The following is a 111,696-nucleotide window of genomic DNA, read 5'->3' as shown; positions in this document are numbered from 1 at the left end:
ACCGACACCGTCATCAACGAACTACGCTCGATCGCCACCGGACTCGACAGAGCGCAGACACTCTTCGCCGCCGTCGACCACGAGTCCGAAAACGTCGCGAATCGGGCCATGGCTGTGGGCTTCAACGCGATCGCCGCCGGCATGAACCAGGTCCGCGAGGCCATCAAAGAGGTCCGCACCCAGCTGAGCCGAATCAACGACACGATCAACCAAGCCTCCACCTCCGTGGCTGCGGCTCCCCGCGAGATGTCACCACAACAGGTGATCTCCGTCCTGTCACCAGCCACTGACAGCGTCAACGACGCCCAAAACGGCATCGTCGCGGCCCTCGGCCGAGTCGACGAGATCCAGAACCTCGTCCGCAGATTCCTCGACGGCGGCAACCTCGGCCCCATGCTGACCATGCTCAACAACATCCAGCAAGTCCTCGCCGGCGAACGGAAACGCGCTCAAGACGCCAGACAGCACCTGAGCGCCGCCGTCAATGAGGCACGTCAACTTGGCGAATCGGGAAACTAGGTAGGGCTGGCGGCCCCACCCCGACTGGCCCTATCCTCACCAAAGCTGGTTCGACAAGCGCGAACTGGGCCAAGGACGCCTTGGCCGAACGAACTGTTGCCAACAAGGAGCCATCCGAGAATACGGGCAGTTCCCCAACTGCATCGACGGGCGGAACGCCATATCAGCCACATGTGACAGGCTGGTTGAGGAGACCGACCGGCAGCAACGGCGGATCACCGAGCGGCCGGAAAGCCAAGATCAGACCTCGAGAAGACGCCGATGTGAAGCGCTCACTCAGACGAGAAAATGATAGCGCCGCCATCTTGGCAAATTTCGGGTATCGCCTACACCAAAATCCCAGCAAGCAAGAAGTGGAAAACGCCCGGTCCGCATCGGGTGATGTCGGCGAGCCCGAAAAGGATCCCGACTACCTGATCGAAGGACACGTGTTCGACTGCTACTCTCCCAAGCCAGAAAGATCCGTCCGTGGGGTATGGACGGGAGTGCAGGAAAAGGTCATTGATGGACAAACCCAGCGGGTCGTCCTCAACCTTCAGGACTGGAGAGGCGACCTCGACGCACTGCACCAACAGTTCAACAACTGGCCCATCAACGGACTGAAGGAGATGGTGGCAATATCGCCAGCCGGCACGACCATTCAGATCGTGCCGCGCCCCTGATAGAGAAGGAAGAAGATGGCACTTGAGTATCGCCTAACATTGGCTGGCGACATCACCACCGAGCAGATCGTCGAGAGCGCGGCCGTCGATCCTGCCGAACGCGCGACCCCCACGGAGACTTCGGAACTGTTCACCGTGGACCTTTACGACCAACGTGGGTTCGTGCTCATCATCAGGTCCGGCCGCAACGGCTACTACGAAGCCGACAACGACGGCTCCACGTGGGAGTGGGAACCCGACGCCTACGTAAACCTGACTTTCCGAATGTCGAAGGAAGATCATATCGGAAAGGGAATCCCGAACATGCTGGCGACAGTCGCACGGGTACTGGCGAGCAGAGCCGAAGACGCCGCGCTGATCCTCAACAGCGACGTGCTGCTGTTGACACGCATGGACGGCGCAATCCGCAAACACCGCCAATCCTGGTGGCACAACTACGGCGTAAGCAACCTCATCCCGGAGTGAAGGGCGGTGCTGGTCGCCTGGCTGCCCGGAACGGCCAGCATCGCGGCTCAACGGCACGGCTACCCGATCTGTACGTGATACATCGCGAAACGAGCCGGATCCGGTGTTGGAGGCGGGGGCGGCCCTGGTAGATTTTCCGCTGCCTACGGCTCACCGTGTTCGCGCGGCGACCGCGCTGCGGCGCATTCCTTGGAGGATTTTGCCCGAGTGCTGGCGTATTGGGATCGGGCCTGAGCGTGCACGCGGACCAGTAACTCGTCGCGCATCTGCCGGTTGCGCGACCCGGGGCTCTGGCGTGCTTGCGACCGCCGGGTGTGGCGACCAGTGCCGGTGTCGGCGGACCGGCTCATACGGCGGTAACACCGCGGTGGTTGTCCGGTACCGCGCGTCTGGCCTCGGTCAGCCACTCACGCACTTGATGGAGGTGCTCGATCTTCTCGTGGTCGCCAGGGATGGCGTCGAGCGCTGACGCCGTGGTCCGGTCCAGTAGGTCGATCGTCGCGAGGACGGTCCGGTAGGTGTGTTCCCGGCTCCGCTCAGGTGCGGTGGGTTCCTGCGGGAACGAACGGCTAATCCGGGCATCGATAACTCTGTTGGCGACCCATCCGCCGATATCGGCGATTACGAGGACCAGGCAGACCGCAGCGGCGACCGCGATTGGGCGGTTCGTGAGCCGGATGAGCAGTACAGCGAGAAACGGGCCGGCCAGCAGCACCGCTGTCTGTATGGAAGCGTTGATCATGGCACGTCGGTTGTATGGCCACTTCACCGATTCGGTGTCTGCAGCCGCGCTCAGATGCTCCCTTGCCCGGTCCAGACGGGCGACGAATGCGGCGTCAGTGCGGTCGCCAAGGCCGTCCTGGCGGGCCAAGTACGCCCACTGCAGGCTGGTGACGGCGTCCTGGGCTTGGGTGGCCGCAGCATGCAGCGCTGTGGCGGAGACAGGCTGGACTGGCACGGTTCTGGTTCCCTTCAGAAGATGCTTGATGCCCACAAGTCGACCCCGTCGTCGACCCGGCACAGGAGAACGTCGGCCGCCATCAGGTGAAATAGGACCGGATCACGCTCGCGCAGCCAGGCGAGGCCGCCATCAGAGTTACGGGCTGCGCTGTACCGGTGGGCCTTGAGGTACCCGTCGGTGGTTCGCCTGAGCGCGGCGCGGGCGTCCTCGACGATGTCGAGCACGGCGTCCAGTTGGCGTTTGACGCCGGCCAAGGTGGCACCTGTGCCATCCGTGCCCCTGGTGCCGGTCGCGTCGTCGGGCGGCGCAACGCTCGAAGGCGCGCCGCTGGTCAGGATCCGGACCCTCCGGTTGGCCGCGAGTCGGTCCAGCATCGTGAACAGTCTGGTCAGTGGATACGTGATCATGGTGAAGCTCAGCACCGCGGCGAGCACGGCCCAGCCCTGCGCCCATCCCAGCAGATTCATGCAGATGGCGGCCACGGGCCACGTGACGATCCCGACCACGCCGACCGCGATCAGCGACTTCAGTGGTCGGCCCACGCCTCCAGCGGAGGCGGTGATGGCATGGGCGAGGTGCATGCCGGCGTGCTCAAGCCGGACGTTGGCCTCCGTCACCAAGGCGTGGGTACTGCCCCGGGTCACCGCAGCCAGCCGACCCACCGCCTCCTCGACAAGCGCCTGCTGGCCGCGCAGCTCCAGGATCATCCGTTCCGTGCGGCCGGAAGGCGGCCGCACCAGATCGGAATATCGGCCGTCATCGGCGGATGCTGCGTCCATTGTCATTTCCTCTCGAATCGCCAGGCGGCCGGTGCGACGGTCTGCTGTTTCCGCGTCCGATTCTCGGGCCCGTTCGAGAAGACCGGCCATGAATCTCCACTAGCGAGCCCCGTTTGAAAGACAAGTAGCCGTGCACCCCACCAAATTCGGGCTATCTGTCAAGCGCGTTCGGACCGAGCAGGGCCACGACGGCGTCTCGCAGCGTCGCGGCGGTCGCGGCCAGGCGCGTCGCGTCCCGAGCTTCGACGTGCACCTGGCACCCGCCCGGGAACAGCCGTGCCATGACGGCCGCGCCTTCGTGATACTCCGCCAGGCGCCGCATGAGGTACTCGTAGTCGTCACCACCAACCTCCACTGGATGCGGCTGTTGAGGCACGGCGATCGGTCGGGTGGGGTCTGCTGGAACCAGACCGTGGAGCTGCGTGCCGAGGCTGTCCGCGAACCCGGCCACCGCTAAAGCCATCGACGGGCTGGCCGCCGCGAACGCCACAGCCGCGCCGCGCACTGGCGAGGTAGCGGTGACACCCCACGTCTCTCCCTGCGCCAACACCGGGTCTCCGGCGTTGTGCCGGTAGCTGCGGGCAACCAGTTCCACAGCCAGGCCGAGGCCGAAGACAACCCGCATCAACGCGCCCAGCGCCGTAGACGTGCCCCGGTCTACCCAGACGAACACCCGAGCAGCTGGCCGGCCAGCACTCACCCGGATCAGATACTCACGCACCGCATCATCGGCGGAGGCCGCGGTCAGCACGCCCCAGCGCGCCTCCACACCCAGGGGCGCATCGAGGCCGAGATCGACCAACTGATCGCCGGACCCGCCGAAATGGGCCGCCCAACAATCAACCCGGTAGTGCTCCGCCAACCGCACCACCGGCGCGCCGTTCGGCTGCTCACCAACTACATCGGTGGATCGGTCATCATCCTGACGCCAGTTGACATGCAAGACCCGACCACTGACATCTAGTAGCGTCACCACCGCGCCGGCCCGGACGACCTCGCTACCTCGGCAGGTACTGCACACACTGTCCGCGTACACCCCCGCCCCGCCGCACGCTCCGCACTCGTCGTCCGGACCAACCGCATGGACGCACGGGCACCGACGCCACGCCGTTCCGCCCACGCAGTCGGGGCACGCATCCTCCGGAATCTCAAGCAGACGAAACGACGGTGCCAGCGGTTCCCGTTCCCGCAGGTAAACAGCCTTCCGCCTCGTCGAGACCTGACCAGTGGCCTGAGCAATCAGCGCCTCGTCCTCGCCCGCGTGTATCAGCGCGCTGTGGTGCCACCGACCGTCACGCCACGTCGCGATCGCACCCAACCCACCACCGGCGACTCGGCCGAGAGACTCGGAGACAGCCGAGACGGTCACGACCGGGCGATCCCCCACCGGCTGAGAAGCAACCCAATGGGACGGTACGTTCACCCACCGGCCCGCGACCTGCGCCGCAGCATCACGGACCGAAAACGCTTCGACCGCCGCGCCAAGGCCAACGTGGCAGCCGCCCTCGGCCGGAACAGCGGTTCCCGGGATCTCGAATCGCACGTCGAAGCGCGGCTTCGACGGCCACCTGCTGCGTACATCCTCGGGACACCGCATATCGACTACCAGATCCACACACAATCGATCAGCCAGCCCACACAGCCAGCCCAACTTCTCATCCACACCGGCCGACACCTCGACGGTCGCTCGGCCGAGGAACACCCGCCAACCGAAATGGCGGGCGGCATCAGCAATGCCCGAAGCCTCCAACACCAATCTCTCCGGCTGCGGCAGTCCCGGCCTCCACCGCTCCGGCATCACCACGTACATCGACGCGCGCGCGTCGAACGGGTCCTCCGCGCCGACCGAATCCTCAACGCTCACCACACCAAGACCCGCAGCAAGCTCACGCACCACCGGCATCAGATCTACGCCGTAACGACCGGAACGCAGCCGAACCGGATCGAGAACCCCAGGAACCACGCTGATCGAGGCGATCGTCCCCACATCCAGATTCACCACCGTCAGGACAAGCTGAGCGCGTATTTCGCCGGCCTGGTCGCAGTAACCACAGGCGTGGCCGACCGTTCCCGTGCCATCACAAAGCGCGCAATCCGCATAAGGGCTACGATCCGGCAACAGTGACTCCGGCCCAGTCGCTACCAAGAAGTCGCCGGAGTAGCGGCACTGGCACGCACGAAGCACGAACTTCACACCATCGCAGTCCGGACACACGACCAACGGCGCGGGCGAACCATCGACGAACCTCACGCCGCACACCGTACACATTCCATGCACATCAAGCCGCCTACCTTGCGCCAGTTTGACCTTAAGTAGTCCGAAGTCCCAGTGTCGACGTCATCGCCTGGAGTGCGGCCCCTCGGTGAACCCTCGCCCTGGCATGATCACGCCGGCAGAGATGGCCAGGGCCTGGCTGAGCCAAGCCCCCAGCTTGCCCGGCCAGGGCGAGATCGATCGTCGCCAGTATTTCGCGCAGGGTCCAGGCTGCGGCGGGGAGAACCGGCCGGTCAGTCCATCGACCACCAACAAAGGGACCCATCTGACTACGCCGACGTACTCGTCCGGGCCACCGACCGGCTCGCCCGACAGCGAGGTGCTTGCCCAGCCCGGCGACGGTGCTGCGTACTCTCGCCGGGGTGACGGCCCTGGCGGTGCGGCCGAGGCGATCGACGAACGCCGCCGGGTCACCCTGGCCGCGGCGTGTTGACCTTGGCGCCGAGTGCCGTCAGGCGGTCGACGGTGTGGCGGAGCCGCTGCCCCTCGATCCGCATCTGCTCACGCAGGTCGTCGTCGGGGACCCATTCGTGCAGGATGGCCTCGACGTCGCCCTCCAACGTCTCGGCGACGAACGTGAGCATCTCGTTGTGCGCGTCGAACAGGCCCGCGGCGTCGTCGTCATGCTTGGCTTCCACGGCCTGCCAGTAAGGGCAGAAAGCTTTGGTCCGCTCCGGCGCCACCTCCGCGTCCTCGGCCACCACGACCGCGCCGAGCTGAACACCGGCTGTCGTCCGCGGCCCGGGCGTGCATTCCTGGATCCGCGCAGCAGGGTCGCCGTTGCGGGGCATGAGCATGGGAATGGTCGTCGCCACGGCGGCCGTGCGGTCCTCGACCTCGTCGAGGGCCAGGTCACGGTCGACGCGAGCGTGGCCGGCCACGCTGATCGGAGTGTCCGCCGGCAACCTTCCCATCAGCGCCGCCAGTTCTCCGGCGGTGCGGATCTCGACCTGGAAGCCGCCCAGCATGGACTGGACCGCCGCGAGCGCATCGGCCTGATCTTCATCATCGCTGTGCCGGCCGGCCCCGCCGTCAGATGGGTTGATGGTCATCAGTGAATCCTCCAGGTCCGTGCCGGTTCAATCAATCGGGGCAATGGCTCAGGGCCGAACAGACTGAGCCATTCCACACCGCCCAGAGCAGGTACCGCCGGAGGTGGACAACTGCAGGTCGCCTACGGGGAGATTCCGTTGTCAATGTCGGTTGTCTGGGCGCGTGAGGTACGACCGCGGGACCGGCTTGAGCGGGGGCGGTGGGTAGTGGCCAGGGCTGTCTGGTCGTGGACGTCAGTGTGCCCGGACGGGGTGGGGCGGCACGGTCGACTCTTGCGGGAGATCGACATGGAGACGGTGCCGCGCCGCCCGGGTGAAGCATATCGGCAGGCTGCGAGAGGATGCCATGGTCGCGGTCCTGCCGGCACGGATCCGGGCGCGGGTTGTCGCTGTTGTCGTGGTGGCTCATGGCTGGTTCCCGGGTGCTGGCGTTGTAGGGCTGGTGGTGTTTACGGGGATGGGCGGGGCCGCCGAGGTCCTTAACCTTCTCGCGGTGCCACGGCGCCCTGCGCCCGGGGTCGCGGGCTGCCGTGCAGCGAGTGCGTCAGCTGGACGGTGCGATGCTGGCGAAGCCGTCCATGCCGGGTCCGCAGCGAGCATGTGAGCTAGCTACGCCGCCCACACCCTTCATCGCGGCACATCAACGGCTTCCCCTCGTGCGGTCGTGGTCTGGAGGACGTCCGTCTGTCGCCGGTGGTGGCCGGTGTCGATGCGGCCGACATGGGCATCGGCCCACACATCGCGGTTGTCATCGGCTGCATCGTCGCCTGGGCGTGGAGACTGTCCCGGTGGTGGCCCGGCAGGCGCGGGCAGGGTCAGGCCGCAGCTGTGCAGGAGTTGGGCGATCTGGGCGGGAGGGCGTCTGTGGTACGGGATGCCGGCCTGGGTGAGTCGTTGCTGAACGGTGCGGAGCCGCTGGTCGCCTCGGCGAGTGGTATGGGTGGTGACGACGATCCGGCTTCCGTCCGGTAGGTGTCGTGTCAGGCGGGTGAACAGGTCGCGGAGGTGTTGGTCGTCGAGGTGGTGGGCGAGGCTGGTGGCCAGGACCGCGACCGGTGCGGTGGGGTCGAGTTGGTCAGTAATGGCCGTTGTGAGGTGTGCGGGCTGGGTGGCGTCGGCGTCGACCACGGTGACGGCTCCGGCGAGGTCGCTGACATGCAGGGCGCGGCAGTGTGCAAGGACGAGCGGGTCATGGTCGACGTAGACCACCGCGCTCGTCGGGGCGATGTTTTGGGCGACGCAGTGGGTGTCGGTGTGGTCCGGGGTGGGCAAGCCTGGGCCGAGGTCGACGAACTGGCGTATCCCATCGGTGGCTAGGTGGGCGACTGTACGGATAGCGGCCTGTCGGGCTGCCCGGTAGCCGTGCGGGATGCCGGGATGGATGCGGGTGATCTGGTCGGCGAGGTGACGGTCGGCGGCGAAGTGGTCCTTGCCGCCGAGCCAGTAGTTGACGAGCCGGGCGAGAGCCGGCCGGCTGGCGTCGACGGTGGGGCGTGTGGCCGTGGCGGTGGCGAGCAGGGTGGCCATCACGGCTCCCGGCGAGGGCTGACGTGGGCGTGGGGTTGGCGCCACATGGGCCACAGGGGTGGGCCGCCGTCGGGTAGGTGCAGCGGGGCGGGGGTGGTGTCGTGGTAGCCGAGCCGCTGGTAGAGGCGGCGAGCGTCTGCGGTGGTGGCGACGAGGTGCACCGGCGTGCCGGCGGTGTCGCAGGTGGCGTGCCGGTGGGCGAGCAGCGCGGTACCGACACCCTGACGCTGCCGGGTAGGGGCGACACCGAGGTAGGCGAGGTAGGTGTGCGGGCGGCGTGGGGCGTCGTGGTGCAGCAGCGCGGCGAGGCGGGCGAACCGTGGGGCGTGTGGGCCGGTGGCGCGGTCGACCGTGGCGGCGTGGTGGGGGTCTGGGGCGTGGGCGATGGTGTGGGGCAGCCACAGTGCGGCGCCGGCGTGGTCGTCGGTGGTGTAGACGGTGCCCGCCACGATGGCCTGAGTGAGAATCGCGGGACAGAGCTGCTGGTAGACCTGTCGGCGTTCGGCCGGGTCGGGGATGAGCCAGACGGCGTCGGGGGTGTCGACGAAAGCGTCGACCAGCGCCGCTGCCAGTGGGGCGATGTCGTGGCGGTCGGCGACACGGATCAGGGTGGTGGAGGCGGTTGTCACCGGCGAGTCTCCTGGCGGATAGGGGCGGACGTGTGGGTGGTGGGGCGGGTGACGGCGTCGGCACCCGCGCCGACGCTGTCGTAGGCGGAGGGCCGCGTACGGTGCAGCACGGCTGCCCAGCCGAGGCCGGCGGTGATGGCGACGCCGTACAGGCCGGGTAGTAGCCACCGGGCTGGGGAGCCGGCTGGGACGTTGAGGAGATCGCCGAATCCGATGAGGGTGCCGGCGAGGACGACGGTCAGCACGGCTAGTGCTCCGGCGGGTGCCACGGTGACGGACCAGCGGCTCTCGCCCCGCCGGTCGTGGCGGAAGTAGGCGATGACGGCGAGGCTGGTCGCGGTCATCAGGATCAACACGCCCAGGCCGCCGGTGACAGTCAACCAGAAGAACAAATGCGTGATCGGATCAAGCCCGGCGGCCGCATAGATGGTAATGACGGTGCCGGCGGCGGCGGTCTGGGTGAGGGAGCCGAGTTTCGGCGCGCCGGTCCGCCCGTTGGTGCGTCCCAGGGCTGCGGGCAGGACCTGTTCGCGGCCCAACGCGAACAGGTAGCGTGCGACCATGTTGTGGAAGGCGAGCAGGGCGGCGAACAGGCTCGTCAGCAGCAGCAGCCGGCCCAGGTCCACCACGAGGCGTGGGAGGTGGCCGTCGATCAGGACGAACATCAACTCCGGCCCGTGGCGGGCGGCGGCACCAACGATGTGGTCGGGGCCGGCGGCGGTCTGCATCGCCCACGCCGACCCCGCATATAGGACGGCGGTGACGGCGATCGCGGTGTAGGTGGCGTAGGCCACCGTGCGCTGGGGGTCGCGGGTCTCCTCCGCGAGGACGGTGGTGGCCTCGACGCCGACGTAGCCGGCGATCCCACCGACGAGGATCGCCGCCATTCCCGGCGCGGCCAGGTGTGCCGGCTCCAACCCGTGCAGCGACAACACCCCGCCAGCAGGGTCAGCGGTGACCATGATGGTGTCGAAGACCACGACCACGGCGATCTCCGCCACCAGCAGCACACCCAGGACCCGGCCGTTGAGGTCGACCCGAGCCAGCCCGAGACCGGCGACCAGCGCCCAACCGGCGAAAGCCCACACCCACCACGGCACGCTGACACCGGCCACCGCCGATGCGGCGGCGGCCGCGACGACACCGAACGCCCCGTACAGGCCGATCTGCATCAGGTTGTAGGCGACGACCGCCACGAACGCCGCCGCCACCCCGGACGCTGGGCCGAGGGCGTGTGCGACGTAGGAGTACATCGACCCGGCATTGACCACATGCCGCGACATCGCGACGTAGCCGACCGCGAACAGCAGCATCACCGCGGCGGTCGCCGCGTAGGCGACCGGCACCCCGGACAGGCCGGTCACCGCGTACGCGGTCGGCACCGCGCTGGCGACCACCGTCATCGGCGCCGCAGCGGCCAGGACAAAGAACACGACCTGTGGCACCCCGAGCCGGGACCGGGCCAGGGCTGCGGCGACACCACCCCGACGCGGACGCGGCACACCATGCGAAACAGACACAACACACTCCTGAGGAAAGACGAGACCAGAAAAGGGGTTCAGGGACGAGTCAGCGACGCCAGGCAGACGCCCGAACAGCGGTGGCGGTGGTCAGGTCCGGCCGCCCAACACGGCCCGGCCCACCGCCGCCGACAACTGCCGCAGCAGGCCATCCAGCTGCAGCGACACCGGACTCAAGAGCTGTTCAAGACGCTGCCGCGCCTGCGCAGACTCGCCATCCAGGAAACGGCCCTCGATGCCCGTAGCCAGGCTCAGACGGGCCAGGCAGCTGTCGAACGCTTCAAGTCGCTCACTACGGCGGATGCGGGTTGACAACCTGGCCCACGGCCATGCCGCCACGTTCATGTCCGCCGGCTCCCACGCGATCCTCGGGGTCTTCAGCAGGCGCCGAACACGCACCCGACGAACTACTCCAGCAGCCGCCAGCCGCTCACCCACCGCCTCAACCGACTGATCGGCCAGAAAATCGATCCAGGTGGCGACCGGCTGGCCCGGCTCCGCCGCCACCCAGCCCAGCACCCGCCACTCCCATACATCCGCAGGCACGGACACCGACGTGCGAACCAACTGGCCCGTCGGAGTCACCACCAGCGCACCCGTCACGGCCAGGTCGATCACTAGGGCGGCGGCTACCCCGAGTCCCGCGATCCGCGGCGCCAGCCGTAGTCGGCCTGACACGTCGTGGTGCGCCATCAGGAAGAATTCATCCGCCAGCAGACGACGACCGCCCGGCAACGACAACGCCGACCGCCGACGCGCGCCAGTGCGATAGTCAGTCACGATGAGCCGACCACGGCGGAAGGTGTACCCATGGGATGGCGGTTACGGTCGGCGTGAGTACTTTCATCAACATTAATCAGTCCTTCGACGCGACAGGCGCATGAGGTCCCCCTGGCCAAGCTTTGGGCGCTGCGGATGTGTGATCGCGACGCACTCAGGCCAAGCCCTTATGCGGCTCAGGTTTACCTCTGCCTGACGAGTTGGTCTTGACAAGAGGTGCGTTCCATCGTCGATAGCTTGCCGGCACTCGGTGGTCCGCGACGCGGGTGTGTGTTTTCCCATGTTCACGATTTGCTTGCGAGCAAGTACAAAGGACGAGAATGGTATGGGCTCAGCCTGCGCGGAGCAGACGCAGTGCCGCAACGGCTTGGCGGTGTATAGCGTCGAGCCGCCTGGAAGCGTTGCCGTGGATGACGACTTTGACGCAACAGCGTTCCGGCCGCGTGTATGCGTGATGCCAGGTGAGCGGCCTCTCTCTGCAGACCTGCCTGCCCAGCCGGCGAGAGCTCGACGGAAGCCGCCCAACCCTGGACTGGTTGAGAAGGCAACGACCGGGGCCTACCGGGTGGACCAATGTGGAATACAGCTCCGAGTGGTGTCGGTGTACGGCTTGAAGTACACAACGTGACGACAAGATCCGCGCCGTACCAGGCGCTGGCCCGCGCGAGGTGCTGCGACTTCAGGATTCCTACCGCGCCGCTTCCCCTCCTCGCCGCTACGCGGCTGCGGTGCGGGTCGGCTTGCTACCGATGACAGCGCCTGGCTGCGGCTGCGCACCCAAGCTCCTCCATGCTCACGGCCCACTGCCAGAAGCACGCCGATCCGGCTGCCTTTGCAAGGTCTGGAGGCACCTCGACTGAGGGGTACCCAACTTTGTCGATCATTCGTCCTTGCGGCAAGTACGACAAGCTCTGCACACCTGGCCGTACGCGCCTATGTAAACCAGCTTGTACCCCGACAAGTGGCAGGGCCTGAAGGGTGGCATCTCGGCGTCGGCGGTCCGCCGCTCGGCGTCACCGTGATCCCGGGACACGCGGGAGGACATCGAAATGATCCACTGCCCGGCCGATTTGACCAGCCCGATCTGGCTCGAGTGGTTCGATCTGTACGCTCTCGCAGGCAAGGCATATGCCCGTCGGCTTCACCGTTCCCGCTCTCCTACTACCTGACGGCGAGGCGGTCCCTCCCACCGCAAGCATGAAGTGTGTCAACTTCCGCTATCAAGCCTGTTTGCGGCCCTGTCAGCAGACAGGCGGGGACAACCAGTGACGAACCGAGCGCCTGAACGAAATGTTGGATGGGCCGGACCACCCGCCCGATTCGTCGACTACTCAGAGTTGTTGGATGACAACGAAACTCCGAGTGAGTGCGTGGACCCCGTTTTCCCAACGAGGCCCGGCCTTCAGCATTTCAGAATCCGACCTGCTCCGGATCGGGCTCGGGTTCCGGTTGTTGATCGGCAGAGCTGCTGCGATGGCCACGCCGGACCTCTCGATCCGGATCGAGATCTGCCTGCACCCGCGCGTAGGCTGCGGCAGCGGCTTCCCGCTGCGGCTCGCCATCAATCCTTGCCTTCACCTGACCAGTATCTCCCACGGCCCGCGTTCACGCGAGGCGTAGGTGCGCAGCTCGTCGAGCGCGTCGGACCGGTGCCCGGCGGGCACCATGCCAATCAGGTCACGCACACCCATCCCGATAACCTGCACTCGGGCCGCCATCAGGCGGGCGGCATCGAGCGCCAGGCCGATTCCGGCAGCAACATCGCCGCGTCGCACCAGGCTCATGCCGTAGTACACGCAGGCATCTGCGTCCCATACCGGCACCCCCCGCAGTAGCGCCCGCTGGTCCCACGCTGTGTCCGCCGCCTCGGGAGATCCGCAACGGGATTCCAGGTAGATCCGGAACGACGCAGTGCGCGCCAGCGGCCCGTCGACGTCGCCGCTGGTCGGCAAAACCTCTGCGGACCGCTCCATCGCGGCCACCTGCTGCCGGCCGGCGGCGAGGTTACCTGTCAGCGCCGCCACGTGAACCAATGCGCTATGCGCTTCGACGCGCGCAGGGGACACCGCCGGCGCCAGGTCCAGGGCCCGCTCGGCCCGCTCCACGGTCTCCCGGTAGGTAAGCCCCTCGTAAGGGGCACGGGACGCGGTTCGGGCGCCGACCCACGCCTGAACTGCCCTGTCGTTGGCGAGCCCGGCGAAGAAGCTGGCCTGCCGGTATGAATCCCACGCCCCGACCACATTGCCCTTGTTTCCCTTCCACAGACCCACCAGCTGAGTTAGGCGGGCCAGCGCGCTCAACAGCTCAGGCTTCGGGTGCCCTCCAGCTTGGGCGAGCAGTAGGTTGGCTGCAGTCAGGTGTCCGACCAGGGCTGCACCGAACTGGCTGTCAGGTGAGGTGACCAACCGGCGGTTGTAGTCGCCGATCACCTGATCCCAGTCGGGGTCGGCGGCGATGGCGTCGAGCATGCCTTGCTCGACCAGCGTGGTCAGCGTGGCGATGCCGCCGAACGTCAGCGCCACTCCCGTGGCCGTCAGCAGTGTTCGTCGTCTCATCTGGTCATCCACTCCTTCGCCTAGGGCCAGCATGGTCGCCAGCACAGGAGTGGTGCCGAATATCTCGTCACAGGATCTCGCCAGCTGGGGTCTTCCTTGCCGCCGACCGGCCTCGATGTTGCACAGAGCGGCGGGGGACAGATGGACCCGGGCGGCGAGGCTGCGGACTGTGAGCCCGGCTTCCACCCTGAATGCTCTGATAGTGGCACCGAAGCTCTCTGGTGTATGCATTCTGCGACCAATCGTGAACACGTGAAAACCATGCGCGTGTCACAGACCGTAGAGAACCGGCACGCTATGAGCAAGGGAGCGAGCCGGCCCAAACATGGTCAGCACCAGCTCAGGCAGTCGCGCTCCCATCCGCAGACGTGGGTGCGGCGGCGCGATGTCCCCCGTGCGTCGACCGCCGCACCCACCTCCTCACCAGGGAGCGATTGTGCGCACTCTTCACGGGTGGCCGCTGCGCCGCCGAGCACCCATACCCTCCCCTGATCGTCGGGGTCGCCCCACGCCTGGTGTCGCGCCGGCCGAGCAGGTCGCCCCGTCCGACGTCAGCCGCTCGGGTGACTCGACATGAGCAGCGCGCTCAGGGCAACAGGTCCGCAGCGGGCGGTCGGCTACCCGATTCATCTGCCGCAGAACGCACTCTTCGCGGTGCTCGGTGGCTTCGGACTGGTCCGCCAGGTCACCGGGCTACCGGAAGGGCTACCCGAGGCGGTGTCCATCTACGTACTCCCGCCACTGGACCACCCCGAGGTTTCTGGTTCTGGTGCGGTGCGACGCGCTGATGGAAACCCTGTCCAGCGTCCTCACGCGCCGGATTCCGCCCGCGTCGCCACCGCGAGCGGAACCGAAGACCGCACTCAACGAACGCTGACGAACCGCGCGACAGACACAGATGCAACACCTGGAGCCACAGTCGCTGATCAACATTTCGGCGGGTACGCCGTCGTGCGAGAGTCGATGCGAACCCGTCGCCCGGCCTGCCCGCCGCGGTCATCGTCCGGGTGTACCCGCTGGCGCACGACTTACGAGATCGGTGTGCTCGCGGCGGCAGAGGAGTCTCTCCCGATACTCGGACGGGTTGAACAGTGATCGACGACGATGACCCGGCGACAGCAGCCCGCCCGCAGTCCTGCGGCCCAGATGGGAACTGCGGCAGCCTCCCCACGAGTGGGTTGATGCATGCGGCACCAGGTGCGCGACAACTGTCCACCATCCTCGTGCAGGCGCACGCAACCAACCCAGCGACCTTAACCCCTGATCCGACAGGCGGAAGACCGCGACCAGGGCCACTGCGTTCTTGGCCGACGGCGGTTGACCTGCCGTTTCGCCGCCACGGGCGGCTCACAGAGCGGACGTCCGGAGCCGGGACCGGAGCAGAAGGCCGTCACCTGGAAGGGATTCGACACTGCAGGTGCCGTGCCTACCGGCCCAAGGTGGCCACTCGTGCCGCCAACACCTGGTCAAGGCCACGCCAACCGAGAACGCAATGGCCCTGAGACCGCGACCGAGGCAGCGAGCCAGGGATGACGCCCATGACCATAGCTCTCGACGACGCTATCTGCTGGCTGTCCCGCTGCCTAGTACGGCAGCCGCCATTTGCTAGCCAACCAGGGAATGCGGGAGCCACCGCGCGGTGTTGGCGTACAGGTTGGTACGTGCAGCGGCGCGGACCACAAAGGACGATGTCTCCACCGTTCTCCACCAGAGCAATCAGCTTGACAGTCCATATCACCGTCACCGGCCGTGACTACACAGGGTGATTGGCCTTGACGCGAGTCCTTGCCTCGGCGAGAGTTATCGTCAATGTAGCCCGGTTTCACGTCGTACCTGGTAGCTGAACCGATTGACGAGCAGCAAATCAATCAGCAAATGTGTCAGACCGTAGGTCCACTCAAGGCCCCCCAGGATTTGCTCGACCCGGCGAGGGCTGAGGAGGCGATTTAACATAAGGGGGAGTCTTGGTGATTGAGGTCGACCCATGGGTGAACCGAATTGATCCCGGTGCCTTCGAATACCTACCGACATTGCCGCTCGACTCTGATCCGATTCAGAAGGTGTTCGTCGGCGGTCGCGATGATCTTGCGGTCGCAGGAGCGTGTTCAGTCTACTTCGCGGGAACTGACGTAACCGGTCCGCTGCACTTGGGCCACCTATACTGTTTCGCCGCTGCGGGAAGCGTTGCGGAAAGTCGTGGTGGGCGGTTCACTGTGTCTATCAACGAGATCGAAAGTGGACTGAGCCGAGAAGTGCCAGCGAAAGATGCTCACCGAAACGCGGTCGCGATCGAGAGAATGCTGCGACAGTCTGGCATAAAAGTTCATTCCAGGCTGCACGACGCCGAATTAATTTATGCTTCGTGTTGTCTGTTTGGCTGGCTTCTGCGCAAGCGCCATGAAATTGTAGAGGAAGTATATGGCGATATCAGACAATCCGACCTGCTGAGCATTTGTCCGATGGTGCTTACTCCTGCATTTCTGAGCCGCAAATCCGGCTCAAGTGTTTGTGCAATATACGGATACGATGAAGTTAAGCATGTAGAATTTATCTATCGGTTGTATCGTGATGAGATCTTCAAGCGATGGGCCGATCTGAATCTCGTCGTATGCCTCCCCACCTTTACGTATATCCTGGCGCCGTTGGTCGCGGCGCGCGATCCTCGCTTCAAGATGAGTAAGTCACGTCCCCATGACGCTGTCGCATGGCATTCAATCCCGGATCGGCATACGGCGAACAGCGGTATGTTTTCCAGACTCGACGACTTTGCCAAGCGCCATGCGCCACTTATTGCGGCTTCACCTCTCGGTGCGGCGGTCGCCCGACATGCGGGAGGGAACCATGCACTTCTTTGATGTCATCTTTGCGACCAGGCTTACCGATAGCGGTACCATGTACGAACTATGGCGCCAGCAGGAAGCCGGGTCGCTGGAATATGTCAGCAGAGCCGAAGAGTTGCAACAGCAATACGCTGAGAGACTTGTCGACGAAGCCGGCGGTGACATGGAGACGCTTTTCGGATTCACCATCACGAGTTCAATCGGTGCGATGTTGCCGACCCTTCCGAAGTCCTTCGTGTCGACGACGTGTGAGTTTCCCGCTGTGCTCAGCCTGTTGCATCGATCTGGCAACAGGCTGGCGGCATGGGTGTGTCCGTTTACGCGGACCGTTACCCCAAATGGGCCTATCGCACCGCAAATGTTCCTCCTGGTGAGTCATGTCGACTATATATCCGGTCGAGACATTGTGAGCGATGTGGTGGACACGCTGGCCGGCGATCCATCCCTGGCTCGGGCAAGGTTCACAATAGTTGTCGACGGAGCGCACGGTGTTGGGAACCACTGCACGGTCAGAGATATAGCGGATGTTCGGGCGGCTTTCGAGCAAAAGCTCGACGTTGAGGACTTCGTATACGTCTTCGATCACAACAAGTGGCTGCATGGATTCTCCGGCATGGCCGTCACATTGCACACGGGCGTAAGTGCGCCGATCATCGAATCCATCTTCCCGCGTCGCGCAGAAATCGGCTACGCGAACTTCGACGAACCGGTATCGGTTTCCTACAACCCGATGTTGCCTCATTGGATGGCGAACTTCACGGGACCGGCGGACAATGGATTCGATCATGGAAGTCTGGTCGTCAGCGGAAGGTTAACCGCGCTGTTCATCGCTTCAGCCCGACAGCAGCCTTTCGTCGATGTGGAGGTTTATGAGTCGAATACCAACATGGTCTTGCTCACTACGCCCGATCCGGGAAGGTTGTTTCATCATCTTGAAGACCATGGCTATCGGAGTCATCTTATGGGAGCGTCCAGGATTCGGAGGAACACCCCTGGCGGCGCCGGTGGCATCCGGCTGACATTCTCCTCGCGTTCGATTGACGCTGCCGCAGTCGAGGGCCTCGTAGCAACACTGCGGAAATTTTGATGACCATCAGAAAACGATTGCTGGAGAACCTCGAACGTGTTACGGAGGCGGCTGTCACGCAGACCTTCGATCGTCTACTCAAGAAGCACCCCGACGAGGGCGTGTTTTGGAACAACCTCTTCGCCGACAAGATGAGGGTCTTCGATGAGACGGGGAAGACTGACTGGGACTCGCCATCGTCACGTAGCTACTACGAGCTGCTACTTGAAGACTTCACGCGACTGTCCGGGACCCCGTCCAGTGCGCTCGAGATGGGGTGCGGAACGGCAGTCCTGTCGATCCTGCTCGCCGCTCAGGGTGCCGACGCGACGATTGTCGACCGGAGTGCCGCCGCTCTCGACTATGCCAAGGTCCTCGAGCAACGCCTTCGTCGGGAGTTCACCTTCGTCGGGACTGTGTCATACGTCCGTGCTGACTTCCTAGAGTTGGACCGTACTTTTTGCTGCGAACTCGTCCACAACTGCGGGGTCATCGAGGAGATCCCGATCGATTCCGCGAGCGAGGTCGTCGCCGCGATGGCTCAGCATGCGGAGCGCCGCGTCGTCGTGGGCGTGCCGAACTTTTTCAATCCCTACCTCCTCGGAATCTGGGGGCGAGGGGGGAAAGGAACCGAACGGTACTACTCCGCCCGCACCTTGCGCCGTGTGTTGCGGGCCGCCGGGTTGCGTGGAGCTCGCGTCTCCAACAGTTCCTGCATCCACCCCCTGCTCCCGCGGACCATGAACCGTGGGCTCGGACTCGGTTTCCTCCATTTAGGAGTAGCAGACGTATGAGCTCGATCGTCAACGAATCCTGCAGGTTCCGCCCGCCTCAGAAGGGCCGTCTCGTCCTGTGGGAGCTGACAAGGTTCTGCAACCTCGCTTGCAAGCACTGCTGCACCGGTTCCAGTCCTGCGGTCAGCCGCAAGGACGACCTCTCTACGGGAGCAGCCCTCGCCGCGCTGAGTGAACTCCACGCCGCCGATGTCCGAGAGCTCTACATCACTGGGGGAGAGCCTCTGGCTCGTAGGGACTTCATCGAGCTGCTACTTGCAGCCGGCGCGATGAAGGACCTCGCCGTTTACGTCGCCACCAACGGGACCTTCATCAGCGACAACCATGTCGCGGCGTTCAAGGCCGCGATGGTCCGGTCCATCACCATCAGCGTCGACGGCTACGACGCGGACACCCATGACTCCATTCGGGGCCTGGGCGCATTCGCTAAAGCCGAATTGGGGATTCGTCGTTGCGTGGAAGCGGGCCTCGCCGTCCGGCTGAGCCACATGATTACTCCCACAAACTACCAATCCATCCCGAGATTTTGCGAGTTCGCCGTACACGCTGGAGTAAAAACCGTAGCGCTGCATACGATCATCCCTGCGGGGTCGGCGCGTGGATCGGCGGACCTTGTTTCCATGTCGTCGATGACCGATACGATTCAGAATGCCATCAGGGCTGCAGGTCAGGAGTACTCGGGGACGCTGGAGATCCAGCATGGGCTGGACGGCACTGACAATCCCAGGCACTGCATCGCTGGGCAGCAACTGCTGCACATCTCGCCGAACGGCGACGTGAGCCCGTGCTCCTGGATGTACAAGCTCGATCCTGCGTTCTCGCTCGGGAATCTGCGCCAGGAGTCACTGCTCTCTTGCCTCGACAAGCTGCAGCCGGTAGTCGGCGCGTACACGGGGCAGCAGGGCTGTCCCATCCCGGTGCTCGCCGAATCCAGCCTCCGCAAGCGGCTTCGCAGACCCGGGACCGCTCCCGGAACGGTGTCACGATGATGCCGACGCTGCATGCGTCCGGTCTGAGCGCCGTCAGGCCCAGCCTTCCGCCTTCCGGCGCGGCTACCTTCAGGTCCAAGTTCCTGGGCCTCGACGAGAACGTGAATCGGCTGATACTGACCCCTCTCGGCAGCGTCTTATCAGCCCTATCAGGACCTGATCGTGGCTCCGGCCTCTGGCCGTCCGGGCTGGTTCGCGACGTTCCGATCGTGCAGGGACCACAGGGTCGCGCAATTACGGACGCGATCTTCAACTTGCCTACCGGAAGCCAGGTCATCTTTCTCGGACTTGCCGGTGGGCTACGCCCACCGGCTGCGGTCGGAAAGTGGATTAGCGTCGGTCGTGTATGGAGCGACGGCCAAGCCTATGACTGCTCGCTCGAGTCGCCGCCCAGTCTCGACATCGTAACAGGGGCTACCATCGGGTCGCTGACGGAGTCTTGGGCGTCCACCGCGTCTCTAGCCGAACAAGCTGACGTCGTCGACATGGAGACCAGCCACGTCTACGAGACCGCCAACATCTGCGGCATCCGGGTGCTCAGTCTGCTTCTGGTGTCAGATGAACCCCCTCACCGGCCGTTCTGGGAAACGGACCTCCAGTCCCTCAACGCCCGCGTGGCTTCCCTCATCGACGTCATCGATCCGTGGCTCGCAGGTAGTTCCCTTAACGCGTCCACGAACCGGGCAAGACTCGCAGATGGAGGGAACGGATGAAGGCTCCGATGCTCACTGACGAGCAGCTCAACGACTTTGAGACACAGGGCTACGTGCATGTGCCTCAAGTGTTCCCGGCGGACAAGGTGCAGGCGCTGCTCGCAGCGGTCGCTGAGCTCGGTGCCCGCGCATCGACGGCAGCGGACACGCGACGCTGGTGGTCCGCCTTCCACGACGGCGCCTGCACGCCGCAAGCGCAACAGAGCGCAGATTATCGGAACGTCGCGATGGCGTCTGACGTCTTCGCCAACCTGGTTGACGCCGCCGAGATCCTCGTTCCCGTGGTCCAGATTCTTGGACCCCGTGTCGCATTACTCGGCACGCATGCCGTCGTCCGCGCTCATACCGAAGGGCTCTCCGCTGAGGAGCTGGCCCGGACCCGGCTGGGCTGGCACCGCGATCTGGGCGTCTCCTCGATCGACATGGCCGAGCCGCATCCCAGGCTGGCCGTCAAGGCTGCCGTGTGGCTGACACCGCTCACCGGATCCGGGCAAGGGGCCATGCGGGTGGTACCGGGAAGCCACCGGCTGATCGGTGAACCAGCGTTCGACAGCGCCACGAATCAGCCATTCGGGGCGGTTGAAGTCCTGGCCGAGCCCGGAGATGTACTGCTGTTTGAACAGCGGCTGTGGCATGCCGGCGCACCCAACATCAGCCTACGGCCCCGGGTGTCGCTGTTCTACTGCTACGGCTTTCGCTGGCTCCGGCCGCAGGACTACACGGACATCGACGTCGAGAAGCTCGCGGCCATGAGCCCCGTACGGCAGCAGCTCTTCGGCTCCAAGACGACGACCATCGGGCACCATTTGCCCACGCCGGAGGACGTTCCCCTCGAGACCTGGTCCAGTAGCTGGAAGGGAAGTGCAGATGAGCCTGTCGCACGAAACGCTTGAAATGCACCTCGCGCAGTTCGCTCGCGATGGTTACGTCACGTTGCCCGGTGTCCTCGATGAGGCAGAGGCGACGTACCTCAAAGGGGTCATAGCGGAGCACACGGCACGGCTGCGGCAACGATCTGGCGCAGATCCTGACGAACGTGCCCTGGTCCTCGACTTCCTCTCGCTCGATCCGCGCCTGGTGGATCTGGTCGACGACCCCCGGATCATCCCCCTTGTCACAGGGATTCTCGGAGCCAACACCTTCCTCTTCCACACGCACTGGTGCGTGGCGCCGTCGCTCGCCAACGCTGTGTTTCCTATGCGGCAGCACTTCCTTCAGACGCACAATGAGGGGGCCAGCACTGCGGCCACGGTCAGTGAGCCGGCGGACTACTGGCGTTGGCATCGTGACGGCGGTCGCATCAACGATGAACTCGGCTCCCACCCACAGCCCCGGCTGTCCTTGAAGGTGGGGGTGTTCCTGACCGATCTCGATAAGCCTGGAATGGGCAACATGGCGCTTATCCCAGGAAGCCATTTGCGTTCTGAGCCGTTGCCATTAAACGGCACTGAGCCCGCCAACAGCCGACAGATCCTCGCCCGGGCTGGCGACATCATCGTCTTCGACCGCAGGGTCGTGCACTCGTCGTCCCCCAACTTTTCAAATCACGCCAGAATGGTTCTCTTCTACGGATACGGCTATCGCTGGTTGAGGCCTCGCGACGACATGACGGTCTCGATGTACCTCGAAGCTGCATCGTCCGTTCGCCGACAACTTCTGGGCGTGACCAGCAGCGGCTACGCCTTCTCCTCCCCGACCGCTCGCGACCTTCCGCTGGCGGATTGGATGGCTGATCACGGATATCCGGTCGGTCCACTGGATGACTGCCGATGAAGATCACGAGGGTCCGGGCCTATCCGCTGACAAGTCACGCGGTCTGGGTGGAGGTTGAGGCCGGCCAAGTCTCCGGATTCGGCGAGTGTTACCCTAACCGGGCAGACTGGGCGACGCGACTGATCGCCGATGTCGTGAACGAGGGCCTCGCCTCCGCGCTACTCGGACAAAACTGCGAAGACATCGATCGCCTATGGCATCTTTGTTATCGGAAGCTCACCCCGCGCCAAGGCGACAAGGGCCCCTACATGGCAGCCATATCGGGGGTGGACATCGCACTGTGGGATCTGGTCGGAAAGCTCCGTGGGATTCCCGTTCATCGAATGCTCGGTGGTGCGCATCACCGGCGGATTCCGCTTTATGCGAGCATCGGCGGGGCCGCCGATCGTGAACTCGACGAGTATCTCGCCGAGGTGCGTGCCTTCCAGGAACGAGGCTTCACCGCGTTCAAGGTTCGCACCCATTGGGGCGAGCATCGCATCGACGTCGATCCGGACCGTGATATTGAAGTCCTTCGTGCCGTCCGAGCACAGGTCGGCCCAGAAGCAGGCCTGGGGTTCGATGCGAACAACGGGTACAGTCCGAAGACGGCCATCGCTCAGGGTAACCGAACGGCGGATCTCCGGTTGTTCCACTTCGAGGAGCCTATTGCGCACCATGACTTCGCCGGCCTTGCGGAGGTGGCGCGAGCGGTTTCGGTTCCGATAGCTGCCGGTGAGCAAGAGTACAGCCGATGGCAGTTCCGTGATCTGGCCCTCCGCGGTGGAGTTGACATACTGCAGCCCGATGTCCTGAAGTGTGGTGGTATCACGGAGTTGCGGAAAATCCTGTACCTTGCCGACATCCTTGGCAAGACGATCGTGCCGCATCAGAACCAGGCTACGGTGGGCTTGGTGGCCAGCCTTACTGTCATGTCGATCTGGCCGTTCACTCTGCGCCCACAGGAATACCTCGGAGAGCAGCCGGAGCTGGAGATGCTTCTCGATGAACCGCCCAGGATTGTGGACGGCGCGTGGCAGTTGACCGACGAACCGGGTCTCGGCCTGCATGTGAGGGCGTCGGCATTGGAGGCTGCGAGCCTATGACCGCTATCATCGCGGACGCAATTACCGACACATTGGCGAAGGCCGGCATCGAAAGCGTTTTTTGCGTACCCGGCGCGCACATCGATGAGCTGTGTAGGAGTGTGGCTGCCCACTCCGCGCTGAGGCTGGTGACGTGTCGAACTGAACAAGGCAGCGGCATGATGGCTCTCGGGCATGCTCGCATCTCCAATCAGGTCGCTTGCTGCCTTACCATCCCAGGCCCGGGTCTGCTAAGCCTGGCGCCGGTCCTGGCGACCGCTACCGCGATGTCCGTGCCGTTCCTCTGCGTCGCGGGTGCCATCGCGAGCCCTTATGACGGTCTCGGACTTGGATTGCTTCACGAAGCGCCGCCTGTCCTCCGTCATGGCGACCTCCTGAGCGGATGGCACACTCTCCGCCCTGCCGACGTCGCCGCTGAGCGAGTCAATGCGCTCCTCGCTGCTACGATCGCCGCACCACACCGCCCTGCGTTACTCGAGGTACCCATCGACGTAAGCGTCATGGACGCGGGCGTCCAACAGTCACCCGCCCGGGCCGAGGCCCCGCCCCGGGTGCATGTCGACGTCGATGGTGCCGGCAAGTTGCTCGAGAACTCGTGCCGACCACTGGTCGTCGCCGGCGGTGGTGCACGAGGGGCGGCCAGGGAGATTGTGCGGCTTGCCGACCGCCTCAACGCACCGATCGTTCCCACTGTCAACGGGCGTTGCCCCACGCTCGATCACGAGGAGCGGGCTTTCCCGCCCACCGCACTCAGACCGCTGTGGGAGGCATGCGACCTGGTGATCGCCGTCGGCACGCGTCTCGCCTCGATCTACGGCTCCGGCCGCCACAAGGCGGATCCTCGTCCCGTAATCCGCATCGACGCCGACCCGCGACGGCAATTAGTACCGCACCGAGCGACAGTCGGATTGACGGGTGACGCCGCAGACATCACCCGGTCCCTACTTGGTCTCACAAGCAGCCCCCAGGCCGCAGGATGGGACGACGATGCGTTGGGGGCACTTCGTCATGCCTGCACAGACGCATTGGCAGCCGTGCCACTACAAGCCGAATACACCCGCGTATTACACGACACGCTCGCAGACGATGCTGTTGTGACGCTGGACTCCACCCAGATCGCGTATCACGCCATGTACGCCCTGCCGCTTCGTAGCGGACGCATCCTGCCCACGGCCGGAATGCAGGGTACGCTGGGCTCGGCCCTCCCGTTGGCGATCGGTGCGAAACTCGCTGCTCCGGCCCGCCAGGTTGCATGCGTCGTCGGAGACGGCGGCTTCGCGTTCGGCCTGCCCGAGCTCGCTACGATGGCGAAGGAACGGCTCGGCGTCACCGTCATCGTCTTCAACGATGGAGCGTATGGCGAAGTGGCGCTGGCCTCCCGGCATGCCGAAGCAGCCGGCTACAGCGAGCTGGTAAATCCCGACTTCGTTCTCCTCGCCGAGTCGTTCGGGATCGCCGCCCGACGCGTATCGTCACCAAACCAGTTGAGCGACGTCTTGCGACGGGAACTCCGGCAGGACAGGCCGTTGGTGGTCGACGTATCCATCGGTCCCGCTTCCGGACTCGCGAGCATCTTCAACGTCGGCTCCTACGGTAGGAAGTGATGATCGTGCAGGATACCCTTGGTTGTTTCTGTGCGCTCGGTTCTCCGCTCGTCACGGAACTGGTGGCCCGCAGTGGCGCGTTCGGCTGGCTTTGTGTCGACCTCCAACACGGCATGGGCGGATTCACCGATTGCCTCGCGGGCCTGCAGGCTGTCGCGGCTATCGGGATCCCCGCACTAGTCCGGATCCCCGTCGGAGACGACGCGCTGGTCACGCGCGTCCTTGATGCCGGCGCGCACGGCGTGCTGATCGCCAACGTGGAGACACCAGAGCAGGCGCGAAGGGCGAGCGCTGCGGCATTCTATCCGCCGCGAGGTGCACGATCGATCGGGCCGACGCGTGCTCGCTACCTTCGTGACGGATACGTGGCAGCCGCGGCAGCCCACACCGAATGCATCGTCATGCTGGAGTCGCCACCGGCGTTCGAGGCACTGGACGACATCGCGAGGGAGCCCGTCACCGGCCTGTTCGTCGGTCTCGCTGACCTCGTCCTTACTCTAGGCGGGCACTTGGACAACCCACTGCACGACCCGCTGGTACGCCGTTGGCTTGAGTCGACCCTGACCGCCTGCGCTGCCCGGGGACTGACCAGCGGAGTCTTCAGCGAGGACGTGGGGACAGCAGTTGAGTTGAAGCGGATGGGATTCGATCGGGTGGCAATAGGGCTCGATGCAACGATACTCATGAACGGAGCCCGGAAACAGCGCGCAGCGTTCGACACGGCTTGGTCCGCAGCATGACGCGCAGCGATCGCTTCGTCGGTAAGGTATGTGTAGTGACCGCCGCCGGAGGCGGCATCGGGGCGGCGGTCGCTGCAGGGCTTGAAGACGAGGGTGCCCAGGTATGGCGCCTCGACAGACGTCCGTGCACCGACCGCGGCTTCATCTCATGCGACGTGTCGTCCGACGCCGAGGTTGCCTCGGCACGCGAGATCATCATTGCCGAGACGCCAACCATCCATCACTTGTACAACGGGGTCGGGATGCTGCCGCCTCGGCTTGGACTGCGGCTGGAGGAGGAGGATGTCAAGGAGTGGCAGACGGTCTTCGACACGAACCTGCACAGCATGGTGCGGGTGCTGGGAGCATTCGCCACCTCTCTCAGTGAGGACGGCTCCTCGAGCGTGGTGAACATGTCCTCGGATCAATCGTTGGTCCCCCGTGGCGACGCGCTTGCCTACGCCGCATCGAAGGCCGCAGTCAACGCGTTCACCATCGGACTCGCACGGCAATGGATCCCCCGGCGGATCCGGGTCAATGCCATCGCGCCGGGCGCGGTCCGGTCAGGCTTCATCGACGCGGTCGCCAAGACCGCTGAACGACGCGAGTCCATGTTCGCGCACGCCGAAGCGACGTTGCCACTCGGGCTCGGACAACCCGAGGCCGCCGCCGAGCTCGTCCGCTTCCTGCTCTCTGCGGACGCCCGTAACATCACAGGTGAGCTCTTTCGAGCCGACAGCGGACAGGCGCTGATGGGAATCCGACTATGAACTCCGACCCGTCCGAGGCGACGCCGACGGATCGACGCGGGCACCGCCAGCTGCTCCTGCGGGGCGGCTTGGTCGCCGACGGCGTAGGGACGCGGACTCGCCGAGCGGACATTCTCATCGACGGTCCCCTCATTCGATGGATCGGTCTCGGCGACCCCGGTGTCGGCGATCATGACACTTTGACGCTGAACCCAGGCACCGTGCTGTGCCCCGGGTTCATCGATGCCCATATCCACGCCGAAACCTGCCTCTTGACGGACGGCCGAGTCGATGCGGCTTTGTCACAGGGTGTCACGACACTCGTTGTCGGTCAGGACGGGATGTCCTGGATCGGCGCCGAGCGCCGAACCATCGACTACCTTAACCGGTACTTCGCCGCAGTGAACGGCCCTATTCCTTCCGATCACGCGATGTCGGTAGCGGAGTTTGCCCGGCATGTCAGCGATCGGCTGAGCCAGAACGTCGCCGTTCTCGCTTCCCACGGCACCATCCGTTACAACGTCGGCGGCGTGGATCCCGGTCGACTCAGCCGACGCCAACAAGCTGCGGCACGTAGCCAGGTCGAGAACTGCCTAGCCGACGGCGCTGTAGGCATGTCGAGCGGCTTCGACTATCTACCGAGTGCCTACGGCGACGTGGACGAGATGACGGATTTGGCACATCCCCTTTCTGAAGCCGGTCGCCCCTACGTCTCGCACATGCGAGGCAACGGCCCTGGTGCGCGGGCCGGACTGACTGAACTGATCCGGGTAGGCCGGAACGCAGCCGTCCGGGTACACGCCAGCCACCTCTGGGGCAGCCCGGACGACATCGTAGCCGCGTACCAGGCAGCCGACGAGGGCGGCGTGTACCTCAGCCACGACATGTACCCCTACCGCCGGTCCAGCACCGCCCTTGCGGCGTTGTTGCTGCCAAAGCCGTTCCAGGCCGGAGGACCAGACGCCACCGTCGCACGGCTTCGAGAGCCGGCCCTTCGCGCAGAGCTTAGATCAGCACCCACCATGCGGACCGAGGTCCTCGACAGCGTGGTTCTCGGCTACGTGCCACCCGCATATGCCGACGATGTTGGCCTGTCCATCACTGCGGCTGCAGCGCGGTGCCGACGAGCCCCGCAGGACTGGGTCATGGATCTCATAGTCGACGCAAACATGGTTGTCGGAGGTCATCGAGAACGTCCGGCCCTGACCGACGAACACTTGCGTTGGATCGTCGATCACGAGCGCTACGCGGCCGGCTCGGACGGGATCTTCCTCGGTCAGCTTCCCCACCCACGCGGGAGCGGCACCTTCCCCAGACTAGCCCGTCACTACCTGAGCCAGGGCCCCGAACGTGGCTATCAGCTCCTCGCACGGCACGCTGCCGCGAACCCTGCCGCTACGTACGGACTGGGCCGACGCGGTCGACTCGTTCCGGGCTTGGCCGCGGACATCGTCGTCATCGGACCGGGCGGCCTTCATGAACGGGCAACCTACGGGCACCCCGACAGACCGGCCGACGGTGTCGACCTCGTGCTTGTTAACGGCACGGTCGTCTGGAGATCAGGAAAGGTCTTGGAGGGCAGGCACCCAGGCTCCGTCATCAGCAATTGACTAGGCTGCGCCTCCAGTATGAGGCCGCCTCACGACGTGCCGCCGGTCAACCGACCTATACTCCATCCATGCGTGGTGCCGAAGCAGAAGACGCGTACGAAGGCCCCAAGATGCCGGTTCGGCTCTTCAACAGCCTGCATCGGAGGCTGGACGACCTTGACCCGATGCACGACAACGCCGTCCGTATGTATACTTGCGGTCCGACTGTCTACAACTACGCGCATATCGGCAACTTGCGGGCGTACCTGTTCGCGGACGCGCTGAGGCGGACGCTGCAATGGAGCGGATTCGACGTAACCCAGATCATCAACATCACCGACGTCGGACATCTGACCAGTGATGCCGACGAGGGCGACGACAAAGTCGAACTGGCAGCCCGGTCTGCCAACCGCTCAGCCTTCGAGATTACCCAAAGATATACGCAGGTTTTCTTTGATGACCTCGAAAGCCTGAACGTCCGCCCGGCCGCGATGTTTCCGCGCGCGACCCAGCATATCCAAGAGATGATCGACTTCATCAAGGCACTCGAGCTTCGAGGATACACCTACCACCTCAAGGACGGCTTGTACTTCGACACGAGCAAGGTCAGTAACTACGGACAGCTCGGCGCACTCGACCTCGAGGCCCAGCTCGCCGGTGCTCGAGTCGCAGCCGATCCGGAAAAGCGACAGCCTTGGGACTTCAGCCTCTGGCGCCTGTCGCCCCCAGGCGGTTCACGGTTGATGGAATGGGACAGCCCTTGGGGAAGAGGGTTTCCCGGTTGGCACATCGAGTGCTCTGTGATGAGCCTGAAGTATCTCGCTGGACCATTCGATATACACACCGGTGGTATCGACCATCGCCAGGTACACCACCCAAACGAAATGGCTCAGAACCAGGCGTACCTGTCCGACTCTCAACCAGGGTCGAACATTTGGATGCACTCAGAATTTTTGATCATGAAAGACAAGAAGATGTCGAAGAGCTCCGGCAACTTTTGGCGGCTCTCCTCACTTGTCGACTGTGGAGTCCATCCGCTCGTCTATCGGCACTTCCTGCTCCAAGCCCACTACCGGTCGCAGGTCGAGTTCTCGATGGAAGCCGTCGTCGCTGCTCGGGTGACACTCGAACGTACAGTGCGGCGCACGGTGAATCTTATCCGGGAAGCCGGCGACGAGGGAACATACCTGAGGGAACTTGCCCGGGAGGCCGACTTCACCACCGGCGGATCCTTTAGCTATTTGCGCAGTGTCTACGAGGAAGGTCTCGGTGTCGCCGCCACGGCGGCTCTCCGAGAGTTTGGCGAGGCTATCAGTGATGATTTGGGAACGCCCAAGGCCTTGGCTGTGTTGGCAGCCGTGCTGGCCGACCCCGAGATCCCAGCCCTGCAGGCGTTGAAGGTTGTCGGCTCCTTCGACCTCGTGCTCGGGCTGAAACTGCTCACCCTCGACCCGCACGACCTCGTCATAAGGCCTGCCAACGCGCCTTTCGATAACGCTGAGGTAGAAGCCTTGGTGGCCGCCCGGCAGCAGGCGCGTATGGCGAAGGAGTGGCAGCGTGCCGATGAGATCCGCAACCAACTGGCTGAGGCCGGCGTGTTGGTGCAGGACGGCACGAACACCCTACCCACCACCTGGTCTTGGCAGATTCGCGAATAGGCCGGCGCGTCAGACCTGGCCTGCCTCAAGATCACTATCTTAATGGCTTGCGGTTCGCTGACCTGTGGATTCGTCGCGCCACGGCCGCAAGTGTGCACTAATGGACCCCTTCCGGCCATTGGTTGTCGCGCATGCACTGGTGCCAGAAGGTGCCGGCAGAGCAACGGCGATGCGGATAGATGAACATCGTCCGTAGGTTCGAGGTTGCGCACTAAATGAGTCAACGCGAGTCAAACGGTCAAACGCGCGGGCCGAGCCCGCAGCCCTCCCTGCTTGATCGAGTCGACTCTAACGCGATCGCTCTAGTCCGAGAACGGCCATGAAATCGCGGATCACACGAGGTGTGCGAGAGTCGCTACCGCCGTAGGTCAAGGTTTGATCAACGAGCTCGTCCGCGACGGCGACCGCTTCGCCAAGTTCTACGTTGTTGTCGAGCCTGGAGTAGAATTCCGCCTCGACACGCCTCGGATCTGGTCCGTACTGCGATTCTGCGGCGCGGGTCCACTTCGCGAGCCGTTCCGCCGCCTCATCGGCGTAGTGATCCTGCCACTCCCCACCACCTCGCGGTGTGTAGTGGCTGAGCGTCGCGAGACGGACTGTCATGCTGTTGTACCTAGCGAGCAGGTCCCGAGCTAGCACGATGTTTCCGCGCGACTTCGACATCTTCTCGCCTTTGTAGTCGAGCAGGGCGGAATGGAACCAGATACCGACGTCGGTGCTGTGCTGCATGCTTCGGTCCTGAGCGGCTTCGCACTCGTGGTGCGGGAAAATAAGGTCCGCCCCGCCGCCGTGAATGTCGACTCGCATTCCACAGTGTTCCCGCGACATAACGGAACAGCCGATGTGCCACCCGGGACGTCCCCGGCCGAACGGCGCGTCATATTGCGGCTCGCCGGGACGGGAGGGTTGCCACAGAATGAAGTCAAGAGGGTCTTCCTTTCCAGCTCGATCCGGGTCGCCACCCCGTTCTCGTGAGGTTTCGACCATCCGGGCGCGGTCGAAGTGGGAAACCTCACCAAATCGTGAGTCGGGGGAAATTCGGAAGTAGATCGTGCCCTCAATCTCGTAGGTGCGGCCGGCTGCGGACATTTCCTCGATGGCCGATACCATATGGTCGATGTGCTGCGAAGCTCTCGGCTCGACGTCACTCGTAAGATTTAGCCGCCGGATGTCCGCGTTCCACTGCGAGACTTCCTGCTCAACAAGATCCCAGTAAGGAATGTTGAGCCGTGCAGCGCGGGGCAACAGCGGATCGTCGACATCGGTGATATTGCGAACGACACGCACCCGTGCGCCGAGGCTGCGCAGCCGCCGAGCGATGACGTCGTACGTTGCGGCCATAGCGAGGTGACCTGTGTGAGCAGAATCATAGGGAGTTACGCCACAGACGTAGAGCGACATGTGATCCGAGATCGCGACTTCGATGTCACGCCCTTGCTTCGTACAGTACAGTCTCAACGTGGTTTGTCCTTCTCGCGCGTGTTGGGGCAGGAGTCGGGTTTGACGGTCGAGAGCGCCTCGAACGCCATACCAGAGACCATAGCCGCTGTGGCCATCTGCCATGGGCCGCCCTGCATCCGCTCCTGGCGACGCGACGGCGCGAGGCAGTTCCGGCAGCTCCCGCAAGGTCACGAGGCGCGAGGGACTTCGGCCTGACCGAGACCGCGCCGCGCGAGTGGGTCAAGTAGTACGGCAGCCGCCATTAGGGCTGTGACCAGGTAGGACGCGTCGGCTGGGGTGGTGCAACATGGACGCAGCCGCCTTGTTGATCATGTGTTTGTGAGAACTACAAGATCGAAGGCGGCTGCTGCTGCCAGGGTAGCGGCTGACCGGGCGGTGCGCGCACGGGGCAAGCTGTTGGAGCAGGTGCGGTCGTGTTTCGTCCAGACGCGGACGTGGCGGCACGCCGGCCGGTACGTGTCGGCGCTGGTCAGCAGGATGCCGAAACGCAACGGCTGGACCATCGCCGAGCACGTCGGGGACGCCACGCCGGACCGGACCCAGCGGTTGTTGAACCGGGCGGTGTGGGATACCGAGGGCGTGGCGAGCCGGGTGCGGCGGTACGCGGCCGCCGGGTTGAACGCGGCGGCGGCCGTCCGGCGGCGGCGTGGGCTGGCGGTCGGGGCGTTGGACGAGACCGGACAGCCGAAGCACGGCACCTAATGCCGAACTCGGCATTACGTGCCTTATGTCGAGCTGACGGTTATGTCGTGTCGCCTCTGATCAGTGCTGGTCAGAGTGCTGTGTCCTCGGTCGTGGTGCGGCATTACGCAACGGTTGTCCGTCGGGGTTGCGGGTTTCTCGTGTCTGGTCGATGTGGTCCATCGACAGACAGGAGAAGATCATGGACGCGAAGGATGTGGGACGGCATCGCCGTCGAATCGTGGTGCAGGGACCGCTCGCGCCGTTCGCCGACGGGTTGCGCGAGGACTTGGCGAGGCAGGGGTTCTCGCCGGACACCATCGTTGATCATGTGCACCGGTTGGCGGGTCTGAGCTGCTGGCTGGTCGAGTGTGGTCTCGTTGCGGGCGAGTTGACCAGCGGGGTCGTGCGGGAGTTTCAGCAGCAGTGCCGGTCTGCTGGTGTCCGGACTCGGGTGGGTGACCGGGCGTTGGCGCCGGTGCTGGGGTATCTGCGCAGGCTGGGAGTGGTCCCGCCGCCAGCGGCGGTGATGGCCGCGGTCACGCCGCTGGATGTGTTGTTGAGCGAGTACCGCCGGTACCTGGAAGACGAGCGTGGGTTGGCCGCGGGCACGGTGAGGCACTACCTGCGATGCGCTCGGACGTTCTTGACCGGGCTGCCTGGGTCGTTGGAGGAGACGCTGCCGGGCCTGTCGGCCGGGCAGGTCATCGACTTCGTGCGGGATTGGAGCACACGGAGGCGTAGTACGGCGTTGGACATGGTGACGTTGCCCGCGTTGCGGTCGCTGCTGCGGTTCCTGCACCTGGCCGGGCGTGTTCCGCTCGGGTTGTCCGGTGCGGTTCCGGCCGGTCGGGGCAGGCCTCGGAACCTGGTCCGGCCACGGGCGGCCGCCCGTGCACAGGTCCGGACTGTGCTGGCCGGCTGCGATCGAGGCAGCGCGGTCGGCCGTCGGGACTACGCGGTCCTGCTGACGTTGGCCCGGCTGGAGTTGGCCGACATCGACTGGCGGGCGGGCGAGTTGATCGTTCGAGGCAAGGGCGGCCGGGTCGATGTGCTGCCGTTGCCGGCTGATGTCGGCGCGGCGATCGCCGATTACCTGCTGCACGCCAGGCCGGCCACCGCCGCGCGGAACGTGTTCATCACGGTGAAGGCGCCGTTCACCGGGTTGGCGACCTCGTCGGTGACCGTGCTGGTCGGTGCTGCGTGCGCCCGGGCCGGGGTGCCCCGGTTCGGGCCGCACGGGATGCGGCACGCGGCAGCCTGCGATCTGCTCGCGGCCGGCGCGTCGATGGAGGAGATCGGGCAGTTGCTGCGGCACGCCCAGCAGCGGACCACCGCGATCTATGCACGGTTGGACCAGGCCCGGCTGGCCGAGTTGGCCAGGCCCTGTCCGCAAGGAGCGCCACGATGAGCATCCGCGCCCGGGCAGAGCAGTACCTGGCGATGCGTCGCACCCTGGGATTCACGTTGCGCGGCGATGGCCGGTCGCTACTGGAGTTCGCCGACCGGCTCGACCGGACCGGCCAGCCGACCGTCACCGTCGCGGCGGCGGTGGCATGGGCGAGCGAGCCCGACGACATCACCGCCGCGCGCAAGCGGCAGCGCCTGGCGATAGTGCGCGGCTTCGCCCGATACCTGGCCGCGTTCGACCCGGACTGCCAGGTCCCACCGCCTGGGCTGCTGCCCGGCCGGGCGCATCAACCGACTCCTTACCACTACTCGGGCGAGGAGGTCGCGGCGTTGGTGCACGCTGCGGGCACAATCGCCGCGCCGCTGCCGGCGGCCACGATGCAGGCCCTGATAAGCCTGCTGGCAGCCAGCGGCGTGCGCGTCGGTGAAGCCCTCGCCCTCAACCGTGACGACATCGACCCGCACGCGGCGGCGGTGACGGTGACCGGCAAGAACGATCAGACCCGTCTGGTCCCACTGCACCCCACCACGGCGCGGATGCTCGCCGCCTACGCCGTCCGCCGCGACCGGCTATGCCTCACCCCGGTCTCGCCCGGGTTCTTCCTCACCGGCACCGGACGGCGCGTCCAGTATCGCGGCGTGCACCAGATCTTCACCAGGCTCCTGGCCGCCGCTGACATCCACACCCGGCCCGGGCGCCGTCGTCCCCGCATCCACGATCTGAGGCACACGTTCGCGGTCGACGTCCTGATCGACTGGTACTCCGCCGACCTCGACGTGTCGGCCCGGCTTCCGGTGCTCTCGGCGTTCCTCGGCCACAACAGCCCGGAAGCCACCTACTGGTATCTGCAAGCCACCCCGCAACTGCTGGCTCTGGCCGCGCGACGCCTCGACGCGGCAGCCCCGCCGAACCACGGCGAGGTGACCAGGCCGTGACCGCGCTCGCACCGCTGCTACAGGCGTTCTTCACCGACCGGCTGATGACCCAGTACGACGCCAGCCCGCACACCATCACCTCCTACCGCGACACCCTGCGGCTGCTACTCACACACGTCCACCAGCAGACCGGGAAACTCCCCGCCCGACTCGACCTGACCGACCTGGACGCCGTCACCATCGGCGAATTCCTGCACCACCTCGAAACGACACGCGGCAACACCGTCGCCACCCGTAACACCCGGCTGGCCGCGATCCACTCCCTGTTCCGCTACGCCAGCCTGCGTGCACCTGAACACGCCGACCTGATCGCCCGGGTCCTGGCCATCCAGACCAAACGGACCACCACGACGATCGTCAGCTTCCTCAACCCCGCCGAACTCGACGCACTGCTGACCGCCCCCGACACCACCACCTGGCACGGCTGCCGAGATCATGCCCTACTCACGTTGACCGCCCAGACCGGACTACGCGTCGCAGAGCTGACCGCGCTCACCTTCCGTGACCTCCAACTCGGTGCCGGCGCGCATGTCCGCTGCCGGGGAAAGGGCCGCAAGGACCGCTGCACCCCGCTGACCGCCCACACCGTCAGCATCCTGACAAGCTGGCTCACCACACGCCGGCACGCCGACACCGACCCCCTGTTCACGACCCGTCGCGGCACCCGGCTGTCCCACGACGCTGTCTCCTGCCTCGTCGCCAAGCACGCAGCCGCCGCAGCACGCATCTGCCCGTCGCTACAGACCAAGCACATCACCCCGCACACCCTGCGACACACCGCAGCGATGAACCTGCTCCACGCCGGCGTCGACATCACCGTCATCGCGCTCTGGCTCGGCCACGAAACCCCGGCCACGACCCGCATCTACCTGCACGCCGACATGGCACTCAAAGAACAAGCCATCGCCCGGACCACCCCGCCGAACACCGACCCCACCCGCTACCAGGCCAGCGACGATCTACTCGCCTTCCTCGAACAGCTCTGACCCCGATCCTCCAACGGTTATGCCGCGGTCGAAACCAGACAACCACCGAACGACACGGCATCCGCACCGACCACGGCATAACCGTCGGCTCGACATAAGGCACGGCGACGGCCGGGGTGAAACGGCAGTACATGGGCTGCGCCGGTCGGGTCGCCAACGGCATCAACACCGTGCACCTGGCCTACGTGCGGGAACGGACCGGCCACGCCCTGATCGCCGCCCGGCAGTGGATCCCCGCCGAGCAGATCACCGACCCGGCCACCGCCGGACGGACGGGGCTGCCGGCGGACACGGAGTTCCGCACGAAGGGCCAACTCGCGATCGACCTGTGCACCCAGGCGTACGCCGACGAGCTGACCTTCGACGTGATCTGCGGTGACGAGGTGTACGGCAACTGCACCGAACTGAGGGAGTTCCTCGAAGCCCGCGGGCAGGCGTACGTGCTGCGGGTCGCCTCGACATTCATGGTCCGGACGCCGTCCGGTGACCGGCTGACCTGCGCGCAAGCCGTTGACCTGCTGGTCGGTGGGGCCGGTCGGGGCTGGCAGGTCCGCTCGGCCGGCGCGGGGTCGAAGGGACACCGCTGGTACGCGTGGGCGTGGATCGCCACCGCCTCACCCCGACACCATCTCCTCGTACGCCGTCACCTGGCCACCGGTGAACTGGCGTTCCACTACTGCTTCGTGCCCGAGGGGCAGCCGGCGGTCGTGTCGCGGCTGGTCCGCGCCGCCGGCCTGCGGTGGCCGGTCGAGGAATGCTTCGAGTTCGGCAAGGACCACTTCGGCCTGGACCAGTGCCAGGCACGCCTGCACGACGCGATCGCCCGGCACACCGTGCTGGTCATGGCCGCCCTCGCGGTCTGCGCGGTCACCGCCGCACAGCTACGCCACCGCACCGACAGCCAGGCACCCCCACCGACCACACCCGACCAGCCACCACCGGCCGAACCCGGACTGATCCCACTGACCGTGCCCGAGATCGGACGACTCCTCGCCAACGCACTCCACCACCCACAACCACCCGACCACGCCCTCAACTGGCTCACCTGGCGACGACGCCACCAGGCCCGCGCCCGCTGGCACCACAAACGCACCCGCCTCAACCACGAATACGCCCTGGTCAACTAGCAAATGGCGGCTGCCGTAGTAGGCCGACCTCGACGCCGGCACCCGTACCGCCGGGTTGACCGGCGACGAACGGGGGCGAGTTGGCGCGGCTGTGGCGGGAGAACCGCCGGCTGCACGAGGAACTCGACATCCTCAAACGGTGAGGGTGCCGAGAATCCCGCCTGTACTGGTCAGGCGGCGTTTCTCGAGATTCGTGGAGGAGGCCGCTGAGTCGGTCGTGTCGGTGGATGCGCAGGCGGTTCAGCGATCGGCTCGGGCAGCGGGCGCAGTGGCCGGGCGTTCGCGAGGCCGTGATGAGGTCAGTACCTGGGTCGTGGTGGCGTTCGTACTCGCGCAGGGCGTGCAGCAGGTGGCGTGTCGCACCTCATTCGGTATGAGCGTGAACCGGCTGCTCGGCTACTCGTGCGAGCGGCTGGAGTCGGCAGGGCCGCTGGTTTGGCCCGCGGCGATGCTTGCGGCGTGGCGGTGAGGCAGCCGTTCGAATGAACCCGGAGGGGGAGACTGCTGCTGTCGTGCCTACTGCCACACGCCCGTGCGGCACGACGAGCAGCCCTACGCCCGGCCGACCGTTCGTTCACGCGCTACCGGCAGCCGCAGGTCAGGGCCGGTCGCGACGGTTACGGGGTTCGTATGCCGTAACCTCCGGTCCACCCGAGACGGCTACCCAAACGGAGGGATCATGAGCTACGAAGCCCAGCTCATGACCGATTGCGGTGTGGTCAATCATCAGGGCTGCGCTGCCAGGACGTTGGGCAGATCGCCGAAGCGGGCTTTCGCATCGCGACTGAGGATGATTCGTCCGGTCTCGGCGGCGTGCGCGGCGACGATCAGGTCGTGCGCGCCGCGTGGTGTTCCGGCGTGTCGTACGTGCGCGATGAGTCTGGCGTGGTAAGCGGCCGTGGCGTCGGTGTAGTCGAGCACGTCGACTGCGGAGACGATCGCGGCCAAGGCTCGGGCGCGGTCTGCCGCGCGGGCGACGGTGTCGGCCATTTCGATGCCGACCCGGTACTCGGCGACGGTTATGGCGGCGATCGCCAGTTCGTCCTCGTCGAGGGAAGCGCGGTCGAGCGTGCCGCGCTCGTAGGCGATGACGACGTTGGTGTCGAGGATCAGGCGTCGGCCCACGGATCCGTCCGTTCGCTCGTCACGTAGCTGAGAGCGTCGGCGAGATCCGTCTCGAAGCGGTCGTCGGGCGCGGGCATGTCGGCGAGTGCTGCTCGTAGGTCCCTGCCGGTGCGGCGGTGCGCCGGACGGATCTCAGCGATCGGGCGGTTTCCCCGCGTGACGGTGACGCTCTCGCCGCGCTCGATGGAGTCGAGGAGATCGGAGAATCTCCGTGAGGCTTCTGTGGCCGAGATGGTTCGCATGGACCCAGTCTATCTGATAATCAGATCAGTTGCTGCGTACGCCCGCGCTGCCGGTGCCGGCACCGGACAAGATCGCGGGTGGCAGGCCCGGTCTTCGTCGGGGCCATCGGTTGCGGCCCGACGCGGGCGTGCGAGCCAAAGCCAGCGGCCGTGGATCACCGGCGATCGTGGTCGGCGCGGTTCGCACGGGGCACCTCCGACCTGCCACGGGAGCGGTGGCGTTAGCAGAATATCAATCGGTTTGCCCTTCATATACCGAATTCAACCAACCTTTCCGGCGGACACCCACCGCCACGACCGGTCGATGACGCAGGGACACCGGGCGGGATGACCTTTCCGGTACCGAGGTCAGGCAGATCACCTCCGCTGATCGACGGTTGGCCTTTGCACCTACTGGTATCGGCCGAGCGGTACGCCACTCGACTCGACCGGCCCTTTGCGGGAGAATCGGCGCCGATTCGCCACGCCGATAATGTCCACAACAGAGGCTGCGGCCGGTCGAGCCAGCCTGACAGATGGGAGTAAAGCAGTGCTCGAACTGCGAGATGTCGTCAAGCAGTGCGGTGAGCGGCTTGATCGCTTCCGAACGAGCCGGAGCCGGCTTGGCGAGCAGGACACCAAGGCGAGCCTGATCAGCCCGATCATCGAGGCGCTTGGTTGGGATCCGCGCGATCCTGATGAGGTCTCTCACGAGTACCGGCGCAACGGCACCGACAACCCGGTCGACTACGCTCTGTTGTTGCGGAAGACCCCGAAGTTTTTCATCGAGGCGAAGGGCCTCGGTCAGAACCTCGATGTTCCCAAGTGGGCCAACCAGACGATCGCCTATGCCACGGCAGCCGGAGTCGAGTGGGTCGCCCTCACCGACGGCAGGGAGTGGCGGATCTACAACGCACACGCCCCGGTGCCCATCGAGCAAAAGCTGTTCCGAGCCGTACGCATTGACGATACCGAGCCTGCAGTGGCGCTACTCAGCCTGTTCAGCAGGGACAACATGCGAGACAATCGGATCGATGAGCTATGGAAGGAGTTCTTCGTCGATCGCCAGGTCGATACTCAACTGAGCGCCATGTTCGGCAGTGCTGATCCGGCGGCCGAGCTTGTCGCTGCGCTGAGCCAACGCCTACCACGGTTCACCGACGACGAGATCCGGGCAAGCCTGATCAGGGCGAAAGCCACGTTCGACTTCCCTGGACTCAGTGGCCGGCAGGCCCCGCCATTGGGCACCGTAGAGGAGCCGGCTCCTCTCCCCTCACCTGCTCCATCCCCGAGAGCTGCCGGTACCAGCAGGCCCACGGTCACCAGTCGGGCGACCAGACCGACGGTGACCGAGCAAGAGCGCCGGGTCAAGGTGAGCGACATGATCGCCGCTGGGCGACTCCGACCGGGAAGCACTCTCCACGGAAACTATCTCGGCGTGACATATCGTAGCGAGTTGCTCCCGGACGGCCGGGTCCGTTACAGCGGGCAGGTCTGCTCCTCACTGTCGGCTGCTGGCCAAGCGGTCAAGGTGGCGGCCCTCGGGAGCGATGCTCCGGAGTCGAAGCTCTCAACGGACGGTCTCGAATTCTGGCGGGCCACCGATGCCGTGAGCGGCGACGTGGTCAGCGTCAAGGAGATCCGACGGCGAACCGCCCAGGACGCCACCCGCCACAGTGGCCCAGGTGGCGCATAACCCTGGGCCTGCGGAACGGGTGAAGCTGGTGGGTGAAGCGGGGCTACCGCTGGAGCGCGTCCGTTTCGGTGCCCGCCGGCTGCTCGTGCTGCGCCTGGCGGCGGCGCTTGAGGATCATGTCCCGCACGGTACGGCGCAGGTCCGGCGGGATCAGCCAGATCTGGGCGAACGTGAGGTAGTCCAGCGTGCCCGGCCGCCCGTGCCGGCGCGCCTCGCGCAGCAGCGTCGCGAAGACCTTGCCGCTGCGGGTCGGTGCCGCCATCGAGCTGATCACGCTCATCGTGAGCGCGGCGTACGCGCGGGGTGTCATCAGCGGGCGGCTGCGCCGCAGCCACTCGAACTGTGCCTGCCACGGCGAGTCCAGGCTGATCCGTGGCCGGTTCTCGTCCTGGTGCCAGATGACCAGCGGCTCGTCGGCGAAGGCGAGCGTGACATCGTCGTGGCTCAGCGCGCGCAGCGACCAGTCGAGCTCCTGCATCCGGGGCACCGTCGGATCGAACGGTACCCGGCGGAACAGCTCCGTCGGAGCCATGATCGTCGACGTCTGGATGAAACCGTCCCCGTGGAACAGCCCGCGCCGGACGGTGAAGTACTCACTCGGTGGCTCACCCGGCTCCGGTAGCCGACGAGGGATCACGAACTCGGCCCGTGGGGTCCGGTTGATCAACCGACTCGCGACGATCGGCAGCGGCGCGGACGCCTCGCGGGCCACGTCGAGCTGAGCGGCGAGCTTGTGGGGCAGCCATTCGTCGTCGTCGTCGAGCAGCGCCACCCAGGGCGCGCGGGCCTGCCGTACCCCGGCGTTGCGGGCCGCTGGCGCGCCGCCGCTGGCCGGCAGCTCGACCACCCGCAGCCGGGCGTCAGCGATCGCGTCGAGTGCGGACCGGGTCGCCGCGTCGGGCCCGTCGACCACGACGATCACCTCGATCTCCTCGACGCTCTGCGCGAGGGCGCTGTGAGCGGCGCGGGTCACGAGGTCCGGGCGGTTGCGGGTCGGGATGACCACACTGACGGCTGGGGTATCGGACATCACGCCTGACGATGGCGACCGTGAGCGACCATTGGGTGAAATCTGGGTGGTCATCATCCGTACGGGTCGGGAACACCCTCGGCGACCGGACGACGGACCGGCACCGACCCGACATTCGGTCCGGCACCCGACTTGTCGAGGCCCGAGGAGCGGACCGGGTCGGCGCCGCCCCCTGGCTAGACTCCGGCCGCAGCCTGTGGAGGGAGCGGTGTGACCAAGGTTCTGTTCATCGCGGCGTGGGGACGCAGCGGCACCACCATCTTGGACAACATTCTCAACTCGTACGAGTCGGTCTTCACCGTCGGTGAGCTCACCTACCTCTGGCTCCGCGGGCTGCAGCAGCGCCGGCCGTGCGGCTGCGGTGTCCCGGTCCCCGAATGCCCGCTCTGGCAGGAGATCCTCCGGACCGCGTACGGGGACGAACCGCCGTCGGCCGCCGACGTGTACGCGCTGCAGCGGCGCTCCCTGCGGGTCCGCCACACGCCCACTCTCCTACGCGCCCGGCCCGGCCCCGACGTCGAGCGCTACCGACAGCTGATGGCCTCGCTCTACCGGGCCGTCGCGGACGTCACCGGTGCCACGCTGATCGTCGACTCGTCCAAGTCGCCCGCCGACGCCGCGATGCTGTCCGGCGTCGCCGGGGTGCAGCCGTACCTGCTGCACGTGGTGCGCGACCCCCGAGCGGTGGCGTACTCCTGGTCCCGGACGACCTCCCACCACGATCCCTCGACCCCCGGCCTGACCCACCACCACGGCCCGGCCGAGAGCAGCCGGCTGTGGCTCGGCTGGAACCTGCTGATCGAGCGGACCGCCCGCGCCTATCCCGGCCGGCACCGACGGTTGCGGTACGAGGATTTCATGGTCGAGCCCCGGGACACCGTCGAAGGTCTGCTCCGCTTCGTCGGCCTGCCGGAGGAGGTCGTCTCGCCGCCGGCCGGCGGGCCGTTCGTCGACCGGAGCACCGTGCGGCTGCGGCCCAACCACACGGTCTCCGGCAACCCGAGCCGGTTCCGCACCGGCGAGGTGTCGCTGAAGTTGGACGATCGCTGGATCGACCAGCAGGCCCGGGGCCAGCGGCTGATCTCGACCACGGTGTCGATGCCGTTGCTGCCCCGCTACCGCTACCCGCTGTGGCCGGCTCTGCGCCGCACCGCCGACCCGGCCCACTGAGCCCGTACCCGCCGGCCCGCCATCCAGGCGACCACCACCGTCGCCTTGGCCAGCGACCGTACGCCCGCCACCTCGACGGTGGTCGGCACCAGCGCGGCAGGTGCCCGGCGACGCCGGGACGGCTGGGGCATGCCGTTCGCCAGGTCGGTCACCTCGAACCGGGTCAGGTCCACGACGCCGACCTCGTCGGCGGGCACGTCGCGGTGCCCGTACACCGAGGTGACCGCGTCGAACAGCGGCTCGCCGGCGGCGCGCACCCACCGCGCCCGGCCGAGCGCCGCGGTCCGCCACAGCCGTACGCCGGCTCCCCGCACCGGTTCCGCCCCGGACTCGTCGGAGTCGGCGCGAACCGCCCCGGGCTGGTCGATGTCGACGCGGACCACGCCGGCCTGGTGGCGGTCGGCGACGTCGATCAGCCGGCGCAGGGCGTCCGGTGCCAGGCCGTACGCGGCCGGCAGGTCCAGCAGGTACGGCGCGGGAAAGACACTGGCGGGCCGCTCGGTGGCCAGCCGGACCCGTGGTTCACCCCGGTAGGTCGCGGCGATCAGCCGCAGGTCGCGCAGCGGGTCGGTGAGCACCCGTACCCGCGCGTCGTCGAGCTGGTCCCACGGGCCGACCAGGGTGACCCGGACGTCGTGTTCGGTGCCGCGCAGCACCGAGTCGACGGCCGCCCGTACCCGCTCCAGCGGCTGGTCACCGACTGCCGTGACCACCTCGACGAGCGGGACCGACCAGGACGTCCCGCCCACCTTGCGCCAGCTGCGCGGGTACGGGATCCGGTCAGCGAAGAACGGGCGGTTCCAGCGGGCGATCTCCTTCCGGGCGCGCATCACGTGGGTCCGTCCCAGATGCCAGCTCCGGGCGGCCGGCTCCGGCACGAACACGGCACCCGCCTGGGCGAGCCGGTAGCCGAACTCGGTGTCCTCGCCCAGCCGCAGCTGCGCGTCGAACCCGCCGGCCCGCTGGTACAGCTCGCGACACAACGCGGCGGTCGCGCCAACATGGATCTTGAACGCGTGGTGGTCGGCGATGCGCAGCTGGTCGGTCTGGTTGACGTACCGCTCGACGTAGCTGTGCGGCTCACCGGGGTTGCCACCGAACAGGTCCGCCGCCGCGCCGCCGGCCAGCGTCTGGGCGACCGTCTCCGCCGCCGGCCACCGCCCGTCGCCGTCCGGATCGACGAAGCGCTTGTAGCCGAGGGTGACCGCGTACGGCAGCACGTGCTGCCAGCGGACCTGCGCCGCCACATGCTCAGGAAAGGCGATCATGTCGGCGTCCAGCCAGTGCAGGATCTCGCCGGTGCTGTGCGCGACGCCGCAGCGCAGGGCGGCGGCCCGCCCCCAACCGGCCTCGCCGTCGGCACCGATCCGGACGATCTTCGTCTGGGCCGGTCGGATCGACGGCAGGGTCAACGGCGGGTCCGAGCCGTCGTCGGCCACGACGACCTCGAGCAGATCCGCCGGGTACGTCTGCCGGCTCAACGACGCCAGGGTCAGATCCAGCGTGGGCTGGCAGTTGAAGGCCGGGATGACGACGCTCACCGTCATCGTGGGCCGCCAGCTGCCCAGGTCGGGTACGGCCACCGACGACCAGTCGTTGCGGACGACCCGTGGGACGACGCCCGCCGGCTGCCCGACTGCCCCGGACCCGGACCCGTCGAGCGTCCCGGATCCGTCCGGCGCGGTTGATCCGTCTGCCTGTGCCACGGGCAGAAGTTAGCAGGGGAAGGCGATCGCCGGACGACATGCACCGCGACGGGCCGGCCCGCCGGCCCGTCCGGCCGGGTGCCCGCTCCGGCGTCAGCTGAACTGCGTACGCGGCCGTTGCTGGGCGACGCCGTCGACGTACAGGTCGACCTTTTCGCTGTAGAAGCAGGCCAGACCGGCGATCTTCTGGCTTTCCGGCAACGGCGCACGGTAGATCCAGACCAGGTCGTCGTAGGTCCGCTCGCCGAGCCGCACCGACCAGTACTCCGCGGTCCCCTTGTACGGGCAGTGGCTGCGGGTCGGCGACGGCACCAGCAGGTCCCGCCGCAGGTCGGCCAGCGGCAGATAGTAGCGCGGCGGCAGCCCGGTCTCGTACAGGATCCGGGGCGAGCCGGACTCGGCCAACGTCACCCCGTCCAGCTCAACCCGTACCCGGCGGCTGCTGGCCAGGATGTCGACCCGGGTGTACGGGTCACGCGGGTGCGTGTAGACCGGCTCGTCCTCTTCCAGCCACTCGTCCATCGCCGCCCAGTCCAGCCGTACCGCGTCGCGCAGCTGCGCGAGCGGTGAGTCGGGGTATCGACGGGCGGCCCCGGCGGCGGTCCGGCCGTCCCCGGTGACCACGTCGAGGATCTCGGCGGTGCCCCGGCTCGGCGACCGCTCGGTGGCACCGGTCGCGACGAGTGACGCGCGGACGTCCGCCGCCGGCAGGTAGTACGTCGGGTAGTAGGGCTTCTCCCAGACCAGCAGCGGGGCGGTGGTGTCCGCCACCACCTCGCCGTGCAGGTACACCCGGACCCGTTTCTGACCTGGCTCCACCCGGACCGCGCCGCGCCGGCCCGGGGCCGGGCCGGCGTGGAACGTCTCGCTGCCGCTGTCGGGTCCGCTCGCCCCGGAATCGTCCATACCACCGGCAACGATCATCGGGGGCTGGATGTTTCCCGCCGGCGGAGTCCCGGGCTGGGGATCCCGTAGGTCGGGACTCCCGCAGGTCAGGGCTGAAGATCGTCGCAGAGGTTGTGCGCGCTGCCGACGGTGAACCGCAGGGTCCGGTACCCCGACTCGCTGACGTCCAACGTGTAAATCCCGTTGGGCACGTACATGCCGCTCGGGTAGTTGCTCCTGTCCTTGTGCATGCCCAGCAGGATCGGGCCCCAGACCCGCCAGGTGACGTTGTTGGAGTACGAACCGCCCGGCCGCATCTGCAGCACCGAGGTGCCGCTGATGTCCACCTCGACCGACTCCCCGGTCGAGGTGTTGGTGACCCGGTAGATCAGCGCTCCAGTGTAGATCTCACGCTTCGACGAACCGTCCGGGTACGTCGCCAGCACCATCTTGACCACCCGGTCCAGCACCGGCTCGCCGCTGATCGGGAAGTCACAGGTGACGCCAGCTTCCTGCTCGAAGGGAGCCGACGGCACCGGCACCCATTCGTCGTCGCCCGAGGGTGGACGACCGTTGTCGGGCGCCGCCGACGCGGGTACGGCGGCGAGGAGCACGGCGGTGGCCGTGGCCACCGCGAGGTAAGTGAATCGACGCATGTGCCGAGTCTCGACCGCGGCTCTCACCATCGGCTCACCACGATCCTGCCGAACGCCGGCCGCGAGGTCACGGCGCCGCCGGGTGCCCGCAGGTGGCCAGGCTGCAGAACCGTCGACGGCCGCTGCGGTCCAGGAACAGCCAGCCGCAGTCCGGGCCGGGGCAGGCGCACACGGTCGACCGGCGCGGGTCGGCGAGCAGTTCGCCGGCGCTGCGGGCGACGGCGTGCAGCGGCGCGCGCAGCCCGGCCCGGCGGGACGGGTGCCAGCCGCCCAGCCCGTCCGCTCCCCGTCGGAAGACCGCGTCCCGGGCGGCGGCCTCCACGTACCGGGCGACGGCGGCGAACGCACGCGAATCCGCCGGATCGGTGAGGCAGGTGTAGAGCCGCTCGCGCAGCTGGCGGGCCTCGTCCAGCACCGTCGCGGCGCCGACCGGGTCCTGCGCGGCGGCGGCGAGCAGGCCGGTCACGGCGCTGTCGTCGAGCAGATCCTGATGGCCGGCCCAGACGGCGAGCGACGAGTAGCCGCGCAGCCACTCCGCGCCCGGAATCCGTTCACCGCCCCAGCCGGCGTACGTGTTGCAGAACTCCAGCGCGGGATGGCCGCCCACGCTCCACGGCAGCCAGTGGTCGCGGACCCGCACCGCGTACACCGGGGCGGCCGGCCGGTCGAGACGCGGGTCGCCGACGAGGATCCGCTGACGCACGGTTTCCAGGTCCGGACCGGGCTCGACGCCCAGGTCACCGATGAGGGTCTTGCGGGCGTGGTCGTACAGCCGCAGCGCGTCGGCCTGCCGGGCGGACCGGTAGAGAGCGGTCATCACGCTTGCGACCAGCGCTTCCCGGCCCGGATGCTGCTCGGCCAGGCCGGTGAGGTCGCGGACCACCCGGTCGTGGTGGCCCATGTCGAGCAGCGAGCGCGCGCACGTCTCGGCGACGCTGAGCCGCAGCTCCCGCAACGGTTCGCCGAGCCGTTGACGCAGCGGCTCGTCCACCAGGTCGGCGAGGAGCGGGCCACGCCACAGGGCCAGGGCGGCACCGCCGAGGCGTACCCGCTCGGCCGGGTCGGTGGTGCCGGCGGCATCCCGGGCCAGGTCGGTGAAGCGGGTCGCGTCGACCTGCCCGGCCGCCGCCGCGTAGCCACGACCCTTCGTGGTGATCGGTACGCCGTACGGTGACAGGGCGGCCCGCAGCCGCCCGACGTACGTGTGCACGGCACCCCGGGCGTTAGCCGGCGGTGCACCCTCCCACAGCAGGTCGGTCAGCCGATCGGTGGCGACCGGACGGCCGGCTGCCAGCAGCAGGATGGCGAGCAGCAGGCGTTCCTGCCGGCGCCGGCCCACCGATACCGGCCGGCCGTCCCGTACCACTTCGAAGTTCCCGAGCAGTCTGAACTCCATACTGGAAGGACGCCCCGGCCGGCCAGCTTCGATGTCAACCGCACCGACGGGTTTCACCTCGCGGTACCGTCGGCGACGTGACCGGATTCGCGGCGGTGGTGCTGGCCGGTGGCGCGGCCCGACGGATGGGTGGCGTCGACAAACCGGACGTACCGGTGGGTGGGGTGGCCATGCGGGACCGGGTGCTGGCCGCCGTCGCGGGCGCCGACCCGCGCGTCGTCGTCGGCCCGCTGGCCGACCCGCCGCCGGGTGTCCTGGCGGTACGCGAGGAGCCGCCCGGCGCCGGTCCGGTCGCCGCCACCGCCGCTGGCCTCGCCGCACTCGCCGAGCCCGCCGGTCTGGTCGCGCTGCTCGCCGGTGACCTGCCGCTGCTCACCGCCGACGCGGTGGACCTGCTGACGCAGACCGTACGGGCGGGTGGTGTCGACGGGGCGCTCTACGTCGACGCCACCGGTCGGCGGCAGCTGCTCTGCGGTGTGTGGCGTACCGAGCGGCTGCGTGCGGCGGTGGACCGGCTCGCCGCGCGGCGCGACGGCGGCCTCGTCGGCGCGTCGATGCGGGCGCTGCTCGGCGGCCTGTCCGTCGCCGAGGTGACCTGGCCCGGCGTCGGCCCGGCGCCGTGGTTCGATTGCGACACCGACCAGGACGTCCGGCAGGCACGGGAGTGGACTCGATGAGCGACACGGTGGGTGCGACGAGCGACCCGATGACGAGCTGGGTGGCGTCGGCCGCCGCCGAACTCGGGCTCGACCCCGGCGACGTGCCGGTGCCGGTGGTGCTGGACCTGGCCCGCGACGTGGCACACAACGTGCTGCGGCCGGGTGCGCCGGTCACCGCGTACCTGCTGGGGTTGGCCGTCGGCCGCGGTGCCGACCCGGTCGAGGCCGGTGCCCGGCTGGCCGCCCTGGCCCGCGCCCACGGCGGCGGCGAGGAGGTCGGGCCGGTGCCGGGCGGGGTCAGGCCGGCTCCAGGCGGATGACGATCTGCTTCGACGTCGGGGTGTTCGACCCGGCGGCGGTGGAGTCCAGCGGCACCAGCACGTTCGCCTCCGGGAAGTACGCGGCCGCGCAGCCGCGCGCCGTCGGGTAACTCACCACCCGGAAGGCGCTCGCCCGGCGCTCGACCCGATCCGACCACTCCGACACCAGGTCGACCTGGTCGCCGTCGGTGAAGCCGAGCGCGGTCAGATCGTCCGGGTGGACGAAGACCACCCGGCGCCCGCCCCGGATACCGCGGTAGCGGTCGTCGAGCCCGTAGATCGTGGTGTTGTACTGGTCGTGGCTGCGCATGGTCTGCAGCAGCAGCCGGCCCGGCGGCACGTCGATCACGGTCAGCGGGCTGACGGTGAACGCGGCCTTGCCGGACGCGGTGGCGAAGGTCCGCCGGTCCCGGGGCGGGTGCGGCAGCACGAATCCGTCCGGCTCGGCGACCCTGCGTTCGAAGTCGGCGAAGCCCGGTACGACGTCGGCGATGATCGCCCGGATCGCCCGGTAGTCGGCCTGGTACGCCTCCCACGGCACCGGCGAGTCCGGCAGCGTCGCGCGGGCCAGCCGGGCGACGATCGCCACCTCGGAGAGCAGCTGGTCGGAGGCGGGGGCGAGCCGGCCCCGGGAGGCGTGCACCGCCGACATCGAGTCCTCGACGGTGACGAACTGGTCGCCGCCGGACTGCCGGTCCCGTTCGGTGCGGCCCAGGCAGGGCAGGATCAGCGAGGTCGCGCCGGGCACCGTGTGCGAGCGGTTCAGTTTGGTCGACACGTGCACGGTCAACGCACACGACGCCAGGGCGGCGACCGTCACGTCGGTGTCCGGGCTGGCGGCGGCGAAGTTTCCGCCGAGGGCCATGAAGACGCGGACCTCGCCGTCGCGCATCGCCCGGATCGCGCCGACCGTGTCCAGGCCGGTCGCGGTCGGCACCGGTACGCCGAGTCGCCGGCCGAGCGCCGGCAGCCAGGCCGGCGGCTCGTGCCAGATGCCCATGGTGCGGTCGCCCTGCACGTTGGAATGCCCGCGGACCGGGCAGAGGCCGGCCCCCGGTTTGCCGATCATGCCGCGCAGCAGTTGTACGTTGACGATCTCGCGGATCGCGTCGACGGAGTCCTGCCGCTGGGTCAGCCCCATCGCCCAGCAGACGATGGTCGCGTCGGAGGCGGCGAACAGCCGGGCCACCTCGACGATCTGGGCCCGGTCCAGCCCGGTGGCGGCGGTCACCGCCGCCCAGTCGAGCCCGGCGCGGGCGGCACGGTACTCGGCGTACCCGCTGGTGTAGGTGTCGACGAAGTCGGTGTCGACGGCATCGGCGAAGTCGGTGTCGACCGCGTCTGCGTCGGCGGAGACCAGCAGCGCGCCGATCGCCTGGAACAGCGCCAGGTCGCCGCCGATGCGGATCTGCAGGAAGTGGTCGGCCAGCGGGGTGCCGGCCCCGACCAGGCCACCGGGGCGTTGCGGGTTGCGGAACCGCATCAGCCCGGCTTCGGGCAGCGGGTTGACGGCGACGATGGTGGCGCCGTCCCGCTTGGCCCGCTCCAGTGCGGACAGCATCCGGGGGTGGTTGGTGCCCGGGTTCTGCCCGACGACGACGATCAGTTTCGCCCGGTGCAGGTCGTCCAGGGTCACCGAGCCTTTGCCGATACCGATGGTGCTGAGCAGCGCTACGCCGGACGACTCGTGGCACATGTTGGAGCAGTCCGGCAGGTTGTTGGTGCCCAGCGACCGGGCGAACAGCTGGTAGAGGAAGGCGGCCTCGTTGGAGGTGCGGCCGGAGGTGTAGAACGCGGCCCGGTCCGGGGTGTCCAGGCCCTGCAGTTCGTCGGCGATCAGCCGGAACGCGTCGTCCCAGCTGATCGGGGTGTAGTGGTCGGTGCCCGGTCGGCGGACCATCGGGTGGGTGAGCCGGCCCTGCTGGCCGAGCCAGTGGTCGGATCGGGTGGCCAGCTCGCTGATCGGGTGCTCGGCGAGGAACTCCGGGGTGACCCGGCGCAGCGTCGCCTCCTCGGCGACCGCCTTGGCACCGTTCTCGCAGAACTCGGCGTGCGAACGCCGCTGCGCGGCCGGCTCCGGCCAGGCGCAGCCGGGGCAGTCGAAGCCGCCGGCCTGGTTGACCCGGGCCAGGGTGAGCGCGGTACGGCGTACGCCCATCTGGGTGACGCCGGCGCGCAGCGCGTGGGTGACGCCCGGCAGTCCGGCCGCGCTGGTCGCCGGCTGGTCGACCCGCAGGTCGCGGTCGCCGGCGTCGTCTCGGGGGGCGGAACGGGCCATGCTGCCACCTTCTCACGTGCTGCGATCCGCCGGCTACACCCGAAAGCGCAGGCCAGCGGCGGTACGGCGGTCTGCGACCGGCCAGTGCCGGTTATCCGACGGCAACCGGGGCTAGCCGGTGTGGTGGCTCACCTGGGTAGGGTGTGCGCACAACGGGACTCAGTTGATCATCGTGGGGGGGCAGGTGCCGGCATCAGGAGATCAGGCGTCCGGGAGTCAGCTGGCGGCGCACGAGCCGCTCCTGCTCGACGAGCCGAGCACGGCCGACCTGCGGGAGAAGGTGACCCAGGCGTGGCGGGACTTCGCCGCCGCGCTGGCCGCCATGCTGCCGACGCTGCCGGCCGGTGCACAGGTGGAACTCACTCTCGATCCGACGGCATCCGGCACCGGGGACGCGATCTACTCGGTGGATGTCTCGATCGGCCTGCAGGACCGGTTGACCGCGTCGGCGGTGAGCAACGCCACCCTGCCGCCGGACTACCGGATGGACCGGGACGCCGTCGCCGAACTGGTCGCGCTCGGCTGGTCGCCGCCCGGGGTGGTGCCGGGTTCCGGTGACAACTTCGGGCTGGCCACGACGACCACCGACGTCGCCCGGCTGGCCTCGGTCATCACCCACACGCTGCGCCAGGTGTACGGTGCCCCGCATCCGGCCTTCGTCGTCTACTCGGTGCGTGACGACAGCGACTCGCCGATCGAGGTCGAGCCGCTCGGTACCGCCCGACCGGCGTCGGCACTCGGCGACCACCTCGGGCTGCCGACCGGTGACCCGGTGGCCGGGGACGGTGACGACGGGCCGGGTGACGCGCTGCCGCTCGACGATCAAGTCCGTACGGTGGTCGCGACGATGATGCGCAGCACTCCGGAGCATCTGCACGTGGACGCGGACGGCGACATCGGGATCCGGGCCGGCTCGGCGATGGTCTTCGTCCGGATCCGGGACAATCCGCCGCTGGTGGACGTCTTCTCGCCGGTCCTGACCGAGGTGGAGCCGACCGAGCAGTTGTACGTGAAGCTGTCCGAGTTGACCAATCGGATGCCGATCGGGCGGCTGTACTGCACCAACGACACGGTGTGGGCGTCCGTTCCGGTCTTCGGCCGCAACTTCCAGCCCACCCATCTGATGCTCGCGGTGCAGGTGATGACCGGTCTCGCCGACGAGTTGGACGACCGGTTGCACGGCGAGTTCGGTGGCAAGCGGTTCTTCGGTGACGGGGACAAGCCGTCCCGGGGCGACGCCGGGGATCACCGCACCGGCATGTACCTCTGACCTGACCGGCCCCGCCGGCCGGTCGAGGGACAGCCGGTCAAGGGACAGCCGGTCAGGCCGGCGGTTCGGGGACGGCGACCGGCGGCGGTGCGTCGACCAGCCGGGAAAGCACGATCATGCTCTTCGTGGCGGTGACGAACGACTCGGCCCGCAGCCGTTCGAGGGCCTGCTCCAGGTGCGCGATGTCGGCCGCCCGCAGGTGCACCAGGGCGTCCGCCTCGCCGCTGACCGTGTACGCCCCGACCACTTCCGGGTGCTGGCGGGTGGCCGCCGCGATCTGGGCCGGCGTGGTCCGCCCGGTGCAGAACAGTTCGATGAACGCCTCGGTGGTCCAGCCGACGGCGGACGGGTCGACGACGGCGGTGAAGCCGCGGATCACCCCGGCCGCCCGCAGCCGGTCCACCCGGCGTTTGACCGCTGGGGCGGACAGCGACACCCGGGCGCCGATGTCCGCGTAGGACGAACGGGCATCGGCCACCAGCGACGCAATGATTCGCTGGTCCACTGCGTCGATCTGCAACGTTTAGCCCTTCAGGCGCAACGATAAAGACTTCTTATTGTGTGACAGCATACCTACTCTTGGTTCCCGTGACCCACGTGCGCGCTGCCGCCGGGCAGCCCCGGACGTACCTGATGTGTCCGCCGGAGCACTTCGCCGTCGAGTACGCGATCAATCCGTGGATGAACCCGCAGTTGCCGGTGGACACCGAGCTCGCCGTCAAACAATGGGAAGGGCTACGCGAGACGCTGACCGGGATCGGGCACCAAGTCCGGCTGCTGCCGGCCCGCGCAGACCTGCCCGACATGGTGTACGCCGCGAACGGTGCCTTCTCGGTCGACCGCACCGTCTTCGGGGCCCGGTTCACCTACCCGCAGCGGGCCGCAGAGGCCATTGCGCATCGGGAGTTCTACGAGGTGCTCGGCTGGCGGTACGTGCGGCCCACCGAGACCAACGAGGGCGAAGGCGACTTCGCCTACCTTCCGGGAGCGTACGGCGGCACCATCCTCGCCGGCTACGGGTTCCGTACCGACCCGGACGCGCACCGCCGGCTCCAGGAGACGCTGAGCCGGCCGGTCGTGTCGTTGCGCCTGGTCGACCCGCACTTCTACCACCTGGACTCCGCGCTGGCCGCCCTCGACGACGAGGCCGTCGCCTACTACCCGCAGGCCTTCTCCCCCGCGTCGCAGCGGGTGCTCCGGCAGTTGTTCCCCGGCGCGGTGATCGCCGACCGGTCCGACGCGCTGGCTTTCGGGCTGAATCTGATCAGCGACGGCCGGCATGTGGTGGTCAACAGCGAGGCGATCGGGATGGCCGACAAGCTGGCCGCCGCCGGCTACCAGCCACTGCTGGTCGAGTTCACCGAGCTGCACAAGGGCGGAGGCAGCGTGAAGTGCTGCGTCGCCGAGCTCCGCGGCTGACCCCTACGGTTCAGCGCGGCCCGGCGTGGCGGGCCGCGGCGTGGCGCTCAGCCGAGCGTGGCGAGCTCGGTGATCAGCACGTTCGACAGCACGGGGCCGTCGCGCAGCACCTCACGCAGGTACCACTTCTGCTGCGGCGTACGCGGCTGGTTGAACTGCCACAGCCCACGCGGGCTGTCGATCTGCCCTACCCGGCCGAGCGCCAGGTTCAGCTCCTGGGACGAGACACCCGGTCCGGCGGACCGGATCGCCTTGTCCAGCACCTGGGCCGCGTCGTAGGACGACATCGCGTACGTGGTCGGCGATGCCCCGTACCGCTTGCGGTAACCGGTGGCGAACTGCAGGTTAGCCGAATTGTCCAGGTCAGCCGAGTAGTTGAGGGCGGTGACGATGCCACTCGCCTCTTCGCCCAACTGGTCGATGACGTTGCCCTCGGTGAGGAAGCCCGGACCGTAGATCGGGCCTTCGAAGCCAGCGTCGCGCAATTGCCGAATGAACTCGACCGCCGCCGAGCCGGTGAAGTGGCAGTAGACCGCCTCCGGATCCCGGAAGATCACCTCCTGGATCGGCTCGGTGAAGGTGTCCCGACCCGGATTCGGGGTGGCGTTGGCCCAGATGACCGCCCCGGAGATCCGCTCGTCGCTGGCACCGAAGCCTTCCCGGAACCCTTGCACCACGTCGCGGCCGGCGGGCTGGTCGGCGGCGACGATCGCCACCTCGCCGTTGGCGGACACCTCTCGGGCCAGGTAGCCGCCGAGAGCGAGGCCGGGCTCGTCGGCGACGTACGAGGTACGCCAGATGTAGACGACGCTCTGCAGGCTGCGTGGCGAGGCGTTCGAGCCGATCAACGGCACCCGGGCCTCTTCCACGGCGTCCCGGATGGCGAGCATCACCGCCGAGTTGGCCACCCCGGTGAGCGCCAGCACCTGCTGCTGGAGCAGCGAGTCGACCGCCGCCCTGCCGGACTCGGGGGTCTCCCCCTCGTCGGCGATCACCAGGTCGACCGGGCGGCCACCCAGCCGCTGCTGGTGGGTGTCCAGGTAGAGCTGGAAGCCGTTGAGCATCTCGTCGCCGATCGGTTTGTAACCGCCGGTCTGCGGGACGATCAGGCCGATGCGTACCGGCCGGTCACTGACCAGGCCGTCGTCGTCGTTCGAGTCGTCACCCGTGCCGACGCTGCAGGCACTGGCCAGCCCGGTGGCGCCGAGCGCGGCCAGCAGCTTCAGGGCTTGCCGGCGGTCGATGTGAGGCACAGGGGTGGTCCTCTCCCATGGATACGACGGTCGGTCGCGCAGGTGGAGTACGCCGACGATGGCGAACTGGTCGACAGTCCACTCGGCGTTCTACCCGCTCGGCTACGTCCAGTCAATGCTAGGTGATCTGCCGGTTCACGCCGCCGGCGAGCGGCGCGATCGGGGGACCGGCGAGCGGGCGGCCCTGGTGCTGCGCCAAGATGGGACCCATGACCGAGACGTCAGGCTCCCCGGAAGAGACCAACGAGTCCGCCCCGGCGGCTGGCCGGCCCGGCGCGGTGGTGGTGGTCGGCCCGGACGGGCGACCGGTCGGCACGGTGAACGCCGGCGGTGCCGGTGCCGCAGGTGCCCCCGGTGAGGCCAGCGGGGCCACCGGTGCCGGCGACGAGCCGGTCGACCCGGAAGACCCGTCGCAGCTGATCGAGCAGCCGGCCAAGGTGATGCGGATCGGCAGCATGATCAAACAGTTGCTGGAGGAGGTCCGCGCCGCCCCGCTCGACGAGGCGAGCCGGCAGCGGCTGCGCGAGATCCACCGGCGTTCCATCACCGAGCTGGAGGACGGTCTGGCCCCGGAGCTGCGCGAGGAGCTGGCCCGGATCTCGCTGCCGTTCGAGGACGGCGCCACCCCGAGCGAGAGTGAACTGCGGGTCGCCCAGGCCCAGTTGGTCGGCTGGCTGGAAGGGCTGTTCCACGGCATTCAGGCGGCGCTGATGGCCCAGCAGATGGCGGCCCGGCTGCAGCTGGAGCAGATGCGTTCCGGCGGGCGGCCGGCGCTGCCGGTCGGCCCGGGCGGGATGATCCCCGGCATGCCGGGGCAGCCGGACCAGCCCGGTCAGCCAGGCGAGGGCGGCGGCACCCGCACCGGCCAGTACCTCTGACTCTGCGCCAGCAACTGCTCCAGGTACGCAGCCACCCCGTCGTCGGCGTTCGACGCAGTCACCGCGTCCGCGATCTCCTGCACCGTCGGGTGGGCGTTCGCCACCGCGACCGCCTGCCCGGCCCAGGTCAGCATCGGGACGTCGTTCGGCATGTCGCCGAAGGCGACCACGTCGGCGGCGCTGGTCTGCCAGCGGGCGCAGAGCCAGGCCAGCCCGGCCGCCTTGGTGACCCCGGCGGCCGAGATCTCCACCAGCCCCGACTTTGACGAGTGGGTGGCCTCGGCCAGCCCGGCGAGCGCCCCGGCGACGATCCGGACGAACACCTCCGGGTCGTCGTGGCTGCTGCGGGCCAGCAGTTTCACCGCTGGCGCGGTGAGCAGCTCCGCCGAGTCGGCGACCTGCCGGGCGGTGGGGTGATCGCTGTTCCAGTGCGCCGGCCAGTCGGTGCCGTGCCGCATCAACCGGCCGTTCTCCACCTCGACGGCGAAGACCACGTCCGGGACTTCGGCGCGCAGCCGCCGGGCGACCTCGGCCATGATCTCCGGGGCGAGCGGGTCGGCGCGCAGCACGGTGTCGGTACGCGGCTCGTAGACCACGGCACCGTTCGCGCAGACCGCCGGCACCGGGGCCCGTAGCTGTTCGTAGACGGCCGGCAGCCAACGCACCGGTCGGCCGGTGACCAGCACCACCTGCCCGCCGCGCCGCTGGAACTCGTCCAGCGCGGCGGCGGTCCGGGCACTGAGCGACTTATCGGGCCGCAGCAGTGTCCCGTCGAGGTCGGTGGCGACCAGACGTGGATGCACTTCCATCTCCGGACAGTAGCCGGTCGAGGTAAATCGCTACGCCGTCATCATCATTACGCAGTGTAACCTCATCGGCGGCGCGGCGTACTGTCGGATGGGCGTTCGACACCGCCACCCGCGACCACCCGGCCCAGGCGAACATCGGCAGGTCGTTGGGCATGTCACCGAAGACCAGCACGTCCGCCGGGTCGACGCCGAGCGACTCCGCGACGACCGCCAGGCCGCTGGCCTTGTCGACGCCGGGCGGGCAGATCTCGATGAAGCCCAACCCGGCCTGGGTGACCGTCGCCAGCGTCGGTGGGACGATCTGCACCGCGGCGGCGAGCAGCGCGTCCACGTCGTGCGACGGCGTCCGGGCGAACGCCTTGATCACGTCGGTGGCCAGGCACTGCTCCCGGGTACGGGCCTCGAACCGCTCCGGGTAGCGCCACTGCGGGTCGAAGTCGCCCCACAGCGGCGCCTCGTGCTCGTCGGACGCTTCGACCATCACGATCAGCGGACCGACCGCCGACTCCAACTCGGTGATCAGCTGGGCCAGCACGTCGGCGGGCAGCCGTTCGTCGCGCAGCACCCGTACGCCGGCCGGGTCGCTCTGGTCGACCACCCGCCCGCCACCGGCCATCACCAGGTAGTCGGCGGCCCGGATGTCGTTGCGGGTCAACTCCATCAGCCGGGGTCCGCGGCCGGTAGCCCCGACGACCGGGATGCCGAGGTCGCGGGCGCGGTCGAGCACCCCATGGGTGTACGCGGAGACGGTCTCGTCGCTGCGGACCAGGGTGCCGTCGAGGTCGGTTGCGATCAACTTGGGTAGACCGGGGCGCGGCATGCTGTCCTCCTTGATCCCCCGGGTCGACGATCTCCGTGGTCGAGGGGCAGCAACCGTACCTCGCGTACCGTGACCTGGCCATGACTTCCGCGCGAAGCCCGGATGCACACTGACCAGCGCGGGAGGCAGACTGCGGGCGAGAGGGCCGGGGCGGGCGGCCACCCGGCCGGCCGGGGTGACCAGCGACCACAGCCGACGTACGAGTAGAGTGCCTGGCGTGCATTCCCCGGCGCGGCACCGTACCACTCTGCTGCGACGAGCGCTGCAGATCGCCGTGGTCGGTCTCTTCGCCGGATTCATCGGCTGGGCGCTCGCCAGCCAATGGTCGCAGGTCCGGGCCGCCGCTGCGGACCTGACCGTCACCGGCCTGCTCCTGGCCACGGCCGCAGCGGCGGTCGCCCTCTGGTTCAACTTCCTGAGCTGGCGAGCGATCCTCACCGACTTCGGCAGCCGCATTCCGCTCCATGCCGGCATGCGGATCTTCTTTGTCGGGCAGCTCGGCAAGTACCTGCCCGGCAAGCTGTGGCCGATGCTCACCCAGGCCCGGCTGGGCCAGATCTACCGGGTTCCCGGCCGGGCCTCCGTAGCGGCGGCGCTGCTGGTGATAGCGGTCTCACTTGGCACCGGCCTGCTTCTCACGGTGTGCCTGCTACCGCTGGTCGGCCCGGATTCCTTCGACCGCTACTGGTGGGCGTTGCTGGCCCTGCCGGTCGCCGCGGTCGGACTCTGGCCACCGGTGCTCAACTGGGGTCTGACGATCGCCATGCGCCTGGCTCGCCGCGAGCCGATGCCGCGACCGCTGTCGCCGCGCGGGATCGGCCAGTCGGTGCTCTGGTCGGTGCTGGCCTGGCTGGCGTACGGCGGGCACATCTGGGCGCTGCTGTGGGGACTCGGCGCAGCGGACGGCCCGCGTCTGGTGTTCCTGTCGATAGCCGCGTTCGCCAGCTCCTGGGCGATCGGATTCCTGCTGCTCGTCGCGCCGGCCGGGGCCGGGCCGAGGGAAGCCGCGCTGGTGGTCATCCTCGGCGGGAGCGTCAGCCAGCCGATCGCCCTGGTCGCGGCCGTGGTGTCGCGACTGTTGATGATCATGATCGATGTGGCGGCACCGGCGATTGCGGTGCTGCTGGCCAACCGTCGACTCGGCGGCAAACCGCCGCAGCCGGACCAACCCGGCCGGACCGACCAGGTGGATAGCGCTCACCGCGACCGATCCGCAGCTGGCTAGCAGCTCGGCGACCACGTGGCGCTAAGCATCTTCGGCACCACCGACAAGGCAGGCCTCAACGTCGTGCCGAGCAAGGCTTCCAAGCAGCCGCCGGCCGCCGGGCCGGCGAAATGCTTCCGGGCCACCGCCGTGACCGAACGGTCCGGCAGCGGCCGGGCGGCATCACACGCTGGCGTTTCTCGGATCAGTCGGCGGCCGGCAACGCCGATCGGATGTCCGCCACCCGCAACAGGCCGTACCGACCCTCGCTGGCGACCACCGGCACCGACTCCGGCACCCATCCTTGACGTAGGTCGGTCCGGAAGAGGATCAGATCATCCGGCTGTGCCTGCGACAGCGCATCGGGACTCATCACCGCCGGCGGGAGATCCCAGTAGTAGGCGACCCAGCGGGCGGTGCTGATGTTCATGACCCAGGCGCGCTGCTGCTGTGGGCCGGGGGCATAGGCGTCGACCAGCCGGCCGGCGTCAGCTGGCCCGTAGACGTAGTCGCGGGCCGTCGGCCCCAGAGCTATCGTCCCGAAGGCGACCGACAGACCCACCCCGGCCGCAATGCCGGCGCTCGCCGACACCCGCGTCGGAACGCGCCGGACGATGAGATCGAACAGGACACCCATCGCGACCACACCGGGAATGAGCACCGGGTAGGCCCAGTAGTCGTGGATGAACGATCCGTTGTTGAGCCCGATCACCCACATCCCGACGAAGGCGAGCGTAACCAGCAGGTAGAACCGGGTCCGCCGGACGAACAGGCCGGCGACGGCGGCGATCGGAAAGATCACCAGGTACCAGATGGGCAGCAACTCGGTCGCGTAGTCGCGCTGGCGGACCAGGAACTGTCGGGCGGTGAAACCACCACCAGCTGTCCGGAACTCGGTCTGGCTGGTCAGGTCCTCCAGGCCACTGACGCCGACGATGAAGGCGAGGCTGGCCAGGACGCCGAGCACCATGCTGGCTCCGACGGCTACGGTCACCCGGTCCAGCCGGCGGGCGGCCAACAGCCACAGCCCGAGAACCGCCGCAAAGCCGATTCCCGGCCAGGACGCCAGGGTCGTGAGCAGTGCGGTGACGCAGGCGCAGACCACCAACCAACGTGGTGGATCGGCACGCTTCCGTAACGCCACGATGGTGGCGGACAAGGCCAGGATCAGCCCCATGTCGAACGTCAGCTGGCTGTACAGCCAGAACATTCCGGTCGCCGCCATCGTCCCGACTGCGACGAGGGTGGGGATCCAGGCAATCGCGAATGCCCGGAGCAGTGCCGCCGCAGCCGGCACCACCAGGAGGCCTAGCAGGAACGGGCTGATCAGGACCTCATACGTGCCACTGCCCGGCAACAGCCCGAAGGTGGCGTCGAGCATGTTCACCAGCGGCGGATGATGTGCGTACGCTTGGTTGCTGTACGGTGACCAGTCGGCGCTGAACGACGAGCCGACCAGGCCCTTCTCCTGCAGATTGCGCAGGTGCAACGCGTGCCGGGCGAAGATCCGCCCGACGTGGTTGTCGCCTAACGGCAGCGCCAGCTGCGGTGCCCAGGTCGCCGCGACCGCCGCAGTGATCGCGGCGATGCCGAGCCAACCCCACCGATCGGCCCGCCGGACCGACGCACCCGCGTCATTGGCGGCCGGACCCGGATCCGGACGGCTGTCGGACTGGCCGGTCCGCTGCTCGGGCGGGTGCTTGTCGGCACCGTCTCCGGGCTGCTCACCGGTGTGGGCGAGTTGGTCTGCCGCGCTGGAACCAGGCATGGTCATCCGTCGGACCTCGATCGCACGATCAGGTCGGCGAGTAGCGCGACCGCCCCGATGATCAGCGCGGTCATCACGATCATGATGGTGTTCGTCGCGATCCTGACCGGGTTGGCCACGACGTCGTAGATCACCTTGCCGACGCCGAGCGCGAGCAGCCACAGGGCCGGCGGCATCAGCACCTTGAGCGGGTTGAAGTACATCACCATCCGCAGGACCTGCAGAATGTAGCGGTAGGCGTCCTTGACGAAGTGGAACTTCGACGAGCCGGAACGCTTGGCGTAGTCGATCGGCAGGTACCGGACCTCGTGCTGGTTGTGCAGGAAAGCCATGGTGATCGTGGTGACGCAGGAAAATCCGGGCGGCAACAGGCGCAGGTACGGCAGGGAAACCTGCCGTCGGAACGCCCGCAGACCGGAGTTGAGGTCTGGAATCGTCGTCCCGGTCAATCCTTCCGCCACCTTGCGGATGAGCCACTTCGCCGGGACCCGCAGCACCTTGTGCGTGCCCTGTTCACTGGTACGGGCACCGACCACCTGGTCGATGGCGGGTTCCTTCTCGAGCATCTGGACCAGTTCGGGGATCCGCTCGTTGGGGTACGTCATGTCGGCGTCGGTCCATACGACGATCTCGCCCCGGGCCTGCTGGCTGCCGATCCGACGAGCGGTGCCGGACCCGCCGTTGCGGTGGAACGGCATCAGCCGAAGACGCGGAAACCGCGCCTGGGCTTCCTGCAAGACCTGAAGGGTCTGGTCGGTGGAGGCGTCGTCGATGGCCAACAGCTCGTAGTCGTAGCCGCTGTTGTCCATCGCCTCCGTAATCCGTTCAATCTCCCGGAGTACGTGGTCCTGCTCGTTGTAGCAGGGAAGAACGATAGTCACGTCGAGGGGCTGGCCGGTATTGCCACGGCTGACCTCGCCGCTCGGCTCGGTCACCGGCCAGACACTCGTTGCTGGCCGCGCGAACCGGCTCGTCACCGTCATGCGAGTCTCCGGGGGGTCGTGGAGCGACGTTAGCGGGAGTGTGCTCTCCGCTTCGCAATGCGCCATGGTACACCGACTGGCCTGCTCCGACCTGCCTTTCGCCACCTCGGCGAGGTGGCGCCACCTGGCTGCGGCTACCCAGGGTCGATGGTGTGTATTGATCCAAAATGAGGGCTAGGTGACGCCCAGGTGTCCAGTCGGCGAAGACACGCCGACGATCGGGTGTGCTACCGAACCCAAGTAGGACGATCCCCCGTGCCCACATGCGCGCGCCGGAACTCGGCCTGGTGACGGTCGAGGTGAGGCTGACGCACGTCAAACGCGAGAATAAGGTGCGTCAGCCTCACCTGATCATGGATCGACCCGCCAGAGCCAGCGCAGGGCATCCGGCAGCAGCACGCCGCTGTGGTTCGGACTGTGCCCGCCGTCGCCGAGCACCAGCCGGAAGTCGTACCCCGCTTCCGCCAGGGCGGCCGCGACCCGCAGGTTGCTGGCGAACCAGTTGTCCTCCGGTCCGTTCCAGTTCAGGTCCCGGTGCCCGGCCTGCAGGAAGATCCGCAACGGCTTGCGTGGGGTGTCCTTGATGAGCTGCGGATAAGGGTTGCCGCCCGGCATCTGGACAAAGCTGGACAGAAAGCAGAGCACCCGGCGGAACCTGTCCGGGCGCAGCCAGGCAACGGTGAAGGCGCAGTTGCCGCCGCTGCTGCCGCCGCAGATCCCCCACTGCTCCGGGTCATCGGTGATCGAAAAGCGCTCCGTCACCTGCGGGATGATCTCGGTCAACAGGAAGGTGGCGTAGCGGTCGTCGAATGCGTCGTACTCGACGTTGCGCTGCCTGCGTCCACCGCCGCCAGTACCAGCACCGTCAACGGCAGCATCGCCGACGTATTGCCCTGAAACATCGTTGAGTAGTGCACCGGGGTCGACGAAGACACCGATCGTGGGTGGGATATCGCCGTTGTGAATCAGGTTGTCCAGGACGATGCCGCCACGGACCTCGCCGGCCGGGTCCAGGTTCCACCAGCCGTCCTGGAACACCAGCAGGGCAGCCGGGCGCGACGGGTCGTACCGCGCCGGCAGGTGTACCCAGAACTTCCGCGCCGTACCCGGGTAGACGGCGCTGTCCGCCCAGTCGAACTCGATGGTCCGGCCGACCGGGATACCAGGTAGGCGTAGAGAGTCGGGGCCGTGCAGGTACCCGACGTCGGACTGGTCGACCGGCCACGGCCGGAACGGCACCTGCACAGTGCTCAGGCGGTGGCCAGGGGTTCGAGGACGTCGCGGCCGCCGAGGTACGGCTGCAGTGCCTTCGGCACCCGTACCGAACCGTCCGGCTGCTGGTGGTTCTCCAGGATCGGGATCAGCCACCGGGTCGTCGCCAGGGTGCCGTTGAGAGTGGCCACCGGCTGGGTGCGGCCGTCGGCGTCGCGGTAGCGGATGTTCAGCCGGCGGGCCTGGAAGGTGGTGCAGTTCGACGTCGAGGTGACCTCGCGGTAGCGGCCCTGCGACGGCACCCACGCCTCGCAGTCGTACTTGCGGGCCGCGCTGGTGCCGAGGTCACCGGCGGCGACGTCGATCACCCGGTACGGGATCTCGATTTTGGCCAGCATCTCCTCCTCCCAGGCGAGCAGCCGCAGGTGCTCGTCGTGGGCCTGCTCCGGCGGGCAGAAGGAGAACATCTCCACCTTGTCGAACTGGTGCACCCGCAGGATGCCGCGCACGTCCCGGCCGTACGACCCGGCTTCGCGCCGGAAGCACGACGACCACCCGGCGTATCGCACCGGGCCGTCGAGGGTCAGGATCTCGTTCGAGTGGTACGCCGCCAGCGGCACCTCGCTGGTGCCGACCAGGTAGAGGTCGTCGGCCTCCAGCCGGTAGATCTCGCTGGCGTGCTCGCCGAGAAAGCCGGTGCCCTCCATCGACTCCGGCTTGACCAGCACCGGGGTGATCGTCGGGGTGAGTCCGTACTCGACGGCCTGGGCGATGGCCAGCTGCAGCAGGCCGAGCTGCAGCAACGCGCCGACCCCGGTCAGGTAGTAGAACCGGCTGCCGGAGACCTTCGCGCCGCGTTCGACGTCGATCGCACCGAGCGCCTCGCCGAGCGCCAGGTGGTCGCGCGGTGCGTCGATGTCGGGGCGCTCACCGACCTCCCGCAGGACGACGTAATCCTCCTCGCCGCCGGCCGGCGCCCCGGTCTCGATCAGGTTGGGGAAGGCCAACTGCGCCCGGCGTAGCGCCTGCTCGGCCTCGGTGGCGGCGGTCTCGGCCGCCTTCACCTGCGCCGACAACTTCTTGGTACGGGCGAGCAGCTCGGCCTTTTCGGCCGGCTCGGCCCGGGGCAGTTGCTTGCCGAGCTGCTTCTGCTCGGCGCGCAGCGCCTCGAAGGCCTGCACCGCCGCGCGGCGGGCCTCGTCAGCGGCGATCAGATCGTCCACCCGGGACTCGGACTCGCCGCGGGCACGCTGGCTGGCACGGAAGAGGTCCGGGTCGTCACGGAGCAGTCGGAGATCGATCACGGAAGTCAACGATACCGGGCCACCGCATCGGCCCGCGCGCAGGTTTTCGGCCGGCTCACCAGCGGGGCGTCCTCACCAACGGTGCGTCTGGTGCGGCGGGTTGTCCGGCCGCACGAACGGGGCGGTCGGCCCGACCGTCAGATCGGCGGGTGCGCCCCCGCCCGGCTCCGGGCCGTCGTCGGCTGGCCGACGCCACGGAAGGTCGGTCGGGGCGGGTGCCGGACCCGCCGGGTCGCCGGTCGCGGTTCGCCCGTTCCCGTCCGGCCCGCGACCGGTTTCGGCGCCGCCGTCGAGGTCCGCACCACCTCCAGCGATGCCGCCACCACCTCCAGTCATGCCACCACGGCCGGCTGCGGTCCGCCCGGCCAGGTACAGCGCCAGCAGCAGTGCGCCGACCCCGACCAGGCCGGCGGTCACCGCCGTACCACCGCTGACCAGCACCTCCATCTCGGTGGGAACCTGCAGCGACGACCGGATCAGGTCGTCGCTGTTCAGCATCACCGTGACCAGCAGGGCGACCAGCCCGGCACCGATGGTCAGGCCGGCGATCCGCGTGTCGGGGCGGTTGCGGTGGGAGCCGAACAGCGTCAGGGCCGCACAGACCAGCAACGCCAGCAGACCGAGCAGGTACCCGGTGCCGAAAGCTCCGAGGTCGGCGAGCCGCACGGCGGCGGTATAGGGACTGCCGGTTCCGAGGTCGACCCCGGGGATCTCGAAGGTCAGCCACTCGCCGCCGAGCGAACCGGCAGCCGCGAGCACCCCGACGGCGGCGAGCACCAGGCTGGGCAGGTTGCCGCGGCCGGTCGAGCCGAACCGGGTCCCGGCAGCGGCACGGGCCCGGTCGACGGTCGCGGCGGTCGCGCCGGACAGCCGCTCAGCGACGGCGGTCCACCGGCCGGTCCCGGGGCCAACGCTGGGCCCGGACCCAGAGCCAGGACCCGGGCCGTCGGCCGGCGGGACGGCGTCGCCGCCGAGCTCGATCACCGCCGGCTGGTCGGCCGGCGGGCGGGGCAGGGCGGATTCCGCGCTGCGGCGGCTGTCGTCGTCGGGCATCGGGTCCGAGCCTCCTCGGTGACCTTGCACGGGCATCGTCGCGTCGGGCATCGAGGTGAGCTAGCGTCATGCCCATGCCTATCCGTACCGCATCTGCCCGCTGGCAGGGCAATCTGACCGAGGGTTCTGGCACTATCCGCACCGGGAAGGGCGGGTACGAGGGGAACTACTCGTTCCGGTCCCGCTTCGAGGAGGGCGAGGGCACCAACCCGGAGGAGCTGATCGGCGCCGCCCACGCCGGCTGCTTCTCGATGGCGTTCTCGAAGGGTCTGGCGGACGCCGGGTTCACCCCGACGTCGGTGCAGACCACCGCAAGTGTGCACCTGGACAAGACGGACGCCGGGATGACCGTCACCCGGATCGACCTGGAGACGGTGGGCGAGGTGCCCGGCGTCGACCCGGAGACCTTCCAGAAGCTGGCCGAGGCGGCGAAGGCGAACTGCCCGATCTCCCGCCTGCTGTCGCCGGGTGCCGAGATCACCCTGAACGCCAGCCTCTCCGTCTGACCGCCCGCCCACGACGCCATCCTGACGATCTTGGGCTTGTCCGGCACCGTCGACCGGTTTCACGTTCGCCGATACCTGGACAAGCCCGGGATCGATACCTGGACAAGCCCGGGGTCCGGTATCGGGGCAGGCCCGGGAACGCCTCGGGGAGCCGGTGGTACGGCAGAATGGACCGATGCCGGTCGAGATGAGCCGCGAGCGCTTCGAGGAGTTGGTCGGGGAGGCGCTGGACGAGGTCCCGGCGGAGCTGCTGCGACTGATGAGCAACGTGGTGATCCTGGTCGAGGACGACACCCCGCCGGGCGAGCCGGAGCTGCTCGGTCTGTACGAGGGACACGCGCTCACCAGTCGGGGCTGGGACTACGCCGGCGTACTGCCGGACCGGATTCTCATCTTCCGGCACCCGATCCTGCGGATCTGCGCGACCGAGGCCGACGTGGTCGATGAGATCGCGATCACCGTGGTGCACGAGATCGCCCATCATTTCGGCATCGACGACGAACGGCTACACGACCTGGGCTGGGGTTGACCAAGGATGGTCCGGCCGGGCGATGACGTGCGGTTGCGCGGGTTACCTACCCTTCGGTCGATCAACCTGACCAGGAGGAACCCATGCGCAGTGCCCTGTTCTCCGCCGATCATCTGGAGAAGGAGTCCGCCCAGCCCGGGCTGCGGCTGCAGAACTCCAAACTGCTGAAGATCGAGCTCAACGGCGAGGCGATGGCCCGGACCGGTTCGATGGTCGCCTACCAGGGCCACGTGCAGTTCCAGGCGCTCGGCTCGGGCGGTCTCGGCAACTTCATCAAGCAGAAGCTCACCGGCGAAGGCGTACCGCTGATGAAGCTGACCGGCCAGGGTGACGTGTTTCTCGCCAACGAGGCCGCCGACGTGCACCTGATCGACCTGGAGCCGGGCGACGCGCTGTCCATCAACGGCTCCAGCGTGCTGGCCTTCGACTCCACGCTGCAGTACGACATCCGGATGGTCCAGGGGATGGGCTTCGCCTCCTCCGCTGGACTGTTCAACTGTGTCTTCACCGGGCAGGGCCGGCTCGCCATCACCACCAAGGGCACCCCGGTCGTGCTCTCCGTCGACCAGCCGACCTACGTCGACCCGCAGGCCGCCGTCTGCTGGTCGGCCAGCCTACAGACCGGCTACCACCGGGCCGAGCAGCTGGGCATCGGTACGCTGCTGGGCCGGCGCACCGGGGAGGCGTTCACGATGAGCTTCGCCGGCCAGGGCTTCGTGATCGTCCAGCCGTCCGAGGAGCCGCCGGTGCGCGGTGCCGGCCAGATGCCCCAGTAACCCGACCGCCCGGTCGGGGCGGCTCGGTCCGGCGGGCTCAATCTGGGCGGGTCAGTCCAGCTGGCCGGCGCGGATCCGGGCCAGCCAGGCGGCTGCCTGCGCGTACTCGTCGTCGTGCCGGCCGGCCGGCCCACCCGTGGTGCGGCCGCCGGCGGCCGGCGGCCAGTCGTGCCGCGGGTAGGAGCCGAGGAACCGTACGTCGGCGCAGACCCGGCGGAGCCCGCGTAGCGCGTCGCCGAGCCGGTCGTCGGCGACATGCCCGGAGCAGTCCAGGAAGAATGCGTACCGGCCGAGCGCCTCCCCGGTCGGCCGGGACTCGATCCGGGTGAGGTTGACCTCCCTGACGGCCAGCTCCATCAGCACCGCGAGTAGGGCACCGACCCGGTCGTGGGCGATGTAGACGGCCAGGGTGGTGATGTCGTCGCCGGTCGGGATCGGCGGCGGTCCGGGACGCCGGACCAGGACGAACCGGGTCACCGCGTCGGGATGGTCGGCGATCTTGTCGGCCAGCACGGTCAGTCGGTGGCCGCTGGCGCCGATCGGCGCGCAGATCGCCGCGTCGTATTCACCGGCCGCCGCACCGACGGCCGCCGCGCCGTTGGACAGTACGTCGACCACGGCGGCGTTCGGCACCTGCTGCCGCAGCCAGGCCCGGCACTGGGTGGACGCCTGCGGGTGGGCGGCGACGGTGCGGACCTGCTCCAGCGTCGTGCCGGCGGGTGCGGCCAGCACGAAGTCGACCGGTAGCACCACCTCCTGGGTGATCACGAGCGGCTGGCCGTTGGTCAACTCGTCGAAGGTGACGCCGACTGCTCCGCCGACCGAGTTCTCCAGCGGCACCAGGGCCGCGTCGACGTTGCCGGCCCGGACCGCGTCGAGCGCCTCCGGCACGCTGCGGGCCGCTACCCGCTCGCCCTGCCGGGCCGCCGGGATGGTCAGCAGGGCCTGCTCGGCGAAGGTTCCTTCGGGGCCGAGGAAGGCGAATCGGGTCGGCGCGGGGACGGACATGCCGGCCAGCTTACGGAGTGCTGGGCGGGATCGGCACCGACTCGCAGGCCAGGGTACGGATCCCGGCCGGCGCGCCGACCCGGACCGGGATGACGCAGACGTCCGTACCGGCGGTGACCAGCGTAAACGAGGTCGGCGACCCTTCAGTGACCACCTGCAACGGCTCCCGGGACGGAATCTGCACCACGGTGTACTGCCAACTGCCGGCGCAGCGGGGTGCCACCGGCACACTGACCTGGGCGCCGGCCGGTAGCAGCCCGTCGGTGCGGCGCAGCAGCGCCACCACCTGGGCGGCGGAGGGCCGCCCGGCGCAGTCGACGGCGACGGCCACCGGGAAGCCGTCGGCCGACGCGGAACTGCTCGGGGTGGCCGACGGCGGTTTGACCGGCGTCGGCGTGGAGGTACCGGACGGTTCGGCCGACGGCGCTGCGGTCGACGGCGGCGTGCCGATGGGTGCGGGCGCGGCGTCCGCCGTCGGTGCGCCGACCCCGGGCGGCCGACCGCAACCGGCGACCATCGATACGCCGACCAGTGCCGCGCTGATCAGCAGCAGTCCGCAGCCGGCGCGCCGGCTGCGCCAGCCGGGGCGCCGGCTGCCGGCCCGGGACCGTTGACGTGCGGACAGCACCCGCTCATGGTACGGCTGCGCCGGCGACCCGGTGGCCGCTGCCGGTCAGCGTGGCCAGAGCTTCGGACAGCCGGACCGTCGGCACCAGCAGGTAGTCCGTGTCGAAGGTCGAGAACGCCACGATGTTGACCCGGGCTTCGGCCAGCGGGCCGGCGAGCGAGGCGAGGACCCCGGTCAGCGCGAGGTCCAGCGGGCCGACCACCCGCAGGCAGCGCCACGGCGTCTCGACCTTGGCGCCGGGCGGCACCCGGTCGGTGCGGCAGATCACCGACACCTCGTCCTCGGTCCAGGTCACCGAGACGACCCCGGCGGTAGGGCCGGCCAGGAACTCGGCCGGCAGCGAAGACCCGGCCGGTAGGCGGCAGACGGCGTACTCCGCTGGCAGCAGGTCCAGGTCGAGCATGAGGGCAGCGTACGGCAGCGGCGTCGACCGGCGGGCCGGTCATCCGGCCGAGTACGCGGTGGTGATCGGGGCGAAGAAGGTCAGCGACCCGGTCACCTTCTTGCCGATCCACACCGGGGTGGCGATCGCGTCCACGGTGCCGTCGCCCTGCGCGGTGGCCGCGTCGCTGTCGACTCGCAGCAGGCCACGGGCGAGCCGCCCGGAGCTGAGCGCGAGCAGCGGCGGGATCTTGTCGATCTCGGTCTCGTCGAGCTCGCCACGTTGCGCGGTGAAGTCCACCAGCCGCAGGCCGGCCAGCAGCGGCCGGCCTTCGACCTGGCCGGGTTCGCCGAGGCCCAGCAGGTCGCAGCAGGACCGGGAGATCGCGGCGACGGTCAGATCCTGGCGTAGGACGAGACACGGCTCCAGTGCGGTAGCGGCGGTGGCCACCCACAGCTGGAAGTTGTCCACGCGCATCGGCTCGATCGGCTCGCGGGCCTGGGGGACCAGCGGTTCCGAGATCGAGAGCTCGACGTGCGCCACCCGCGCCTCCCCTGACTCAACCGGACAACAGCAACGCTATCCGGTCTCTGCCGGGTCCGTCGACTGGTGCCAAGCAGGCTCCGGATCGGACGGACCGGGGTAACCGGGTGCAGTCGTCACAAGCAGGTCGGCAGTGGGACGTACGCCGTAGTGAGGTCGTCAGCGCCTTCGCCCCGAAGGCTACCGCCGGCTGGTCGGCTTGTCAGCGGCCGAACGGCCGGCCCCGTACCACCGGTAGTCGGTCGCCGAGCGGAACGGAGCGGTCAGCCAGGTCTCCGGATGCCGGGCCACCTGGTACAGCTTCTCGGCGGTGGCCGAACTGATCCGGGTGCCCCCGGCGATGAGCAGCCGGTCCAGCTCCCGATGGGTGGTGACCATGCACTCCTTGGGCAGCCCGTACACGCTGATCACCCCGGAACCGACGAAGGTGAGCACCGGGGCGACCGGGATGGTGTGCCCGACCGCGGCGGACATCGCCTTGCTCGCCCGCTTGGCGTCCCGGCGGGCCTCGGCGACGTACGTCGGTCGCCTGCCGTTGATCTGCACCACGTCACCGGCGACCAGCACCCGGCTGCGGCCGTGGTCGACGACGGTGACCGCGAAGAGCCCGCTGGGCCCGATGGCCAGGAACCCGGCACGTTCGTCGCGGCCGGCGGTCTCCAGCCCGAGCACCCGGTCCGGGCTGTCGGTACGCGGCCAGTTCACCACGTGCCAGGCCGGGCCGAGCTGGTCCAGGCGGTTCAGCGCGCGGGCGCCGGCCGCCTCGATCCGCTTCGCGCCGCGCTCGGCCCGACGGCGTCGGGCCCACTCCATCGGCGACGGCCGGATTGCCTCCAGCGTGCCAGGTGGGGACTCCTCCATGGCCCGTTCATCCGCTCGGCGGGGCAGCGCCCGCTGGGCGGGCAGCACGCGGCGCTCATGGAAGACAGTCATCACGACCTCCGGCAAAGGTCCCCTGGACGATGGACTACCAACTACCGTACGTGGCGACACCGGTACTGAAGCAAGACGCCAGGCCGGAGTGAGTAGGGATGAATGCCCTATTCACCCCACGACTCTTTCAACAGATGGTGCCAAACGACTGCCATAGGCTGCGAGTGTGACGCACTACGTCGACAGTGAGGTAGGCCACCTCCGGGTGGTCATGCTGCACCGTCCGGGCAATGAACTGGCCCGGCTGACCCCCCGCAACAGCGGCGCCCTGCTCTTCGACGCGATCCCCTGGGTCGCCGGCGCCCAGGCCGAGCACGACGCGTTCGCCGCCGTGCTGCGCGAACGCGGCGTCGAGGTGCTCTACCTCGAACAACTGCTCGCCGAGACGCTCGCCGCCACCCCGGCCCGCGCCGAGGCCGTGTCGGCCGTACTGGCCGGCCGCCGGCTGGGCGAGACCCTGCGCGACCGGGTCGCCGAGCAGCTCGCCTACCTCGACCCGGCCGGGCTGGCCCGGGTACTCGTCGCCGGCCTGGCCCGTGGCGAACTGCCCCGCCGCGACGACCGGCCGGCCGGGCTGGTGTACGCCCTGCTGCGCGAGCACGACTTCATCATCGACCCGCTGCCCAACCTGCTGTTCACTCGCGATTCATCGGTCTGGATCCGCGACCGGGTGGCGGTGACCAGCCTGGCGATGCGCGCCCGCCGCCGGGAGGGCCGGCTCACCGACCTGATCTACCGGCACCACCCCCGGTTCGCCGGGACCGAGCTGATCCACCGGCCGGACCAGGAACACGTCGAAGGCGGCGACGTGCTGCTGCTCGCCCCTGGCGTGCTGGCCGTCGGCGTCGGCGAACGGACCACACCCGCCGGGGTCGAGCGGCTGGCCCGGCGGGTGCTCGGCGACGGGCTGGCCCACACCGTCCTGGTGGTGCCGATCACCCAGCGGCGGGCGACCATGCACCTGGACACCATCTGCACCCTCGTCGACGTGGACGCGGTGCTGATGTACCCGCCGATGGCCGAGGAGCTCGCCGCGTACACGGTGATCCGGACCGCCTCGGGCGACCTGCAGGTCGCCGGACCCGCGCCGTTCCTGCGGGCCGCCGCCGACGCGATGGACGTCGACCGGCTCCGGCTGGTCGGCACCGGGCTGGACCCGGTCACCGCGGAACGGGAGCAGTGGGACGACGGAAACAACACCCTGGCGCTGGCCCCGGGGGTGTGTGTGGCGTACGAGCGGAACACGGCGACCAACGCGCAGCTGCGCCGGGCCGGGATCGAGGTGGTGACGATCCCCGGCGCCGAGCTCGGGTCCGGCCGGGGCGGCCCACGGTGCATGTCGGCACCGCTGGTCCGGGATCCACTCCGGCCCGACTGACCGGCCGCCGGGTCAGCGCAGCGTGAGCTGCCGGCCCAGCAGGCCCTGCCGGGACCGGCGCGCGGCGGCGTCGAGCGGATCGGTGACGCTGGCCGCCGCCGCGAGCCGCTCGGCGAACTCAGCCAACGGCTGCTCCCATTCGGCGGCCTCCGGCCCGGACGGCAGGTCCCACACCGGCACCAGCAGCCCGTGGGCCCGGAACATCCCGGCGAACCGGGTCTGCGGACCCATCGGCAGGTCACCGGCGGCGCTCAGCCGGGCCAGCGTGTCCAGCGTCCGGTCCTCGTCACCGGGCAGCACCCAGCGCACGTGCGCCCGCTCCCCCACCCGGCACCAGTAAGCGGCGGGCGCCGCCGCCATCCGGGTGGTCGGGTAGATGGACGCGTCGGCCCGCTCCAGGGAGGCCTGCACCGCCGGGTTGGCGGCGGCTTCGGGCTCCACCCAGAACGCGAAGCTGTCGTGCACCTGGACCGTCAGCGCCCCGTCGGCGAGCACGTCCTGCAGCCGGGGGCCGGGGCCGGGCAGCGGCGGCACCGACACCGTGTCGCCCGGCTCGGTCTCCAGCGCGGCCAGCAACGCCGCCGCCAGGTCGCGGGAGACGTCCCCGGACTGGGCGTGCCGCTGAAGCCCGACCATGATCTGGCCGTCGGCTCGGACGACGGCCGGGGCCGCCATCGGCAGTACGGTGGCCAGCGTCACCGTCCGGTCGGCGTACTTGCCGGCCAGCTCGGGTTCGAGGATCAGCGGCGCGGTGGCCGCCGGGACGAGTTCGCGCAGCGCGACCCAGTCCGGCTCGTCGGCCAGCCCGGCGAACGGCCGGGGCACGAATACGTCGCGGATCTTCTCCCGCTTGCCGCCGCTGGCGGCCCGGTCCTGCTTTCGGCGCTTGCCCACGGCCAGACAGCCTAGAGGAACCGGCCCGCCGCCGAGGGAGCCGCCCGGACCCGGGGCCGGCGTCCCGTCCCGGCTCAGCCCGGATCCGGCTCGCCGATCTCGGCCCAGACGCAGCGGCCGGAACCGGCGGGTTCCACCCCCCACCGGCGGGCCAGGGCGGCGACGATGCCCAGGCCGCGGCCGTTGAGCGCGTCTGACGGGGCGGTCCGAACCTGCGGCACGTCCGCGGAACCGCCGTCGGTCACCCGCAGCAGTACCGTGCCGCTGTGCCGGCGCGGGGCCAGTTGCCAGGTCACCCGGATCATTCCGTCCGGCAGCGGCCGGGCGTGCCGTACGGCGTTGCCGACCAGTTCGGCCACGACCATCATCACGTCGGACAGGAAGTCGGGGCGAATCCGGTCGGCCAACGTCCTGGCGAGCTGGTGACGGGCGAACCGGGCGCCGCTGGCATGGTGCGGTACCAGCACGCTCCACACCCGTCCCGCCAGTACCGAGGTCACGCCGCCTCCTCTCAGCTGCGGGGCAGCCGCACCTCGGCGACCGTACCTCCGCCGTCACGGGGCCGCAGGGACACCCAACCGTGCTGGCGCTCGACGATCTGTCGGACCAGGTAGAGGCCGAGTCCGGCGCCGGGGTAACGGCGCTGGTCGCCCGATTCGCCCTGCCAGAACCGATCGAACGCTCGTTCCACGTGTTCCGGACGTACCCCGATGCCGCGATCACTAATCCGCAAGGCCACCGAGCGTTCGTCGGCGATGGCGGTGACCTCGATCGGGCTGCCCGATGACGAGTACTTGTCGGCGTTGGTGGCCAGTTCGGTGAGTACGGTGGTCAGGCTCGCCCGGTCACCGACCGCTTTCGGCAGGTCGTCGGGTAGCTCGACGGTGAGCCGCTGGCGCAGTCCGGCGGGCAGATCCTCGACTGCGGCCCGCAGCGTCTCGACCAGATCGAACGGGGCGGACGGCGCGCCGACCGCCGGTCCCGAGTCGTTGGCGGCGGAGAGCAGCCGGTCGACCAGCCGGGCCAGTTCGGTAGCCCGCTGCCCGAGCACCCGGGCGGCCTCCCGTCGGTCCCGGTCGGTCAACGATTCCCAGTGGTCGCTGAGGGTCTCCGCGTACCCTTTGATCACGGTGACCGGGGTGCGCAGCTCGTGGCTGGTGACCGCGATGAACAGGTCGACGTCGTGATCGCGGTGGTGCTGGTCGGTGATGTCCCGGAAGGTGACCACCCGGGAGGCGACGAAGCCCGGCAGCTCCCCGGAGGTGATCCGCAGCCACCGGCCGTCCGGCAGCTGATGGTCCACGACCTGGCCGGGGGGCGGCACCGGGAACGGGATCGGTCGGTGCAGCCGGTCCTGCGCGGTGCTGCCGGTGAGTCGCTCGGCCGCCGGGTTCCACAGCCGTACGCAGGACTCGTCATCGACGATGGCCAGTCCGTCGGCGAGCGCGGCGACCACTGGCCCGTCGCCGTGCACCGGCAGCCCGGTCTGGTCGCCGTACATGTGGGCGATGCAGGACGCCAGGTAGGCGATCAACGTGTGATGGTCAGGGCTGGCGCTGCGGTCCGGATCCGGGTAGTAGGCGTGCAGGCTGCCGATCAGCACCCCACCGATCTCGGCGCGTGCGGTCAGCATCCGGTACAGGCCACGGCCGGCGATCTGGTCGGCCTGCGCGGCGGCGAGCGCCGTCGACGGGAACTCGACGGTCCGCGGTCCGGTGAGCAGCCGGGCGGTGGCGGGGTCGTCGAGGTCGACGGGTCGGCCGACCGACCACTCGGCGGCGCCGGTGGCGGCGATGATCCGTCCCCTGCGTGGCCCGTACTCGGCGAACGAGGTCCCGGCGGCGCCGAGCGCACGCTGCGCGAGTCGCAGCAGGTGGTGCAGGATCGGCAGCCCCGACTCACCGCTGTTGATCATGTCGAGGACGACGGTGTGTCCAGCGATCAGACTCGGATAGTCGGGGCGTTCCGGCATGCTTCGAGTCTGCCCGGTGCCGGCGGATTTCGGCAGTGCCGGGCCCGCTGGCGTCGGGCCGCCGGTCAGAGGACCCGGGGTGGTTCGCCGGACTCGCTCACCATCGGCCGGGAGTGCGCCGCCCAGTCCTGCATGCCGCCGGTGAGGTTGCGGACGTTGTCCCAGCCGTGCTGGTTGAGGTAGGCGACGACCTGCCCGGACCGGCCGCCGGACCGGCACACCACCACCACGTCGCCCTCCTGCGGGACGTCGGCCATCCGGTGCGGGATCTCCATCATCGGCAGGTGGTGGGCGCCCGGCGCGTGCCCGGCCGCCCATTCCTCGGGCTCGCGCACGTCGAGCAGGTACGCGTCGGCGGAGACGTCGGGGACATCGACGGTGGGGATCGGTGGTCCATGCATGCCGAACAGCCTATTCCTGGCCGGCCAGCACCGACGGGTTGGCGAGGATGAACTCAGCGAGATTGTCGTTCTTGACCGCCTGGAACATCTCCTGGCTGAGTGGATCGATGTTCTCCCGGCCGGCGTCGTTGCCGTTGAAGCTGCCGCCGTTGGTCCGCAGCATGACCAGGTCGTTGGCGGCCACCCCACGCAGGGTGAAGACGAAGTCCGGCAGCGCCGCTTTGCCGGTGTCCAGCACGAACGCCTTGCCAGCCGCCTCGATCAGCTCGTTGAGCTTGAGCGGGTTGGTCATCACCCCGTTGGCCATCGCCTTCTTGGCCATGGCCTTGATCAGCTTCTGCTGGTTCTTCTGCCGGTCGTAGTCGCCGTTGTCCAGCCCGTAGCGCTGCCGGGAGAAGTCCAGCGCCTCCCAGCCCTGCATTTCGCGGCAGCCCTTCTTGTGCACGACCTGCTGCTTCTCCCCGCTGACCTTGGCAGCGTCGGAGTTCCACATCGGCTGGCCGTCGACCAGGGTCATGTGGATCGACGGGGTGTCCTCGTCGACGCAGAGCCGGACGCTGCCGAGGCTGTCGATGACCGACTTGAAGCCGCTGAAGTTGATGATCGCGGCGCCGTCGAAGCTGACCCCGGTGAGGTTCTTGATCGTCTCCGCCATCAGCCGGGCTCCACCGGCGTGCCCGGCACCGTTCTGCGCGCCGTGGAAGAACGCCTCGGTCGCCTTGCCGACCCCGCCCGGCCACCCGCTCTGCTCGAACGGCGGGATCTCGACCTCGGTGTCCCGGGGGACGGAGATCAGGTACGCCTGGTCGTGGGTGGCGGGGATGTGCAGGATGATGATCGTGTCGGCCCGGGTGTCCGACTCGGCCCAACTGCCCCGGTGGTCGATGCCGAGCAGCAACATGTCGATCGGACCTTCGAGGCTGTCACCGCCCTCGGCGTCGGTCTTGCCGGCGACGCCGAGCAGGTTCGACTGCTCGATCCCGCTGGTCGCCTGGGCGATCAGCCATTTGCTGCCGACGATCGTGGTGCCGCTGAGCATCATCAGCAGTGCGCCCAGCACGACCATGGTGCGGGCCCAGATCGGGTCCTTGCGGCGGGGCCGCCGGCCGGAGCCACTGCGGCCACCGCCCGGACCCGACCGGCCACTCGACCGCCGCCCGGCCGAGCCACGGGCGGCCAGCGGGTTCCCCGACTCGGTCGACGTCGAACGTCGACGGGTCTGAACCGGCATGCCTGCTCCTGGGGGGCGTAGACAATAGGGCGAGCCCACTGTACGGAAACTTGGTCGATTTATCGACCCTGCTCGGGTTTCAAATTTGTGTCGGATTGGCCCGTCACCGGCTGACGACCAACGATGTCCACTCAGTCACCGACCGATGTCCACTCAGTCACCGACCCCGGGCCGTCAGTCGCTGGCACCCGGGCTTGGCGTGACATTGGCCTGCACCCAGGCGGTCATCTGGTCGGCCGCCATCGCCTGGTACATCGACAATGCCTTCTCCCGGTCGGAGACGACCACCGATTCGCCGTTGATCGTCTCGCTGCCGTTGTGCGGGCTGGTCAGGAACTGCAGGTTCTCCCCCCGTAGCTTGCGGAACTGCAGCGCCATGTCGACCAGGGAGAAGCCCTGGTCGACCGTCACCGCCTGGGTCGTCGCCTTGAGAAACGCATTCAGTTTGACCGGGTTCGACAGTGTGCCGGAACTCACAGCCTTGTCCATCAGCGCGCGCAGGAACTCCTGCTGGTGACGCATACGCGCAAAGTCACCGTCCGGAAACTGTTTGCGTTGGCGAATCCAGTCCAGCGCCTCGGCGCCGTTCATGTGATTGACGCCCTCGCTGAACTGACGGTACGGCTTGTGGATCGACGTCGTGTCCTGCTCGACGGTCAGGTCGACCCCGCCGAGCGCGTCGGTGACCTCGACGAAACCGGCGAAGTCGATCGACATCACATGATTGATCCGCACGTCGGTGAAGCACTCCACGGTCCGTACCGCCAGCGGCAAGCCGCCCCAGGCGAACGCGGCGTTGATCTTGGCCCGCTCGCCGGTCTCGCAGGCCGCGGCGGCGTCCGACGGGATCGGCACGTACAGGTCACGCGGGATCGACACCAGATAGGCGCGGTCGTGTGACGACGGGATGTGCATCACGATGATCGTGTCCGCCCGCCACTTGCCGGCCTGGTCGACCGGGGCGTCCGGATCCCGTGAGTCGGTGCCGATCAGCAGGATGTTCAGCGCGCCGTCCACCGCAGCCGGCGGCCGCCCCTGGGTGATCCGCGAGAACGGATCGGTCCGCCCCAGGTCCTGGTCCAGCCCACGGGCGTACGCCCAGAGCCCGCCGCTGGCGAGCAGGGCCAGCACCACCAACGCCACCCCGCCGACCAGGGCGATGCGCCCCCAGCGGGGCCGCGGCCGGCGCGGCGGGCCACCGTACTGGTTGCCGGCACGACCGCCGACCGGCACCTGCGCCCGGCCGGCCGAGGACCCGTACGCGGGGCCGGCCGGACCGGTCGTCCGGCCGGGGACGCCGGGGACGGCCCGGCCACCGTGGCGGCTGCTGGCTGACCGGTCACCGTGTTGGTTGCTGGCTGACATGCCTCCAGCGTACGTACCGGGCGCTCGCCCGCCGCCGACTCGACTGCCGGGCCGACGCCGCCGATCAGCCGAGTCGCTGGCGGAAGTAGGCGATGGTGCGGCGCAGCCCGTCCTGCGGATCCACCGTCGGCTGGTAGCCGAGCCGGGTGCGGGCCAGGGTCAGATCCGGACGGCGCATCTCCGGGTCGTCCGAGGAACGGGCGACCAGGTTGATCGTCGACGAGCTGCCCACCAGTTGGACGATCTGCTCGGCCAGCTCCCGCATGGTCAGCTCATGCTCGGTGCCGCAGTTGATCGGCCCGCTCTCGGTGGAGTCGAGCAGCGCGACGATCCCGGTCACCAGGTCCGCCACGTAGCAGATCGACCTGGTCTGCGTGCCGGTGCCGTGCACGGTGATCGGCTCGCCGCGCAGCGCCTGGCTGATGAAGGTGGGGATGGCCCGGCCGTCGTCCGGCCGCATCCGGGGCCCGTACGTGTTGAAGATCCGCACGATGCCGGCGTCCAGTCCGCGGTACCGGTGGTACGCCATCGTCGCCGATTCGGCGAACCGCTTGGCCTCGTCGTAGACGCTGCGCACCCCGATCGGGTTGACGTTGCCCCAGTAGGTCTCCGGTTGCGGGTGCACCAACGGGTCGCCGTACGCCTCGGAGGTCGACGCCATGATGAACCGGGCCCGGTCGGCGACCGCCCGGTCCAGCAGGTGCAACGTGGCGAGGGAGCCGACCCGGAGGATCTCGATCGGCAGGCTGGCGAAGTCCGTCGGGCTGGCTGGCGAGGCGAGGTGCATGATCGCGTCGAACCGCTGACGCACCGCCGGGTGATGATCCGGCAACCCGTCGGAGATGTCCGCCTCGACGAGGGTGAACCGGGTTTCGTCGGTGAGGTGGGCGACGTTCTCCTTGGAGCCGGTGACGAAGTTGTCCACCGCCACCACCGCACAACCACGCGCGACCAGCCGGTCGACGAGGTGGCTTCCGACGAAACCGGCACCTCCGGTGACCAGCACTCGATGGCCGTCGCCGAATCGGGGAACAGGCAGCATGCCCCCGAGCCTAGTGGTAGTGCGCCGGCTGGGCTGCGGTTGCCACCCAGGTCGGCCCGGGTGGCGCGCTACCGGCCGCTGCGGACGTGCCCGGACCGCGTTACCGGCCGCGCGGCTCGCCGAGTTCCCGGTACCGGCCGCGGTAGTGGATCAGCGGCCCGGCGTCGCCGGCGTCGCTGATCGTGACCGTCTCGACGGTCGCCTCCACCAGCATCGCCCACCCGTACGGTCGGGCGTCGTCGAGCCGGCAGCCCGCCCACCCGCTCGCCTCCGCGAGGACCGGGCCGTACTCGGTGCTCTGCCAGTCCGCTCCGTTGAACGGTCCGCCCGGTGCCGGCATCAGCCCGGCGAACCGGTCCGCGAGCTGTCGATGCGCCGGGCCCAGCGGAACCATCGCGAACCTGCCCGACTCACGGAGCACCTCCCACAGCTGCGACTCCTCGTCGAGCAGCCCGAGCAGCCGCGGCGGGTCACCGTCGGCCAGCACGGTCGACGACACGGTCAATCCGGCGAGCGGAGCCGACCCGCCACCGGCCGTCCAGAGTGTCACCGGCGCGGCCAGCCGGCCACGTAGCCGCCGCGCGGGCGAACGGTCCGCACCCGCCGTGGCGAACGGGTCGCGGTAGTGGATCTCGGCGCCTGGCTCGGGATGATTCACGTGAAACATTGTGACCCAGTCGGGAGTCACCGGCGCGGCGTCACCGTGGCGAGTAGCTCCGGCATCCGTCGGTCCAGCAGGTCACCGGTGATGTACAGGCCGAGGACCACCGCGCCCAGGCCGTACCCGACGCCGACCGGCAGGGCCAGCCAGTACCAGACTTCGCCGAGCAGCGCGGTGGCCAGCACGATCGGCACCGCAGCCGCCGCCGACGCGACCATCGCCACCAACGCCAGCAGGCTCTTCGCCACGCCGGCACCGCTGTTCAGCGCGAACGGGTTCGACGTCTCCGGCAGCGAGTAGGCACCGACCACCGAGACGATCAGGTTGACCGCCAACCCGGCACCGTAGGCGGCGAACAGCGTCCCGGCGGCGACCGGGATCCAGCCCGGTTCCCGCAGGAACAACCCGAGACCGGCCGAGATCACCACCAGCAGCGGCACGATGTACACCGAGAACCCGACCACCCGGGCACGTAGCTCCAGCCGGCCCGGCACGCCGGCGATCACGTTCGCCGCGTACGCGCTGCCGTCGAATCCGAACTGGTTGGCCAGGGTCACGGCGGCGAGCGCCCCGACGAAGAGCATCGAGATGCTGACGCTGGTCGCCGACGCGGTCAGTCCGACGTCCAGCGAACCGTCCGGGTCGTAGGTGAAGGCGCTGAAACCGCCGACGTTGATCAGCGCCGGGATGAACACCCCGACCACGGCGACGGTGATCAGGTTGGCCCGCCGCCGCATGTCCCGCCACCAGTAGCGCACCTCCCGGGCGACCAGCGCGCCGTACCGGTCGCGGGGGGTCCGGGCGAGCAGCCGGGGAAACAGCTGGCTCACCGGGGTACCGGACGCAGCGGCCACCGCCCTGGCCGGGCCGCCGCTCGCGGTGCCGACCATCGCCGACTCCAGCGACCTCGACCACCACCGGTACAGGCCGGCCAGCGTGGCGGCGGTGACCGCCAGCTTCACCGGAACCGCCCAGAGCCGGCCGTCGACCACGTCGAAACCCATCGTGTACGGGGCGGCCAGCGGGGTCCAGCCGAGAATCCCCGCCACCTCAGCCAGCCGGTCCCAGTCGGCGCTGCCCAGCCCGCCGATGACCAGCAGTTGCAGCGGACCGAGCAGGGCAGCCAGCACGGCGAGCAGTACGGCGGCCAGGTCACGCACCCGGCGTGACCGCAGCATGCCGGCGAACGCGCTGGTGATCGCCCGGCTGCCCAGGACGCAGAGCAGCAGGCCGGCGGCGACCCCGACCAGTTGGACCGCGCCGGCCAGCGGGCCGCCGAGCAGCGCCGCGCTGAGCACCAGACCCAGGGTGGCCAGACCGCTGGCGATCGACGGCACGCCGATCAGTCCGGTGACCAGCAGCCCGGTGACCATGGTCCGTCGGCGCAGCGGCAGCAGCGCGAACCGGGCCGGGTCGAGCGTCTCGTCCACCCCGAAGAAGGCCAGTGGCAGCAGCAGCCAGCCGAGCACCAGCAGGGTCCCGCCGAACCCGGCGGCCAGCAGCATGCCCTGTTCGCTGTCGACGAACCCCGGCGCGGCGAGGATCAGGAAGCCGTTGCCGGCGAACCACAGCCCGGCGATGATCCCGCCGATGAACAGCGCGATCCGCCAGCCCTGGCCCCGCAGGTTGTTGCCCATCACCCGTAGCTTGAGGCGGACGAAGTGACGGGCCCGTACCGGGCGCCGGTCGGCGACGGCGGGCACGCCGGCGGTCGGTCCGGTCACCGCCACACCGGTTCCCGGCCCGGTCACAGCCATGCCAGTTCCTCGCCGGTGGCCGTGCGACCACCGACGACGTCGACGAAGACCTCTTCCAGCGACCGCCCGGCCCGTACCTCGTCCAACGTGCCGACCTTTTTGATGACTCCGTCGGCGAGGATCGCCACGTGGCTGCAGAGCCGCTCGACCACGGCCATCACATGGCTGGAGAAGATCACCGTGCCGCCGCCGGCGACGTACCGCTGCAGGATGTCGCGGATCAGCGCGGCGGAGACCGGGTCGACCGCCTCGAACGGCTCGTCGAGCACCAGCAGCCGGGGTCCGTGCAGCAACGCACAGGCCAGCCCGATCTTCTTCTTCATGCCCGCCGAATAGTCGACCACCAGGGTGCGTCCGGCGTCGTCGAGCGCCAGCACGTCGAGCAGTTCGCCGGCCCGCTGGTCGACCACCGCCGGGTCCATGCCGCGCAGCAGACCGTGGTACGCGAGCAGTTCGGCACCGGTGAGCCGGTCGAACAGCCGCACCCCGTCCGGCAGTACGCCGAGCAGTTGCTTCGCCTGCACCGGGTCGGCCCAGACGTCGTGGCCGAGGACGTGGGCGTGGCCGGCGTCCGGCCGCAGCAGCCCGACCGCCATCGACAACGTGGTGGTCTTGCCGGCACCGTTCGGGCCGAGCAGACCGTAGAAGGAGCCGACCGGGACGTCCAGCTCGACCCCGGCGACCGCGACCTTGTCGTCGAACCGTTTGGCCAGGCCGCGCAGGACGAGCGCCTGCCCGCCGGGCTGGGCAGCATCTGTCATGGTCCGACGGTAACCAGCGGCACCCCGGATACGCTCCCGCTGAGGGAGGATCCGGCTCTCATACCCGGGCACGACGGCTGCACCGACGCCGCCCCAGGATGTCACGGGCGCAGGCTCTCCGGCGCGTGCAGTCGCAGCATGAGGGCGTTCACCTGACCCGGCAGCCGCCGCCGGGTGACCACCGACACCAGCATCATCACCGCGAACGCCAGCGGCACCGTCCAGGCCGCCGGCTGGGCGACCAGGACCGCCGGCCAGCCGGTCAGTGGCGGACCCAGCACGGTCCACAGCACCGCGCCGACGGCGGCGCCGCCACCGGTGACGATGCCGGCGGCGGCACCGGCGTCGGTCAGGCCACGCCACCAGATGCCGAGCACCAGCAGCGGGCAGAAGCTCGACGCGGCGACCGCGAACGCCAGCCCGACGACCTGCGAGACGTCCAGGCCGGAGACGTTCAGCGCGAGGACCATCGGCACCGCTCCGGCGACCAGGGTCGCCAGCCGGAACCCGCGTACCGAGTTGCGCCGCAGCACATCGGTCGAGACCGCCCCGGCGACGCTGGTCAGCAACCCGGACGAGGTGGACAGGAAGGCTGCGAACGCCCCGGCGGCGACCAGCGCGGCGAGCAGTTGACCGAGCAGTCCGCCGCCGAGCGCCGCCTCCGGCAGCAGCACCACGACCGCGTCGGAGCGGCCGGTCATCAGCAGCTGCGGTGTGTACACCCGGCCGAGCACCCCGTACAGGGTGGGGAAGAGGTAGAACAGGCCGACCAGGGCGAGCACCACCAGGGTGGTCCGGCGGGCGGCGGCGCCGTCGGGGTTGGTGTAGAACCGCACGAGTACGTGCGGCAGCCCCATCGTGCCGAGGAAGGTCGCCAGGATCAGCGAATAGGTGGCGAACAGCCCCTGGTCGCCCCGGTCCGGGTCACCGGGCAGCAGCCAGGCGGCTCCCCGGTCGGCTTCGGCCCCGGACACCTCGGGGACCCGGTCCCCTTCGGCGAAGGTCAGCTCGGTGCCCGGGGTCACCTGCTCGGTCCGCCCGTCGGCGTAGTTGAGCGTCGCGGACCGTTCGACCACCACGGTGGTCGCCTGGGTGAAGGTCAGCCCGTCCGGTGGGCTGACCGGCGGCCGTCCGTCGGACTGCCACTGCATGGCCAGGAAGACCGCCGGTACGGCGAGCGCGGTCAACTTGAGCCAGTACTGGAACGCCTGCACGAAGGTGACCGCCCGCATGCCGCCGAGCGCGACGTTGGCGGTGACCACCCCGCCGACCAGCAGCGCCCCGAGCGGGTACGGGGCGCCGGTGACCGTGGCCAGGGTCAGCCCGGCGCCCTGCAGCTGGGGCAGCAGGTAGAACCAGCCGATGAAGATCACGAAGACGGTGGCCAGCCGGCGCAGCCGCCGGGAGCTGAGCCGGATCTCGCAGAAGTCCGGCAGGGTGAACGCCCCGGACCGGCGCAGTGGGGCCGCGACGAACAGCAGCAGGGCCAGGTAGCCGGCGGCGAAGCCGACCGGGTACCAGAGCACGTCGACGCCGTACTTGAGGATCAGGCCGGCGATGCCGAGGAACGACGCGGCAGACAGGTACTCGCCGCTGATCGCCGCCGCGTTCCAGGACGGGCTGACGGTACGGGAGGCGACCAGGAAGTCGGACGTGGTCCGGGCCAGCTTCAGGCCGTAGAAGCCGATCGCGACGGTCACCAGGGTGACCACGACCAGCGCAGGGATCACGTACGGGTTGGTCATCGGCACCGCTCAGCGTTCCGGCCGGCGGACCAGTGCGACGAAGTCCTGTTCGTTGCGTTCGGCGAGGTGGACGTAGGTCAGGCCGACCGCCACCAGGAACGGGAACGCGGCCACCCCGAGCAGCACCCACGGCAGGTTGATGCCGACGATCTTGATCTCGGCGACGCCGGGGGCGATCGCGAACAGCATCGGCAGCGACCCGAGGCCGACCGCGACCACCACCGCCAGCCGCATCGCCAGCGCCAGCTGCGCCCTGACCAGGCCGCGGACCAGCGCCTCGCCGACCTGGGTCTGCTCGGCCAGGTCGGTACGCAGCCGGTCGGCGTCCCCGCGGCGGCCGACCTCGCCCAGCACGATCCGCACCCGCCGGGGCGGCGGGTCGGCGGGCGCGGGCACCGCGGCGGGCCCGGTGCCGTCGTGTTCGGCCATGCCGGCAGTCTCACGGCCCGTCGCGGAATGTCAAGAGCGAGCACCGGCGTGGACGTGATCCGTTGCGCGTCGTCCGACATGTGGTCAGCGCGTCGAGTCGATGGAGCGCAGTGGATCATGGGATCTCCGCTGAGCGCGACCGCCCCGACAGCGAAGCGCCCAACCGCAGGAGGCGATTGGGCGCTGCTGAAGCCCGGCGAGAGGCTTTGTGGCCAGGGGCGGGGTCGAACCGCCGACCTTCCGATTTTCAGTCGGACGCTCGTACCAACTGAGCTACCTGGCCGGGTACTGGGGTCATGATACCCGTCCGGCGAGCTGAGCAGCCGAACCGGTTGCCATGGGCCCCGGAACACGCAACGCCGCGCGTAGAAAACGCACGGCGATCGGCGTTGCGCGGTCCTGACGGGACTTGAACCCGCGACCTCCGCCTTGACAGGGCGGCGAGCACTCCGACTGCTCCACAGGACCTCGGTGTTGCTCCGGCCGGTCGGTCGGCCGGTGGTGCCCCCAACGGGATTCGAACCCGTGCTACCGCCTTGAAAGGGCGGCGTCCTGGGCCGCTAGACGATGAGGGCGGCCCCGTCATCATCGCACATCACGACTCCGACGGTAGTGCTCCCATCCGGCCCCGCCGGAAGCTTGCGAAAGCATACGTGACGAGTATGCCCCGGACCAAACCAGATCGGCGAACCGGACGGATCAAGGGGAAAGGCTAGCACCGAGCAGCGTGATGCCGTACCGCTGCCTCAGCTCGTGGACCACGGCCGGGAGCGCGGCGACGGTGGCCGACCGGTCGCCACCACCGTCGTGCAGCAGGATGATCGACCCGAGCCGAACCTCGGCGGTGACCTGCGACACCAGCTTCTCCTTGGTGGGCTTGCGCCAGTCCTGCGGGTCGACGTCCCAGTCCAGCGGGACCATCCCCAGCTCCTCGACCACGGTGACCACCTTCGGCGTCCACAGGCCGCCGGGGTGCCGGAAGAGCTCGATCGGCACGCCGGGCACCACCTTGTGGATCTCCTTGTTGGTCCGCAGCAGGTTGGCCCGGATCTCGTCCGGCGACTGCGAGCCGAGGTCGAGCTCGTGGCTCCAGGTGTGGTTGCACAGGGTGTGCCCCTCCCGGACCATTCTGGCGACCAGCGCCGGGTACCGCCGCACCTGGGCGCCGACGACGCAGAACGTGGCCCGCGCCCCGGCCGCCCGCAGCTCGTCGAGGACCAGCGGTGTCCACTTCGGGTGCGGCCCGTCGTCGAAGGTCAGCGCCACCTGACGACCACCGGTACGGCGTTGCAACAGGCTCTCGTCGACGGCGGGCCGGGCGGACGCCCCAGGCGTACCGCCGGTCGCGGTGGCCGAGGGTCGCTGGTCGGCGGGGTCGTCCGTCGGCGCCGGCACCGGGTCGCGGGGGCCGGGTGAGGGCACCGGCTCGGGGGTGGGAGCCGGGCGGTCCGGCGCGGGACCGAGAGCGGCGGTGGCCGGCACCTGCGCCGGCGCCTGCCGGGCACCACGCAGCGCGGCGATGCTTTCGCTGCCGACCAGCAGCGCGAACACCGCCAGGCCTGCCGCTACCATGGCACGTTTCGACACGGTGCGTTTCGACATGTCGACTCCGGGCGAGGGGGTGGACGGAGATCGAGCGAAGCACACGTTAGTCGATCAATCCGCACAACTCGACCCCGCACATCGGACACCAGGACTGCCGACCGCCGGCGGTGACGGGCCGTACCAGGAACAGCTACAGGACGTACCGGCAACAGCTACGGGACGTGCTGCTGACCGACGGCCCGGTCGGCGGACTGGCAGAGCGTGACCGCGTCGGTCAGGTCGGCGCAGTGCCGTACCCCGTCCGGCAGCTCGGTGACCGGCCAGCCCGGCCCGACCGCGACGACCAGCACCGGACGGTGCCGTCCGGATCGGGCCGCGCGCAGCTGCCCGAGATCCGCGGTCGCCGGGGTGTGCGACCAGAGCACCACGACGGCCGGACCCGTCCGGTCGACCGCGGCGACCAGCGCGGTCGCCGGCACCCGGGCACCGAGCAACCGGGCGACCACGCCGACCTCGACGAGTGCGGCGGCCAGCGCCTCCAACGGCAGGGTGTGCTGCTCCTCGTCGGTGCAGGCGAGCAGCGCTCCGGGGCCGCCGCCGTCGCGGACCCGGCCGGCGGCGGTCGCAGCGGGGACCGGGCGGTCCGACGGATCATCCGGCAGGGCCGCCGGGGCCGGCCCGGTCACCGAGGCGAACGCGGCGGAGACGCACCGGGACAGCAGATGCTCCACCTCGATGAAGCCGGCGGTGGCCGCGTACCGGTCACCGACGCCGGCCAGCACGGGGCGGACCACCCGGTCCCAGGTGGCGATCACCCCGTCGGTACGCAGCCCACGCTCGATGATCTCCCGCATGGCCAGGTCGTCCAGGCGTACGGCGGCCCGGGCCAGGCCACGGGCGGCCGGGCCGGCGGTGCCGACCGCGATGGTGTGCCCGCCGCCGGCCCGGCCCGGCGCAGGGCCGGGTGGCCGGGCCGTGCGGCCCACGGCAGGGCCGGGTGGAGCCGCGTTGCCGCGTGCCCACCGCGCCGCCTCGGCCGGGGACACGCCTTCGGCGGTGAGCCGGCGCATCACCTCCAGCCGGGCCAGATCCTCCCGGCTGTACCGGCGATGGTGCCCCTTGACGTGCCGGGTCGGGCCGAGCCCGTACCGCTGGTGCCAGGTGCGCAGCGTGGTCACCGCCACGCCGAGCCGGCGTGCCACGCTACCCGCGCTCAGCGCGTCATCGCTCACCTGGCCGCTCCGCAGCCGCGCCGTGGTCCCGCCGGCCCGGCGCGAACAACTGGTCGACCACGCCGGCCAGCCACGGGGCGTAGGCGTGCGGGTCGTCGGTCAGGCCGGCCCGCAGTTCGTCCGGCGGCATCCAGCGCAGCTGCGCGATCTCCGCCGGATCGGGCCGCAGCGGGGTGGCCGGGTCAAGCTCCCCCAGCAGTACGTGGTCGTACTCGTACTCGGTGCGGCCGGTGACCGGGTCGGTGGCCTGGTAGGTGTGCACGCCGAGCTCGGTCAACCGCACCGGCGCGACGCCCACCTCCTCGCCGAGCCGGCGGTTGGCCGCCTCGGTCACCGATTCGCCGGGCAGCGGATGGCCGCAGCAGGTGTTCGCCCAGCGCAGCGGGAACCGGGTCTTCACCGCGGCCCGCTGTTGCAGCAGCAGTTGGCCGGCCGGGTCGACCAGGATCACCGAGAAGGCCCGGTGCAGCTGGCCCGGCGGCTGGTGGGCGGCGGCGACGGTGGCCGATCCGACCGGTCGCCCGGCCGGGTCGACCAACTCGACCAGGTGGCTTTCTCGCGACGTGCCGGTCATCGGGCACCCCCCGCACCGGTGATCCGACTGGCGGCCAACTTGCCGGAGATCAGCACCATCGGCACGCCGACCCCCGGCTGGGTGCCGGAGCCGACGAAGACCACGTTCTCCAGGGTGGGATGCAGGTTGCCGGGTCGGAACGGGCCGGTCTGGAACAGGGTGTGCGCGGCGGCGAACGGTGTCCCGGCGGCCATTCCGGCGTCGGCCCAGTCGGCCGGGGTGATCATTTCGCGGACCTCGATTCCGTCGGCCAGGCCCCGGTAGCCGCGCTCGGACAGGGTGGCGATCAGCTCGTCGGCGTACCGCTGCGGCAGGTCGCCGCGCCAGTCCAGCCGGCCGCTGTCCAGGTTGGGCACCGGAGCGAGGACGTAGTAGGTGTGCCCGCCGGGCGGGGCCACCGACGGGTCGGTCCGGCTGGGGTTGGTGACCAGCAGCGACGGGTCGCTCATCAGTTCGCCCCGGCGGATGACCTCGTCGAAGGTGCCCTTCCACAGCCGGCCGAAGTGGATGTTGTGGTGGGCGATCTGCTGGTAGCCCTGCCGGGCGCCGAGGTGCAGCACCACGCAGGACGGCGAGTAGCGCAGCCGGCGGCGACGGGCCGGCGGCAGCAGCTCGGCGTAGGCGACGGGCAGATCGGGGTTGAGCACCACGACGTCGGCGGGAATCCGGTCACCGGCGGCGGTGAGCACCGCGCGCGCCCGACCACCGGCGGTCTCCACCCGGGTCACCGTGGTGTCGTAGCGGATCTGTACGCCGTGCTTCTCGGCGGCGCCAGCCAGCGCCCGGGGCACCGCGTGCATGCCGCCCCGGGGGAACGACACCCCGGCCACCGAGTCCAGGTAGGCGATGACGGTGTAGATGGCCAGCGCGTCGTGGGGCGCCAGCCCGGCGTACATCGCCTGGAACGAGAAGATCCGCTGGGTACGGGGGTCGGTGAAGAACTGTTCGATCTTGGTCTGCATGCGCCGGAACGCCCCGGCGGCCAGCAGCCGCAGCAGGTTGCCGGTGAGCAGGTCCGGCGGGCTGTCCAGGTTACGGTCGATGAAGTCGGTCCGTTCCAGCTGCCACAGCCGCCGCGCGTAGTCGACGAAGCGCAGGTAGCCGTCGGCTTCGCGGGGGCCGCAGACCCGGGCCACCTCGGCCGCCATCCGGGCGGTGTCGGTGACGACATCCAGAGTGGACCCGTCCGGATAGTACGCCCGGTAGGCCGGTTCGAGCGGGATCAGCTCCAACCAGTCGGAGAGCTCCTCGCCGACCGCGCCGAGCGCCTCGGCGATCAGTTCGGGCATGGTCAGCACGGTCGGCCCGGTGTCGAACTCGTAGCCGTCGAGCGCCAGCCGCCCGGCCCGCCCACCCGGCACCGACTCGCGTTCCAGCAGGGTCACCTGCCGGCCGGCACCGGCCAGATGCAGGGCACAGGCCAGCCCGCCGAGCCCGGCACCGACCACGACGACGCGTTCGGTCGCCCCGGTCACGGTACGCATGCCGCGACCACCTCCTTCCGAAAGATGCTCACATCATGCCTGCCGAGTGGTGGCGGTCACCGCCAGGCCGGTGAGCGCGCGACGGGCGGCCGGGTCGATCGGGGCCTCGGCCAGTGCGTCGACCGCGTCCCGTACCCGGTGCTCGATCAGCTGTTCCACCTGGTCGGCGGCGCCGGTCTCGACGACGATCTCCACCAACCGGTCCACCCGCCGGTCAACCTCCCAGTCGGACTCCCGGTCGGACTCCCGGTCGGACTGCCAACCAGCGCCGGACGGCGGGCGGGTGAGTTCGGCGCGTTGAGCGTCGGTGGCCAGCTCGCGGGCGATCAGCAGCAGCACGGTGGGCTTGCCGGTCCGCAGGTCGTCGCCGGCAGGTTTGCCGGTGGTGGCCGGGTCACCGAAGACGCCGAGCAGGTCGTCGCGCAGTTGGAACGCCTCGCCGACGTTGGTGCCGTAACGCCGGTAGGCCTCGTGGATCACCGGATCGGTGCCGGGTCCGGCGAGGGCCGCACCGAGGTGCAGCGGCCGCAGCACGGTGTAGCTGGCGGTCTTGTGCCGGGCCACCCGCAGCGCCCGGTCGACCGACCAGGTGTCGGCCTCGGTCTCGCCGAGGACGTCCAGGTACTGCCCGGCGATCGTCTCGACCCGCATCTGGTCGTAGCGGCGCCGCACGTCCAGCAGGGTGCGGGGTGGCACGCCGGCCTGTCCGAGCAGCCGGTCGGCCCAGACCAGGCAGAGGTCGCCGACCAGCACGGCGGCACCGTCGCCGAACCGGTCGGGGTCACCGTCACGGCCGGCCGCCCGGTGCTGCCCGGCCAGCCGGCGGTGGGCGGTGGGGCGGCCGCGACGGGTCGCGGAGCCGTCCATCACGTCGTCGTGCACCAGCGCGAACGCGTGCAGCAGTTCCAGCGCGGCCAGCGCCGGCAGCACCGGAGCCAGCGGCGCTTCCGGGCCGACCACCCCGCGCCAGCCCCAGTGGGCGAAGACCGGCCGCAGCCGTTTGCCGCCGGCGAGCACGGTGTCCCGGGCGATCTGGGCGAACGGGCGCAGCGCCGGATCGATCCGGTCGAGCGCGTCGATCTCGGCGGAGAGGAAATCGATCAGGGTGTCGTCGACGGCCGCGGTCAGCAGGTCACGTCGGTGGGCCGGGTGCGGCCCAGGGGTGGCCGAGCTGGCCGGCTCGTCGACCGACGCGCTGCGGTCGGTGCCGGCAACTGTGTGATTGGCCACGCGAACGAGCGTACCCTAGGGTCAGAAGTTGCGTCGATTCTTGCGTCGATAGCCGAGGGGGCCCGGTGAACGTCGATCTGTCCGCTGCCTACGCGAACTGCCGTGACCTGCACCGACGGCACGGGCGGACCTACTATCTCGCGACCCGGCTGCTGCCGCAGTGGAAACGCCGGCATGTTCATGCTTTATACGGATTCACCCGGTACGCGGATGAGATCGTCGACCGCACCGACCAGCTGCCGCCCGCCGACCGGGCCGCCGCCCTCGACCAGTGGGGACAACGGTTCCTCGCCGGGCTGCACGGCGCCCCGGTCGACGACCCGCTGCTGCCCGCCGTGCTGCACACCATCGCGGTGTTCGACCTGGACAAGGCGGACTTCACCGCGTTCCTGCGCAGCATGGCGATGGACCTGACGGTCACCTCGTACCCGCGCTACCCCGACCTGCTCGACTACATGGAGGGCTCGGCGGCGGTGATCGGCACCATGATGCTGCCGATCCTGGGCAGCACCGACCGGGCCGCCGCCCGGGAGCCGGCCCGACAGCTCGGCTTCGCCTTCCAGCTCACCAACTTCATCCGGGACGTCGCCGAGGACCTGGACCGGGGCCGCACCTACCTGCCGGACGAGGACCTGGCCCGGTTCGGGGTGACCCGCGCAGACCTGGTCGACGCCGCCCGACACCGCCAGGCGACCCCGCCGATCATCGAGCTGATCCGGTACGAGGTCGGCCGGGCCCGGGGCCACTACGCGGCGGCCGCCCCTGGCGTCACCCTGCTCGAACCCGCGTCGCAGGCCTGCATCCGCACCGCGTACGCGCTGTACGGCGGCATCCTCGACGAGATCGCCGCGCAGGGCTACGACGTGTTCCGGCGCCGGGCCACCGTGCCGAACCGCCGCCGGGCCGCCGCCGCGCTGCGGTCCCTGCTCACCCCGGCCGGCACCCCGGTCACCCTGCCCGGTCCGGTCGACGTCACCGCCCCGCCGACGGCGACGCAGCCGCCGGCCACCCCCACGCCAGCGCCGACCACCCCCACGCCAGCGCCGACCGCGCCGTAGCGCCCGTCGTGCGTACCGCTGTCGTCCTGTTCACCCGCGACCTGCGGGTGCACGACCAGCCGGCGCTGGCCACCGCCTGCGCCACCGCCGAACAGGTGGTGCCGCTGTTCGTCCTCGACCCACGGTTGGCCGGCCGGTCGGCCAACCGCGACCGGTTCCTGCACCATAGCCTCGCCGATCTGCGGGCGACCCTGCGCGGGCTCGGCGGCGACCTGCTGGTCCGGCGGGGCGACCCGGTCACCGAGACGATCCGGCTCGCCCGTGAGGTCGACGCCGACGGCGTCACCGTCTCCGCCGACGTCAGCCACTACGCCCGGCACCGGCAGCGGCGGCTCCGTGACGAATGCGACCGGCACCGCCTCGCGTACCGCGCCTTCCCTGGGCTGACCGTCGTCGACCCCGGCGCGCTGACCCCGACCAACGGCGACCACTACAAGGTCTTCACGCCGTACTTCCGGGCCTGGGCCGGCGCCGGCTGGCGTACCGGATGCGCCGCCCCGGAGCGGATCCGGCTGCCCGACGGCCCCGCCGTCGGACGGCTGCCGGCCCTGCCGGACGGCGAGTCGCCACAGGCCGCCGCCGGGGGCGAGACCGCCGGGCGGCGCCGGCTACGCGACTGGCTGGGCCACGTCGACCGGTACGGCGACAGCCGCCTCGACCGGTACGGCGACCACCACGACGACCTGGCCGGCGACGCCACCTCGCGGCTCAGCCCCTACCTGCGGTTCGGCTGCCTGTCGCCGCTGGAGGTCGCCACCGCCGCCGGGGACCGCGCCGGCCCGTTCGTCCGGCAACTGTGCTGGCGGGACTTCCACTACCAGGTCGCGAACGCCTTCCCCGACCTGGCGACCACCGCGTACCGGCGCGGGGCCGCCGAGCAGTGGCGGTACGACGCCGACGCCCTCGACGCCTGGCAGACCGGGCACACCGGGGTGCCGATCGTCGACGCCGGCATGCGGCAGCTGCGGGCGCAGGGCTGGATGCACAACCGCGCCCGGCTGATCACCGCCGGGTACCTCACCAAGGAGATCGGCCTGGACTGGCGGGACGGCCTCGGCTGGTTCGGCCGCTGGCTGCTCGACGGCGACCTGCCGAACAACTCCGGCAACTGGCAGTGGGTCGCCGGCACCGGCAACGACACCCGCCCGCACCGGGGTTTCAACCCGCTGCGTCAGGCGCACCGATTCGACCCGGCCGGGGAGTACGTCCGGCGGTGGGTGCCGGAGCTGGCCGGTGTCGCCGGGGCGGCGGTGCACGAGCCGTGGCGGTTGCCGCTCGCCGTCCGCGCCGGCCTGGACTACCCGCCGCCACTGTCGGAGCGCTGAGCCTGGGTTGGAGCGGTGACCCGCTGCCGGAGCGCCGAGCCTGGGTCGGAGCGCCGACCCCGGCCGCCCGGTCGGCGGGCCGCCGGCGCTGGTGACATGCTGGCCGGATGAGTGAGCCGCAACAGGTGGACGTCGTCGTCGTCGGGTTGGGCGTGGCCGGCGAGGAGGTCGCCGGCCGGCTCAGCCAGGCCGGGTTGGACGTGGTCGGTGTGGAGCGCCGGTTGGTCGGCGGCGAATGCCCGTACTGGGGCTGCGTACCGAGCAAGATGATGATCCGGGCGGCGAACGCGCTCGCCGAGGGCCGCCGGATCGACGGCCTGGCCGGCACCGCCGACATCCGTCCGGACTGGACGCCGGTGGCCCGGCGGATCCGCGACGAGGCCACCGCCGACTGGTCCGACACGGCCGCCGTCGACCGGCTCACCGGCAAAGGGGTACGCGTGCTGCACGGCACCGCCCGGCTCACCGGACCCGGGCGGGTGAGCGTCGACGGGCAGGAGTTCGCCGCCCGCCGGGGCGTGGTGCTCGCCACCGGCACCGTCCCGGTGGTACCGCCGATCGACGGCCTCGCCGGCACGCCGTACTGGACCAACAAGGAGGCGATCGAGGTCACCGACCTGCCCGAGTCGCTGGTCGTGCTCGGCGGCGGCGCGATCGGGTTGGAGCTGGCCCAGGTCTTCGCCCGGTTCGGCGTACGGGTGACCATCGTCGAGCCCAGCGAGCGGCTGCTGTCCCGGGAGGAGCCGGAGTCGTCGGCGCTGGCCGCCCGCGCCCTCGGCGACGACGGGGTACGGCTCCGGCTCGGCAGCCGCGCCGAGTGGATCGAGCACCGCGACGACACGTTCGCCGTACACCTGTCGCAGGGTGGCCCGGAGAGCGGGCAGCGGCTGCTGGTCGCCACCGGCCGGCGCAGCGACCTCGGCGGCCTCGGCATCGACACCGTCGGGCTGGATCCGGCCGCCCGGCACCTGCCGGTCGACGAGCGAATGCGGGTCACCGACGAACGGGTGCCGGTCACCGACGGGCTGTGGGCGGTCGGTGACGTCGCCGGCCACGGCGCCTTCACCCACCTGGCCATGTACCAGGCGGACGTGACGGTACGCGACATCCTCGACCAGGGCGGCCCGGCCGCCGAGTACCGGGCGGTGCCCCGGGTCACCTTCACCGACCCGGAGATCGGCGCGGTCGGCCTGACCGAACAGCAGGCCCGCGAGCAGGGCTTCGACGTGCGTACGGCGGTGACCGACGTCGCGCAGTCGTCGCGTGGCTGGATCCACGGGCCGGGTAACGACGGCTTCATCAAGCTGGTCGCCGACGCCGACCGGGGGGTGCTGGTCGGGGCGACGTCGGCGGGACCGACCGGCGGCGAGGTGCTCGGCGCACTCGCCGTGGCGGTGCACGGCGAGGTGCCGTTGACCAGCCTGCGGCACATGATCTACGCGTATCCGACGGTGCACCGCGCCATCCAGTCCGCCGTACAGCAGCTCCCCTGACCTCATGATCACTTGATGGAAATTCGGGCGACACGCCGGCGGCGTCCCAGTTTTTCATCAAGTGATCTTGGGCCGGCCACGGAATGATGTTCATCCATGAGACGCTTCCCGGACGGCTTCCTTTTCGGCGTCGCCACCTCCGGCCACCAGACCGAGGGCGACAACACCAGCAGCGACACCTGGCACCTGGAGAACGTCGCGCCGACGGTCTTCGCCGAGCGGTCCGGCCGGGCCTGCAACAGCTGGGAGCTGTGGCGCGACGACCTCGACCTGGTGCAGGCGATGGGGCTGGGCGCGTTCCGGTTCTCCGTGGAGTGGTCCCGCGTCGAGCCGGAGGAGGGCGGCTTCTCCACCGAGGCGTTGGACCACTACGCGGCGATCGTCGACAGCTGCGCGCAGCGGGGCCTGGCCGCGGTGGTCACGCTCAACCACATGACCTGCCCTAACTGGTTCGCCGCGCGCGGCGGCTGGCTGGACCCGGCCGCGCCCGAGCTGTTCGCCCGCTACTGCGACCAGGTGATGCGCCACCTCGGTGACCGGATCACCATGGCCGTCACCCTCAACGAGCCGAACCTGCCGCAGCTGCTGTCCTGGGCGGACGTGCCGGAGTCGGTGCAGAAGTTGGAGCGGGTAACGCTGGAGGCGGCCGGCGCCGCCGCCGGGGTCCCCCGCTACCGGGTCAGCAACATCATGCTGCCGGAGGAGTTCGACGCGATGCGCGACGGCATGACGGCCGGTCACCTCGCCGCCCGTACGGCGATCAAGGCCAGGTGGCCCGACCTGCCGGTGGGGCTGTCGATCGCCATCGTCGACGACCGGGTGGCCGGCGACGACGTCACGCTGCGCGACCGCAAGCGCGCCGAGGTGTACGACCACTGGCTGCGGCCGGCCAGCGACGACGACTTCATCGGCATCCAGAACTACGAGAGTGCCGTCTACGACGCCAACGGCCTGTTGCCGCCGCCGCCCGGGGCCGCCCTGCACCAGTTGGGCTCGGCGATCGACCCGACGTCACTCGGCGGTGCCGTGCGGTACGCGTACCAGGTCAGCGGGGTGCCGGTCTTCGTGACCGAGCACGGCGTCGGTGTCGACGACGACGCCCTGCGGGCGGACTTCATCGAACCGTCGCTGGCCGGCCTGCTCGACGCGATCGACGACGGCGTCCCGGTGCTCGGCTACTGCCACTGGACGCTGCTGGACAACTTCGAGTGGGCCGCCGGCTATCGCTTCCACTTCGGCCTGCACACCGTCGACCGGGAGACGTTCGCGCGGACCCCGAAACCGAGCACCGCCCGGTACGCCGCCATCGCGACCAGCCGCACCCTGCCCTGATCATCCGCACCCTGCGCTGATCGGTCCGGGCCCTGCGCTGATCGGTCCGGGCCCTGCGCTGGCCATCCGGCGGCACGCCGCCGGTCAGCTCGTGCCGTGCGGCGGCAGCCGGTAGCCGAGTTGCTGGCCGTAGGTCATCAGCGGACGCAGCGTCGGGACCAGGACGGTCGCTTCCGAGGACCAGTGGCGTCCCCGGTTGCCGTCGAGTCGACGGTGCCGGGCCGTCGTACGGCTGCGTTGGTGTTGTCCGTGCCGTTCGCGGCGCAGGTATTCGAGACGCTTGGACGCCGTGGACCGGCCGGAGCGCCAGTCGAGCCAGCGCAGCCACCAGTCACGCACCATCTCGGTGATCATCTTTTCTCTCCTTGATCAATTGTCACGTCGACTGCCGTTTGGCCAGTCGGTAGAGTCCGTCGCGTTGCACGAATATCTCCCGCCGCTCGGCGGCGTCTCCGCGTTCGTCTATGACGTAGCCGGTGAGCCAGATCCAACCGTCGTAGGTCGGTTTCCGGTCCACCGAGATGACACGAAATCGGATTCTCCGGTTGCCGGCGAACTGCATGCTCGCTTCCTGGCCGATCAACAGCACGTCCCCTGCATTCGGCTCCGGCGTCGGCAGCAGCCGGCTACCCACCGGGCCTTCCATCGCCACGTGGCCGCTGGACGCCGTCGGCACCGCGCTCCATCGGCCAGGTCGCCCGCCCGCAGCTGGGGCACCATCTGGATTTCACTTTGAACGACCACAGCCCGGCGCAGAAGCCGAGCAGCGCCGCCCCGACAAGCGCGCCCACCTCCACCGTCGACCCCCTCACTCATCGAGTCGCTTTCCCGTCCCAATCCACCCTGGACTCCCACCCGAACATAGGGCAATATGAAAGTCACAGAGGTAAAGATGAGCCCGAGTTATTGGAGGTTATAAACATGACTGAACTACCTGTGGAGCTTCGACGGCTCCGACTGTCTCAGCGCATGAACCAGACTCAGTTGGCCAAAGCGGTAGGCGTGTCGAAGTCGCTCATCGCCAGCTTCGAGACCGGCCGGCTGGTGCCCAAGGAGGACACCGCTAAGGATCTCGACAAGTTACTGAACTCCGGTGACCAGCTTCAGCAGCTGTCCAGGGAGGGCAGAGAGGACCGCCAGCCGTGGCTGCGCTCCTGGGTCGATCACGAGCGACGCGCGGTGTTGCTGCGGGCCTGGGAGCCGACCCTGGTCCCTGGGCTGCTGCAGACCGAGGCGTACATGCGGCAGGTCTTCGCTGCCGTGCCGTCCAACCGGGTCCGGTTCGAGGAGGTGATCGCGACCCGTCAGACGCGGCAGCGCGCGGTGCTGGACCGCGATCCTCCGGTGGAGATGGTGGTCCTGGTCGAGGAGACGGCGTTGCGTCGTGGTCCACGCGAGGTGATGAAGGATCAGCTTGCCCACCTGGTCGACCTCGGGCACCGGCCGAACATCCGGATCCGGGCGGTCCCCGAGTCGGCCGGGCTCCACGCTGGCCTCGGTGGCCCGCTGGCGCTGGCCACCATGAGCGACGGGAGGCGGGTCGGTTACCTGGACGATCTGCTGCGTGGACGCGTCGCCACCACCGCTGGTGACGTACTCGAACTGGAACTAGTCTGGGAAGCAGTCAACGAGTTGGCGCTGTCCGCCGACCAGACCCGAGACCTGATGTTAAGGATGATCCAGTGATCAATGAACCAGCGTGGCGGAAGTCGTCTCGGTCGAACGGTTCATCCGGCAACTGCGTCGAGGTGGCCGACAACCTGCCCGGCCGGGTGCTGGTCCGGGACACCAAGGACCGCGACGGCGGCACCCTGGCCTTCGGCCCGTCCGCCTGGCGCTCCTTCGTCGAGCTGACCAAGCACCACTGACCAGCCGCGCCTGACCCTTCCGTCCAGACACCGTCGAAGCGCCGGCCCTGCCGCGAGCGGGCCGGCGCTTCTTCACGCTCACGCTGCGGCAGCTCGCCACCAATCCGACGACCGGTGTACGGCTGGTCCCGGTTCAGCTTCCGGCCATGGTGATGACCAGTTTGCCGCCCTTCGGGCGCTGGTCGCGCTCCAGCTCGGTCAGGGCGGGAATCGCCTCGGCCAACGGGACCGTACGGGCGATGGGCAGGCGATGGGTCCGGGCCACCTCCTCCAAATGGGCGGTCACCAGCCGGCCTGTCATGACTCGAAACGGGCCGGGCAGCACGCTTCTGATCATCTTGGCCGGGGTCGGGACGATGTCGATGATGGTTCCGCCGGGCTTCAGCAACGATCGGGCCACGGCGAAGGGAAGCATGCCGGGCGTGTCGAAGACGAGATCGAACCGTTCCGCGAGGGCTGCCGGGTCGAAGCCGAAACCCACGACCGGGTCGACGCCCAGCTCGCGGGCCTCGTCGGTCGCGGTGTCGCGGCAGCTGCCGGCGGCTGAGGCTCCCCGCGCCCGGATGAACTGGACGGCGGACCGACCCACCCCGCCCAGGCAGCCGTTGACGAAGACCGCCTGCCCGGGACGGACCTCCGCGACGGCCTGGTAGGCGGTCAGGCCCACGGTCGGCAGCACGGCGGCCTGCTCGTACGAAAGGTCCACCGGTTTGAGCACGACCGCCTTCTCCGGGACCGTCACCATCTCGGCGAACGCTCCCGCCTGCCGGAACCGGGCCCCGCCGAGTACCGCGTCGCCGACCTTCAGGCGGGTGACGCCGGCGCCGACCGCCTCGACGACCCCGGCGAAGTCATGCCCCATCGCCCGGGGAAACGAGCGACCGGTCAACAGCTTCATCTCGCCGTTGCGCATCTTCCAGTCCAGCGCGTTGGAAGCCGCCGCCCGGACGCGGACGAGAACCTCATCCGGACCCGGGCGCGCTGGCTCGAACTCCGCGAGCCGCATCACCTCCGGGCCGCCGTAGCGGTCGTACTGAAGGCGCTTCACGAGGCGTATTCGTCCGAGATCTCGGTGGCGTAGTTCTTCCACAGCGGTTTCATGGTCTCGGCGTTGACCGGCTGCCCGGAATCGATCATGGCCTTGAAGTCGCGGAAGTACTGCACGTACAGATCCGGCGTGAACGTGTTCAGCATGACCGCGTTCTCGTCGCCGACGTTGGCGAACGTGTGCGGCGCTCCGGTCGGCACGATGACCCAGGTGCCCGGTCCGGCGTCGTACTGGTCCTCGCCGACGGTGAACCGGAACGTTCCCGCCAGCACATAGAAGCCCTCGTCGTGCTGGGCGTGGCGGTGCTGCAACGGGCTCGGGGTGCCCGGCGCAATGGTGACCTCGGCGAACCCCAGCCGGTGGTCGGTGTGCTCGCCGTTCTCCAGGATGCGGATCTGCTGTGCCCCGCTGCCGAGGATCTCGCCCTCGCCGGGACGGACGATGTTTACCTTCGCCACGACTTCTCCTACCTATCGCCTGCCTTGGTGACCACCATCCTGTTCCGGGCCGGCCGTGCCCGTCCTGGTCGTGCGTGCACGGTTGTTGGTTACCAGTGCGCGGGCGTTGTAACCGTACGTCGTCTTGAAAAGCTTGCTGAAATGGGTGGGATCGGAGAATCCCCACCGGGCGGCCACCGCGGTGACCGTACGTCCGCTCCCGGTCAGCTCGGCCCGGCAGCGCTCCAGGCGGCGACGACGGATCAGGGCCGCGACAGTGAGCGGCTGGTCCTCGAACAGCTTGTGCAGCCGGCGTACGGAGATGTGGTGGGCGGCGGCGATGCCGGGCGGGGACAGATCGGGATCGGCCAGCCGGGCCTCGATGTAGCCGGCGATCCGGTCCCGCAGCCGCTCGTCCGAGGCCGGTTGTTCGTCGCCCAGCCGGGCCTCCAACGCGACCCCGATCAGCTCGATGACGGCCGCCGCCGACCGCAGCGCCTCCGCCTCGCGGAACTCGGTCGCCGACCGTACGGATTCGCGAGCCAACACGGAGACGAGAGCACCCGGACCGCGACTGCCGTCGATGCGTACGCCGATGAGCCGGTCGATCTGCGCGGGCCGAATCCGAAGCTCCCGGCGCGGAACCAGGATGGTGACGTGCGTCGCGGCGGTGCTCTCGAACCGCAGCGTACGCGTGGGATCGAGCAGCACCAGGTCCGCCGGCCCGAGCTCGGCGTGGCCGCGCCCCTGCTCGATCCGCGTCTGGCCTCGGGTCATCACCTTGACCGCCAGGTGCTCGCCGTCGGAGGCGTCGCGCTCCCGCCCGATGCAGGCGCTCACGGGCGTGTCGAGGCAGACCAGCCGCAGCGGCCCGAGGTCACGGGTGGCGACCCGGCCCCGGAAGTCGGCCCCGGCCAGCTTGTTGACCAGCGGCGGAAACCCGCTGGCGGCCAGCTCGTCCTGGAACGTCTCAAGGTTGCCGATCACCGTTCAACGATACGGCGACTCTTCCCCAGCGACGGGCGCGCGGCGGCGAGCGCACCGCGTCAGTTGAACGTGATGCGAACGGCATCGTGGGGTATCCACGGGCTCGCGTCCGAAGTCCAGCCCTGGTCGTACTGCTCCACGGCCTCGATGAACTCAGCCGGTGGTCGGTAGGAATGGGCAGTGACGTAGTGCCAGATCAGCGACGGTGCAGCGAACATCGCGCTCTGCGCTGATGGCACCCTAAAGCAATCCCCAGCCCAGCTCGACGGTGTCGACGTCGCTATAGCTACAGGCAGTCTGGTCCGACCTGCGGGGCCTTCCTTCCGAACAACTTCGCCCTGGCCGCGCTATGCAGACATCGTCGCGGCCCGAATGCTCGGCCACAGCGAGGCGCCAGCTGGTAGCACATGTGCTACGGTCGGGGTATGCGTGAGGTCGGGCTACGGGAGATGCGGCAGAACGCCAGCGACCTGGTACGCCGGGCGCAGGGCGGCGAACGGGTGACGATCACCGTCGCCGGGCGGCCGGCAGCCGTACTCGGCCCGGTCAGCCCGCGCACCTGGCGCGAGTGGGACGACCTCGCGGGCGCGTTCGACCAGCCCACCGACCCAGGGTGGGCGGACGACCGGGACCTGCTCGACGACGCCGTCACCGATCCCTGGGTCGAGCGGTGAGCCGTGGCATCCTCGACACCAGCGTCCTCATCGCCACAGATGTGACCCCGATCCCCGGCGAACTGGCCATCAGCGTCGCCAGCCTCGCCGACCTCCAGTTCGGTGTCCTGGTCGCGAAGACCGCCGAGGCCAGGGCGCTGCGGTTGGCGCGGTTGAGCGCCATTCAACGCCGGTTCGATCCGCTTCCCGTCGACGATGCGATCGCCGACAGCTACGCACGGCTGGCCGCACGTGTCGTCGAGACCGGCCGCCAGCCGCGAGCCAGGGTGATGGACCTGCTCATCGCGGCAACCGCACACGCCCATGACGCCGCCGTCTACACCCGCAACGCCGACGACCTCGCAGGGCTCGAAGACCTCATCACGATCCACACGATCTGACTCGCACGGTCCGCGTAGGCGGCACGGGCAAGCCATCTGCACCGTGAGTTGAGTACGTCACCGTCGTTCGGCGATGAGGATCTCCGTGTCACCGGGCCAGTCCCAGAAGAGACCGCTCGTCGGCGACGCACGCTCCAGCAGGACGCGGAGCTCCCCGATGAACTCGCCCAACCTCGACCCGAACAGGTGAGGCGCGGCGAATGACATCGACAGAAAGCCTGCGACGACGCCGTCGACATCACGCACGACGTCGGACCGTCCCGGTGCGTAGCTGACGCGCGGCCTCCCGAATCGGGTACGGGCAAGCGTCTGCTCAAAGCGCTCCGCCTGGTAGGACTCCACTGGTCGGGCACCCGAGCGCCGCTGCGGCCCAAGGTAGGCACTAATGAGCCGATCGACTTCGTCATGCGGGATCGGTGGCGTGTCCGGCAGTTGCTGCGGGGCCGGCCTGGTCGGGTCGTGAACGATGAGCACCATCGCGCCGCCCGGTTCCAGCGCATCGTAGACGGCTTCGGCGACACGGAGGCGGTCGGTGCGATGAAACGACTGCCCGAACGTCACCGTTCGCATCCGCTGCAGCTGCAGGTCTGGAAGATCTTCAGCAGCAGCCTGGACAAAATCGACCGCCGCCAACCCCTCTGCCGCCACGTAGGCGCGGGCCTCGGCAAGCATGTCCGCATCCGGATCCAGCAGCGTCACGTGCTCGAACAGCGCGGCGAGTTGCAGTCCCACCGTGCCGGGCCCGCTCCCGACATCGAGCAACCGGCCGGTGCCGTCGAGCCCCAGCTCGTCTGCCAGCGCATCACCCAGCTGAGCCGAGTAGGGCGGCCGCCCATGCCGGTAGTACCGAGCCGCGCCCTTGAACTGGGTCGGGTCATACACCCGAACAGTCTCGCAGCCCATCGCACCGTCCGGACGCGCCGCGACAGGGGCTACCGGATCTGCCGTCTACCGAGGGTTCAGGGACAGTGCGCCGGCACGGATTTCCGGTGCCGACCAATTAGTGGTGCCAGGGCAGTTGCACCGGCTGCTGCAGGGTGCCCACCGTGCCGATCTGAACCAGGAGGGTCGCCAACCCGGCGGGGTAGATGACGTCCGTGCTGCCGACCAGTTCGTCCAGCGTCCACCAGCGGTGTCCGGCGTGGTGCTGGGTTCGACGGCTTCCATGCCGGTCGTGTCGACAGAATGGGCGGCAACTCGGCGGCCTTGACCACCGGACCGAGATGGGGAATCTGCACGCCACCACCGTAGTCGTCGCCGTGAGGCAGGCTCTGACGAGGCATCCGCATCTGCCGCCGACTGGACGTTCGGTCTCGCTGAGGCGTTCGCACCCCCTGCCCACGCGGTGTCACTGTGGAGGTCATGGAGTTCGAGCCGGAGGTCCTGCTCAACAAGATCGAGGCCGCTACGGAGCAGCTACTGGCAACTGCGGCGTCCTTCAACGATGCGGATGTCCGGGAGCCGTCGCTGCTGCCGGGATGGTCCCGAGGGCACGTCCTCACCCACGTCGCGCGTAACGCCGACGGCGGAACCCGAATGTTGACCCGGGCCCGAACTGGAGTTCAGACGTCGGAGTACCCAAGCATGGCGACGCGGGCTGCCCAGATCGAAGCAGGTCACCACCGCAGCGCCAAGACACTCCTGGCCGACGTTCATGACAGCGCAGCGCGGTACGCCGTCGCCTACCGGTCGATGCCGGCCCGGGCATGGAGCCGGCCCCTGCGCTGGACCTCGGGCAAAGTACGGCCGGCATACCGGGCCGCAGATTCCCGGCTCACCGAAGTCCTCGTCCACCACGTCGACCTGCGGACGTCATTCCGGCCCGAGAGTTGGCCCGACGGCTTCGTCAGCACCACCATGACCACCGTCATCTCCGCCTTCACCACACGCAAGGACGTACCCGCTCTACGCCTGGTCGCCACCGACGCGGGAACCGAACACCAGCTCGGCGCTCAGGACGACGCGCTCGTTGTTCGAGGTCAGCAGGCGTCCCTCCTTGCATGGCTACTCGGCAGGTCCGACGGAACCGAGTTCGGCGAATCGCTCCCGGCCCTGCCCTTCCTCTACTGACCACCCAGGACAGCGAGTACGTCTACCGCCGGCCGCCTGTGCGCGCTAGCCAACCAGGGATCGTCGTGCCCGTGATTGGCCCCTCATGCCGGCAGACGTCCGCACAGGCCGACGAGCGGATGCTCCGTCGGATGATCTCCGTCTCCCACTTGATCACTATCAGTCGAAGTCGATTCGCATCAGCCTGCTGGCGGCCCAGTCCTGCAGTCGGGTCGGCCTGATGGTGCCGGGGTCGTGGGGCTGGTTGAGGTCGTCGACGATGGCCGCGAGCACCGCGGCCCGTTCCGTGGAATCGGTGACGGTGGTCGCGTGTGCCGGCAGGTCCGCTCTGATGCCGTTCTTGAGGTGGAAGGTGAAAGCGGGGTTCGTTCGCAGATTCGCGTACCAGCTGGTCGCGCCTCCGCCCGCTCCGCTGCACAGGTAGGTTGCGCCGTTGGCGCGGTAGAAGAAGATCTCAATGCGGCGGGGTCGTCCGGTACGCCGCCCGATGGTGGTGATGTCCACGATTCGTTCGCGGGTTCCGGCCGCGGGCGTGATCTCGATGGCGCGCCGGATCTCGGGTGGCAGGTGCGCCAGCGGGCCAGGCGCGCGTCGTTCACGATGTTGGTCTGCGGGGTTCATGCGGCTTCCTTCTGCAGGGCGGGGCCGAGGAGCAGCCCTCCGTCGATGACGTACTCGGCGCCGGTGATGAAGGCCGCGTGCGGCGAGATGAGGAACAACAGCAGCGCGGTGATGTCGGCGGGCTGCCCGAGTCGCGGGACAGCGAACGGCTCGGGCGAGTAGAAGTCGGCGATCGGGGCCTGGCTACCGGCGGCCGGCTCGGTGATGAACGGGGTGGCGACGACGCCGGGGTGGATGGCGTTGACGCGGATGTTGTCGCGGCCCAGCTCAAGGGCAGCGGTCTGAGTGAGGCCTCGGACCGCCCACTTGCTGGCGACGTAGGGCGCGTAGAAGGCGGTACCGCCGACGCCCATGGTTGAGGCGATGTTGACGATGGCTCCTCCCCCCGCGCGTCGCAGTGCCGGTGCGGCCGTCTTGATGCCGAGGAAGGTGCCGGTGAGGTTGATGTCGAGGATGCGGGCCCAGGTGGCCTGGTCGGTGGACTCGATGAGGGCGGGCGGGTTCTGCACCCCGGCGTTGTTGACCAGGACGGTGAGCGCGCCGAAGACCTTCTCGGTCTCCGCGATGGCGGCGGCCCACGACTCGTCCTGGGAGACGTCGAGGTGGACGAAACGTGCCCGGCCTCCCAGTTCGGCGGCGAGGCCGGCACCTCGCTCGGCGTTGATGTCGCCGATGACGACGTTGGCGCCTTCGGCGTGCAGGGCGCGGACGTGGCTGGCTCCCTGCCCGCCGGTGCCGCCGGTCACGAGCACGGTCTGATTGGCGAAGCGGGACATCTGATCCTCCGTGTGAGTAAGACGACGACCCGCAGGGGTCGGTGGTGAGTCGGACGACTCACCACATCGAGGTTACGCTCCGCCAAGTGGTGAGTCAACCCACTCACCTCGCTAGGATGGGCGCATGACCCCAGCGCCGTCGGCCTACCACCAGCGCGTGGCGCAGGAGAAGCGTGCGCTCATCGTGCGGGCCGCTACCGAGCTTTTCCTCGAGTTGGGCTACGACCGGGCATCACTGGCGCGTGTCGCCGAGAGCGCCGGCGTGTCGAAAGCGACATTGTTCAAGCAGTTTCCGACCAAGGCGGCGTTGTTCGATGCCATCGTGATCGACTCGTGGGCCGAGAACGACGTCGCGGACGTGCCACCCGCCGGTGACCTGACGGCCGGCCTGACAGTGCTCGGCCGGCGCTACGCGACGCTGTTGAGCCAACCGGAGATGACGAACCTGTTCCGCATCGTCATCGCCGAACTGCCACGCTTTCCCGAACTGGCCAAGGCACAATTCTCACGCGGCAAACTGCCATACTTCGAGTCCGTCCGGATCTACCTCATGACCGAACGAGACGCGGGGACCGCGAACATCACCGATTTGGAGATGGCAGCCACGCAGTTCCTCGGGATGATCTCCAACTACCTGCTCTGGCCGAGTCTGGTGCTCCCCGACTGGACGGTGACCCCCGCCCGCACGACCGCGGTCGTTGACGAAGCCGTCCGCACCATGGTTGCACGGTACGGCACCGATGTTGACTGTCCAGGCCGGTGAGTTCGTTACCGCATCTGCCGCAGGCAGCGCGTCATGGAGCGTATCCAGGCTCCGCCGGGGAGCCGCCCGGACATGCACATGCCACAAACCAGCGTCGCTCTGGGTGACGGTGGCCGCTGATTGTCAACTTTCCGAGCGTGTTGGAGAGCACACCGCTGAGATCGACCTCGAACACCTCATCGGCGGGGTCTACTCGGCGTTGTCCACCGATCATCTGCCTGCTCCGGAACAGCGCCCGAAGTTTGCCGAACAGATACGGCAGGCTCTCCACCCCGTCGATCGATTCTCCGAACACGTCCGCGTCATGATGCTAATCGGCCAGAAAGACCGGCTGGCAGACGCAGCAGTTCGTCCCACACCAGCGCATTCATGCCTGGATTACCCCGGATGATTGGGCCGAGAGCAGGCCGGACCGAACCCGGACCGTCCCGTTCGAGCCGCACTCTTCTGCCGCGTTGCAGGCCGGCGGCGGATGAGGTCGTCGCCCTCGGGTTCCAGGCGGTCTCATCGGAGTCTGGAACATCCCGACATGACCAGGTGCCGGCATCAGGGGCGTGCACCGTTCAGGTAGACGGCTCGGGCACGTCATGGCCCGTGAGCCAGAGTCGCCACGGCTCACCCAGATCGCGGGTTTCTACGTCGAAGATCGGGTGCCAACGCCCGTCAGGCGAATACCAGCCGAGGGTGTAGAACCCGCCCTCACTGGACTCGACCGAGATCTCGGCGACGCCAGTGACCCGACCAGCGGTACGGTCCGCCCGGTTGAGGTCGTGCACCTGCAGCATGGCGTCGCGCGGGCGCCCCTGGATAGCTCTCTGTGTGCCACACACCGTCAGCGTCGACGTGGCCGACCTCTACTCCATCGTTCCACCGGTAGACGTACATCTTTCCTCCGCACCATCAATTCGGGCGAGGTTTACGGTAGTCGGCGCCCTCATCTTCCACCGATCGGACGTCACACCGAGTCGCAGGCGGCAGTCGAGGCGCGACCTTGCCGATGTAGTGCGCGGGGTGTCGAGTCGTCGCAGAACAACGACGGCAACATCCGCGAACGGTTTGCGGGCGTACCCTCGCCGCAGCCGCCTGGCATCATCCCTTCGATGACCACGACACGGCAGCGGGTGCTCGACGGTTTGGCCGAGCGGATCCTTGCGTTGCGGCTGGAGCACCCGACGCGCGTGGGGATCGACGGCCCCTCCGCAGCTGGCAAGACGACCCTGGCCGACGACCTGGCCACCACCTTGAGAGGAAAGACGGCACGACCCGTGCTCCGGGTCACGATCGACCACTTCAAACGGCATGTCGACCTGCGTACGCACTATCCGCCCGGCTCACCGGAGAGCTACTACTTCGAGATGTACGACGTCGACGCCATCCGCGACGAGCTGCTGGCGCCGCTCGGTCCGGGCGGCAACCGCCGCTACCGCGCCCAGATCATGGACTTCAGCGGTCGTACGCCCATCGACTCCGGCATCCACGTGGCTTCGGACGACGCGATCCTCGTGGCGGACGGCGGGTTCCTACAGAAGCCGGCCCTGTCACGACACTGGGATCTACGCGTCTACCTTCATATCGAGGCGACAGACGTCCTGCACCGCGGCACGATCCGCGACCAGGCGTGGATGGACTCGGCTGAGGCGGCGGCTGAGCGGTACCGTACGTACTACATCCCGGGCGAAGAGCTTTACCTGGCCGAGATCCGCCCGGCCGAACAAGCCGACATCGTCATCGACAACCGCAACTTCAAAGCACCCCGCATCATGCGTGACCTCCCCGACCAAAGTCGTTAGCCACTACCGTGGGGACATGGCGCGGGTACTGGTGACCGGCATGTCGGGTGCAGGGAAGACCACCGTCCTCGACGAGCTGCACCGGCGAGGTCTCCTCACCGTCGATACGGATTACGACGGCTGGGAGCTTCCCGACGGGACGTGGGATGAGCCCCGGATGGGTCGGTTGCTCGCCCGACATCGCGATCTGGTGGTGTCCGGGACGGTGGAGAACCAAGTCCGCTTCTACGACCGCTTTCACCATGTCGTCCTGCTCAGCGCACCGTTGGAGGTTCTTCTCCAGCGAGTGACCCGCCGGACGAACCCCTATGGAAGGACCCCCGAGCAGCAGGCGGAGATCGCCGAATACGTCCGGACCGTTGAGCCCCTTCTCAGACGCGGAGCCACCATCGAGCTTGACGGACGTCGGACGATCTCCGAGCTGGCCGACGCTGTAGAGAATCTGGCCAGGCGACGCTGATCTGCCGCGCCGAGGGCGCGGGTAGGCATTCGGGCCGGCCAGTTGCTCTCGACGTTGCGGGCGCGGCCCGGACACGACTCGCTACGCTGGCCTGATGACCGTGGCCGATGAGATTGCCCGTAGCCGGTACGTCAGCCTGACCACCTACCGCAAGGACGGCACCCCGGTGGCCACACCGGTCTGGCACGTACCGCACGGCACCGAACTCTGGATCGTGACCGAAGCGGGCTCGGGCAAGGTCAAGCGGATCCGGAACAACCCGCGCGTTCGGGTACAGCCGTGTTCCTTCCGCGGGGCGGTGGCACCGGACGCGCCGAGCGTGACGGGAACGGCCCGGTTGCTGGACGACGACGGGACGGCGCTGGCCCGCAAGCTGCTGGCTCGCCGGTACGTCATGGCACGGGCAGGGAACTGGCTCGCTCGCCTGCTCCGGCTACGCCGCCCCCCGATGGTCGGCATCATCGCGTCGTTCTGATCGACCCGACTCTCCGACCGGTGACGGAGCCTAGCCAGCTGCGGAACTGTCGCCGCCCGTGCAGGCCTGCCAACCGGGGACCGTCATTCTCCATGGTTGGACCTCCCATGCCGGCCGATTGGCCCGGCATATGCAAGACCGTCGAGGTTTGACCGGGCGTCAGGCGGGAACGTCGGGACGATGCGGGCACTGTTGATGAAGATCGAGCAGGCGACCGGGCTGGACCGGATCGGCGACCGGCTGCAACAGGGCGTCCAGCGGCGGATCCGCGACGAACGGGTCCGCGACCTGCTGCACGGGGTGTGGCTGGGGCATCCGCTGCACCCGGTGCTGATCCAGGTGCCGATGGGTGCCTGGCTGAGCGCCGCCGTACTCGACATGCTGCCCGGCCAGCGACGGGCCGCCACCACCCTGGTCGGCGTCGGCACCGCCGCCGCGATCCCGGCGGCCGTCACCGGAGCGAACGACTGGGCGAGCCTGTCCCGCGAGCAGCGCCGGATCGGTCTGGTGCACGCGATCGCCAACACCGTCGGCATCGCCTGCTACACCGGTTCGCTGGTCGCCCGGCTACGCGGCCGCCACCAGACCGGCCGTACGCTCGGATTCCTCGGCCTCGCCGCGGTCGGTGCCGGCGGCTTCCTCGGCGGTCATCTCGCCTACAAGCAGGCGGCCGGGGTCAACCACGCGGTGCCCGAGCTGCACCGGATCTCCGCCGGCTGGCACCCGATCGCCGAGTTCGCCAACCTGCCCGAATCGGGCATGATCAGCCGGCAGGTGGACGACGTACCGGTGCTGGTCTATCGGCACGGCGAGGACGTCACGGTGCTGCTGGCCCACTGCGCCCACCAGAACGGACCCCTCGACCAGGGTGAGGTGATCAGCGCCGACGGCCACGCCTGCGTGGTCTGCCCGTGGCACGGCAGCGCGTTCCGGCTCACCGACGGCACCGTCGCCCACGGCCCGGCCGCCACCGATCAGCAGGTGCTGCGCAGCCGGTTGGTGGCCGGTGTCGTGCAGGCCCAACTGCCCTGATCCGAGGGTGCCGCGGCAGCCGGCAACCGTACGGTGAATTTCGCACCGGCACCGGGGTGACCGGTGGCGTCGATGGTGCCGCGATGTGCCGTCACCACCTCGCGCAGCAGCGCCAGACCCAGGCCGATGTGCAGCCGGTCCGCCGCGGCCCCCCGATGGAACCGGTCGAAGATCCGGTCTTCGGGGTCGAAGCCGTCGCCGGTGTCCGCGACGGTCAGTTCGATCGTGTCGCCGACAGCGGCGCGGCAGACGACGACGTCGATCCGGCCGCCCGGTCGGGAGTGCCGCAGCGCGTTGGTCAGCAGCTCGGACACCACCCTGCGCAGCGCCGAGGAGACCCCGGCCACCGGCAGCGGCCCGTCCGACCGGTCCAGGGCGATGACCACGCCGTACTCCTGTGCCCGGTCACTCTCGGCGAGGACCGCGTTCTCGACGACGGCGGCCAGGTCGACCGGCGCGTCCGACACCCGGTCGGCCGGGGCGGCGCCGAGCCGGGCGGACAGCAGCAGGTCGTCGACCACCTCACCGAGTTGCCGGGTGGTGCCGACCAGCCGGTCCAGGTCGGCGGCGTAGTCGGAGGGAATGGTGCCGTTGCCGTTGCGGGCCCGGCGGGCGAGCACCTGCGCCCGGGTGTGCACCTGGGCGATGGGCGTACGCAGCTCGTGGCTGGCGTCGGCGATGAACCGCCGCTGACGCACGAGCGCCTCGGCGAGTGGCGCGACCGTGAGCCAGCCGACGACCATCCCGCTGGCCAGCGCGGCCAGCAGCCCGATCCCCTCGGTGATGGACAGGGCCAGAAGCAGCTGGCGACGGTCAGCGAGATGGTAACGGGCGTCGAAGACGGCCTGGATGGTGTCGTCGCCCCGGGGCTGGGTGAGTACGAAGTAGACGGTACCGTTGCGCTCGATCTTGGTCACCTGCTCGGTTCCGGTCGCGGCGACCGTCTCCATCACCTGACGCAGGGGGAATCCGTCCGGCGCGGGGACTCCTGCTGTCTGCAGCGCGGGGACCGCCGCGTCCTGCGGTGCCGGGGCTCCTGCTGTCTGCTGCGCGAGGGCCGCCGCGTTCTGCGGCTCGCCGCCGCTGCGCAGGAACAACCAGGTGCAGCCCGGCGGGCCGGACGGGTCGCCGCGGCTGGCCGTGTAGCGCAGCTCCCGGTCGATCTGCTTCTCCTGCCCGTGCACGAGCATGCCGTAGGCGATCCCGCCGACCAGGGTGACCAGCGCGGTGACCGCGAGGCCGACCAGCGCGCCGACGCGCAGCCTGGCCCGCGCGATGACCTTGCGTTCGGCGGCGGCCCAGGAGGTGCCGAACGGCTCAGCCGACGATCGCGTCATCAGAGCTCACCGAGCCGGTAGCCGAGCCCGTGAACGGTCCGGATCACCGAACGACCGAGCTTGCGGCGCAGGTAGTAGACGTACGTGTCGACGATAGAGGTGGCGTGGGCGTCCTCGAAGACCTGCCGCCGCAGCCCGGACCGGGAGTGCACCCTCGTCGGTGCCGTGGCGATCACCCGGAGCAGGTCGAACTCCCGCAGCGACAACGCCACCCGGGACCCGTCGGGCAGCACCACGTCCCGCAGCCCCAGGTCGAGCCAGCCGTCGCCGACCCGTACCGTCTCGGCGGTGTCGAGGCTGCGCCGGCACAGTGCTCGCAGCCGGGCCGCCAGCTCGTCCAGTTCGAACGGTTTCACCAGGTAGTCGTCGGCGCCCGCGTCGAGGCCGGCGACCCGGTCGTCGACCGCGCCGAGCGCGGTCAGGATCAACGCACGGGCCTGCACCGCACGCGATCGGAGCCGGGCGAGCAGGTGCAGCCCGTCGATCGCGGGTAGCATGCGGTCGATCACCATGACGTCGTACGGTCGGGTCAGCCCCAGATGCAGTCCGCGCTGTCCGTCATGGGCGGCGTCGACCCGGTAGCCTTCGTCGGCGAGCGTCTCGCTCAGCAGGCTCGCGAGGTCCGCGTCGTCCTCGATCAGGAGCAGGCGGTGTGCCGGTGGCGCCGCCACACTTGCCGTCATCACCCGTTGAGAATCGCACACCCGGACCCGGTTATCCCATAGACATTTATCTATTACTAGTAATCTCGACATGCGACGGCACGACAAACTGCGCCGGGCTGCGGCAGCGGCAGCGTCAGTGGTCGGCGTGCTCGAAGTGGTTCGCGCACAGTCGCAGCCGTCGCGCGTGGATCACCATCACGCTACCGAAGACCAGCTGGACCAGGCTGCGCCAGACATCGGCCCACCGGTCCCCGGTGCGCATCAACCACATCCGCAGCCGCCCCGGAACCCCAACCGCCGCCGGCCCGGCCGTGACCGCCGCCGGCCCGGCATCGGGCGCCGGCCCGGCATCGGGCGCCGGCCCGGCCGGGATGAGGAAGCACGGACCCCGGCTCGGCAACGACCGGTCGTGACGTACCGAGGAGGCCAGCGCGAACCGACGCAGCACCTCACGGGTCACGGCGCGCATCATCACCGGCGCAACGCCGCGCGCCGGACAGGCCCGGTTCGCGGTGACGCCGAACGGCACGAAATGCGCCTCCCGCCGGGACACCCGCAACCAGCGGTCCGGGTCGAATTCGTCATCGGCGGCCGGTCCGGTGCGCTGGTAGGCGAGATAGTTGAACAGCAGCACCGAACCGGCGGGCAGCGTGGTGCCGGCGTCCACCTCGATCGGCGCCGAGGTGATCCGGTGCGCCACGCCGAACAGCGGATGCACCCGCAACGTCTCGTCGATCACCCGGTCCAGCAACCGGTCGGCGTCGGCCGCCGGCCCGTCCAACGCCCGGCGTACCGCGAGCTGCGTCGGCGGATGCTGGGCGATGGCCAGCAGCAGATGCGCCATCGCCTCGGACATCTGCACCACCGCCGTGTTGAAGAACGCACCCTGCAGCCACCAGGCGGTCTCCTGCGTGGTGAACGGCTCCGGCAACACGACCGGGGCGGTGCCCGCGTCGACCCGGGCCCGCAGGTAGCGGGTCAACCGGTCGCGCCGGTCCATGTGCCGCAACCCGCAACACTTCAACGCGGTCACCACGTCATCGGCGTTCGCGACGATCAACGCCCGAGCGTCCGGCGGGCACGCCTCACCGAAGACCAACTCGTAGTAGACCTCGGCCCAGACCGGCAGCATCATGTCCCGCAGCCGCACCCGGCTGACCTGGCCGGCCGGCAGCTGGTCCAGCTGTCGGCGGGCGGCGGCAGCGGCCAGCTCCGCCGACCGTTGCTGCGGCACGGCCAGCACCCGCCGGGTGGTCCGGGCGACCGCAAGGTACCGCTCACCCGGTTCCAGGTGCTCCTGGTGCATGTGCGGGCCCGGGGCCAGCCAGTACCAGAACAGGTCGGACAGCCCGGCACCACGGCTGCGGCCGTCCGCCGCCGGGTTCGCGTACACCTTCTCGAAGTGTTCCGCGCCGACCAGCGGGCCGGGCACCGGGATCCCCTCGGTGCCGTTGACCCGGGCGAACACCCACTGCCGCAGGCCGATCACCGCCGGCGGCAGCCACCTGGGCAGCGTCCACAGCACCACCGCCGCCACGACGGCCAGCAGCACTGGTACGGCGAGCCCGGTCACCGCCGTACCGCCGGGGTGATCAGGTCGGCGGTGACCTCAGCCGGGCGGGCGGCCCCGGCCAGCGCCAACGTCCGGTCCAGGTCGGCCCGCAGCAGCTCCAGCACCTGCCGCACGCCGGCTTCACCGGCGGCGGCCAGACCCCACAGGACCGGCCGGCCGACGCCGACGGCGGTGGCACCCAACGCCAGCGCGGTGAGTACGTCGGTGCCGCGCCGCACCCCGCCGTCGAGCAGCACCGGCAGGCGACCCGCCACCGCGTCGACGATGGCGGGCAGTGCGTCGAGGCTGGCCGGTACGCCGTCGAGCTGCCGACCGCCGTGGTTCGACACCAGCACCGCGTCGGCGCCGTGTTCGACCGCCAGCGCGGCGTCGGCGGGATGCAGAATTCCTTTGAGGACGATGGGCAGTAGGGTCGTTGCCCGCAGCCACTCGATCCGCCGCCAGTCCAGCCCGGCGTCCATCGTGATCGACCGGACCTTTCCGGTCTCCGGATCGCGCATGTTCTCGCAGCACAACCCGTCCGGCAGGTCGAGGAAGCCGTTGCGCAGATCCCGTTCGCGCCGGCCGAAGACCGGCGAGTCGACGGTGACCACCAGGGCACCGCAGCCGGCGGCCTCGGCGCGCCGGATCAGCGACTCGGTGAACGCCAGGTCCGGCTGCGGGTAGAGCTGGAACCACAGCTTCGGCGGCCGACCCGGACCGCTGGTCGCCGATGGCCGGGGCGTCGCCGCTGCGGCTGCGATCTTCTCCACCGGTGTGGTGGCGGCCATGCTCACCACCATGAGGGTGCCGGCCGCCGCAGTCGCGCGGGCAGAGCCCACCTCACCGTCCGGATGGGCGAGCCGGTGGAACGCCGTCGGCGCCACCAGCACCGGCATCGCCAGCGTCTCACCGAGCAGTTGCGTGCGCAGGTCGCGGTCGCCGGCACCGCGCAGCACCCGAGGCAGTACGCGGTAGGCGTCGAAGGCGGCCTCGTTGTCCCGTACCGTCCGTTCGTCGCCGGCACCGCCAGCGAAGAAGTCGTCGTGTGCCGGGTCGAGCCGGCGACCGGCCGCCGCCCGCAGATCGGCCAGGTTCACCGGGGCAGGGCCGCCGGCCAGGGCGTACCCGTTCATCGGCGTACGGTGGCCGGGCGACGGGACGGGCGGTGACCCTGCACCCGGCCGCGTATCGCCGCAGTGACCTCGATGTGCACTGCGACAGCCACGCGCCGTAGGTTGGCCGGATGCAAGGAGCCAGTCAGATCGAAGATATCGATCCTGGTCGCCGTTTGGCTGATCACCTCCCTGACCGTAGCCACGGATTCTCAGAACGGTCTCAGCCGGCCGTCCGGCTCTGGTGCCGCAGCCCGGGATCCGGCTCCCCGTACCCGGATCCCGGTCTGAGTAATTTCTGAATCCGAACCGCTAGCATCGCCCCATGCCGGCCGTGTCCATCAAGGAGTTCGTCGACCATGCCAGCAACTGAGCCGGGCACCCCGCCCCAGGCGTACCCGCGGCAGATCCTG

The 111,696-nt window shown here is 69.1% G+C and carries 112 protein-coding genes, 3 tRNA genes and 3 pseudogenes (2 of these 118 cut by a window edge); 50 read left to right on the top strand and 68 right to left on the bottom strand.

Translation table 11 applies throughout. The features are described from left to right. The 3 genes from EDC02_RS37410 to EDC02_RS37400 form a co-directional block, all read left to right on the top strand. Nucleotides 1-519 carry the 3' portion of a DUF6244 family protein gene (locus tag EDC02_RS37410; RefSeq protein WP_123606798.1) on the top strand. The gene continues 15 nt to the left of window position 1, outside the view, so only the last 519 of its 534 coding nucleotides appear in the window; its start codon lies off the left edge, out of view; the stop codon is at nucleotides 517-519. Nucleotides 520-782: 263 nt separating this feature from the next. Next, nucleotides 783-1,181 (top strand): hypothetical protein, encoded by a 399-nt coding sequence (locus EDC02_RS37405; RefSeq protein ID WP_123606797.1) that lies wholly within the window; start codon nucleotides 783-785, stop codon nucleotides 1,179-1,181. 15 nt (nucleotides 1,182-1,196) lie between these two features. Further along, a complete protein-coding gene (locus tag EDC02_RS37400) occupies nucleotides 1,197-1,646 on the top strand; it encodes a SitI3 family protein (protein WP_123606796.1) in 450 nt (149 codons plus the stop codon). Between the two features lie 346 nt (nucleotides 1,647-1,992). Here EDC02_RS37400 and EDC02_RS39970 read toward each other — a convergent pair whose 3' ends face one another. From EDC02_RS39970 to EDC02_RS37385, 3 genes are all read right to left on the bottom strand, one after another. After that, nucleotides 1,993-2,640 carry a hypothetical protein gene (locus EDC02_RS39970; RefSeq protein WP_148083791.1) on the bottom strand — a complete coding sequence of 216 codons (648 nt, stop codon included), beginning with the start codon at nucleotides 2,638-2,640 and terminating at the stop codon, nucleotides 1,993-1,995. Next, entirely contained in the window at nucleotides 2,619-3,386 is a 768-nt protein-coding gene (locus EDC02_RS37390) for a hypothetical protein (protein ID WP_123606794.1), read from the bottom strand. Before EDC02_RS37390 ends, EDC02_RS39970 begins: the two co-directional genes overlap by 22 nt. Nucleotides 3,387-3,537: 151 nt before the next feature. Beyond that, complete coding sequence (locus tag EDC02_RS37385; protein WP_148083790.1) at nucleotides 3,538-5,637, bottom strand: hypothetical protein; 2,100 nt, start codon at nucleotides 5,635-5,637, stop codon at nucleotides 3,538-3,540. Between the two features lie 130 nt (nucleotides 5,638-5,767). Between EDC02_RS37385 and EDC02_RS37380 the strand changes: the two genes are divergently transcribed. Then, a complete protein-coding gene (locus EDC02_RS37380; RefSeq protein WP_123606792.1) occupies nucleotides 5,768-6,094 on the top strand; it encodes a hypothetical protein in 327 nt (108 codons plus the stop codon). Here the strand turns inward: EDC02_RS37380 and EDC02_RS37375 are convergent. From EDC02_RS37375 to EDC02_RS43025, 8 genes and pseudogenes are all read right to left on the bottom strand, one after another. Further along, nucleotides 6,072-6,713 carry a hypothetical protein gene (locus tag EDC02_RS37375; protein ID WP_123606791.1) on the bottom strand — a complete coding sequence of 214 codons (642 nt, stop codon included), beginning with the start codon at nucleotides 6,711-6,713 and terminating at the stop codon, nucleotides 6,072-6,074. The genes EDC02_RS37380 and EDC02_RS37375 overlap by 23 nt on opposite strands. Nucleotides 6,714-7,340: 627 nt before the next feature. Next, entirely contained in the window at nucleotides 7,341-8,240 is a 900-nt protein-coding gene (locus EDC02_RS37370; RefSeq protein WP_123606790.1) for an SAM-dependent methyltransferase, read from the bottom strand. Next, nucleotides 8,240-8,869, bottom strand: coding sequence for a GNAT family N-acetyltransferase (locus tag EDC02_RS37365; RefSeq protein ID WP_158632440.1), 630 nt, complete (start codon nucleotides 8,867-8,869; stop codon nucleotides 8,240-8,242). The genes EDC02_RS37370 and EDC02_RS37365 overlap by 1 nt, the downstream gene beginning before the upstream one ends. Continuing rightward, entirely contained in the window at nucleotides 8,866-10,389 is a 1,524-nt protein-coding gene (locus EDC02_RS37360) for an APC family permease (RefSeq protein WP_255500636.1), read from the bottom strand. Before EDC02_RS37360 ends, EDC02_RS37365 begins: the two co-directional genes overlap by 4 nt. A gap of 90 nt (nucleotides 10,390-10,479) precedes the next feature. Beyond that, entirely contained in the window at nucleotides 10,480-11,169 is a 690-nt protein-coding gene (locus EDC02_RS37355; RefSeq protein WP_148083789.1) for a GPP34 family phosphoprotein, read from the bottom strand. Nucleotides 11,170-12,579: 1,410 nt separating this feature from the next. After that, the gene (locus EDC02_RS40605; protein ID WP_158632439.1) at nucleotides 12,580-12,747 is read right to left on the bottom strand and encodes a hypothetical protein; all 168 of its coding nucleotides are present in this window, start codon (nucleotides 12,745-12,747) and stop codon (nucleotides 12,580-12,582) included. Next, on the bottom strand, nucleotides 12,744-13,724 hold the full coding sequence (locus EDC02_RS37350; protein WP_233606634.1) for a hypothetical protein: 981 nt from the start codon (nucleotides 13,722-13,724) through the stop codon (nucleotides 12,744-12,746). Before EDC02_RS37350 ends, EDC02_RS40605 begins: the two co-directional genes overlap by 4 nt. Before the next feature lie 51 nt (nucleotides 13,725-13,775). Then, nucleotides 13,776-13,955: pseudogene (locus EDC02_RS43025) on the bottom strand (helix-turn-helix transcriptional regulator); the annotation flags it as partial. A 1,736-nt stretch (nucleotides 13,956-15,691) separates the two neighbouring features. On the opposite strand from EDC02_RS43025, the gene EDC02_RS39965 reads away from it, so the two are divergent. From EDC02_RS39965 to cysS, 13 genes are all read left to right on the top strand, one after another. Continuing rightward, on the top strand, nucleotides 15,692-16,579 hold the full coding sequence (locus EDC02_RS39965) for a hypothetical protein (protein WP_148083788.1): 888 nt from the start codon (nucleotides 15,692-15,694) through the stop codon (nucleotides 16,577-16,579). Further along, the gene (locus EDC02_RS37345) at nucleotides 16,566-17,651 is read left to right on the top strand and encodes a hypothetical protein (RefSeq protein WP_148083787.1); all 1,086 of its coding nucleotides are present in this window, start codon (nucleotides 16,566-16,568) and stop codon (nucleotides 17,649-17,651) included. The genes EDC02_RS39965 and EDC02_RS37345 overlap by 14 nt, the downstream gene beginning before the upstream one ends. Continuing rightward, nucleotides 17,651-18,424: a bifunctional 2-polyprenyl-6-hydroxyphenol methylase/3-demethylubiquinol 3-O-methyltransferase UbiG gene (locus EDC02_RS37340; RefSeq protein ID WP_123606785.1), complete on the top strand. Its 774-nt coding sequence runs from the start codon at nucleotides 17,651-17,653 to the stop codon at nucleotides 18,422-18,424. Before EDC02_RS37345 ends, EDC02_RS37340 begins: the two co-directional genes overlap by 1 nt. Further along, complete coding sequence (locus EDC02_RS37335; protein WP_123606784.1) at nucleotides 18,421-19,413, top strand: radical SAM protein; 993 nt, start codon at nucleotides 18,421-18,423, stop codon at nucleotides 19,411-19,413. Before EDC02_RS37340 ends, EDC02_RS37335 begins: the two co-directional genes overlap by 4 nt. Then, a complete protein-coding gene (locus EDC02_RS39960) occupies nucleotides 19,410-20,126 on the top strand; it encodes a hypothetical protein (protein ID WP_148083786.1) in 717 nt (238 codons plus the stop codon). Before EDC02_RS37335 ends, EDC02_RS39960 begins: the two co-directional genes overlap by 4 nt. After that, entirely contained in the window at nucleotides 20,123-21,019 is an 897-nt protein-coding gene (locus EDC02_RS37330) for a phytanoyl-CoA dioxygenase family protein (protein ID WP_123606783.1), read from the top strand. The genes EDC02_RS39960 and EDC02_RS37330 overlap by 4 nt, the downstream gene beginning before the upstream one ends. Next, complete coding sequence (locus tag EDC02_RS37325; RefSeq protein WP_148083785.1) at nucleotides 20,994-21,899, top strand: phytanoyl-CoA dioxygenase family protein; 906 nt, start codon at nucleotides 20,994-20,996, stop codon at nucleotides 21,897-21,899. Before EDC02_RS37330 ends, EDC02_RS37325 begins: the two co-directional genes overlap by 26 nt. Then, nucleotides 21,896-22,984, top strand: a complete 1,089-nt coding sequence (locus tag EDC02_RS37320) for a mandelate racemase/muconate lactonizing enzyme family protein (protein WP_123606781.1) — start codon at nucleotides 21,896-21,898, stop codon at nucleotides 22,982-22,984. Before EDC02_RS37325 ends, EDC02_RS37320 begins: the two co-directional genes overlap by 4 nt. Continuing rightward, nucleotides 22,981-24,588: a thiamine pyrophosphate-dependent enzyme gene (locus tag EDC02_RS37315; RefSeq protein ID WP_123606780.1), complete on the top strand. Its 1,608-nt coding sequence runs from the start codon at nucleotides 22,981-22,983 to the stop codon at nucleotides 24,586-24,588. Before EDC02_RS37320 ends, EDC02_RS37315 begins: the two co-directional genes overlap by 4 nt. Then, the gene (locus EDC02_RS37310) at nucleotides 24,588-25,328 is read left to right on the top strand and encodes an HpcH/HpaI aldolase/citrate lyase family protein (protein ID WP_148083784.1); all 741 of its coding nucleotides are present in this window, start codon (nucleotides 24,588-24,590) and stop codon (nucleotides 25,326-25,328) included. The genes EDC02_RS37315 and EDC02_RS37310 overlap by 1 nt, the downstream gene beginning before the upstream one ends. A gap of 35 nt (nucleotides 25,329-25,363) precedes the next feature. Then, nucleotides 25,364-26,077, top strand: coding sequence for an SDR family NAD(P)-dependent oxidoreductase (locus tag EDC02_RS37305; RefSeq protein ID WP_158632437.1), 714 nt, complete (start codon nucleotides 25,364-25,366; stop codon nucleotides 26,075-26,077). Then, the gene (locus tag EDC02_RS37300) at nucleotides 26,074-27,666 is read left to right on the top strand and encodes an amidohydrolase family protein (protein WP_123606777.1); all 1,593 of its coding nucleotides are present in this window, start codon (nucleotides 26,074-26,076) and stop codon (nucleotides 27,664-27,666) included. Before EDC02_RS37305 ends, EDC02_RS37300 begins: the two co-directional genes overlap by 4 nt. A 68-nt stretch (nucleotides 27,667-27,734) precedes the next feature. Next, on the top strand, nucleotides 27,735-29,303 hold the full coding sequence (gene cysS, locus EDC02_RS37295) for a cysteine--tRNA ligase (RefSeq protein WP_199758058.1): 1,569 nt from the start codon (nucleotides 27,735-27,737) through the stop codon (nucleotides 29,301-29,303). Nucleotides 29,304-29,591: 288 nt separating this feature from the next. Here cysS and EDC02_RS37290 read toward each other — a convergent pair whose 3' ends face one another. Then, nucleotides 29,592-30,704, bottom strand: a complete 1,113-nt coding sequence (locus tag EDC02_RS37290; protein WP_233606736.1) for a cysteine--1-D-myo-inosityl 2-amino-2-deoxy-alpha-D-glucopyranoside ligase — start codon at nucleotides 30,702-30,704, stop codon at nucleotides 29,592-29,594. Between the two features lie 378 nt (nucleotides 30,705-31,082). Between EDC02_RS37290 and EDC02_RS41145 the strand changes: the two genes are divergently transcribed. From EDC02_RS41145 to EDC02_RS37265, 5 genes and pseudogenes are all read left to right on the top strand, one after another. Next, nucleotides 31,083-31,466, top strand: coding sequence for a hypothetical protein (locus EDC02_RS41145; protein WP_199758057.1), 384 nt, complete (start codon nucleotides 31,083-31,085; stop codon nucleotides 31,464-31,466). A gap of 181 nt (nucleotides 31,467-31,647) precedes the next feature. Further along, nucleotides 31,648-32,856 carry a tyrosine-type recombinase/integrase gene (locus EDC02_RS37280; RefSeq protein ID WP_158632435.1) on the top strand — a complete coding sequence of 403 codons (1,209 nt, stop codon included), beginning with the start codon at nucleotides 31,648-31,650 and terminating at the stop codon, nucleotides 32,854-32,856. Then, on the top strand, nucleotides 32,853-33,791 hold the full coding sequence (locus tag EDC02_RS37275) for a tyrosine-type recombinase/integrase (RefSeq protein WP_123606774.1): 939 nt from the start codon (nucleotides 32,853-32,855) through the stop codon (nucleotides 33,789-33,791). Before EDC02_RS37280 ends, EDC02_RS37275 begins: the two co-directional genes overlap by 4 nt. Further along, nucleotides 33,788-34,777 (top strand): tyrosine-type recombinase/integrase, encoded by a 990-nt coding sequence (locus EDC02_RS37270; protein WP_123606773.1) that lies wholly within the window; start codon nucleotides 33,788-33,790, stop codon nucleotides 34,775-34,777. The genes EDC02_RS37275 and EDC02_RS37270 overlap by 4 nt, the downstream gene beginning before the upstream one ends. A 110-nt stretch (nucleotides 34,778-34,887) precedes the next feature. Then, nucleotides 34,888-35,904 (top strand): annotated as a pseudogene (locus EDC02_RS37265) (transposase); the annotation flags it as partial. 726 nt (nucleotides 35,905-36,630) lie between these two features. On the opposite strand, the gene EDC02_RS37255 reads toward EDC02_RS37265, so the two are convergent. Together EDC02_RS37255 and EDC02_RS37250 are read right to left on the bottom strand one after the other, a co-directional pair. Next, entirely contained in the window at nucleotides 36,631-37,029 is a 399-nt protein-coding gene (locus tag EDC02_RS37255) for a type II toxin-antitoxin system VapC family toxin (protein WP_123606772.1), read from the bottom strand. Further along, entirely contained in the window at nucleotides 37,014-37,271 is a 258-nt protein-coding gene (locus tag EDC02_RS37250; protein WP_123606771.1) for a type II toxin-antitoxin system Phd/YefM family antitoxin, read from the bottom strand. The genes EDC02_RS37255 and EDC02_RS37250 overlap by 16 nt, the downstream gene beginning before the upstream one ends. A gap of 529 nt (nucleotides 37,272-37,800) precedes the next feature. On the opposite strand from EDC02_RS37250, the gene EDC02_RS37245 reads away from it, so the two are divergent. Further along, nucleotides 37,801-38,946, top strand: a complete 1,146-nt coding sequence (locus EDC02_RS37245; RefSeq protein ID WP_123606770.1) for a restriction endonuclease — start codon at nucleotides 37,801-37,803, stop codon at nucleotides 38,944-38,946. A gap of 43 nt (nucleotides 38,947-38,989) precedes the next feature. Here EDC02_RS37245 and EDC02_RS37240 read toward each other — a convergent pair whose 3' ends face one another. Continuing rightward, nucleotides 38,990-39,976, bottom strand: a complete 987-nt coding sequence (locus EDC02_RS37240; RefSeq protein ID WP_123606769.1) for a glycosyltransferase family 2 protein — start codon at nucleotides 39,974-39,976, stop codon at nucleotides 38,990-38,992. A 210-nt stretch (nucleotides 39,977-40,186) separates the two neighbouring features. On the opposite strand from EDC02_RS37240, the gene EDC02_RS37235 reads away from it, so the two are divergent. After that, nucleotides 40,187-41,146, top strand: coding sequence for a sulfotransferase (locus EDC02_RS37235; protein WP_123606768.1), 960 nt, complete (start codon nucleotides 40,187-40,189; stop codon nucleotides 41,144-41,146). Here the strand turns inward: EDC02_RS37235 and EDC02_RS37230 are convergent. The 4 genes from EDC02_RS37230 to EDC02_RS37215 all read right to left on the bottom strand — a co-directional run bounded on the left by EDC02_RS37230 (nucleotide 41,098) and on the right by EDC02_RS37215 (nucleotide 45,789). Beyond that, a complete protein-coding gene (locus EDC02_RS37230) occupies nucleotides 41,098-42,852 on the bottom strand; it encodes a glycosyltransferase family 2 protein (protein ID WP_123606767.1) in 1,755 nt (584 codons plus the stop codon). The genes EDC02_RS37235 and EDC02_RS37230 overlap by 49 nt on opposite strands. A 93-nt stretch (nucleotides 42,853-42,945) precedes the next feature. Then, nucleotides 42,946-43,776: a DUF427 domain-containing protein gene (locus tag EDC02_RS37225; RefSeq protein ID WP_199758056.1), complete on the bottom strand. Its 831-nt coding sequence runs from the start codon at nucleotides 43,774-43,776 to the stop codon at nucleotides 42,946-42,948. Between the two features lie 68 nt (nucleotides 43,777-43,844). After that, the gene (locus EDC02_RS37220) at nucleotides 43,845-44,393 is read right to left on the bottom strand and encodes a hypothetical protein (protein WP_123606765.1); all 549 of its coding nucleotides are present in this window, start codon (nucleotides 44,391-44,393) and stop codon (nucleotides 43,845-43,847) included. 67 nt (nucleotides 44,394-44,460) lie between these two features. After that, nucleotides 44,461-45,789: a BTAD domain-containing putative transcriptional regulator gene (locus EDC02_RS37215; RefSeq protein WP_123606764.1), complete on the bottom strand. Its 1,329-nt coding sequence runs from the start codon at nucleotides 45,787-45,789 to the stop codon at nucleotides 44,461-44,463. A 77-nt stretch (nucleotides 45,790-45,866) separates the two neighbouring features. Here EDC02_RS37215 and EDC02_RS37210 point away from each other — a divergent pair, with 77 nt between their 5' ends. Together EDC02_RS37210 and EDC02_RS37205 are read left to right on the top strand one after the other, a co-directional pair. Next, a complete protein-coding gene (locus tag EDC02_RS37210; RefSeq protein ID WP_123606763.1) occupies nucleotides 45,867-46,466 on the top strand; it encodes a molybdenum cofactor guanylyltransferase in 600 nt (199 codons plus the stop codon). After that, on the top strand, nucleotides 46,463-46,768 hold the full coding sequence (locus EDC02_RS37205; RefSeq protein WP_233606632.1) for a DUF6457 domain-containing protein: 306 nt from the start codon (nucleotides 46,463-46,465) through the stop codon (nucleotides 46,766-46,768). The genes EDC02_RS37210 and EDC02_RS37205 overlap by 4 nt, the downstream gene beginning before the upstream one ends. Here the strand turns inward: EDC02_RS37205 and EDC02_RS37200 are convergent. Continuing rightward, a complete protein-coding gene (locus EDC02_RS37200) occupies nucleotides 46,746-49,046 on the bottom strand; it encodes an FdhF/YdeP family oxidoreductase (protein ID WP_123606762.1) in 2,301 nt (766 codons plus the stop codon). The two genes, EDC02_RS37205 and EDC02_RS37200, sit on opposite strands and share 23 nt — an antisense overlap. A gap of 184 nt (nucleotides 49,047-49,230) precedes the next feature. Here EDC02_RS37200 and EDC02_RS37195 point away from each other — a divergent pair, with 184 nt between their 5' ends. After that, nucleotides 49,231-50,316 carry a YbjN domain-containing protein gene (locus EDC02_RS37195; protein WP_233606631.1) on the top strand — a complete coding sequence of 362 codons (1,086 nt, stop codon included), beginning with the start codon at nucleotides 49,231-49,233 and terminating at the stop codon, nucleotides 50,314-50,316. Between the two features lie 52 nt (nucleotides 50,317-50,368). On the opposite strand, the gene EDC02_RS37190 is transcribed toward EDC02_RS37195, so the two are convergent. Next, on the bottom strand, nucleotides 50,369-50,836 hold the full coding sequence (locus tag EDC02_RS37190) for an Lrp/AsnC family transcriptional regulator (RefSeq protein ID WP_123606761.1): 468 nt from the start codon (nucleotides 50,834-50,836) through the stop codon (nucleotides 50,369-50,371). Nucleotides 50,837-50,895: 59 nt separating this feature from the next. Here EDC02_RS37190 and ddaH point away from each other — a divergent pair, with 59 nt between their 5' ends. Further along, on the top strand, nucleotides 50,896-51,735 hold the full coding sequence (gene ddaH / locus EDC02_RS37185; protein WP_370461604.1) for a dimethylargininase: 840 nt from the start codon (nucleotides 50,896-50,898) through the stop codon (nucleotides 51,733-51,735). A 47-nt stretch (nucleotides 51,736-51,782) separates the two neighbouring features. Here ddaH and EDC02_RS37180 read toward each other — a convergent pair whose 3' ends face one another. Next, complete coding sequence (locus EDC02_RS37180; protein ID WP_123606760.1) at nucleotides 51,783-52,988, bottom strand: ABC transporter substrate-binding protein; 1,206 nt, start codon at nucleotides 52,986-52,988, stop codon at nucleotides 51,783-51,785. 200 nt (nucleotides 52,989-53,188) lie between these two features. Here EDC02_RS37180 and EDC02_RS37175 point away from each other — a divergent pair, with 200 nt between their 5' ends. After that, on the top strand, nucleotides 53,189-53,866 hold the full coding sequence (locus EDC02_RS37175) for a bacterial proteasome activator family protein (protein WP_370461603.1): 678 nt from the start codon (nucleotides 53,189-53,191) through the stop codon (nucleotides 53,864-53,866). Here the strand turns inward: EDC02_RS37175 and EDC02_RS37170 are convergent. Both EDC02_RS37170 and EDC02_RS37165 read right to left on the bottom strand, forming a co-directional pair. Continuing rightward, a complete protein-coding gene (locus EDC02_RS37170) occupies nucleotides 53,821-54,675 on the bottom strand; it encodes an HAD family hydrolase (protein ID WP_123606759.1) in 855 nt (284 codons plus the stop codon). The genes EDC02_RS37175 and EDC02_RS37170 overlap by 46 nt on opposite strands. Nucleotides 54,676-54,679: 4 nt before the next feature. Further along, nucleotides 54,680-55,495 (bottom strand): annotated as a pseudogene (locus EDC02_RS37165) (HAD family hydrolase); the annotation flags it as partial. A gap of 217 nt (nucleotides 55,496-55,712) precedes the next feature. On the opposite strand from EDC02_RS37165, the gene EDC02_RS37160 reads away from it, so the two are divergent. Further along, a complete protein-coding gene (locus EDC02_RS37160; protein ID WP_158632433.1) occupies nucleotides 55,713-56,720 on the top strand; it encodes a lysylphosphatidylglycerol synthase transmembrane domain-containing protein in 1,008 nt (335 codons plus the stop codon). A gap of 184 nt (nucleotides 56,721-56,904) precedes the next feature. Here EDC02_RS37160 and EDC02_RS37155 read toward each other — a convergent pair whose 3' ends face one another. From EDC02_RS37155 to EDC02_RS37135, 5 genes are all read right to left on the bottom strand, one after another. Beyond that, nucleotides 56,905-58,473 carry a hypothetical protein gene (locus EDC02_RS37155; RefSeq protein WP_148083783.1) on the bottom strand — a complete coding sequence of 523 codons (1,569 nt, stop codon included), beginning with the start codon at nucleotides 58,471-58,473 and terminating at the stop codon, nucleotides 56,905-56,907. Next, entirely contained in the window at nucleotides 58,470-59,450 is a 981-nt protein-coding gene (locus EDC02_RS37150; protein ID WP_123606755.1) for a glycosyltransferase family 2 protein, read from the bottom strand. Before EDC02_RS37150 ends, EDC02_RS37155 begins: the two co-directional genes overlap by 4 nt. 351 nt (nucleotides 59,451-59,801) lie before the next feature. Next, a complete protein-coding gene (locus EDC02_RS37145) occupies nucleotides 59,802-60,704 on the bottom strand; it encodes an esterase family protein (protein WP_199758126.1) in 903 nt (300 codons plus the stop codon). Next, nucleotides 60,701-61,966 carry a serine--tRNA ligase gene (gene serS, locus EDC02_RS37140; protein ID WP_123606754.1) on the bottom strand — a complete coding sequence of 422 codons (1,266 nt, stop codon included), beginning with the start codon at nucleotides 61,964-61,966 and terminating at the stop codon, nucleotides 60,701-60,703. Before serS ends, EDC02_RS37145 begins: the two co-directional genes overlap by 4 nt. 72 nt (nucleotides 61,967-62,038) lie before the next feature. Further along, the gene (locus tag EDC02_RS37135; protein WP_123606753.1) at nucleotides 62,039-63,019 is read right to left on the bottom strand and encodes a hypothetical protein; all 981 of its coding nucleotides are present in this window, start codon (nucleotides 63,017-63,019) and stop codon (nucleotides 62,039-62,041) included. Nucleotides 63,020-63,093: 74 nt separating this feature from the next. Here EDC02_RS37135 and EDC02_RS37130 point away from each other — a divergent pair, with 74 nt between their 5' ends. The 3 genes from EDC02_RS37130 (at nucleotide 63,094) to EDC02_RS37120 (ending at nucleotide 64,830) form a co-directional block, all read left to right on the top strand. Further along, on the top strand, nucleotides 63,094-63,525 hold the full coding sequence (locus tag EDC02_RS37130) for an OsmC family protein (protein WP_123606752.1): 432 nt from the start codon (nucleotides 63,094-63,096) through the stop codon (nucleotides 63,523-63,525). Between the two features lie 175 nt (nucleotides 63,526-63,700). After that, nucleotides 63,701-64,054, top strand: a complete 354-nt coding sequence (locus EDC02_RS37125) for a metallopeptidase family protein (protein WP_123606751.1) — start codon at nucleotides 63,701-63,703, stop codon at nucleotides 64,052-64,054. A gap of 83 nt (nucleotides 64,055-64,137) precedes the next feature. Then, on the top strand, nucleotides 64,138-64,830 hold the full coding sequence (locus tag EDC02_RS37120) for an AIM24 family protein (RefSeq protein WP_123606750.1): 693 nt from the start codon (nucleotides 64,138-64,140) through the stop codon (nucleotides 64,828-64,830). Nucleotides 64,831-64,881: 51 nt separating this feature from the next. On the opposite strand, the gene pheA is transcribed toward EDC02_RS37120, so the two are convergent. The 5 genes from pheA to EDC02_RS37095 form a co-directional block, all read right to left on the bottom strand. Continuing rightward, entirely contained in the window at nucleotides 64,882-65,838 is a 957-nt protein-coding gene (gene pheA / locus EDC02_RS37115) for a prephenate dehydratase (RefSeq protein ID WP_123606749.1), read from the bottom strand. Nucleotides 65,839-65,848: 10 nt separating this feature from the next. Beyond that, nucleotides 65,849-66,466, bottom strand: coding sequence for a hypothetical protein (locus tag EDC02_RS37110; RefSeq protein WP_233606630.1), 618 nt, complete (start codon nucleotides 66,464-66,466; stop codon nucleotides 65,849-65,851). A 4-nt stretch (nucleotides 66,467-66,470) separates the two neighbouring features. Further along, a complete protein-coding gene (locus EDC02_RS37105) occupies nucleotides 66,471-66,869 on the bottom strand; it encodes an ACT domain-containing protein (protein ID WP_123606748.1) in 399 nt (132 codons plus the stop codon). Between the two features lie 39 nt (nucleotides 66,870-66,908). Beyond that, nucleotides 66,909-67,391: a hypothetical protein gene (locus EDC02_RS37100; RefSeq protein WP_123606747.1), complete on the bottom strand. Its 483-nt coding sequence runs from the start codon at nucleotides 67,389-67,391 to the stop codon at nucleotides 66,909-66,911. A 180-nt stretch (nucleotides 67,392-67,571) separates the two neighbouring features. Beyond that, entirely contained in the window at nucleotides 67,572-68,324 is a 753-nt protein-coding gene (locus EDC02_RS37095) for a hypothetical protein (protein ID WP_123607450.1), read from the bottom strand. Between the two features lie 166 nt (nucleotides 68,325-68,490). On the opposite strand from EDC02_RS37095, the gene EDC02_RS37090 reads away from it, so the two are divergent. Further along, a complete protein-coding gene (locus EDC02_RS37090; RefSeq protein WP_123606746.1) occupies nucleotides 68,491-69,702 on the top strand; it encodes an arginine deiminase in 1,212 nt (403 codons plus the stop codon). Between the two features lie 12 nt (nucleotides 69,703-69,714). On the opposite strand, the gene EDC02_RS37085 is transcribed toward EDC02_RS37090, so the two are convergent. The 20 genes from EDC02_RS37085 to EDC02_RS36990 form a co-directional block, all read right to left on the bottom strand. Next, entirely contained in the window at nucleotides 69,715-70,596 is an 882-nt protein-coding gene (locus tag EDC02_RS37085; protein ID WP_123606745.1) for a DUF5926 family protein, read from the bottom strand. Between the two features lie 74 nt (nucleotides 70,597-70,670). Further along, nucleotides 70,671-71,096, bottom strand: a complete 426-nt coding sequence (locus EDC02_RS37080) for an ATP-binding protein (RefSeq protein WP_123606744.1) — start codon at nucleotides 71,094-71,096, stop codon at nucleotides 70,671-70,673. 11 nt (nucleotides 71,097-71,107) lie between these two features. After that, the gene (locus tag EDC02_RS37075; protein ID WP_123606743.1) at nucleotides 71,108-72,568 is read right to left on the bottom strand and encodes a PAS domain-containing sensor histidine kinase; all 1,461 of its coding nucleotides are present in this window, start codon (nucleotides 72,566-72,568) and stop codon (nucleotides 71,108-71,110) included. A 65-nt stretch (nucleotides 72,569-72,633) separates the two neighbouring features. Next, the gene (locus tag EDC02_RS37070; protein ID WP_123606742.1) at nucleotides 72,634-72,969 is read right to left on the bottom strand and encodes a rhodanese-like domain-containing protein; all 336 of its coding nucleotides are present in this window, start codon (nucleotides 72,967-72,969) and stop codon (nucleotides 72,634-72,636) included. A gap of 10 nt (nucleotides 72,970-72,979) precedes the next feature. Beyond that, the gene (locus EDC02_RS37065; protein ID WP_123606741.1) at nucleotides 72,980-74,200 is read right to left on the bottom strand and encodes an LCP family protein; all 1,221 of its coding nucleotides are present in this window, start codon (nucleotides 74,198-74,200) and stop codon (nucleotides 72,980-72,982) included. A gap of 174 nt (nucleotides 74,201-74,374) precedes the next feature. Then, nucleotides 74,375-75,565 carry an LCP family protein gene (locus EDC02_RS37060; RefSeq protein ID WP_123606740.1) on the bottom strand — a complete coding sequence of 397 codons (1,191 nt, stop codon included), beginning with the start codon at nucleotides 75,563-75,565 and terminating at the stop codon, nucleotides 74,375-74,377. 64 nt (nucleotides 75,566-75,629) lie between these two features. Beyond that, nucleotides 75,630-76,607: an NAD-dependent epimerase/dehydratase family protein gene (locus EDC02_RS37055; protein ID WP_123606739.1), complete on the bottom strand. Its 978-nt coding sequence runs from the start codon at nucleotides 76,605-76,607 to the stop codon at nucleotides 75,630-75,632. Between the two features lie 100 nt (nucleotides 76,608-76,707). Next, nucleotides 76,708-77,274, bottom strand: coding sequence for a flavin reductase family protein (locus EDC02_RS37050; RefSeq protein ID WP_123606738.1), 567 nt, complete (start codon nucleotides 77,272-77,274; stop codon nucleotides 76,708-76,710). 17 nt (nucleotides 77,275-77,291) lie between these two features. Continuing rightward, nucleotides 77,292-79,025 carry an ABC transporter permease gene (locus tag EDC02_RS37045; protein ID WP_233606629.1) on the bottom strand — a complete coding sequence of 578 codons (1,734 nt, stop codon included), beginning with the start codon at nucleotides 79,023-79,025 and terminating at the stop codon, nucleotides 77,292-77,294. Beyond that, a complete protein-coding gene (locus EDC02_RS37040; RefSeq protein ID WP_123606737.1) occupies nucleotides 79,016-79,786 on the bottom strand; it encodes an ABC transporter ATP-binding protein in 771 nt (256 codons plus the stop codon). The genes EDC02_RS37045 and EDC02_RS37040 overlap by 10 nt, the downstream gene beginning before the upstream one ends. 101 nt (nucleotides 79,787-79,887) lie before the next feature. Then, entirely contained in the window at nucleotides 79,888-81,531 is a 1,644-nt protein-coding gene (locus tag EDC02_RS37035) for a cation acetate symporter (RefSeq protein WP_123607448.1), read from the bottom strand. A 9-nt stretch (nucleotides 81,532-81,540) separates the two neighbouring features. Next, nucleotides 81,541-81,927, bottom strand: a complete 387-nt coding sequence (locus tag EDC02_RS37030) for a hypothetical protein (protein ID WP_370461630.1) — start codon at nucleotides 81,925-81,927, stop codon at nucleotides 81,541-81,543. Nucleotides 81,928-82,169: 242 nt separating this feature from the next. After that, nucleotides 82,170-82,243: transfer RNA gene (locus tag EDC02_RS37025), tRNA-Phe, on the bottom strand. Between the two features lie 111 nt (nucleotides 82,244-82,354). Next, nucleotides 82,355-82,428, bottom strand: a tRNA-Asp gene (locus EDC02_RS37020). A gap of 31 nt (nucleotides 82,429-82,459) precedes the next feature. After that, a tRNA-Glu gene (locus EDC02_RS37015) sits at nucleotides 82,460-82,535 on the bottom strand. A 124-nt stretch (nucleotides 82,536-82,659) separates the two neighbouring features. Then, the gene (locus EDC02_RS37010; protein WP_123606735.1) at nucleotides 82,660-83,562 is read right to left on the bottom strand and encodes a polysaccharide deacetylase family protein; all 903 of its coding nucleotides are present in this window, start codon (nucleotides 83,560-83,562) and stop codon (nucleotides 82,660-82,662) included. Between the two features lie 155 nt (nucleotides 83,563-83,717). Next, nucleotides 83,718-84,737 (bottom strand): MerR family transcriptional regulator, encoded by a 1,020-nt coding sequence (locus tag EDC02_RS37005; RefSeq protein WP_123606734.1) that lies wholly within the window; start codon nucleotides 84,735-84,737, stop codon nucleotides 83,718-83,720. Then, nucleotides 84,727-85,311, bottom strand: coding sequence for an isopentenyl-diphosphate Delta-isomerase (gene idi, locus EDC02_RS37000; RefSeq protein ID WP_123606733.1), 585 nt, complete (start codon nucleotides 85,309-85,311; stop codon nucleotides 84,727-84,729). Before idi ends, EDC02_RS37005 begins: the two co-directional genes overlap by 11 nt. Further along, nucleotides 85,308-86,795: a phytoene desaturase family protein gene (gene crtI / locus EDC02_RS36995; RefSeq protein ID WP_123606732.1), complete on the bottom strand. Its 1,488-nt coding sequence runs from the start codon at nucleotides 86,793-86,795 to the stop codon at nucleotides 85,308-85,310. Before crtI ends, idi begins: the two co-directional genes overlap by 4 nt. A gap of 33 nt (nucleotides 86,796-86,828) precedes the next feature. Further along, nucleotides 86,829-88,025: a polyprenyl synthetase family protein gene (locus tag EDC02_RS36990; RefSeq protein ID WP_123606731.1), complete on the bottom strand. Its 1,197-nt coding sequence runs from the start codon at nucleotides 88,023-88,025 to the stop codon at nucleotides 86,829-86,831. A 65-nt stretch (nucleotides 88,026-88,090) separates the two neighbouring features. Between EDC02_RS36990 and EDC02_RS36985 the strand changes: the two genes are divergently transcribed. From EDC02_RS36985 to EDC02_RS36970, 4 genes are all read left to right on the top strand, one after another. Beyond that, entirely contained in the window at nucleotides 88,091-89,083 is a 993-nt protein-coding gene (locus EDC02_RS36985; protein WP_123606730.1) for a phytoene/squalene synthase family protein, read from the top strand. A gap of 8 nt (nucleotides 89,084-89,091) precedes the next feature. Beyond that, nucleotides 89,092-90,408, top strand: a complete 1,317-nt coding sequence (locus EDC02_RS36980; protein WP_123606729.1) for a deoxyribodipyrimidine photo-lyase — start codon at nucleotides 89,092-89,094, stop codon at nucleotides 90,406-90,408. Between the two features lie 107 nt (nucleotides 90,409-90,515). Further along, nucleotides 90,516-91,901, top strand: coding sequence for an NAD(P)/FAD-dependent oxidoreductase (locus EDC02_RS36975; RefSeq protein ID WP_123606728.1), 1,386 nt, complete (start codon nucleotides 90,516-90,518; stop codon nucleotides 91,899-91,901). A gap of 96 nt (nucleotides 91,902-91,997) precedes the next feature. Beyond that, nucleotides 91,998-93,233 carry a glycoside hydrolase family 1 protein gene (locus EDC02_RS36970; RefSeq protein WP_123606727.1) on the top strand — a complete coding sequence of 412 codons (1,236 nt, stop codon included), beginning with the start codon at nucleotides 91,998-92,000 and terminating at the stop codon, nucleotides 93,231-93,233. A gap of 84 nt (nucleotides 93,234-93,317) precedes the next feature. Here EDC02_RS36970 and EDC02_RS36965 read toward each other — a convergent pair whose 3' ends face one another. Beyond that, entirely contained in the window at nucleotides 93,318-93,587 is a 270-nt protein-coding gene (locus EDC02_RS36965; RefSeq protein WP_123606726.1) for a hypothetical protein, read from the bottom strand. Nucleotides 93,588-93,609: 22 nt separating this feature from the next. Next, nucleotides 93,610-93,909 carry a hypothetical protein gene (locus tag EDC02_RS36960; RefSeq protein ID WP_233606628.1) on the bottom strand — a complete coding sequence of 100 codons (300 nt, stop codon included), beginning with the start codon at nucleotides 93,907-93,909 and terminating at the stop codon, nucleotides 93,610-93,612. Between the two features lie 245 nt (nucleotides 93,910-94,154). On the opposite strand from EDC02_RS36960, the gene EDC02_RS36955 reads away from it, so the two are divergent. Both EDC02_RS36955 and EDC02_RS36950 read left to right on the top strand, forming a co-directional pair. Next, nucleotides 94,155-94,919 (top strand): helix-turn-helix transcriptional regulator, encoded by a 765-nt coding sequence (locus EDC02_RS36955; protein ID WP_123606725.1) that lies wholly within the window; start codon nucleotides 94,155-94,157, stop codon nucleotides 94,917-94,919. Continuing rightward, nucleotides 94,919-95,101, top strand: a complete 183-nt coding sequence (locus EDC02_RS36950) for a DUF397 domain-containing protein (RefSeq protein ID WP_123607446.1) — start codon at nucleotides 94,919-94,921, stop codon at nucleotides 95,099-95,101. The genes EDC02_RS36955 and EDC02_RS36950 overlap by 1 nt, the downstream gene beginning before the upstream one ends. 133 nt (nucleotides 95,102-95,234) lie before the next feature. Here EDC02_RS36950 and EDC02_RS36945 read toward each other — a convergent pair whose 3' ends face one another. Genes EDC02_RS36945 through EDC02_RS36930 form a run of 4 tightly spaced genes read right to left on the bottom strand, consistent with a single transcriptional unit; the run spans nucleotide 95,235 to nucleotide 97,791 of the window. After that, nucleotides 95,235-96,149, bottom strand: a complete 915-nt coding sequence (locus EDC02_RS36945; protein ID WP_199758055.1) for an NADP-dependent oxidoreductase — start codon at nucleotides 96,147-96,149, stop codon at nucleotides 95,235-95,237. Continuing rightward, nucleotides 96,146-96,607 (bottom strand): cupin domain-containing protein, encoded by a 462-nt coding sequence (locus EDC02_RS36940; protein WP_123606724.1) that lies wholly within the window; start codon nucleotides 96,605-96,607, stop codon nucleotides 96,146-96,148. The genes EDC02_RS36945 and EDC02_RS36940 overlap by 4 nt, the downstream gene beginning before the upstream one ends. Before the next feature lie 12 nt (nucleotides 96,608-96,619). Then, on the bottom strand, nucleotides 96,620-97,573 hold the full coding sequence (locus tag EDC02_RS36935) for a helix-turn-helix domain-containing protein (RefSeq protein ID WP_123606723.1): 954 nt from the start codon (nucleotides 97,571-97,573) through the stop codon (nucleotides 96,620-96,622). 59 nt (nucleotides 97,574-97,632) lie between these two features. Continuing rightward, nucleotides 97,633-97,791: a hypothetical protein gene (locus tag EDC02_RS36930; protein WP_199758054.1), complete on the bottom strand. Its 159-nt coding sequence runs from the start codon at nucleotides 97,789-97,791 to the stop codon at nucleotides 97,633-97,635. 207 nt (nucleotides 97,792-97,998) lie between these two features. Here EDC02_RS36930 and EDC02_RS36925 point away from each other — a divergent pair, with 207 nt between their 5' ends. Further along, entirely contained in the window at nucleotides 97,999-98,247 is a 249-nt protein-coding gene (locus tag EDC02_RS36925; protein WP_123606721.1) for a type II toxin-antitoxin system Phd/YefM family antitoxin, read from the top strand. Further along, nucleotides 98,244-98,627, top strand: a complete 384-nt coding sequence (locus EDC02_RS36920; protein WP_123606720.1) for a PIN domain-containing protein — start codon at nucleotides 98,244-98,246, stop codon at nucleotides 98,625-98,627. The genes EDC02_RS36925 and EDC02_RS36920 overlap by 4 nt, the downstream gene beginning before the upstream one ends. A gap of 57 nt (nucleotides 98,628-98,684) precedes the next feature. Here the strand turns inward: EDC02_RS36920 and EDC02_RS36915 are convergent, their stop codons facing one another. Next, complete coding sequence (locus EDC02_RS36915; protein ID WP_158632431.1) at nucleotides 98,685-99,509, bottom strand: class I SAM-dependent methyltransferase; 825 nt, start codon at nucleotides 99,507-99,509, stop codon at nucleotides 98,685-98,687. Nucleotides 99,510-99,989: 480 nt separating this feature from the next. On the opposite strand from EDC02_RS36915, the gene EDC02_RS36905 reads away from it, so the two are divergent. Next, nucleotides 99,990-100,697 carry a maleylpyruvate isomerase family mycothiol-dependent enzyme gene (locus tag EDC02_RS36905; RefSeq protein WP_148083782.1) on the top strand — a complete coding sequence of 236 codons (708 nt, stop codon included), beginning with the start codon at nucleotides 99,990-99,992 and terminating at the stop codon, nucleotides 100,695-100,697. 159 nt (nucleotides 100,698-100,856) lie between these two features. On the opposite strand, the gene EDC02_RS36900 is transcribed toward EDC02_RS36905, so the two are convergent. Beyond that, nucleotides 100,857-101,318: a nitroreductase/quinone reductase family protein gene (locus EDC02_RS36900; RefSeq protein WP_123606716.1), complete on the bottom strand. Its 462-nt coding sequence runs from the start codon at nucleotides 101,316-101,318 to the stop codon at nucleotides 100,857-100,859. Continuing rightward, nucleotides 101,315-102,094, bottom strand: a complete 780-nt coding sequence (locus tag EDC02_RS36895; RefSeq protein WP_123606715.1) for an SDR family NAD(P)-dependent oxidoreductase — start codon at nucleotides 102,092-102,094, stop codon at nucleotides 101,315-101,317. The genes EDC02_RS36900 and EDC02_RS36895 overlap by 4 nt, the downstream gene beginning before the upstream one ends. 124 nt (nucleotides 102,095-102,218) lie before the next feature. Between EDC02_RS36895 and EDC02_RS36890 the strand changes: the two genes are divergently transcribed. Further along, the gene (locus EDC02_RS36890) at nucleotides 102,219-102,857 is read left to right on the top strand and encodes a TetR/AcrR family transcriptional regulator (protein ID WP_123606714.1); all 639 of its coding nucleotides are present in this window, start codon (nucleotides 102,219-102,221) and stop codon (nucleotides 102,855-102,857) included. Between the two features lie 103 nt (nucleotides 102,858-102,960). Then, nucleotides 102,961-103,248, top strand: coding sequence for a hypothetical protein (locus tag EDC02_RS39955; protein ID WP_148083781.1), 288 nt, complete (start codon nucleotides 102,961-102,963; stop codon nucleotides 103,246-103,248). A gap of 172 nt (nucleotides 103,249-103,420) precedes the next feature. Here EDC02_RS39955 and EDC02_RS36885 read toward each other — a convergent pair whose 3' ends face one another. After that, nucleotides 103,421-103,633 carry a hypothetical protein gene (locus EDC02_RS36885; protein ID WP_148083780.1) on the bottom strand — a complete coding sequence of 71 codons (213 nt, stop codon included), beginning with the start codon at nucleotides 103,631-103,633 and terminating at the stop codon, nucleotides 103,421-103,423. Nucleotides 103,634-103,957: 324 nt separating this feature from the next. On the opposite strand from EDC02_RS36885, the gene EDC02_RS36880 reads away from it, so the two are divergent. The 4 genes from EDC02_RS36880 to EDC02_RS36865 all read left to right on the top strand — a co-directional run bounded on the left by EDC02_RS36880 (nucleotide 103,958) and on the right by EDC02_RS36865 (nucleotide 106,614). Continuing rightward, nucleotides 103,958-104,647, top strand: a complete 690-nt coding sequence (locus tag EDC02_RS36880; protein WP_148083779.1) for a uridine kinase — start codon at nucleotides 103,958-103,960, stop codon at nucleotides 104,645-104,647. A gap of 16 nt (nucleotides 104,648-104,663) precedes the next feature. Continuing rightward, complete coding sequence (locus tag EDC02_RS36875) at nucleotides 104,664-105,107, top strand: AAA family ATPase (RefSeq protein ID WP_123607444.1); 444 nt, start codon at nucleotides 104,664-104,666, stop codon at nucleotides 105,105-105,107. Nucleotides 105,108-105,201: 94 nt separating this feature from the next. Further along, nucleotides 105,202-105,582, top strand: coding sequence for a PPOX class F420-dependent oxidoreductase (locus EDC02_RS36870; RefSeq protein ID WP_123606711.1), 381 nt, complete (start codon nucleotides 105,202-105,204; stop codon nucleotides 105,580-105,582). Nucleotides 105,583-105,762: 180 nt separating this feature from the next. Next, entirely contained in the window at nucleotides 105,763-106,614 is an 852-nt protein-coding gene (locus tag EDC02_RS36865; protein ID WP_123606710.1) for a Rieske 2Fe-2S domain-containing protein, read from the top strand. Here EDC02_RS36865 and EDC02_RS36860 read toward each other — a convergent pair. From EDC02_RS36860 to EDC02_RS36845, 4 genes are all read right to left on the bottom strand, one after another. Next, nucleotides 106,557-107,951, bottom strand: coding sequence for a cell wall metabolism sensor histidine kinase WalK (locus EDC02_RS36860; protein WP_123606709.1), 1,395 nt, complete (start codon nucleotides 107,949-107,951; stop codon nucleotides 106,557-106,559). The genes EDC02_RS36865 and EDC02_RS36860 overlap by 58 nt on opposite strands. Beyond that, nucleotides 107,951-108,634 carry a response regulator transcription factor gene (locus EDC02_RS36855; RefSeq protein ID WP_123606708.1) on the bottom strand — a complete coding sequence of 228 codons (684 nt, stop codon included), beginning with the start codon at nucleotides 108,632-108,634 and terminating at the stop codon, nucleotides 107,951-107,953. Before EDC02_RS36855 ends, EDC02_RS36860 begins: the two co-directional genes overlap by 1 nt. Before the next feature lie 115 nt (nucleotides 108,635-108,749). Further along, nucleotides 108,750-110,189: a cytochrome P450 gene (locus EDC02_RS36850; RefSeq protein ID WP_233606627.1), complete on the bottom strand. Its 1,440-nt coding sequence runs from the start codon at nucleotides 110,187-110,189 to the stop codon at nucleotides 108,750-108,752. After that, a complete protein-coding gene (locus EDC02_RS36845) occupies nucleotides 110,186-111,304 on the bottom strand; it encodes an alpha-hydroxy acid oxidase (RefSeq protein WP_123606707.1) in 1,119 nt (372 codons plus the stop codon). Before EDC02_RS36845 ends, EDC02_RS36850 begins: the two co-directional genes overlap by 4 nt. A gap of 338 nt (nucleotides 111,305-111,642) precedes the next feature. Between EDC02_RS36845 and EDC02_RS36840 the strand changes: the two genes are divergently transcribed. Continuing rightward, on the top strand, nucleotides 111,643-111,696 hold the beginning of the coding sequence (locus EDC02_RS36840; RefSeq protein ID WP_123606706.1) for a class I adenylate-forming enzyme family protein. 1,497 nt of this gene lie beyond the right edge of the window; the window shows 54 of its 1,551 coding nt (coding positions 1-54); its start codon is at nucleotides 111,643-111,645; its stop codon lies beyond the right edge, outside the window.

Source organism: Micromonospora sp. Llam0 (assembly GCF_003751085.1).
Taxonomy (GTDB): Bacteria; Actinomycetota; Actinomycetes; order Mycobacteriales; family Micromonosporaceae; genus Micromonospora_E.
Note: the sequence above shows the minus strand (reverse complement) of the source record. Positions and strands in the feature narration are given on the sequence as shown.

What these genes read in the sequence shown, in the direction of transcription:
- EDC02_RS36875 (WP_123607444.1), top strand. Translation starts at nt 104,664, where the DNA reads ATGGCGCGGGTACTGGTGACCGGCATGTCGGGTGCAGGGAAGACCACC.
- idi (WP_123606733.1), bottom strand. Translation starts at nt 85,311, where the DNA reads ATGACCGGCACGTCGCGAGAAAGCCACCTGGTCGAGTTGGTCGACCCG.
- EDC02_RS37375 (WP_123606791.1), bottom strand. Translation starts at nt 6,713, where the DNA reads ATGACCATCAACCCATCTGACGGCGGGGCCGGCCGGCACAGCGATGAT.
- EDC02_RS37310 (WP_148083784.1), top strand. Translation starts at nt 24,588, where the DNA reads ATGATCGTGCAGGATACCCTTGGTTGTTTCTGTGCGCTCGGTTCTCCG.
- EDC02_RS36970 (WP_123606727.1), top strand. Translation starts at nt 91,998, where the DNA reads ATGAGACGCTTCCCGGACGGCTTCCTTTTCGGCGTCGCCACCTCCGGC.
- EDC02_RS37070 (WP_123606742.1), bottom strand. Translation starts at nt 72,969, where the DNA reads ATGCATGGACCACCGATCCCCACCGTCGATGTCCCCGACGTCTCCGCC.
- EDC02_RS37290 (WP_233606736.1), bottom strand. Translation starts at nt 30,704, where the DNA reads ATGTCGCTCTACGTCTGTGGCGTAACTCCCTATGATTCTGCTCACACA.
- EDC02_RS36965 (WP_123606726.1), bottom strand. Translation starts at nt 93,587, where the DNA reads ATGATCACCGAGATGGTGCGTGACTGGTGGCTGCGCTGGCTCGACTGG.
- EDC02_RS37130 (WP_123606752.1), top strand. Translation starts at nt 63,094, where the DNA reads ATGCCTATCCGTACCGCATCTGCCCGCTGGCAGGGCAATCTGACCGAG.
- EDC02_RS37150 (WP_123606755.1), bottom strand. Translation starts at nt 59,450, where the DNA reads ATGACGGTGACGAGCCGGTTCGCGCGGCCAGCAACGAGTGTCTGGCCG.
- EDC02_RS37200 (WP_123606762.1), bottom strand. Translation starts at nt 49,046, where the DNA reads ATGGCCCGTTCCGCCCCCCGAGACGACGCCGGCGACCGCGACCTGCGG.
- EDC02_RS37120 (WP_123606750.1), top strand. Translation starts at nt 64,138, where the DNA reads ATGCGCAGTGCCCTGTTCTCCGCCGATCATCTGGAGAAGGAGTCCGCC.
- EDC02_RS39960 (WP_148083786.1), top strand. Translation starts at nt 19,410, where the DNA reads ATGATGCCGACGCTGCATGCGTCCGGTCTGAGCGCCGTCAGGCCCAGC.
- EDC02_RS37155 (WP_148083783.1), bottom strand. Translation starts at nt 58,473, where the DNA reads ATGACCATGCCTGGTTCCAGCGCGGCAGACCAACTCGCCCACACCGGT.
- EDC02_RS37345 (WP_148083787.1), top strand. Translation starts at nt 16,566, where the DNA reads ATGCACTTCTTTGATGTCATCTTTGCGACCAGGCTTACCGATAGCGGT.
- EDC02_RS37240 (WP_123606769.1), bottom strand. Translation starts at nt 39,976, where the DNA reads ATGTCCGATACCCCAGCCGTCAGTGTGGTCATCCCGACCCGCAACCGC.
- EDC02_RS37400 (WP_123606796.1), top strand. Translation starts at nt 1,197, where the DNA reads ATGGCACTTGAGTATCGCCTAACATTGGCTGGCGACATCACCACCGAG.
- EDC02_RS36860 (WP_123606709.1), bottom strand. Translation starts at nt 107,951, where the DNA reads ATGACGCGATCGTCGGCTGAGCCGTTCGGCACCTCCTGGGCCGCCGCC.
- EDC02_RS36880 (WP_148083779.1), top strand. Translation starts at nt 103,958, where the DNA reads ATGACCACGACACGGCAGCGGGTGCTCGACGGTTTGGCCGAGCGGATC.
- EDC02_RS36975 (WP_123606728.1), top strand. Translation starts at nt 90,516, where the DNA reads ATGAGTGAGCCGCAACAGGTGGACGTCGTCGTCGTCGGGTTGGGCGTG.
- EDC02_RS37055 (WP_123606739.1), bottom strand. Translation starts at nt 76,607, where the DNA reads ATGCTGCCTGTTCCCCGATTCGGCGACGGCCATCGAGTGCTGGTCACC.
- EDC02_RS37135 (WP_123606753.1), bottom strand. Translation starts at nt 63,019, where the DNA reads ATGCCCGACGACGACAGCCGCCGCAGCGCGGAATCCGCCCTGCCCCGC.
- EDC02_RS37075 (WP_123606743.1), bottom strand. Translation starts at nt 72,568, where the DNA reads ATGCCGGAACGCCCCGACTATCCGAGTCTGATCGCTGGACACACCGTC.
- EDC02_RS36845 (WP_123606707.1), bottom strand. Translation starts at nt 111,304, where the DNA reads ATGAACGGGTACGCCCTGGCCGGCGGCCCTGCCCCGGTGAACCTGGCC.
- EDC02_RS36930 (WP_199758054.1), bottom strand. Translation starts at nt 97,791, where the DNA reads ATGTTCGCTGCACCGTCGCTGATCTGGCACTACGTCACTGCCCATTCC.
- EDC02_RS37040 (WP_123606737.1), bottom strand. Translation starts at nt 79,786, where the DNA reads ATGACAGATGCTGCCCAGCCCGGCGGGCAGGCGCTCGTCCTGCGCGGC.
- EDC02_RS37125 (WP_123606751.1), top strand. Translation starts at nt 63,701, where the DNA reads ATGCCGGTCGAGATGAGCCGCGAGCGCTTCGAGGAGTTGGTCGGGGAG.
- EDC02_RS36955 (WP_123606725.1), top strand. Translation starts at nt 94,155, where the DNA reads ATGACTGAACTACCTGTGGAGCTTCGACGGCTCCGACTGTCTCAGCGC.
- EDC02_RS37330 (WP_123606783.1), top strand. Translation starts at nt 20,123, where the DNA reads ATGAAGGCTCCGATGCTCACTGACGAGCAGCTCAACGACTTTGAGACA.
- EDC02_RS37065 (WP_123606741.1), bottom strand. Translation starts at nt 74,200, where the DNA reads ATGCCGGTTCAGACCCGTCGACGTTCGACGTCGACCGAGTCGGGGAAC.
- EDC02_RS37325 (WP_148083785.1), top strand. Translation starts at nt 20,994, where the DNA reads ATGAGCCTGTCGCACGAAACGCTTGAAATGCACCTCGCGCAGTTCGCT.
- EDC02_RS37335 (WP_123606784.1), top strand. Translation starts at nt 18,421, where the DNA reads ATGAGCTCGATCGTCAACGAATCCTGCAGGTTCCGCCCGCCTCAGAAG.
- EDC02_RS37315 (WP_123606780.1), top strand. Translation starts at nt 22,981, where the DNA reads ATGACCGCTATCATCGCGGACGCAATTACCGACACATTGGCGAAGGCC.
- EDC02_RS37010 (WP_123606735.1), bottom strand. Translation starts at nt 83,562, where the DNA reads ATGTCGAAACGCACCGTGTCGAAACGTGCCATGGTAGCGGCAGGCCTG.
- EDC02_RS37280 (WP_158632435.1), top strand. Translation starts at nt 31,648, where the DNA reads ATGGACGCGAAGGATGTGGGACGGCATCGCCGTCGAATCGTGGTGCAG.
- EDC02_RS36855 (WP_123606708.1), bottom strand. Translation starts at nt 108,634, where the DNA reads ATGACGGCAAGTGTGGCGGCGCCACCGGCACACCGCCTGCTCCTGATC.
- EDC02_RS37095 (WP_123607450.1), bottom strand. Translation starts at nt 68,324, where the DNA reads ATGACTGTCTTCCATGAGCGCCGCGTGCTGCCCGCCCAGCGGGCGCTG.
- EDC02_RS37390 (WP_123606794.1), bottom strand. Translation starts at nt 3,386, where the DNA reads ATGGACGCAGCATCCGCCGATGACGGCCGATATTCCGATCTGGTGCGG.
- EDC02_RS37340 (WP_123606785.1), top strand. Translation starts at nt 17,651, where the DNA reads ATGACCATCAGAAAACGATTGCTGGAGAACCTCGAACGTGTTACGGAG.
- EDC02_RS37275 (WP_123606774.1), top strand. Translation starts at nt 32,853, where the DNA reads ATGAGCATCCGCGCCCGGGCAGAGCAGTACCTGGCGATGCGTCGCACC.
- EDC02_RS37225 (WP_199758056.1), bottom strand. Translation starts at nt 43,776, where the DNA reads ATGATCGTTGCCGGTGGTATGGACGATTCCGGGGCGAGCGGACCCGAC.
- EDC02_RS37205 (WP_233606632.1), top strand. Translation starts at nt 46,463, where the DNA reads ATGAGCGACACGGTGGGTGCGACGAGCGACCCGATGACGAGCTGGGTG.
- cysS (WP_199758058.1), top strand. Translation starts at nt 27,735, where the DNA reads ATGCGTGGTGCCGAAGCAGAAGACGCGTACGAAGGCCCCAAGATGCCG.
- EDC02_RS37320 (WP_123606781.1), top strand. Translation starts at nt 21,896, where the DNA reads ATGAAGATCACGAGGGTCCGGGCCTATCCGCTGACAAGTCACGCGGTC.
- EDC02_RS37220 (WP_123606765.1), bottom strand. Translation starts at nt 44,393, where the DNA reads ATGCGTCGATTCACTTACCTCGCGGTGGCCACGGCCACCGCCGTGCTC.
- EDC02_RS36890 (WP_123606714.1), top strand. Translation starts at nt 102,219, where the DNA reads ATGACCCCAGCGCCGTCGGCCTACCACCAGCGCGTGGCGCAGGAGAAG.
- crtI (WP_123606732.1), bottom strand. Translation starts at nt 86,795, where the DNA reads ATGCGTACCGTGACCGGGGCGACCGAACGCGTCGTCGTGGTCGGTGCC.
- EDC02_RS37380 (WP_123606792.1), top strand. Translation starts at nt 5,768, where the DNA reads ATGATCACGCCGGCAGAGATGGCCAGGGCCTGGCTGAGCCAAGCCCCC.
- EDC02_RS36900 (WP_123606716.1), bottom strand. Translation starts at nt 101,318, where the DNA reads ATGAACCCCGCAGACCAACATCGTGAACGACGCGCGCCTGGCCCGCTG.
- EDC02_RS37170 (WP_123606759.1), bottom strand. Translation starts at nt 54,675, where the DNA reads ATGGAAGTGCATCCACGTCTGGTCGCCACCGACCTCGACGGGACACTG.
- EDC02_RS37370 (WP_123606790.1), bottom strand. Translation starts at nt 8,240, where the DNA reads ATGGCCACCCTGCTCGCCACCGCCACGGCCACACGCCCCACCGTCGAC.
- EDC02_RS37250 (WP_123606771.1), bottom strand. Translation starts at nt 37,271, where the DNA reads ATGCGAACCATCTCGGCCACAGAAGCCTCACGGAGATTCTCCGATCTC.
- EDC02_RS37060 (WP_123606740.1), bottom strand. Translation starts at nt 75,565, where the DNA reads ATGTCAGCCAGCAACCAACACGGTGACCGGTCAGCCAGCAGCCGCCAC.
- EDC02_RS37300 (WP_123606777.1), top strand. Translation starts at nt 26,074, where the DNA reads ATGAACTCCGACCCGTCCGAGGCGACGCCGACGGATCGACGCGGGCAC.
- EDC02_RS37350 (WP_233606634.1), bottom strand. Translation starts at nt 13,724, where the DNA reads ATGAGACGACGAACACTGCTGACGGCCACGGGAGTGGCGCTGACGTTC.
- EDC02_RS37105 (WP_123606748.1), bottom strand. Translation starts at nt 66,869, where the DNA reads ATGCTCGACCTGGACCTGCTGCCAGCGGAGTACGCCGTCTGCCGCCTA.
- EDC02_RS36895 (WP_123606715.1), bottom strand. Translation starts at nt 102,094, where the DNA reads ATGTCCCGCTTCGCCAATCAGACCGTGCTCGTGACCGGCGGCACCGGC.
- EDC02_RS37175 (WP_370461603.1), top strand. Translation starts at nt 53,189, where the DNA reads ATGGGACCCATGACCGAGACGTCAGGCTCCCCGGAAGAGACCAACGAG.
- EDC02_RS36865 (WP_123606710.1), top strand. Translation starts at nt 105,763, where the DNA reads ATGCGGGCACTGTTGATGAAGATCGAGCAGGCGACCGGGCTGGACCGG.
- EDC02_RS37045 (WP_233606629.1), bottom strand. Translation starts at nt 79,025, where the DNA reads ATGGCTGTGACCGGGCCGGGAACCGGTGTGGCGGTGACCGGACCGACC.
- EDC02_RS37050 (WP_123606738.1), bottom strand. Translation starts at nt 77,274, where the DNA reads ATGTTTCACGTGAATCATCCCGAGCCAGGCGCCGAGATCCACTACCGC.
- EDC02_RS36925 (WP_123606721.1), top strand. Translation starts at nt 97,999, where the DNA reads ATGCGTGAGGTCGGGCTACGGGAGATGCGGCAGAACGCCAGCGACCTG.
- pheA (WP_123606749.1), bottom strand. Translation starts at nt 65,838, where the DNA reads ATGTCCGTCCCCGCGCCGACCCGATTCGCCTTCCTCGGCCCCGAAGGA.
- EDC02_RS36905 (WP_148083782.1), top strand. Translation starts at nt 99,990, where the DNA reads ATGGAGTTCGAGCCGGAGGTCCTGCTCAACAAGATCGAGGCCGCTACG.
- EDC02_RS36870 (WP_123606711.1), top strand. Translation starts at nt 105,202, where the DNA reads ATGACCGTGGCCGATGAGATTGCCCGTAGCCGGTACGTCAGCCTGACC.
- EDC02_RS37035 (WP_123607448.1), bottom strand. Translation starts at nt 81,531, where the DNA reads ATGACCAACCCGTACGTGATCCCTGCGCTGGTCGTGGTCACCCTGGTG.
- EDC02_RS37215 (WP_123606764.1), bottom strand. Translation starts at nt 45,789, where the DNA reads ATGGAGTTCAGACTGCTCGGGAACTTCGAAGTGGTACGGGACGGCCGG.